The 115,343-nt window shown below is 73.8% G+C and carries 96 protein-coding genes (2 of these 96 only partly in view); 63 read left to right on the plus strand and 33 right to left on the minus strand.

The genetic code is table 11. From position 1 onward, the window contains the following. The 4 genes in view from O7611_RS10580 to O7611_RS10595 are tightly spaced (each overlapping or abutting the next) and all read left to right on the plus strand, a layout consistent with a single transcriptional unit that may run on beyond the window. On the plus strand, nt 1-453 hold the 3' portion of the coding sequence (locus O7611_RS10580; protein WP_269696711.1) for an amino acid adenylation domain-containing protein. The gene continues 3,060 nt to the left of window position 1, outside the view; the window shows 453 of its 3,513 coding nt (coding positions 3,061-3,513); the start codon falls outside the window, past its left edge; the stop codon is at nt 451-453. Next, complete coding sequence (locus tag O7611_RS10585; RefSeq protein WP_269696712.1) at nt 450-2,765, plus strand: lantibiotic dehydratase; 2,316 nt, start codon at nt 450-452, stop codon at nt 2,763-2,765. Before O7611_RS10580 ends, O7611_RS10585 begins: the two co-directional genes overlap by 4 nt. Then, complete coding sequence (locus O7611_RS10590; RefSeq protein WP_269696713.1) at nt 2,762-7,111, plus strand: type I polyketide synthase; 4,350 nt, start codon at nt 2,762-2,764, stop codon at nt 7,109-7,111. The genes O7611_RS10585 and O7611_RS10590 overlap by 4 nt, the downstream gene beginning before the upstream one ends. Beyond that, nucleotides 7,108-12,414, plus strand: a complete 5,307-nt coding sequence (locus O7611_RS10595; RefSeq protein WP_269696714.1) for a non-ribosomal peptide synthetase/MFS transporter — start codon at nt 7,108-7,110, stop codon at nt 12,412-12,414. The genes O7611_RS10590 and O7611_RS10595 overlap by 4 nt, the downstream gene beginning before the upstream one ends. On the opposite strand, the gene O7611_RS10600 is transcribed toward O7611_RS10595, so the two are convergent. Further along, entirely contained in the window at nt 12,382-14,697 is a 2,316-nt protein-coding gene (locus tag O7611_RS10600; RefSeq protein ID WP_269696715.1) for a lantibiotic dehydratase, read from the minus strand. The two genes, O7611_RS10595 and O7611_RS10600, sit on opposite strands and share 33 nt — an antisense overlap. 45 nt (nt 14,698-14,742) lie before the next feature. Between O7611_RS10600 and O7611_RS10605 the strand changes: the two genes are divergently transcribed. The 7 genes from O7611_RS10605 to O7611_RS10635 all read left to right on the plus strand — a co-directional run bounded on the left by O7611_RS10605 (nt 14,743) and on the right by O7611_RS10635 (nt 21,348). Further along, entirely contained in the window at nt 14,743-15,753 is a 1,011-nt protein-coding gene (locus tag O7611_RS10605; RefSeq protein WP_269696716.1) for a 3-oxoacyl-ACP synthase III family protein, read from the plus strand. Further along, nucleotides 15,750-15,989: an acyl carrier protein gene (locus O7611_RS10610; protein ID WP_018786864.1), complete on the plus strand. Its 240-nt coding sequence runs from the start codon at nt 15,750-15,752 to the stop codon at nt 15,987-15,989. The genes O7611_RS10605 and O7611_RS10610 overlap by 4 nt, the downstream gene beginning before the upstream one ends. Further along, the gene (locus O7611_RS10615) at nt 15,986-16,888 is read left to right on the plus strand and encodes a thiamine pyrophosphate-dependent dehydrogenase E1 component subunit alpha (RefSeq protein ID WP_269696717.1); all 903 of its coding nucleotides are present in this window, start codon (nt 15,986-15,988) and stop codon (nt 16,886-16,888) included. The genes O7611_RS10610 and O7611_RS10615 overlap by 4 nt, the downstream gene beginning before the upstream one ends. Beyond that, nucleotides 16,885-18,945 (plus strand): 2-oxo acid dehydrogenase subunit E2, encoded by a 2,061-nt coding sequence (locus O7611_RS10620; RefSeq protein ID WP_269696718.1) that lies wholly within the window; start codon nt 16,885-16,887, stop codon nt 18,943-18,945. The genes O7611_RS10615 and O7611_RS10620 overlap by 4 nt, the downstream gene beginning before the upstream one ends. 124 nt (nt 18,946-19,069) lie before the next feature. Further along, on the plus strand, nt 19,070-20,110 hold the full coding sequence (locus O7611_RS10625) for a class I SAM-dependent methyltransferase (RefSeq protein WP_228531757.1): 1,041 nt from the start codon (nt 19,070-19,072) through the stop codon (nt 20,108-20,110). 99 nt (nt 20,111-20,209) lie between these two features. Continuing rightward, nucleotides 20,210-20,779: a hypothetical protein gene (locus O7611_RS10630; RefSeq protein WP_194799972.1), complete on the plus strand. Its 570-nt coding sequence runs from the start codon at nt 20,210-20,212 to the stop codon at nt 20,777-20,779. Continuing rightward, complete coding sequence (locus tag O7611_RS10635; protein ID WP_269696719.1) at nt 20,776-21,348, plus strand: copper resistance CopC family protein; 573 nt, start codon at nt 20,776-20,778, stop codon at nt 21,346-21,348. Before O7611_RS10630 ends, O7611_RS10635 begins: the two co-directional genes overlap by 4 nt. Here the strand turns inward: O7611_RS10635 and O7611_RS10640 are convergent. Both O7611_RS10640 and O7611_RS10645 read right to left on the minus strand, forming a co-directional pair. Beyond that, entirely contained in the window at nt 21,321-22,520 is a 1,200-nt protein-coding gene (locus tag O7611_RS10640) for a KR domain-containing protein (protein WP_269696720.1), read from the minus strand. The two genes, O7611_RS10635 and O7611_RS10640, sit on opposite strands and share 28 nt — an antisense overlap. Further along, nucleotides 22,517-23,734, minus strand: coding sequence for an ABC1 kinase family protein (locus O7611_RS10645; protein WP_194799975.1), 1,218 nt, complete (start codon nt 23,732-23,734; stop codon nt 22,517-22,519). The genes O7611_RS10640 and O7611_RS10645 overlap by 4 nt, the downstream gene beginning before the upstream one ends. Nucleotides 23,735-23,911: 177 nt before the next feature. Between O7611_RS10645 and O7611_RS10650 the strand changes: the two genes are divergently transcribed. The 11 genes from O7611_RS10650 to O7611_RS10700 all read left to right on the plus strand — a co-directional run bounded on the left by O7611_RS10650 (nt 23,912) and on the right by O7611_RS10700 (nt 34,878). Next, nucleotides 23,912-25,216 (plus strand): HEAT repeat domain-containing protein, encoded by a 1,305-nt coding sequence (locus O7611_RS10650; RefSeq protein ID WP_269696721.1) that lies wholly within the window; start codon nt 23,912-23,914, stop codon nt 25,214-25,216. 88 nt (nt 25,217-25,304) lie between these two features. Continuing rightward, nucleotides 25,305-25,949: a DUF6073 family protein gene (locus O7611_RS10655; RefSeq protein WP_194799977.1), complete on the plus strand. Its 645-nt coding sequence runs from the start codon at nt 25,305-25,307 to the stop codon at nt 25,947-25,949. A gap of 67 nt (nt 25,950-26,016) precedes the next feature. After that, complete coding sequence (locus tag O7611_RS10660; protein WP_194799978.1) at nt 26,017-26,874, plus strand: SRPBCC family protein; 858 nt, start codon at nt 26,017-26,019, stop codon at nt 26,872-26,874. A 68-nt stretch (nt 26,875-26,942) separates the two neighbouring features. Then, nucleotides 26,943-27,656: a winged helix-turn-helix transcriptional regulator gene (locus O7611_RS10665; protein WP_194800133.1), complete on the plus strand. Its 714-nt coding sequence runs from the start codon at nt 26,943-26,945 to the stop codon at nt 27,654-27,656. 37 nt (nt 27,657-27,693) lie between these two features. After that, the gene (locus O7611_RS10670) at nt 27,694-28,161 is read left to right on the plus strand and encodes a YdeI/OmpD-associated family protein (RefSeq protein WP_194799979.1); all 468 of its coding nucleotides are present in this window, start codon (nt 27,694-27,696) and stop codon (nt 28,159-28,161) included. A gap of 236 nt (nt 28,162-28,397) precedes the next feature. Next, entirely contained in the window at nt 28,398-29,441 is a 1,044-nt protein-coding gene (locus O7611_RS10675) for an SRPBCC domain-containing protein (RefSeq protein ID WP_194799980.1), read from the plus strand. A gap of 34 nt (nt 29,442-29,475) precedes the next feature. Beyond that, nucleotides 29,476-30,729: a cytochrome P450 gene (locus O7611_RS10680; protein WP_194799981.1), complete on the plus strand. Its 1,254-nt coding sequence runs from the start codon at nt 29,476-29,478 to the stop codon at nt 30,727-30,729. 61 nt (nt 30,730-30,790) lie between these two features. Further along, a complete protein-coding gene (locus tag O7611_RS10685) occupies nt 30,791-31,777 on the plus strand; it encodes an ATP-binding cassette domain-containing protein (protein ID WP_194799982.1) in 987 nt (328 codons plus the stop codon). Then, nucleotides 31,774-32,622: an ABC transporter permease gene (locus O7611_RS10690; protein WP_135239627.1), complete on the plus strand. Its 849-nt coding sequence runs from the start codon at nt 31,774-31,776 to the stop codon at nt 32,620-32,622. Before O7611_RS10685 ends, O7611_RS10690 begins: the two co-directional genes overlap by 4 nt. A 42-nt stretch (nt 32,623-32,664) precedes the next feature. After that, nucleotides 32,665-33,426, plus strand: coding sequence for a sulfotransferase family protein (locus tag O7611_RS10695; RefSeq protein ID WP_194799983.1), 762 nt, complete (start codon nt 32,665-32,667; stop codon nt 33,424-33,426). A 135-nt stretch (nt 33,427-33,561) separates the two neighbouring features. Further along, a complete protein-coding gene (locus O7611_RS10700) occupies nt 33,562-34,878 on the plus strand; it encodes an alkyl sulfatase dimerization domain-containing protein (protein WP_194799984.1) in 1,317 nt (438 codons plus the stop codon). Between the two features lie 73 nt (nt 34,879-34,951). On the opposite strand, the gene O7611_RS10705 is transcribed toward O7611_RS10700, so the two are convergent. Both O7611_RS10705 and O7611_RS10710 read right to left on the minus strand, forming a co-directional pair. Then, on the minus strand, nt 34,952-35,341 hold the full coding sequence (locus tag O7611_RS10705) for a VOC family protein (RefSeq protein ID WP_167796872.1): 390 nt from the start codon (nt 35,339-35,341) through the stop codon (nt 34,952-34,954). A 133-nt stretch (nt 35,342-35,474) separates the two neighbouring features. Beyond that, nucleotides 35,475-36,185: a hypothetical protein gene (locus O7611_RS10710; protein ID WP_194799985.1), complete on the minus strand. Its 711-nt coding sequence runs from the start codon at nt 36,183-36,185 to the stop codon at nt 35,475-35,477. A 187-nt stretch (nt 36,186-36,372) separates the two neighbouring features. Between O7611_RS10710 and O7611_RS10715 the strand changes: the two genes are divergently transcribed. Both O7611_RS10715 and O7611_RS10720 read left to right on the plus strand, forming a co-directional pair. Continuing rightward, a complete protein-coding gene (locus tag O7611_RS10715; protein ID WP_194799986.1) occupies nt 36,373-37,215 on the plus strand; it encodes a class I SAM-dependent methyltransferase in 843 nt (280 codons plus the stop codon). Nucleotides 37,216-37,245: 30 nt separating this feature from the next. Beyond that, nucleotides 37,246-38,559 (plus strand): cytochrome P450, encoded by a 1,314-nt coding sequence (locus O7611_RS10720; protein ID WP_194799987.1) that lies wholly within the window; start codon nt 37,246-37,248, stop codon nt 38,557-38,559. A 63-nt stretch (nt 38,560-38,622) separates the two neighbouring features. Here the strand turns inward: O7611_RS10720 and O7611_RS10725 are convergent, their stop codons facing one another. Next, nucleotides 38,623-39,408 (minus strand): helix-turn-helix domain-containing protein, encoded by a 786-nt coding sequence (locus tag O7611_RS10725; protein ID WP_269696722.1) that lies wholly within the window; start codon nt 39,406-39,408, stop codon nt 38,623-38,625. A 260-nt stretch (nt 39,409-39,668) separates the two neighbouring features. Next, nucleotides 39,669-41,549: a BTAD domain-containing putative transcriptional regulator gene (locus O7611_RS10730; protein WP_269696723.1), complete on the minus strand. Its 1,881-nt coding sequence runs from the start codon at nt 41,547-41,549 to the stop codon at nt 39,669-39,671. 122 nt (nt 41,550-41,671) lie between these two features. Between O7611_RS10730 and O7611_RS10735 the strand changes: the two genes are divergently transcribed. The 10 genes from O7611_RS10735 (at nt 41,672) to O7611_RS10780 (ending at nt 56,556) form a co-directional block, all read left to right on the plus strand. Beyond that, nucleotides 41,672-42,730, plus strand: coding sequence for an IS630 family transposase (locus tag O7611_RS10735; protein WP_194799990.1), 1,059 nt, complete (start codon nt 41,672-41,674; stop codon nt 42,728-42,730). 115 nt (nt 42,731-42,845) lie between these two features. Next, the gene (locus O7611_RS10740; RefSeq protein ID WP_269696724.1) at nt 42,846-43,811 is read left to right on the plus strand and encodes a DUF1702 family protein; all 966 of its coding nucleotides are present in this window, start codon (nt 42,846-42,848) and stop codon (nt 43,809-43,811) included. A 71-nt stretch (nt 43,812-43,882) separates the two neighbouring features. Then, entirely contained in the window at nt 43,883-45,721 is a 1,839-nt protein-coding gene (locus O7611_RS10745) for a CRTAC1 family protein (RefSeq protein ID WP_269696725.1), read from the plus strand. A gap of 14 nt (nt 45,722-45,735) precedes the next feature. Beyond that, on the plus strand, nt 45,736-46,677 hold the full coding sequence (locus O7611_RS10750; protein ID WP_269696726.1) for an enediyne biosynthesis protein UnbU: 942 nt from the start codon (nt 45,736-45,738) through the stop codon (nt 46,675-46,677). Beyond that, the gene (locus tag O7611_RS10755) at nt 46,674-52,379 is read left to right on the plus strand and encodes a type I polyketide synthase (RefSeq protein WP_269696727.1); all 5,706 of its coding nucleotides are present in this window, start codon (nt 46,674-46,676) and stop codon (nt 52,377-52,379) included. The genes O7611_RS10750 and O7611_RS10755 overlap by 4 nt, the downstream gene beginning before the upstream one ends. Further along, nucleotides 52,376-52,834 carry an acyl-CoA thioesterase gene (locus O7611_RS10760; protein ID WP_269696728.1) on the plus strand — a complete coding sequence of 153 codons (459 nt, stop codon included), beginning with the start codon at nt 52,376-52,378 and terminating at the stop codon, nt 52,832-52,834. Before O7611_RS10755 ends, O7611_RS10760 begins: the two co-directional genes overlap by 4 nt. Next, complete coding sequence (locus O7611_RS10765; protein WP_269696729.1) at nt 52,831-53,505, plus strand: NADPH-dependent F420 reductase; 675 nt, start codon at nt 52,831-52,833, stop codon at nt 53,503-53,505. Before O7611_RS10760 ends, O7611_RS10765 begins: the two co-directional genes overlap by 4 nt. A 24-nt stretch (nt 53,506-53,529) precedes the next feature. Continuing rightward, nucleotides 53,530-54,456, plus strand: coding sequence for a hypothetical protein (locus tag O7611_RS10770; RefSeq protein ID WP_194799997.1), 927 nt, complete (start codon nt 53,530-53,532; stop codon nt 54,454-54,456). Between the two features lie 248 nt (nt 54,457-54,704). Further along, complete coding sequence (locus O7611_RS10775) at nt 54,705-55,931, plus strand: multidrug effflux MFS transporter (protein ID WP_269698079.1); 1,227 nt, start codon at nt 54,705-54,707, stop codon at nt 55,929-55,931. A 49-nt stretch (nt 55,932-55,980) separates the two neighbouring features. Continuing rightward, a complete protein-coding gene (locus O7611_RS10780) occupies nt 55,981-56,556 on the plus strand; it encodes an adenylate kinase (RefSeq protein ID WP_269696730.1) in 576 nt (191 codons plus the stop codon). On the opposite strand, the gene O7611_RS10785 is transcribed toward O7611_RS10780, so the two are convergent. The 3 genes from O7611_RS10785 to O7611_RS10795 are packed head-to-tail and all read right to left on the minus strand — an operon-like array spanning nt 56,557 to nt 58,706. Next, nucleotides 56,557-57,504: an acyltransferase domain-containing protein gene (locus O7611_RS10785; protein ID WP_269696731.1), complete on the minus strand. Its 948-nt coding sequence runs from the start codon at nt 57,502-57,504 to the stop codon at nt 56,557-56,559. It lies immediately after the preceding gene. 48 nt (nt 57,505-57,552) lie between these two features. Next, on the minus strand, nt 57,553-57,864 hold the full coding sequence (locus tag O7611_RS10790) for a TraR/DksA family transcriptional regulator (RefSeq protein WP_194800000.1): 312 nt from the start codon (nt 57,862-57,864) through the stop codon (nt 57,553-57,555). A gap of 2 nt (nt 57,865-57,866) precedes the next feature. Next, nucleotides 57,867-58,706 (minus strand): rod shape-determining protein, encoded by an 840-nt coding sequence (locus tag O7611_RS10795; protein WP_194800001.1) that lies wholly within the window; start codon nt 58,704-58,706, stop codon nt 57,867-57,869. 437 nt (nt 58,707-59,143) lie between these two features. Between O7611_RS10795 and O7611_RS10800 the strand changes: the two genes are divergently transcribed. Next, nucleotides 59,144-59,374 carry a potassium transporter TrkA gene (locus O7611_RS10800; RefSeq protein ID WP_194800002.1) on the plus strand — a complete coding sequence of 77 codons (231 nt, stop codon included), beginning with the start codon at nt 59,144-59,146 and terminating at the stop codon, nt 59,372-59,374. 42 nt (nt 59,375-59,416) lie between these two features. Here O7611_RS10800 and O7611_RS10805 read toward each other — a convergent pair whose 3' ends face one another. Continuing rightward, complete coding sequence (locus O7611_RS10805) at nt 59,417-60,643, minus strand: PucR family transcriptional regulator (RefSeq protein WP_194800003.1); 1,227 nt, start codon at nt 60,641-60,643, stop codon at nt 59,417-59,419. Between the two features lie 94 nt (nt 60,644-60,737). Continuing rightward, complete coding sequence (locus O7611_RS10810) at nt 60,738-61,682, minus strand: hypothetical protein (protein WP_269698080.1); 945 nt, start codon at nt 61,680-61,682, stop codon at nt 60,738-60,740. A 191-nt stretch (nt 61,683-61,873) separates the two neighbouring features. Here O7611_RS10810 and O7611_RS10815 point away from each other — a divergent pair, with 191 nt between their 5' ends. The 7 genes from O7611_RS10815 to O7611_RS10845 are packed head-to-tail and all read left to right on the plus strand — an operon-like array spanning nt 61,874 to nt 69,616. Beyond that, nucleotides 61,874-64,708, plus strand: coding sequence for a Na+/H+ antiporter subunit A (locus O7611_RS10815; protein ID WP_194800004.1), 2,835 nt, complete (start codon nt 61,874-61,876; stop codon nt 64,706-64,708). Continuing rightward, nucleotides 64,705-65,172, plus strand: a complete 468-nt coding sequence (locus tag O7611_RS10820) for a Na(+)/H(+) antiporter subunit C (protein ID WP_194800005.1) — start codon at nt 64,705-64,707, stop codon at nt 65,170-65,172. Before O7611_RS10815 ends, O7611_RS10820 begins: the two co-directional genes overlap by 4 nt. Then, on the plus strand, nt 65,169-66,740 hold the full coding sequence (locus O7611_RS10825; RefSeq protein WP_194800006.1) for a Na+/H+ antiporter subunit D: 1,572 nt from the start codon (nt 65,169-65,171) through the stop codon (nt 66,738-66,740). The genes O7611_RS10820 and O7611_RS10825 overlap by 4 nt, the downstream gene beginning before the upstream one ends. Continuing rightward, the gene (locus O7611_RS10830; protein ID WP_194800007.1) at nt 66,737-67,336 is read left to right on the plus strand and encodes a Na+/H+ antiporter subunit E; all 600 of its coding nucleotides are present in this window, start codon (nt 66,737-66,739) and stop codon (nt 67,334-67,336) included. The genes O7611_RS10825 and O7611_RS10830 overlap by 4 nt, the downstream gene beginning before the upstream one ends. Beyond that, nucleotides 67,333-67,596, plus strand: a complete 264-nt coding sequence (locus tag O7611_RS10835) for a monovalent cation/H+ antiporter complex subunit F (protein ID WP_135239653.1) — start codon at nt 67,333-67,335, stop codon at nt 67,594-67,596. The genes O7611_RS10830 and O7611_RS10835 overlap by 4 nt, the downstream gene beginning before the upstream one ends. Beyond that, on the plus strand, nt 67,593-67,991 hold the full coding sequence (gene mnhG / locus O7611_RS10840) for a monovalent cation/H(+) antiporter subunit G (protein WP_194800008.1): 399 nt from the start codon (nt 67,593-67,595) through the stop codon (nt 67,989-67,991). The genes O7611_RS10835 and mnhG overlap by 4 nt, the downstream gene beginning before the upstream one ends. A 32-nt stretch (nt 67,992-68,023) precedes the next feature. Further along, a complete protein-coding gene (locus tag O7611_RS10845; RefSeq protein WP_269696732.1) occupies nt 68,024-69,616 on the plus strand; it encodes an amidohydrolase in 1,593 nt (530 codons plus the stop codon). Between the two features lie 43 nt (nt 69,617-69,659). On the opposite strand, the gene O7611_RS10850 is transcribed toward O7611_RS10845, so the two are convergent. The 5 genes from O7611_RS10850 to O7611_RS10870 all read right to left on the minus strand — a co-directional run bounded on the left by O7611_RS10850 (nt 69,660) and on the right by O7611_RS10870 (nt 75,031). Then, nucleotides 69,660-71,369, minus strand: coding sequence for an exo-alpha-sialidase (locus O7611_RS10850; protein ID WP_269696733.1), 1,710 nt, complete (start codon nt 71,367-71,369; stop codon nt 69,660-69,662). A gap of 185 nt (nt 71,370-71,554) precedes the next feature. Continuing rightward, nucleotides 71,555-72,553, minus strand: coding sequence for an ArsR/SmtB family transcription factor (locus O7611_RS10855; protein ID WP_194800011.1), 999 nt, complete (start codon nt 72,551-72,553; stop codon nt 71,555-71,557). Nucleotides 72,554-72,673: 120 nt separating this feature from the next. Beyond that, entirely contained in the window at nt 72,674-73,168 is a 495-nt protein-coding gene (locus O7611_RS10860) for a hypothetical protein (RefSeq protein WP_194800012.1), read from the minus strand. Between the two features lie 60 nt (nt 73,169-73,228). Then, the gene (locus tag O7611_RS10865) at nt 73,229-74,176 is read right to left on the minus strand and encodes a hypothetical protein (RefSeq protein ID WP_194800013.1); all 948 of its coding nucleotides are present in this window, start codon (nt 74,174-74,176) and stop codon (nt 73,229-73,231) included. Nucleotides 74,177-74,299: 123 nt separating this feature from the next. Beyond that, nucleotides 74,300-75,031 (minus strand): FadR/GntR family transcriptional regulator, encoded by a 732-nt coding sequence (locus tag O7611_RS10870; RefSeq protein ID WP_194800014.1) that lies wholly within the window; start codon nt 75,029-75,031, stop codon nt 74,300-74,302. Between the two features lie 138 nt (nt 75,032-75,169). On the opposite strand from O7611_RS10870, the gene O7611_RS10875 reads away from it, so the two are divergent. From O7611_RS10875 to O7611_RS10910, 8 genes are all read left to right on the plus strand, one after another. Then, nucleotides 75,170-76,795: an ABC transporter substrate-binding protein gene (locus O7611_RS10875; RefSeq protein WP_269696734.1), complete on the plus strand. Its 1,626-nt coding sequence runs from the start codon at nt 75,170-75,172 to the stop codon at nt 76,793-76,795. 103 nt (nt 76,796-76,898) lie between these two features. Next, a complete protein-coding gene (locus O7611_RS10880; protein WP_013285836.1) occupies nt 76,899-77,855 on the plus strand; it encodes an ABC transporter permease in 957 nt (318 codons plus the stop codon). Next, complete coding sequence (locus O7611_RS10885) at nt 77,855-79,813, plus strand: dipeptide/oligopeptide/nickel ABC transporter permease/ATP-binding protein (protein WP_269696735.1); 1,959 nt, start codon at nt 77,855-77,857, stop codon at nt 79,811-79,813. The genes O7611_RS10880 and O7611_RS10885 overlap by 1 nt, the downstream gene beginning before the upstream one ends. Beyond that, nucleotides 79,810-80,877: an oligopeptide/dipeptide ABC transporter ATP-binding protein gene (locus O7611_RS10890; RefSeq protein ID WP_269696736.1), complete on the plus strand. Its 1,068-nt coding sequence runs from the start codon at nt 79,810-79,812 to the stop codon at nt 80,875-80,877. The genes O7611_RS10885 and O7611_RS10890 overlap by 4 nt, the downstream gene beginning before the upstream one ends. Further along, nucleotides 80,874-81,812 carry a dihydrodipicolinate synthase family protein gene (locus tag O7611_RS10895; RefSeq protein ID WP_194800018.1) on the plus strand — a complete coding sequence of 313 codons (939 nt, stop codon included), beginning with the start codon at nt 80,874-80,876 and terminating at the stop codon, nt 81,810-81,812. Before O7611_RS10890 ends, O7611_RS10895 begins: the two co-directional genes overlap by 4 nt. Nucleotides 81,813-81,814: 2 nt before the next feature. After that, on the plus strand, nt 81,815-82,744 hold the full coding sequence (locus tag O7611_RS10900; protein ID WP_194800019.1) for an ROK family protein: 930 nt from the start codon (nt 81,815-81,817) through the stop codon (nt 82,742-82,744). Beyond that, the gene (locus O7611_RS10905; protein ID WP_269696737.1) at nt 82,741-83,430 is read left to right on the plus strand and encodes an N-acetylmannosamine-6-phosphate 2-epimerase; all 690 of its coding nucleotides are present in this window, start codon (nt 82,741-82,743) and stop codon (nt 83,428-83,430) included. The genes O7611_RS10900 and O7611_RS10905 overlap by 4 nt, the downstream gene beginning before the upstream one ends. Next, complete coding sequence (locus O7611_RS10910) at nt 83,421-84,392, plus strand: acetylxylan esterase (RefSeq protein WP_194800021.1); 972 nt, start codon at nt 83,421-83,423, stop codon at nt 84,390-84,392. Before O7611_RS10905 ends, O7611_RS10910 begins: the two co-directional genes overlap by 10 nt. Here O7611_RS10910 and O7611_RS10915 read toward each other — a convergent pair. The 3 genes from O7611_RS10915 to O7611_RS10925 form a co-directional block, all read right to left on the minus strand. After that, nucleotides 84,389-85,432, minus strand: a complete 1,044-nt coding sequence (locus tag O7611_RS10915; protein ID WP_194800022.1) for a polyprenyl synthetase family protein — start codon at nt 85,430-85,432, stop codon at nt 84,389-84,391. The genes O7611_RS10910 and O7611_RS10915 overlap by 4 nt on opposite strands. A 7-nt stretch (nt 85,433-85,439) precedes the next feature. Beyond that, nucleotides 85,440-85,850 carry a hypothetical protein gene (locus O7611_RS10920; protein ID WP_013477142.1) on the minus strand — a complete coding sequence of 137 codons (411 nt, stop codon included), beginning with the start codon at nt 85,848-85,850 and terminating at the stop codon, nt 85,440-85,442. An 83-nt stretch (nt 85,851-85,933) separates the two neighbouring features. Further along, nucleotides 85,934-87,556 carry a DUF11 domain-containing protein gene (locus O7611_RS10925; RefSeq protein WP_269696738.1) on the minus strand — a complete coding sequence of 541 codons (1,623 nt, stop codon included), beginning with the start codon at nt 87,554-87,556 and terminating at the stop codon, nt 85,934-85,936. A 107-nt stretch (nt 87,557-87,663) separates the two neighbouring features. Here O7611_RS10925 and O7611_RS10930 point away from each other — a divergent pair, with 107 nt between their 5' ends. The 6 genes from O7611_RS10930 to O7611_RS10955 all read left to right on the plus strand — a co-directional run bounded on the left by O7611_RS10930 (nt 87,664) and on the right by O7611_RS10955 (nt 95,108). Beyond that, entirely contained in the window at nt 87,664-87,816 is a 153-nt protein-coding gene (locus O7611_RS10930) for a hypothetical protein (protein ID WP_269696739.1), read from the plus strand. 210 nt (nt 87,817-88,026) lie between these two features. After that, nucleotides 88,027-89,589 (plus strand): phenylacetate--CoA ligase family protein, encoded by a 1,563-nt coding sequence (locus O7611_RS10935; protein WP_269696740.1) that lies wholly within the window; start codon nt 88,027-88,029, stop codon nt 89,587-89,589. Between the two features lie 3 nt (nt 89,590-89,592). Continuing rightward, complete coding sequence (locus O7611_RS10940; protein WP_104114793.1) at nt 89,593-90,033, plus strand: DUF4188 domain-containing protein; 441 nt, start codon at nt 89,593-89,595, stop codon at nt 90,031-90,033. Further along, nucleotides 90,030-91,112 carry a hypothetical protein gene (locus tag O7611_RS10945; RefSeq protein WP_269696741.1) on the plus strand — a complete coding sequence of 361 codons (1,083 nt, stop codon included), beginning with the start codon at nt 90,030-90,032 and terminating at the stop codon, nt 91,110-91,112. The genes O7611_RS10940 and O7611_RS10945 overlap by 4 nt, the downstream gene beginning before the upstream one ends. Nucleotides 91,113-91,114: 2 nt before the next feature. After that, on the plus strand, nt 91,115-92,131 hold the full coding sequence (locus tag O7611_RS10950) for a nitroreductase (protein ID WP_194800026.1): 1,017 nt from the start codon (nt 91,115-91,117) through the stop codon (nt 92,129-92,131). Nucleotides 92,132-92,285: 154 nt separating this feature from the next. Beyond that, the gene (locus tag O7611_RS10955) at nt 92,286-95,108 is read left to right on the plus strand and encodes a glycosyl hydrolase family 95 catalytic domain-containing protein (RefSeq protein ID WP_269696742.1); all 2,823 of its coding nucleotides are present in this window, start codon (nt 92,286-92,288) and stop codon (nt 95,106-95,108) included. Between the two features lie 52 nt (nt 95,109-95,160). On the opposite strand, the gene O7611_RS10960 is transcribed toward O7611_RS10955, so the two are convergent. Next, the gene (locus O7611_RS10960; protein WP_269696743.1) at nt 95,161-95,874 is read right to left on the minus strand and encodes a hypothetical protein; all 714 of its coding nucleotides are present in this window, start codon (nt 95,872-95,874) and stop codon (nt 95,161-95,163) included. A 73-nt stretch (nt 95,875-95,947) separates the two neighbouring features. Between O7611_RS10960 and O7611_RS10965 the strand changes: the two genes are divergently transcribed. After that, nucleotides 95,948-96,775 carry a PIG-L family deacetylase gene (locus tag O7611_RS10965; protein ID WP_174537744.1) on the plus strand — a complete coding sequence of 276 codons (828 nt, stop codon included), beginning with the start codon at nt 95,948-95,950 and terminating at the stop codon, nt 96,773-96,775. A 34-nt stretch (nt 96,776-96,809) separates the two neighbouring features. On the opposite strand, the gene O7611_RS10970 is transcribed toward O7611_RS10965, so the two are convergent. After that, on the minus strand, nt 96,810-97,916 hold the full coding sequence (locus O7611_RS10970; protein WP_194800030.1) for a carboxylate-amine ligase: 1,107 nt from the start codon (nt 97,914-97,916) through the stop codon (nt 96,810-96,812). 94 nt (nt 97,917-98,010) lie between these two features. On the opposite strand from O7611_RS10970, the gene O7611_RS10975 reads away from it, so the two are divergent. Next, entirely contained in the window at nt 98,011-98,982 is a 972-nt protein-coding gene (locus O7611_RS10975; protein ID WP_194800031.1) for a hypothetical protein, read from the plus strand. 119 nt (nt 98,983-99,101) lie between these two features. Here O7611_RS10975 and glnA read toward each other — a convergent pair whose 3' ends face one another. Beyond that, nucleotides 99,102-100,526 carry a type I glutamate--ammonia ligase gene (glnA, locus tag O7611_RS10980; protein ID WP_194800032.1) on the minus strand — a complete coding sequence of 475 codons (1,425 nt, stop codon included), beginning with the start codon at nt 100,524-100,526 and terminating at the stop codon, nt 99,102-99,104. Nucleotides 100,527-100,759: 233 nt separating this feature from the next. On the opposite strand from glnA, the gene O7611_RS10985 reads away from it, so the two are divergent. Together O7611_RS10985 and O7611_RS10990 are read left to right on the plus strand one after the other, a co-directional pair. After that, entirely contained in the window at nt 100,760-102,544 is a 1,785-nt protein-coding gene (locus O7611_RS10985) for an N-acetylglutaminylglutamine amidotransferase (protein WP_269696744.1), read from the plus strand. A 19-nt stretch (nt 102,545-102,563) separates the two neighbouring features. Continuing rightward, complete coding sequence (locus tag O7611_RS10990; protein ID WP_135239679.1) at nt 102,564-102,824, plus strand: hypothetical protein; 261 nt, start codon at nt 102,564-102,566, stop codon at nt 102,822-102,824. A 44-nt stretch (nt 102,825-102,868) separates the two neighbouring features. On the opposite strand, the gene O7611_RS10995 is transcribed toward O7611_RS10990, so the two are convergent. Continuing rightward, complete coding sequence (locus O7611_RS10995) at nt 102,869-103,039, minus strand: hypothetical protein (RefSeq protein WP_194800034.1); 171 nt, start codon at nt 103,037-103,039, stop codon at nt 102,869-102,871. A gap of 243 nt (nt 103,040-103,282) precedes the next feature. Between O7611_RS10995 and O7611_RS11000 the strand changes: the two genes are divergently transcribed. Then, nucleotides 103,283-104,698 (plus strand): aldehyde dehydrogenase family protein, encoded by a 1,416-nt coding sequence (locus O7611_RS11000; RefSeq protein ID WP_269696745.1) that lies wholly within the window; start codon nt 103,283-103,285, stop codon nt 104,696-104,698. Here the strand turns inward: O7611_RS11000 and O7611_RS11005 are convergent. The 8 genes from O7611_RS11005 to O7611_RS11040 are packed head-to-tail and all read right to left on the minus strand — an operon-like array spanning nt 104,695 to nt 111,935. After that, nucleotides 104,695-105,429: a class II aldolase/adducin family protein gene (locus tag O7611_RS11005; RefSeq protein WP_194800035.1), complete on the minus strand. Its 735-nt coding sequence runs from the start codon at nt 105,427-105,429 to the stop codon at nt 104,695-104,697. The two genes, O7611_RS11000 and O7611_RS11005, sit on opposite strands and share 4 nt — an antisense overlap. Continuing rightward, nucleotides 105,429-106,295, minus strand: coding sequence for an acyl-CoA thioesterase (locus O7611_RS11010; RefSeq protein ID WP_269696746.1), 867 nt, complete (start codon nt 106,293-106,295; stop codon nt 105,429-105,431). Before O7611_RS11010 ends, O7611_RS11005 begins: the two co-directional genes overlap by 1 nt. Continuing rightward, nucleotides 106,292-107,155: a beta-ketoacyl synthase N-terminal-like domain-containing protein gene (locus O7611_RS11015; RefSeq protein WP_194800036.1), complete on the minus strand. Its 864-nt coding sequence runs from the start codon at nt 107,153-107,155 to the stop codon at nt 106,292-106,294. Before O7611_RS11015 ends, O7611_RS11010 begins: the two co-directional genes overlap by 4 nt. After that, the gene (locus tag O7611_RS11020) at nt 107,152-108,258 is read right to left on the minus strand and encodes a beta-ketoacyl synthase N-terminal-like domain-containing protein (protein WP_194800037.1); all 1,107 of its coding nucleotides are present in this window, start codon (nt 108,256-108,258) and stop codon (nt 107,152-107,154) included. Before O7611_RS11020 ends, O7611_RS11015 begins: the two co-directional genes overlap by 4 nt. 6 nt (nt 108,259-108,264) lie before the next feature. Further along, nucleotides 108,265-108,753 carry a 3-hydroxyacyl-ACP dehydratase FabZ family protein gene (locus O7611_RS11025; protein ID WP_269696747.1) on the minus strand — a complete coding sequence of 163 codons (489 nt, stop codon included), beginning with the start codon at nt 108,751-108,753 and terminating at the stop codon, nt 108,265-108,267. Further along, complete coding sequence (locus O7611_RS11030; protein WP_167796877.1) at nt 108,750-109,136, minus strand: hypothetical protein; 387 nt, start codon at nt 109,134-109,136, stop codon at nt 108,750-108,752. Before O7611_RS11030 ends, O7611_RS11025 begins: the two co-directional genes overlap by 4 nt. Further along, nucleotides 109,118-110,374, minus strand: a complete 1,257-nt coding sequence (locus O7611_RS11035; RefSeq protein WP_194800038.1) for a CaiB/BaiF CoA transferase family protein — start codon at nt 110,372-110,374, stop codon at nt 109,118-109,120. The genes O7611_RS11030 and O7611_RS11035 overlap by 19 nt, the downstream gene beginning before the upstream one ends. A 1-nt stretch (nt 110,375) precedes the next feature. Beyond that, on the minus strand, nt 110,376-111,935 hold the full coding sequence (locus O7611_RS11040) for an AMP-binding protein (protein WP_269696748.1): 1,560 nt from the start codon (nt 111,933-111,935) through the stop codon (nt 110,376-110,378). Nucleotides 111,936-112,071: 136 nt separating this feature from the next. On the opposite strand from O7611_RS11040, the gene O7611_RS11045 reads away from it, so the two are divergent. Together O7611_RS11045 and O7611_RS11050 are read left to right on the plus strand one after the other, a co-directional pair. Next, entirely contained in the window at nt 112,072-113,163 is a 1,092-nt protein-coding gene (locus O7611_RS11045) for an LLM class flavin-dependent oxidoreductase (RefSeq protein ID WP_194800040.1), read from the plus strand. Continuing rightward, a complete protein-coding gene (locus O7611_RS11050) occupies nt 113,160-114,440 on the plus strand; it encodes a cytochrome P450 (protein WP_194800041.1) in 1,281 nt (426 codons plus the stop codon). The genes O7611_RS11045 and O7611_RS11050 overlap by 4 nt, the downstream gene beginning before the upstream one ends. A gap of 6 nt (nt 114,441-114,446) precedes the next feature. On the opposite strand, the gene O7611_RS11055 is transcribed toward O7611_RS11050, so the two are convergent. Further along, nucleotides 114,447-115,343, minus strand: the 3' portion of a protein-coding gene (locus O7611_RS11055) for a cytochrome P450 (RefSeq protein ID WP_194800042.1). The gene runs 306 nt beyond the window's last position; only the last 897 of its 1,203 coding nucleotides appear in the window; the start codon falls outside the window, past its right edge; it ends in the stop codon at nt 114,447-114,449.

Below are 115,343 nucleotides of genomic sequence, written 5' to 3' on the forward strand. Positions count from 1 at the left end.
GTGGCCGAGCTGCCCGCCTGGACCGCCGTCCCGGCCGGGACGGCCGGCGACGTGCCCCGGGCCGCCCGCGTCACCCGGGCCGCGGGTCGCGCCGGGGTGCCCGCCGCCCGCCCGGCAACCGCCACCGAGCGGCGGATCGCCTCGGTCTGGTGCGACGTGCTCGGCGTACCGGAGGTGGCCGCCACGGACAGCTTCTTCGACGTCGGCGGCGGCTCGCTCGCGGTCGCCGTCGTACAACGGCAGCTCAACCGGCTGCTCGGCACGAACCTGCGGGTCGTGGACCTGTTCCACCACCCGACCGTCCGCGCGCTCGCCGCGCACCTGGACAGCCTCGGTGCCCCGTCGTCCGGCGAGGACGCCGAGGACGAGGCGGTGGCACGGGCCGCGCGCCGGGGCGCGCTGCGCCGCCAGCGGGTCCAGCGCCGCCCGGTGGTGGAGGAGGAGCCGCGGTGACGTACCTGGTCCCCCTCGGCGACACCGGCTGGTCGGTGTGGCGGGACGTGCTGCTGCGCAGCGCCGGGTTCCCCGCCGACGGACTGGACCGCCTCGCCGCGCCGGACTGCGCCGACGCCGCCGACCGGCACCTGTCCGGTGAGCTGGACGAGGCGTCGTTCAGCGCCGCGTACGCCACCGCCGTCCGGGCGTCGTCGGCGGCGCTGTGCGGGATCGCCGCCGACCCGCTGTTCCGCGAGGCCGTGGCCTGGCAGAACCCGGAGGCGATGGTGGCGCTGGACGGGCTGCTCCGCGACGGCCCGGACGCACCCCGCAACGTGCGCCGCCGGGGCCGGGAGAACGTCGTCGCCGGGTACTGGCAGCGCTACGTCGCCAAGTGCGAGACCATCGGCTTCTTCGGGCCGGTGTGCTGGGGCACCGTGGCACCGGGCGCGCCCGGCGTCACCGCCGTGCCCGGCCCCGGGCTGCTCCGCCGCCGCGCCGTCCACCTCGAACACTGGGCGCTCGCCGCGTACGCGGACCGGCTGGCCGCCGACCCGCAGGTCCGGCAGTGGCTCGCCCCGGTCCGGGCGCCGCACGTCCACCTGGCGGACCGGGTCGTGCACCGGCCGGCCCAGCGCCCGGAACCGGTGTCGCTGAGCGAGTCGATCGCGCTGTGCCGGTGCGACGGCACCCGCCCGGCCCGGGACGTCGTCGACGACCTGGTACGCGACGGGCAGACCGGCGTACGCCGCGCCGAGGAGGGGTTCCTGCTGCTGACCCAGCTCGTCGAGCGAGGGCTGCTGCGCTGGGACTTCGACCTGCCGCAGGGCTTCGCCGCGCAGGAGCACCTGCGGGAGCGGATCGCCGCGATCGGTGACCGGGACTGCCGCGCGCGGGCGCTGGCCGGGCTGGACCGGCTGGCCGCCGCCCGCACCCGGGTCGCCGACGCCGCCGGTGACCCGGCCGCCCTCACCGCCGCGCTGGCCGCGCTGGACGCCGAGTTCACCGCGCTCACCGGGCTGCCGCCGCGCCGCCGGGCCGGGCAGAACTACGCCGGGCGGGCGCTGTGCCACGAGGAGACCGCACGCGACGTGGACCTCACCGTCGGCGGCGGCCTGCTCGACTCCCTCGCCCCGGCGCTGGACCTGCCGCTGCGGGCGGCACGCTGGCTCACCGCCGAACTGGCCACGGCGTACGGCGACGCGCTGCGCGACCTGTACGACGACCTGAGCGGCGACGGCCCGGTCCGGCTCGGTGACCTGTGGTTCGTCGCGCAGGGGCCGCTGTTCGGGCCCGGTGACCGGCCGGTGGACCGGGTCGCGGCCGAGTTCGCCGCCCGCTGGGAACGGGTGCTCGGGCTGGCCGGACTGCCCGAGGGAACGGCCCGGGTGGAGTTCGGCGCGGCCGAGCTGGCGCACCGCGTGGCCGACCGGTTCCCGGCGGCCCGTCCCGGCTGGAGCGCGGGCCGGGTGCACAGCCCCGACCTGCAACTGTTCGCCGAGTCACCCGAGGCGCTGGCCGCCGGCGAGTTCGGGGCGGTGCTCGGCGAGCTGCACGCCGCGTACGCCACGTTCAACGCCGAGCTGTTCACGCACTGCCACCCCGACGTGGACCGGCTGCGGCGCGCGTACGCCGCCGACCTGGGCCCGCGACGGCTGCGCCCGCTCTACCCGGTGGACTTCCCCCGCGTCGGCGGGCGGCTGTCCGCGTCCCTGCCCGGGCCGGACGATTACCGGCTCGCGTTCGCCGACGCGCCCGGCGCGCCGCACGACCGGCTCGTCCCGGCGAACGCGGCGATCGTGTCCGAGGTGGACGGCATGCTGGTGGCGACCGGCCCGGACGGCTCGCGCTGGCCGTTGGTCGAGGTGTTCTCCGACCTGATCGCGGTGCACGCTGGTGACGCGTTCAAGCTGATGACCGACCGCCCGCACAGCCCCCGGGTGACAGTGGACCGGCTGGTGCTGGCGCGGGAGACGTGGCGCACCACCGTCGGGGCCACCGGCCTGGCCGACGCCGTCGACCAGGCGCGGCGCTACCTCGCGGTACGCCGCTGGCGGGCCGCGCTGGGCCTGCCGGAACGGGTCTTCGTCCGGGTGGCCACCGAACTCAAGCCCACCTACGTGGACCTGACCAGCCCGCTCTACGCCAACCGGCTCTGCCTGCTGCTGCGCGCCGCCCGGCGGGCCGGCGGCGACGACGTGGCGGTGACCGTGTCGGAGCTGCTGCCCGCGCTCGGGCAGGCGTGGCTGCCCGACCGTGCGGGCCGCCGCTACGTGAGCGAACTGCGCCTGCACATCAGCGATTCGGCCGAGCCGGAGGTCATGGCGTGAACGAGACAGTGGAGCCGATCGCGATCGTCGGGCTCAGCCTGCGCGTGCCGGGGGCGGCGTCGGCGGAGGAGTTCTGGCGCAACCTGGTCGTCGGCGCCGAGTCGCTCACCCGGTTCACCCGCGCGGAGCTGCTGGCCCGGGGCGTCCCGGCGGAGCAGCTCGACGACCCGGCGTACGTGCCGGTGGCCGCCGTTCTCGACGGCGTGGACCGGTTCGACGCGGAGCTGTTCGGGCTGAGCCCCCGCGACGCGGAGCTGACCGACCCGCAGCAGCGGCTGTTCCTGGAACACGCGCACGCCGCGCTCACCGACGCGGGCTGCGACCCGGCCCGCTACGACGGCGAGATCGGCGTGTACGCGGGCGGCAACGCCGACCTGTACCAGTGGCTCAACGTCCGGCGGAACCCGCGGGCGCTCGCGGACGCCGGTGAGCTGCGCGTGTCGCTCGGCAACAAGCCGGACTACCTGGCCAGCACCGTCGCGTTCCGGCTCGGCCTGCGCGGCCCGGCGATGACGGTGCAGACCGCCTGCTCGTCGTCGCTCGTCGCGGTGCACCTGGCCGCAGAGGCGCTGCGCAGCGGCGAGTGCGACACGGCGCTCGCCGGCGGCGTGTGCGTGGAACTGCCGCACGGCGTCGGGTACGTCGCCGACGAGGGCTACACCTCCGCCGACGGGCACTGCCGCCCGTTCGACGCGGACGCCGACGGCACCGTCTACGGCAGCGGCGTCGGCGTGGTCGTGCTCAAGCGGCTCTCCGACGCGCTCGCCGACGGCGACGACATCCGGGCGCTGGTCATCGGCAACGCGGTGAACAACGACGGCTCGGCCAAGGCGAGCTTCACCGCGCCGAGCGTCACCGGTCAGGTGGAGGTGGTCACGCAGGCGCTCGCGGTGGCCGGCGTCGCCCCGCGTTCGGTCGGGTACGTCGAGGCGCACGGCACCGGCACCGTCCTCGGCGACTCGATCGAGCTGGCGGCGCTGAGCACGGCGTACGGGCGGCGCACCGCCGAGCGCGGCTGGTGCGGGGTCGGCTCCACGAAGGCCAACATCGGTCACCTCAGCGCGGCCGGCGGCGTGATCGGCCTGATCAAGACCGTGCTGTCGATGCGGCACCGGCTCATCCCGCCCACCGTCAACCACGACCGGCCGCACCCGGACATCGACATCGAGGCGAGCCCGTTCTACGTGGTGTCCACGCTGACCAAGTGGGAGCCCGAGGACCAGCGGCCGCTGCGGGCCGGCGTCAGCTCGCTCGGCCTCGGCGGCACCAACGCGCACCTGGTGCTCCAGGAGGCGCCGCCGCGCGTACCCCCGGAGCCGGATCACGGCGGCGGCGAGCTGCTCCAGGTGTCCGCCGCGACGCCCGACGCGCTGGCCGCTGCTTGTGCCCGGCTGGCCGAGCGGCTCACCGGCGCGCCCGATGTGGGGCTGCGCGACGTGGCGTACACGTTGCGGGAGGGCCGGCCGGCGTACCGGCACCGGGCCGCCGTCGTCGCTGTCGACCGGGCCCGGGCGGCGGCGGCGCTCACCGACCCGAAGCGCCGGGCCGCCGGGGACGCCGCGACGCCGCCCCGGGTGGGCCTGCTCCTGCCCGGGCAGGGCGCGCAGCACCCCGGCATGGGCGCGCACCTGGCCGCTACCGAGCCGGTGTTCGCCGCCGCCGTGGACGAGTGCGCCGCGATCCTCGGCTGGGACGCGGGCGAGATGATCTTCGACGCCGGACCGGGCGCGGACGAGCGGCTGGCCGGACCGGCGGTGGCGCAGCCCGCGCTGTTCGCCGTCGAGTACGCGCTCGCGGCGCTGTGGCGGCACTGGGGCGTCACGCCCGCCGCGATGATCGGCCACTCCGTCGGCGAACTGGTCGCCGCCACGGTGGCCGGGGTGTTCGACCTGCCGGACGCGCTGCGGCTCGCCGCCGCCCGGGGCCGCCTCGTGCAGGCCGCGCCGGAGGGCCGGATGCTCGCCGTGCAGCGCGGCGCCGACGAGATCGCGCCGCTGCTGCCCGACGGTGTCGCGGTGGCGATCAGCAACGGCCCGCACACCTGCGTGGTGGGCGGCGCGCCGGAACCGGTCGCCGCCGCCGAGGTCCTCCTGCGCGAACGCGGCATCGGCTGCACGCCGCTGCGGTCGCCGTACGCGATGCACGTGCCGCTGCTGACGGCGGTGCGCGACGAGTTCGCGGCGCTCGTGGCGGCGGTGCCGCGCCGGGCGCCGGACGTGCCGGTGTTCTCGGCCGCGACCGCCGCGCCGTTCACCGACGAGCAGATCACCGACCCGGCGTACTGGGCCGACCAGCTCTGCCGGCCGGTGCGGTTCGGCGCCACGGTGGCCGCGCTCGCCGCGACCGGCGCCGCCGACGACTGGCTGCTGCTGGAGTGCGGCCCCGGCCGGCAGCTCGCCGGTCTGGCCCGGCTGAGCCTGCCGGCGGGAGCCCGGGCGCCGCTGCGCACGCTGCCCGCGCCGGGGGAGCGGCTGACCGGCAGGCAGACCGCGTACGAGGCGGCGGGCCGGCTGTGGACGGCCGGGGTGCCGGTGCGACTGCCCGCCTCCGGCACGCCGCGCCGGGTGCCGCTGCCCGGCTACCCGTACCAGCGCGCCCGGCACTGGATCGACCCGGAGCCGGCGGCCGCGCCCGCCGGACCGGCCACCGACGAGCGGTACGACGACGGCGTGGTCGAGGTGCCGGTCTGGCACCAACTGCCCGACACGACACCCGTCGAGGCGCCCGGCCCGCTGCTGCTGTTCGCCGCCGGGGAGCGCGGCACAGCGCTCGCGGACCGGCTGCGCGAGCGCGGCGCGGACGTCACTGTGGTCCGCCCCGGAACGGCCTTCGCGGTCCGCCCGGACGGCTACCGGCTGCGCCCGGCCGGCGTCGCCGACCACCAGCGCCTGCTCGACGAGTGCGCCGACGACGGCCGGGCCGCCCGGATCGTGCACGCGTGGGCGCTCGACGGCGACCCGGCCGGCCCGGACGCCGACGCCGTGGCGGCGGCCCAGGAACACGGGTACCTCGCGCTGCTGACGCTGCTGGAGGCGTTGCCGGCCGCCGACGTGACGCTGGACGTGGTGACCGCCGGGACGGCCGACGTGACCGGCGCCGACCTGCTGCGCCCGGAACACGCCACAGTCGCCGGGGTGGTGCGTTCGGTGCCGCTCGAGCGTCCGGGCCTGCGCTGCCACTGGGTCGACGCCGACCCGGCCGAGCCGGGTGCGGACGCGCTGGCGGACGAACTGCTCGGCGCCGAGCGGGCCGAGGCGGTCGCACTGCGGCTGGGCGGGCGCCGCTGGACGCGCGGGTTCTCGGCGGCGCCGGCTCGCCGGCGTGCCGGGCCGGCACTGCGCGACGGCGGGCGCTACCTGATCACCGGCGGACTGGGCCGGATCGGCGGGGCGTTCGCCGCCGAACTGGCCCGCCGGGGCGCCCGGCTGGTGCTGGTCGGCCGGACCGCCCGGCCGGACCTGGTCGAGGCGCTGGAACGGGCCGGGGCGCAGGTCCGCCACGTGCGCGCCGACGTGACGGACGTGGACGCGCTGCGGGCGGTACGCGCCGACATCGAGGACGACCTCGGCGGACTCGACGGCATCGTGCACGCCGCGCGGCTGCCCGACACCGGGCTGTCCGCCGGGTCGCGGCTTGCCGAGGCGACCGCCGAACTGCTGCCGAAGGTCACCGGCACGCTGGCGCTGCGCGCGGTCTTCGGCGATCTGCCGCTCGACTTCGTGCTGCTCAGCTCCTCGGTCACAGCGCTCGCCGGTGGCCTGGGCCGCGCCGACGACACGGCCGCCAACGCGTTCCTCGACGCGTACGCGCGCAACCCGCACGGCTGGCGGGCGCCGGTGCTGTCGGTGGCCTGGGGCGCGTGGCGGGAGGAGGGCGTACCCGACCACGACGGGCTGGCCCCGGACGCGGCGGTACGCGCGGCGTGCCGGGCCCTCGCCGAGGGGCGGACCGGCTCGGTGGCGGTCGGCGCCTACACGGTGGAGGCGGTCGCCGGGCACGAGCGGCGGCTCGCCGCGACCACGGCGGCCACCGCCTCGACGGTGACCGCCACCGACGGCGACCTCACCGCCACCGTCGCCCGGATCTGGCGCGACGTGCTGGGCGTGGCCGAGGTCGGCCCGCACGACGACTTCTTCCGGCTCGGCGGCACCTCGCTCGTGGCCGCGCAACTGGTGCTGCGGATCCGGCAGGCGGTGGGCGCCCGGCTGTCCATGCGGGTGCTGTTCGACGCGCCCACCGTCGCGGCGATGGCCGCCCGGATCGAGTCGCTGCGCGCCGCCCCGTCCGCCTCCGCACCGGCCGAGGCGCCCATCCCGCGCCTGCGCCGACCGGGACGGCCGGGATGACCGAGTCCCGCCACGACGTCACGCCGGTGGACGACGTCTACACCGTTCCCGCGTCGTACGCCCAGGAGCGGGTCTGGTTCACCGCCCAGCTCAGCCCCGGGCAGCCGCTGTTCACCATGACCGACGCGGTCACCCTGCCGGCGGGCGCCGGGCCGGAGCAGGCGCTCGCCGCGCTGCGGGCGGTCACCGACCGGCACGAGGCCCTGCGTACCACGCTGCGCCTGCACGACGGACGGCTCTACCAGGACATCCACCAAGCGGTCCCGGTGGAGCTGCCGGTCACCGACCTGTCCGCGCTGCCCGGGCCGGAGCGGGACGCCGCCCGCGCCCGGATCGTCGCCGAGCACGCCCGGCTCGACCTGCCGATGGACGCGGCCCCGCTGTGGCGGGCCCGGCTGCTGCGGCTCGACCAGGACACCTGGTGGCTGCTGTTCGCCGGGCACCACGTCGTCCTCGACGGCACCTCCCTGCTCCACCTGCGCGCCGAGCTGACCGAGCTGTGCGCCGCCGCCGTCGCGGGCCGCGCGCCGGACCTGCCCGAGCTGCCGATCCAGTACGCCGACTACGCGGCCTGGGAACGCGACCGCCTCGACGGCCCCCGGTGGGACGAGCTGCGCGAGTACTGGCGGGAGGCGCTGACCGGCCTGCCGGCAGTGCACGCGCTGACCACCGACCGGCCGCGCCCGGCGACGCTCACGTTCGACGGCGCCGACGTCCGCCGCACGCTGCCCGGCGACGTGACGGCGGCGCTGCCCGAGCTGTCCCAGCAGGCCGCCGCGACCCCGTTCATGGTGCAGCTCGCCGCCTACGTGGCGCTGCTGCACCGGCTGTCCGGGAGCGACGACGTGGTGGTCGGCATGCCGGTGGCCGGCCGGGACCGGGCCGAGCTGGAACCGCTGCTCGGCATGTTCATGAACATGCTGGTGCTGCGCGTCGACGTGTCGGGTGACCCGCCGTTCCTGACGCTGGTCCGCCGGGTCCGCCGGGTCGTGCTCGACGCCTGGGACCACCAGGACATGCCGTTCCAGAAGCTCGTCGAGGAGCTGGCGGTACGACGCGACCCGGGCGTGCCGCCGCTGTACCAGCTCACGTTCCACCACCTGCCCACCGGCCGGGGCGAGGCGTTCGGCGGCGCAATGGACGACCTCTCGCTGGAGATCGCCGGGAACGAACTGCGGCTGGAGTACCGCACCGCGCTGTTCGAGCGCGCCGCGATGGAGGCGTTCGCGGACCGCTACCTGCTGCTGTTCGCCGCCGCGGTGACGGCGCCCCGGACCCGGGTGAGCGCGCTGCCGGTCATGCCGGACGCCGAGCACGCGGCGGTCGTGACCGGCTGGAACGCCACCGCCGCGCCGGTTCGCCGGACCACGCTGGCGGAGCTGTTCGACGTCCAGGCCCGTCGTACGCCCGACGCTGTCGCGCTGGTCGACGGCGACACCCGGATGACGTACGCCGAGCTGTCCGACGCCGCCGAGCAGGTGGCGTCGCGCCTGGTCGCGCACGGCGTGGGACCGGAGTCGGTGGTCGCGATCCACGAGCCCCGCTCCCGCCGCCTGATCGCCGGGCTGCTCGGCATCCACCGGGCCGGCGCGGCGTACCTGCCGCTGGACCCGGACCACCCGCCGCAGCGGCTGGCCTTCATGCTCGCCGACGCCGGCGCCGGGGTGCTGCTGGCCGACGAGGTGCCGGACGGGCTCACCGTGCCGAGCACCGTGCTGCCGCTGACCGCGCCGGATGCGCCGAGCACCGCCGGGGGCACCGCCGCCGGGCCGGGGAACGCAGCGTACGTGATCTACACCTCGGGCTCCACCGGGCGGCCGAAGGGCGTGGTCAACGAGCACGCCGCGATCGTCAACCGGCTGGACTGGATGCAGGACGCCTTCGCGCTCGGCCCGGACGACGTGGTGCTGCACAAGACGCCGATCGGATTCGACGTGTCGGTGTGGGAGGTGTTCTGGCCGCTGCTCGTGGGCGCGCGGCTGGTGCTCGCCGCGCCGGGCGGGCACCGCGACCCGGCGTACCTGCGGGAGCTGATCGAACGGGAGCGGATCACCACCGTCCACTTCGTGCCGTCGATGCTCGACGCGTTCCTGTCCACCGCCGACCCGGCCGACCCGGCCCGCTGCGGGTCGCTACGGCGGATCGTGTGCAGCGGCGAGGAACTGCCCGCGGACCTGGCCCGCCGCGCCGTGGCCGCGATCCCGTCGGCGGCGCTGCACAACCTGTACGGACCCACCGAAGCGGCGATCGACGTCACCGCCTGGGCGGCCACGCCCGACGCACTGGCCGGCGTGACCCGGGTGCCGATCGGCGCGCCGATCCGCAACGTCCGCACGTACGTGCTCGACGAGGCGATGCGCCCGGTCCCGGCCGGCGTGGCCGGGCAGCTGCACCTCGGCGGCGTGCAGGTGGCCCGCGGTTACCTGAACCGCCCCGGACTCACCGCCGCCTCGTTCGTCCCCGACCCGTTCGGCGAACCCGGCGGCCGGCTGTACGCCACCGGCGACCTGGCCCGCTGGCGTGCCGACGGGACGCTGGAGTTCCTCGGCCGCATCGACGACCAGGTGAAACTGCGGGGCCTGCGGATCGAGCTGGGGGAGATCGCCGCAGTGCTGCGCGAACAGCCGGGCGTCGGTTCCGCCGCCGTCGTCGTGCGCGGCGCCACGCCCGCCGAGCAGCGCCTCGTGGCGTACCTGACGGGCGAGGCCCCGGAGCCGGCGGAACTGCGGGCGGCGCTGAAACGGCGGCTGCCGGAGTACATGGTGCCGTCGGCGTTCGTGACGCTCGACGCGCTGCCGCTGTCCGCAAACGGCAAACTCGACACCGCCGCGCTGCCCGCGCCCTCGTCCGGTGTCGCCCCCGCGCAGCGCCGTCCCCCGGTGACCCCGGTCGAGCAGACGGTGGCCGCCACCTGGCGCGACGTGCTCGGCGTACCCGAGGTGGGCCTGGACGACGACTTCTTCGAGCTGGGCGGGCACTCGCTGCTGGCGATCCGGATGCTGGCGCTGCTGCGCGAGGCGTACGGGCAGGTCGACGTCGGCGTGATGGACGTGTTCGCGCACCCGACGGTGCAGGGGCTGGCCGCGCTGATCGACGCCCCGGCGGACGGGGACCGGCAGCGCCCGCTGCTGTACGAGCTGACCCGGCCGGTCCCGGCGGACCAGCGGGTGCGCTCGTACGTGTGCGTGCCGTACGGCGGCGGGCTCGCCAGCATCTACCAGCCGCTCGCGGACGCGCTACCGGCCGGGCACACCTTGTTCTCCGTGGCGATCCCCGGCCACGACGTCGGCGTCCGCGACGCCGAGCTGCCCTTCGACGAGCTGGTCGAGCGGTGCGTGGCCGAGATCGAGGAGCGGGTGGACGGCCCGCTGGTCCTGTACGGCCACTGCGTCGGCGGCGCGCTGCTGACCGGTATCGCCCGGCGGCTGCACGAGCGGGGACGCCCGATCGAGGCGATCTACGCCGGTGGCGTGTTCCCGACCGCCCGGCCGGACAACATGCTCGGCCGGCTCGTCGACTGGGCCGACTCCCGGGGCGCCGACCGGCGGTACGAGACGTTCCTGCGCTCGATCGGCGCGGAACTGGCCGACCTGGACCAGGCGCAGGTCGACCGGTTCGTGCACCACGTACGCCGGGAGGCCGCCGAGGCGCAGGAGCGGTTCACCGGGTGGCTGGACGGCGAACCGGTCCGGGTGCCCGCACCGGTGATCTCCGTCGTCGGAACCCACGACGTGCTCACCGAGTACTACGAGGAGCGGTACCGCGAGTGGAGCTTCCTCGGCGAGTCCACCGCGCTCGTGGTGCTCGACGAGGCCGGGCACTACTTCGTCAAGCAGCGGGCCGAGGCGCTCGCCGAGGTGCTCACCCGCACCCATCCCCGGCTCGCCGCGCCGGCCGCCGCGCCGCGCCGCCTCGCCGGTGACGGCTGGGCACTGGCGGCCACCAGCACCGATCCGGTCACCGCCGAGACCGGCGTGCAACCGGGCGTACGCCGGTTCCTGGCGATCACCGCCAGCCAGCTCATCTCGTCGACCGGCTCGGCGCTGACCCAGTGGGCGGTGCCGGTCTGGGTCTACCTGGAGACCGGCTCGATGCTGTGGTTCGGCCTGTCCGGGGTGATCGCGTACCTGCCGGCGCTGCTGACGCTGCCGGTCGCCGGCGCGGTCGCGGACCGGTTCGACAGGCGCCGGGTGCTGCTGGCGGCGTGCGCGACGGCGGTGACCGCGGAGGCGCTGCTGGCGCTGCTGCTCTGGACCGACCGGCTCGGGCTGGCGGCCGTCTACACGCTCGTGTGCGTGCTCGGCGCGGCGTCGGTGTTCCAACGCATCACCTACCTGGCCGCGATCCCGCAGGTGGTGCCGAAGCGCTACCTGGGGCACGCCAACGGCATCGCGCAACTCGCGGTCGGGCTCAGCTCGCTCGCGGTGCCGCTGCTGGCTGCGGGACTGCTCGCCGCGATCGGCCTGGCCGGCGTCCTGGTGATCGACATCGTCAGCTACGTGGTGGCGATCGGTGTGCTGGCCGCGGTGCGGTTCCCCGACCTGCTCGGCCGGCGCCGCAAGGAGCCGTTCCTGGCCGAGCTGATCGGCGGTGCGCGGATGGCGTGGGCGGAGCCGGGCTTCCGGGCCATGCTGGGCTTCTTCTCGCTCTACAACCTGTGCCTGGCGAGCCTGCTGCTGGTGCCGCCGATGGTGCTCGCGTTCGGCACGATGGGTCAGGTCGGCACGGTGGCGTTCGCCGAGGCGCTCGGCGCCGTCCTCGGCGGGCTCGCCATCGCCGTGTGGGGCGGCCCGACCCGGCGCCGGATGCCCGCGCTGATCGCCATCGCGTTCGGCGTGGCGGTCAGCCTGGTGCTCAGCGGCGTCCGCCCGAGCCTGCTGCTGGTGGCGCTCGGCAGCTTCGGCGTGGGGCTGGGCCTGGGCCTGCACAACGGCATCTACCTGTCGATCATCCAGGTGAAGGTGCCGCAGCGGTTCCACGGCCGGGTGCTGGCGATCATCCAGACGCTGACCTGGGCGACGCTGCCGCTGGGCTTCGCCGTGCTGGTGCCGCTGAGCGGGTCGCTGCTGGAACCGATGTTCGCCCCCGGCGGGGCGCTGGCCGGCAGTGTCGGCGCGCTGATCGGCACCGGCCCCGGCCGGGGACTCGGGTTCGCGTTCGTGGTGTCCGGGCTGGCCCTGGCCGTGGTGGCGCTCGGCGCCTACGGTGTCCGCCGGTTGCGCCGGTTCGACACCGAGACCCCCGACGCGCCGGCGGACGCCACCGAGTGGCTACCGCACCTGCGCCGGGTCGACGATCTGTAGCCGCAGCTCCGAGGCGTACGCCCGGCCGGTCCCGTCGGTCAGCCAGGCGTCGTCCGGACCGGGCAGCAGCTCGGTGACGGTGAGCCCGACCTCGTCGCCGCCCTTGGCGTGCGCGCCGCGCAGCAGCGTGCACAGCAGCCGGGTGTAGACGCCGCTGGTCAGGTCCACGTAGCTGGGTTTGAGTTCGGTGTCGACCCGCACGAAGATCCGCTCGGGCAGGCCGAGCGCGAGCCGCCAGCGGCGTACCGTGAGGTAGCGTTCCCGCTCGCCCTTGACCGTGTGCAGGCCGGTCTCGCCCACAGTGGTGCGCCACGTCTCGCGGACCAGCACCAGGCCGTCGACCGTGATGCGCGGCGTGCGCCCGGCGTTGCCGGCCAGCTTCCACGTGTCGAACACCTGGTGGTCGAACAGCGGCGCGAACACCTCCAGCAGCGGCCACCGGCGCCCGTCGTCGGCGTGCGCGGTCAGCGTGCCGTCGTCGTCCGGCCGCACGGTCAGGGCGGTGATCGGCACGAGGCGGTCCGGGTCGGCGCCGGGCGCGTCGACGAACCCGAGCTGGGCGTCGGCGGGCCCGTGCAGCCACTCCGCGATCCGGGCGGTGTGCCGGGGCCAGTCCACCGGCGGCAGCAGCCGGACCCGGCCGCCGGGCAGGTCGGCGCGCATCCCGTCGCGCAGCCGCCGCGGGTCCGGGTGCCCGTACGCGAAGAAGTGCGTGTCGAACGCGGCCAGGGCCACGTGCAACTCGCCGAGCACGACGGTGAAGTCGCCGCGCAGCAGCGCCGCCTCGTCCGGGGCGCACACGTGCACGTCCGGGCTGTGGATGCGGGCGGCGGCCCAGCCGGGCGCGTCGGCGGGAAACGCGGCGGCGACCCGCTCGGTCAGGGCGGCGGCGTCGAACCGCAGCTCCCGGGCGTCGGAGTCGGCGTCGGCCAGGCCCAGCACCTCTGCCCACCGGTCCAGGAACTCGGCGGTGACTGCGGCGGCGGGCGGGTCCGTCCCGAACACCACCGCCTGCGCCAGGAACCACAGGTCGGCCACGGGCACGTCGTCGGTGGCCGACTCCGCCGCCAGGTCGCGGTACAGGGCGGCCAGCGCGTCGGCGTACGCCTGCCCGATCGCCGCGGTCAGCCACCGCGCCGACAGCAGCAGCGGTTCCAGCGGCGCGAGCCGTGCCAGCAGCGCGTCACCGAAGCGGACGTCCAGGTCGCGGACCGTCTCCAGGTGGCACAGCGTGCGCCCGGCGTACACCTCGCCGGGCTGCTGCCGCGCGTCCCGTCCGGTCAGTTCCACGAACCGCCGGTCCAGCGCGGACATCGCGGCGGCCAGCGCGTCCGGGCCGTCGGCGGCGGCCACCGCGTCGCGCAGGTCGCTCACCGTCGCGAGGTCGCCGAGCACCCGCTCGCGGACCGGGTCGTCGCCGATCGCGGCGAGCTGCTCGCGCAATGCGTCCTCGGCCGTGAGGTCGACCGGCAGGTCGAAGCCGATCCGGAGCACGCCGCGCCCGGCCAGGTCGTCGAGCTGCGCGTGCACGTCAGCGGCCCGGCGGAAGCCGCTCGCCGGGTCCGCGAGCAGCGCGGCGACCAGGTCGGCCACGCGCGGTCCGCGTCGCGCCAGCGTGAGCAGCGCGGCGGTCGCCGCCGGGAGCGTCTGCGGTGGATGGTGCGGGTGCCGCAGCACGCGGTCGCGCAGGCTCAGGTGCGGGGCGAGCCGCACCGGCAGCCAGTCCCGCACGCCTGGTACGCGGGCGAAGGCCGCCGCGAGCGCGTCCAGGCCCCACCGTTCCAGGAACACCTTCCGGGTACGCGTCAACGCCGCACCCTGACGCACCGTCGCGATCGGAGCGCTGCCGCCCAGCTCGATCCAGCAGATCGGCCCGAAGAAGCCCACCGTGTCGTTCTTCAGGCAGTACCGCTGCCAGTACTTCGCGACGACCTCCTCCCGGTGCCGGCGGCGCAGGTTGCGCGGGGCGTGCGGGCCGTCGCGCCGGATCGCGTCGACGGCGAGCAGGACCGCCGGGTTCTGCCAGGTCAGCGCCGTGCGGAAGGCGTCGTCGCAGGCGATGTCGTAGACCGCCTGCCCGAGGTCGGCAGCGGCGGCGTCGAACGCCGCAGCGAACTCCGCGGCGTCGCCGTCCCCGCGCAGGTGCCGGTCGGCCGCCTCCGCGAGCGCCGGAGCGGCGAACCGGCTCATCCCGTCGGCCGGAAAACCGGCCGACCGGAGCAACGCGGAACGCCATACGTGCCAAGGGGTTCCGGGCAGGGACGTGAGATGCTCTCGGGGCATGGGGGAATGGTAAGCAGCGGCGGATCTGCGGCGGGACGGTCGAGCATGAGCTTCGGGCTGGTGTCCTTCGGTGCGGCGCTCGGCGACCCGGCGCCCGTCGCCGACGTGGTGGCGCAGTACACCGACGACGTCAACCGCGTCCTCGGCTACGGCTACCGGCGGGTGCACCGCGCCGCGCCGGACGTCGGCCTGACCGACCTCGCCGAGCGGGCCGGCCGCCGCGCCCTGGACGCCGCCACGCTGCCCGCCGCGCGGGTGGACCTGCTGGTGCTCGCCGTCACCGACCTCACCGAACACCTCTACTGGGACGCCGCCGCCGACCTGGCGCACCGGCTCGGCGCGGCCGGTGCCGAAGCGGTGCTGCTCACCCAGGCGTGCACCACCGGCGTGCTCAGCCTCGACACCGTCGCCGGAAAGTTCGCCACCCACCCGGAGTACGCCACCGCGCTCGTGATCGCGGCCAACCGGACCTGCGAGACGTACTGGAACCGGATGGACACCCAGCCGATGGTGTTCTCCGACGGCGCGGTGGCCACAGTGGCCCGGCGCGGGCATCCCCGGCTGCGCTGGCAGGTCACCGAGGCCGCCACGGACGGCCGCTACGCCGGGTTCTACCGGCTCGACGGCGGTGGCGCGGCGGCGCCGTTCGCCCCCGGCGCCGAGCCGCCCGCCGCCCGCGACGTGTGGCACGTGATGGAGTTCTTCGACTACGACCCCGAGCAGTTCGCGCAGTACGCCCGCCACCTCGACGAGCGGATGGTGCGGGTCACCGAACGCGCCTGCGAGCGGGCCGGCGTCACCGTCGCCGACCTGGCGCGGCTGATCCTGGTCGCCGACAACGAACGCGCCATGACGTCGCTCGCCGAGGCACACAAGGTGCCGCCGGAGCGGACCAACCGGGAGCTGGCGGCCGAGTACGGGCATCTCGGCGCGGCGGATCAGTTGTTCGGACTGAGCCGTCTGCTCGACGCCGGTGAGCTGCACGACGGCGACCGGGTCGCGTTGATCTCGCTGGGCCGGGGCACCCACTGGGCCTGTACGATCATCGAGGTATGAGCATGTCCAGCCGGCTGGTGCGGCTCGTCGCCGACGTGCTGGAACTGCCCGTCGACCAGGTCGACGCGCAGACCGGCCCCGCGACCACCGCCGCGTGGGTGAGCCTGCGGCACCTCCAGATCGTCGCGGCCGTCGAGGACGCGTACCGGATCTCGCTGACGCCCCGGGAGATCCGCACCGTGCGGTCGGTGGCCGACCTGCGCGCGCTGCTCGCCCAGCGGGGCGTCCCGGAGTGAGCGTCGCGCCGGCCCCGCTCGACGACGCCGACCTCGGCGCCGGGCTGCTCATCCGCCGCTTCGAGGAGCACCTGCTGCGCCTGTACGCCGACGGTCACCTCGCCGGCACCACGCACACCTGCCTCGGCCAGGAGTACGTCCCGGTCGCGCTGGCCCCGCTGCTGACCGGCGACTTCGTGTTCAGCAACCACCGCGGCCACGGGCACTACCTGGCGCACTGCGGCGACCCGGAGGGCCTGCTGGCGGAACTACTCGGCCGCGACGGCGGGGTGTGCCACGGGTACGGCGGCAGCCAGCACCTGCGCCGGGACCGGTTCCTGTCCACCGGCGTGCAGGGGGAGAGCCTGCCCGCCGCTGTCGGCGTGGGACTGCACCTCAACCGCACCGGGCAGGACGCGATCGTGGTGGCGTACATCGGCGACGGGACCTGGGGCGAGGGTGCTGTCTACGAGGCGCTGAACATGGCCGCGCTGTGGCGGGTGCCGCTGCTCGTCGTGGTCGAGCACAACCGGATCGCCCAGTCCACCCCGACCACCGCGCAGCTCGCCGGCACCATCGCCGGCCGGGTCGCCGGGTTCGGCATCACCGTCAGCGAGTCCGGCTCGTTCGACCTCACCGAGGTACGCGCCGCCGCCGCGCCGCACGTCGAGCGGGTCCGCGCCACCCGGACGCCGCACGTGCTCGTGCAGCACACGGTCCGGCTCGGCCCGCACAGCAAGGGCGACGACACCCGGCCCGCCGACGAACTCGACCGGCTGCGCCGCCTCGACTGGCTCCAGCGGTACGCCGAGGCGTACCCGGAGCGGTTCGCGGCCGCCGACGCGCGGGCCCGGCAGCGGGTCGCGGAGGTCTCGGCCGAGGTGCTGGCTCGGCCGCTCGCGCGCGGAGCGGCGGCGTGACGCGCGCGGAACGGGTGAGCCGCAACCTCAACCGTGCCCTGCACGCGCTGTTCGCCGCCGACGAGCGGGCCTGGCTGCTGGGGGAGGACGTCGCCGACCCGTACGGCGGGGCGTTCAAGGTGACCCAGGGCCTCTCCACCGCCTACCCCGACCGGGTGCTGTCGACGCCGCTGAGCGAGAACGGCATCACCGGCGTCGCGGGTGGCCTGGCGCTGTGCGGCGACACAGTGATCGTCGAGATCATGTTCGGGGACTTCGCCGGTCTCGCCTTCGACCCGATCCTCAACCTGATCACCAAGTCCGTCGCCATGTACGGCGAGCGCACCCCGATGCGGGTGGTGATCCGCTGCCCGGTCGGCGGTGGGCGGGGCTACGGCGCGACGCACAGCCAGAGCCCGCAGAAGCACTTCATCGGCATCCCGCACCTCGCGCTCTACGAGCTGTCCCCGCTGCACGACGCGGCCGACGTGCTGGCCGCCGCGCTGCGCCGCGACGAACCGGCGATGCTGTTCGAGGACAAGATCCTCTACACCCGGCGGCGGTACGTGGACGGCCGCGTCGACGACCGCCTCGCCTTCGAGTTGCGCGGCGCGGACGGCAACTGGGCCCGCGTCCACGACCCGGACGCCACCGGCGCGCCCACGCTCGTCATCGCGCCGGGCGGGGTCGCCGACCGGGCGATCGCCGCCGCCACGCGGGCCGCCGAGCGGGGACGTCCGGTCGAGGTGCTGGTCCCGGCGCGGCTCTACCCGGTGGACGTGGACGGCCTGCGCGACCTGCTCGACGGCGCGCACGGCGTGATCGTCGCCGAGGAGAGCACCGCGGGCGGCACGTGGGGGAGCGAGGTCGCGGCCCGCCTGCACGCGGAGGCGTGGCCGCTGCTGCGCGGCCCGGTCGAGCTGGTCAGCTCCGCCGACCGGGTCATCCCGTCCGCGCCGCACCTGGAACAGGCCGTGCTGCTCGGCACCGACGCGATCCTGGACCGGATCATGCGCCTGCCCGCCCCGAGGACGGCGGCCGGCGACCGGGGTGGACGGACTGTCGCCGGCCCGGCGGCTCCGGCCGGCGTGTCTCCGGGCGTCCCGGTGGACGTACCCCGGCTCAACCCCAACGACGACAGCTACGTGCTGCTGGAATGGCTGGTCGCGGACGGCGCCACTGTCGAGGCCGGCGAGCCGGTCGCGGCGGTCGAGACGTCCAAGGCGATCGAGGAGCTCGCCGCGACGCAGGCCGGCGTGCTGCGCCAGGACGTGGCCGCCGGCGCCGACTGCGCCCCGGGCACGCCCATCGGCCGGATCCTGCCCGAGCCGGCCGTGCCCGCCCCGGTGGAGCCGCCGGGCGCGCCCGCTGCGGCGTACCCGGAGCCGGTCGAGGCCGTGGGGACGCGGACCGTGCCGCCGGGACGGCCGCTGCCACCGGCGCAGCGCCGCATCGCCGACGTGGTGTCCACCTCGCACCGGGAGATCCCGGTGGCCTTCACCGCCGTCCGCGTGGACGTGACGGCAGCGCTCGCGTACGCCCGCCGCGCCGCCGACGAGACCGGCGCGTCGGTCGGCCTGACCGAGGTCGTCATCGCCGCCGTGGCCGCGCTGCACGAGCGGTTCAGCGGCCTCTACGCCCGGCTCACCGGCGACGGGTTGGTGGTCGACGCGGAGGCGCCGTCGATCGGGCTCACCGTGGACGTCGGCACCGGACTGTTCCTGCCGGTGATCCGTGACGCGGCCGGACTGGACCTCGGCGACCTCGCCGACGCCGTGGTCGCGCTGCGGATGAAGGCGCTGCGCGGCCGGCTCCGCGAGGAGGACATGGCCGGCATGAACTTCCTGGTCGCGCTGAACGACACACCCGGCGTCACGGTGGCCCGGCCGGTCGTCCCGCCCGGCGTCACCTGCGCCCTGTCGGTGCCGGACGTGCACCGCGAGGTCGTGCTCGACGGCGACGGCGGGGTACGCGAGCGGACCGTGGCGGACCTGGGTCTGGCGTACGACCACCGGCTCGTGAACGGTGCGCAGGCCGGGGCGTACCTGGCCGCGCTCGCCGAGGTGCTGCAACGCTGACGGTCACTGCGGCCCGGCCGCCGTGCGGTCGTGGCGCGTGCCGGTTGCGACGCCGGACCGGTGAGAACCTTGCGGCAGCGGTGCCTCTGGCCGGGGGATGACCGAACCTGCATCATAGATGTCCATGAGTGCGCAGCAGTCCGCGGCCCGCATGTCGGTGGCCGGCCCGCAGCGCGACCGATGGGCCACTGTGCTCGGTCACGTCACTTCAGCGATCCCGGCCGGCACCGCCTACGTGCTCGTCGACGGCCACGAGCGCCACGCGACGGTGCTGGCCGACCGTCTGGCCGCCGCCCTGCGCGACGCGGGCCGCCCGCGCATACGACTCAGCCGGGCGATCTGCGCCGGCCCCGCCGACCTCCGTGGCGGACTCACCCCCGGTTCCGTCGTCATCGCCGCCGGCCCCGCCTGGCGGGCCCAGCTGCCCACCGGCCACTGGCACCTGACGATCCGGGTGCGCGGCGCCTCCCCGGAACGCGGACGCCGCCACCGGAGCGACGCCGCCGACATCGTGGTCGACCTGGCCGACCCCGCGTGGCCGGTGATCCGGCACATCGGCGCCTGGTTCACCCACACCGACGCCTGGTACCGCACGGAGACGCAGGCGTTCTTCGCCGCCCGCGCCGCCACCTGGGACACCGAGTCCGGCGACGACCTCACCGCGTACGCCGCCGCCGTCACCGACGCCGCCATCCCCACCGGAGCGAACGCCATCGACGTCGGCTGCGGAACCGGCCGCGCGCTACCGGCCCTGCGCGACGCCGTCGGACCAGCCGGCACCGTTCTCGGCGTCGATCTGACCCCCGCCATGATCGACGTAGCGCGCTCCCGCGCCCACGCCGCCGACGCCGCGCTCGCCCTGGCCGACGTCCGCCGCCTCCCCCTGCCCGGCCGCGCCGTCGACGCCGTCTTCGCCGCCGGCCTGCTCCTGCACCTGCCCGACACCGACGCCGGACTGCGCGAACTCGCCCGCGTCACCCGCCCCGGCGGCCGGCTCGTCCTCTTCCATCCCTCCGGCCGCACCGATCTCGCCGGTTGCGGCACGCATAGCGGTGATCCGCTCACCGAGACGTCCCTGCGCCTCGCCGCGCACCGCACCGGATGGCACCTCACCGGCTACGACGACCCGCCGCACCGGTTTCTCGCCCTCGCCACCCGGCGGTGACCTTTCGCGGATGAGCAATCTGGGAGAAGAGGGGCTCACCCCATGACGTCTAGCGTCGATGCGTGTACGTTCCGTGATCGCCGGCGAGGGGGATACCGCATGTCGAACGGGTTCATCGGCGCGCTCAACGGTCGTCATCACCGCGTGGCACTGTCGGGCTTCATGGTGGTCGTGCTCGCCCACTGGGCGGAGCATCTGGTTCAGGCGTACCAGATCTGGGTGCTCGGCTGGCCCCGCCCGCAGGCGCGGGGTGTCCTCGGTGAGTTCTACCCCTGGCTGGTCACGTCCGAAGTCATGCACTACGGGTACGCGCTGCTCATGCTCGTCGGTCTGTTCCTGCTGCGCCCGGGGTTCGCCGGGCAGGCGCGCACCTGGTGGACGATCGCCCTGGCCCTCCAGTTCTGGCATCACATCGAGCACCTGCTGCTGCTGATCCAGGCGCAGACCGGGCACTTCCTGTTCGGCAGCGCGGCGCCCACGAGCCTGCTCCAGGTGGTCTATCCGCGCGTCGAGCTGCACCTGTTCTACAACTCCGTCGTCTTCATCCCGATGGTCGTCGCCATGTACCGGCACCTGCGGCCCTCCGCCGCCGAGGAGCAGGCCACGGTGTGCACCTGCGCCGGCCGCCGGGTGGCGCCGGCGCTGGCGGTGTCGCGGGGTGGTGTGTGACCCGCGCCGGGTGGGCGTCCGCTGTCGTCGTGGGCCTCGCGGTGCTGTTCGGCTGGACCGGGGCCGCGTGGGCCGGCTCCGGCGCGGCGAGCAGCGTCCCCGCCGACGGCGCCGTCCTCACGTCGGCGCCGTCGGCGGTCGAGCTGGTCTTCACCGGGCGGCCGGTGGCAGCCGACTCGCACGTGGCCGTGCGCGACGCCGCCGGACGGTCGCTGGCCGTCGGCGAGCCGCGGCGAAGCGGGGACCGGTCCCTGGTGCAGACGGTACGCAGCGCCGAGCGCGGCGATGTCGTCGTCGCCTACCACGTGGTGCTCGCCGACGGCAGTGAGAAGAGCGGCACGCTGTGGTTCAGCGTCGGCACCGGTGTGCGGCCGGCCCGGGCGTCGGATCAGGGCGCCGAGGCGGCCGCCCCGCTGCACGAGCACGGGATCGATCCGTTGAGTGCCGTGCTGCTCCTGATCAACGCCGTCGTCGTGTTCGTGGCGGTCGCCATGCTCGTCCTGCGGCCACGGCGGAGCGTCGAGCCGCCGCCCGCCCCGGCTCAGCACCCGGAGATGAGCAGCCGCTGAGCCCGGCCGGGCGCGGCGGGCAGACCCCACAACGCGTCCACCGCGGCCATTCCCGGCCCGAGCGGCACCGGCGGAAGGTTGAGCCGCCGGGCCGCCGCCACCGCGCCGGGCGTTCCGTGCGCCATGCCGGCGCCGCTCCAGATCGACCACTCCGCCACCAGCGTCACCGCCGCCGGCAGGTCGGCCGCGACGCGTACGGCGCAGCGCCGCAGCAGCTCGTTCGCGAGCGCGTACGCGCCGAGGCTGCGGTGCGGCCGCTCGGCCGTGATCGAGCCGAAGACGAGCACCCGGCGCAGGGCATGGCGGTCCACCGCGTCCAGCGCGTGCCGCAGGCCGTCCACCTTCGCCGCCTGGACGGCGCTCAGCCCGGCCGCCGTGCCGGCCGTGACCGGGCCGCCGCGCAGCAGCCCGGCGCAGTGCACGACGCCGGCCAGCCGCAGGTGTCCGGTGGCCGCGAGTGCCCGGCGCAGGGCGGCGCTGTCGGTGACGTCGGCCCGGAGCACTGTCACGCCTGTGGTCCCCGCCATCCGGTCGAGGTGCCGGCGGCCCGCGGTGCCGAGCCGGTCGGGCGTGGCCGTGTCGGCCAGGACCGGGTGCAGGCCGTGCCGGCAGGCCAGGACGGCGGCGGCCCGCAGGCCGAGCCCGCCGAGTCCGCCGGTGACCAGCACGGCTCCGCCGGGACCGGCGGGGCCGGCCGCCGGGGGCAGGTGAACCGGCTGCCAGTCGGTGGTGCGGAGCCGGCCGTCCCGGTCCACCCGCACCTCGCCGGCGACCGGGGAGGCGGCAGTGACCAGGTCGGTGGCGGCGCGCACCGCGGCCGGTGCGGGGCCCTCGGTCAGCTCCGCCACCACGCAGGACAGGCCGGGATGCTCGACCGCCGCGGCGCGTGCCAGGCTGCCGCCGCCCGCGCCCAGGTGCACGACCGCGAGCCGGCTGCCGCGTGCCACGGCCGCCCGGATCGCCCGCAGCAGGCGCCTGTTGTCGACCCGGTGGAAGGCGCGGCCGAGCAGCACGGCGACCGCCTCCGGTGCGTCGTCGCGGCTCGCCGCCCGCAGCGCCGGGGCGAGCGGGTGCCGCTCGGGGCCGACGATCGTCCACCGGTACGCCCGCGCGTCGCCGGGCGGCGCGGCCTCGCGTTCCCGGGGCGTGCGGATGTCGAGCGCGGTCCTCATCGCAGGACCGCGAGCAGGGTGGGGATGGCCTCGGCCTGGAAGTCCACATCCACGTCGAAGTCGTTGATCATCCCCTCGAGGACGAGCAGCGACATGAGCGGGAAGACGAACTCCGGCGCCGCCGTGATGCCGTACCGCCGCTGCAGGTTGAACAGCTCCGCGGCGAACGGCGCGAGCCGGAACTGCCCGGCGGTGCGGCGGTGGTTGCGCACCACGAGATCCCGTACGCCGGCCTGGAACGCCTGCACGTCGCACCCCGGCGGTACGTGTTCGGCGCTGCGCAGGATGACCTCGGCGGCCTGCTGGCCGCGACCCATTGACATGGACAGGAAGAACTCGGCGAACAGCCGCCGTACGTGCGGCTCGAGCCGGACCACGAACCCCGCGTCGAGCAGCACCACCTCCTCGACCCGCAGGTAGAGGTTGCCGGGGTGCATGTCGCAGTGCACGAGCCCGTCGACGAACAGCATCCGGTACACGCCGTGCAGCACCCGCCGGACGATCTGGCGGCGCTGCTCGCGGTTGAGGTCGCCGGGCTTGAACTGCCGCAGGTCCGGGATCCATTCCATCACCAGGACGCCGTCGCGGCAGAGCGCCGGCCGGGGTGCCGGGATCCGGAACGCCGCGACATCGGCGAGGTTCTGCCGCAGCTGTAGCAGCGCGGTGGCCTCCTGCGCGAAGTCGAGCTGCCGCAGCACGGCGGTGGAGACGTGGCCCAGCATGCGGCGCATCGGCACCTTGCGCAGGCCGGGCAGGCGTTCCAGCAGCCCCGCGCCGGCACTGAGCAGGTCGAGGTCGCGGCGCATCTGCGGGCCGATGCCGCCGCGCCGCACCTTGACGGCCACCGGCGTCCCGTCGTGCAGCCAGGCCCGGTAGACCGAGGCGATGCTGCCGCTGGCCACCGGCTCGCTGCCGATCCGCGCGAAGGGCGTGCCGTCCGGGTAGGCCGCGTCCAGCACCGCGCGCGCCTCCCGGGCGGACATGGCCGGGACCCGGTCGTTGAGGCGGGCGAGCTTGTCGCACCACCGGCCGGGCAGCAGGTCACGACGCGTACCGAGGATCTGGCCGCCCTTGACGAAAGTCGGGCCGAGCCGGGTGAGCAGTGCGGTCACCCCGGCGGTGGTGGGCGAGGCCCGCCGGGTGAGCCGCCGGCCGGCCGCGACGGCGAGGTGCCGAGCCGTGATCGCCGCCCAGGCGGCGGCGCGGCCGGACATCTGCGGGAGGGACGAGCGCGGTACGGACGTGGGCGTGTAAGCCACCATCGGAGCCCCCGATCGCTACATGTACTGACAGCTTAGGGAGGGATGGAAAGGCGTGAGAAGTGTCCAGGTTCATTTTTCTATAGCGTCGTCGATGTTGAGCCTGACGGAACCGACCGAAGGGAATGCGAGATGGCGATCGACCTATGCAACAAGTCTCCAGTGTCCGCCGACGGTGAGGTCCGGACGTGGCCGCAGGAAACCGCGCTGCTCGAGGATCTCGGCACCGAACAGCGCGATGCGCTCAACTTCGCGTACCGCACCACCCTGAGCAACGTGGATCCCCGGCTGGTGGCCGGCGACCCGGCGGCGTGGGCGAGCGACTTCGGGTACGCCCTCAACCGGGTGGCGATCCGGCTCGACAACCGCACCAACGACGAGCTGCGGCACGACGCCCTGCACCACGCCGACCCGGCCATGCGCGAGCAGGCGATGTACGAGTACGCCGACCGCGACCAGGCCGACGCCTTCGAGCTCCTGGAGCAGGTCGTCCGGCACGACACCAACCGGGAGGTGCGGTGGGACGCGCTGTGGGCGATCGAGAAGCTGGGCGGTGCCCAGGCGATCTCGACGCTGCAGAAGTTCCTCGGTGACGCCGACCCGGAGATCGCCGAATGGTCCAAGCTGTTCATCAGCGAGCTGCAGAGCGGTGACCCGTCGTTCGACGGCCGGGACGCCCTCTACACGCCGGGCCGCACCTTCGACGAGACCATCTACCTGCTGATCCACTGCGACCTGTACGTGCGTCTCGACGAGTCGAACACGCACTGGGGCAAGATCTCGCTGGCCCCGCAGGGCCTCGCGCGGATCTACGGCCAGGCCCACGCCTGTCCCAACGTGCAGACCCGCGAGCGCCAGCTGGTGATCGCCAAGACGATCTCCGGCCTGCACGCCGACGGCTCGCCGCACTGCGACAACTACCTGTTCCGCGGCTTCACCGACCGGACGCGCCGCGACCGGGGCAACTTCTTCTTCGAGTCCCTGGTGCCGCGGACGTTCTTCAAGTCCGGTCGCGCCGACGACCCGAGCGAGGGCGTGCGCAAGGCGAACATCGGCTTCGCCCGGTACGGCACCTGGCACCTGGAGCCGAAGTTCCAGATCCGCGAGGAGGCCGCGATCCGCTACGTCCGCGGCCGCTTCCAGGGCTGGGGCTACGTGAACCTGGCCCGCATCGCGGGCCGCTCGATCGAGCAGGTCCTCACCCCGGGCAACGGCGTGCTGTCCACGCTGCACGACCCCGAGGTCGGCCCGATGACCAACGCCTTCATCCTCGGCACGTTCAAGGGCAAGCTGAACGACTGGGACGGCGACGGCCGCATCGACATGAACTCGCGTGACGTGTACTCCACCGTCGACGGCGAGATCGACTCCGACCAGGACGGCGTCGCGGACGAGCCCGGCCTGACCTGCTGCGACCACACCACGCTGATGCCCTGACGGGCGAGGCACCCCGCATCCGTTCCCACGATCCATGCGATGCGTCCGGGCGGCCGAGGCCGCGCCGAACTCTCAGGAGGAGAAGACAATGACAGCCCCCGCCAGCAAGCCCTCCGTGATCTACGGCCGGCCGGTTCCCACCGACGGCGTCCCGAACCGGTACGTCGGCACGGAGGTCAAGCCGTGGACGCCGCCGGTCCCCGGCATCGACAACCTCGGCATCACCTCGGTCGACACGTTCGCCGTGCCCGGCGTCGGCGAGTACACAGTGCCGTTCGAGGGCTACGTCCGGGTCGTGCGCTCGGAGCCGACCTCCGAGGACTGGGCGACCGCCGAGGTCTACACGAACCTGATCGAGATGAAGATGACCGGCAGCTGCGAGGAACTCGGCGAGATCACTGTCACGCTGAACCCCGACTGCCTGTCGACCGGCCAGATCCGTACCCCCTTCGACCCGTACGCCGGTGAGGGGCCGTCGGCGAAGGCCTGCCGGATGGCGGTCGGTGCCATCTTCGACATGCCGAAGCTCGGCCTGAAGCTGATGAACAAGGAACCGATCATCCTGACCATCGACGACGTCCGGCAGATCCCGCCGGCCGGCTCGCCCGGCAAGGGCCAGATCTACCGGATGCTGCCGCTGCACGACACCCGGTACCCGGAGAAGGACCCGGTGGCGTACGTGACCAGCCTGCGGTTCACCATGGGCGGTTACCTCGCCGAGGACGCGATGTAGCAGTGAGATGGACGCGGGCCGGACGCGACGTGGTCCGGCCCGCGCTCGCTGGCCGGGAGGAGGGACGATGGACGACCACAGTGGTGACCGGGGTCGACGGCTTCTCGGCGCGCCTCCGGTCCGGACGGCGATCACCGTGCCGGTCGGTGTGGACGAGCTGTGGGCGGCCCTGACCGACCCGGTCCGTCTCGCCGCCTGGTTCGGCACCACCCGCGGCGACTGGCACGTCCGGACGCCGTGGCGGATCGACTTCGGCGACGGTGACTTCTTCGTGGTCACGCCGGTGCGCGTCACCGACCGGCTCATCGAGTTCACCTGGTCGTTCCTCGGCGTCGGGCCCGAGCAGCACATCACCTGGCGGGCCGAGCCCACCGCCGGCGGCGCGCGGCTCACCGTCGAGGACGCCGACCCGGTGCGGCCGCCGGCCGAGATCGAGCAGATGCGCGCCGGCTGGACCGACTTCCTGCAACGACTCGACGGGTACCTGCGCACCGGACGCTCGACGCGCTACGACTGGCGGTCCGACATCGACGGCTCGGTGGACCTGCCACCGGCCTGGGACGCGTTCGAACCGTCGCTGCTCTACCGGTGGCTCCCGGTGGCGAGCGACGGCTTCCGGCCCGCCTGGTTCTTCGTCGTCGACGCCGACGGGCCACGTCGTTTCCCGCTCGACGACTGGTCGGTGCGGGAGGGCACGGTGACGTTCACCGTGCAGGTCACCGAGCGCGGTGCCGGCACCACCGCCGAGCTGGCCCTGCACCGGCTGGCCGACCGTCAGCGGCTGGAGTTCAGCCACCAGGGCTGGCGCCATCTCGGGCTGCCGGACAACCGCGCGCACGCGCTGCGCCGCCGTTTCGCCGCCGCCTGGACGGCCGCCGCGGACTGCGCGCGGGAGCTCGCCCGCCTGTCGGTACCGCCCGGATAGGCGGTCACTCGCCGCCACCACATTGTCATGCAATACTCAAGTAGCATGACAGCCGGAGGGTGGACGAAGTGAACGCGGTCCGCGGGAAACGCTCCTATGACCAGCAGTGTGCCCTCGCTTACGCGTTGGATGTGGTGGGCGAGCGGTGGACCTTGCTCGTCATTCGCGAACTACTCCACGGCCCGCGTCGCTACAATCAGTTACTGGAAGCGCTACCCGGCATCGGCACCAACCTGCTCGCCGCCCGGCTCGCCGCGCTCGTCGACGCCGGCCTGCTGACGCCCACCGAACCCCGCAAGCGCACCGGTGGCTACCAGCTGACCGACCTGGGCCGCTCGCTGCACGAGCCGATCCTCGGGCTGTCCCGCTTCGGGCTCGCATACGCCGCTGGGCACGAGCTGCCCTCCGGGTCCACCGTACGCGCGTCCTGGGCCGTCCTCGCCATCGAGGCGATGGTGGACGACGGACGCACCGGCGAGATCGACGAGAGCTACGAGTTCCGGGTCGACGAGGAGATCTTCCACGTCGACGTGCGGGCCGGTCACGCCGAGGTCGTGGCCGGGCCGGCCGACGCGCCGTCGCTGACCGTCCGGACCGACGCGCGCAGCTTCTTCAGCCTCGGCATGCGGCAGCTCGACCCGATCGAGGCGCTGGTCAGCGGGCAGGTCGCGGCGGTCGGCGTGCCGGCGGCGGTCACCCGCTGCCTCCGGCTGCTCGGCATCACCCCCGACGTGGCGGTTTCCACGGACCGGCTGGCCGACGTGGGGCCCGCCCCGGTGTGACGCCGCCGGTCCGCGGACGAGAGGTGAGGGAGCGCAGATGAGCGAGACGTTCGGCGGCACACTCGTGTGCGAGCAGGTCGGGGCGTGGACCTATGTCACAGTCCCGCCCGAGATCGCCGGCCGGCTGGGCACCGCGGCGCGGATCCCGGTGACCGGCCGGATCAACGACACCCCGTACGCCGGCTCGGTGATGACCGGGCCGAACGGCAACCGCTACATCGTGGTCAACAAGACCGTACGCGCCGCCGCCGGGGTGGAGGCGGGAGACGACGTGCGCGTCACCCTGGAACCGGACACCGAGGCGCGCACGGTGGAGGTGCCCGACGACCTGACCGCCGCGCTCGGCGATCATCCCGATGCCCAGGCATTCTTCGCCACGTTGTCCTACTCGCGGACCAAGGAGTACGTCACCTGGATCACCGGCGCCAAGCGGCCGGAGACCCGGGCCCGGCGGATCACCCAGGCCGTCGAGCTGCTCGGCGCCGGCCGGGTGCTCAAGGGCTGACCCCGGGGGATCGGCGCGCTGCGCAAGTTGCGAGAAGCGGCGAGACCCCCGGCCTTCCTACGATCGGCGTACGCGTTCCGGCCCCGGACGGCGGCACGCGACGCACCTGATCCTGACTCCCACGCACCGATCGACGCCACGCGGGCGGCGACCGGTGATCAGTGGTGCCCGTCAGCGGCCCGGTGAGCGTCCGCCGTCCTCGAGCCGGCCCAGGTCGCACCCCAGGGAGGCAGACCGTGACCGTCGAATCGGCAGAGCTGAACGGAGCACACACCACGGAGACGTCCTGGCCGGACTTCGCCGAACTCGAACCGTCGCGGGCCCTGGACACCTTTCCACCGCTCAACGCGATCCAGGCCCGCTCCATCGTCCAGGACCGCTGGGAACGCCTCGTCGCGGTCGTCGAGATCCCGAACCCGATCGAGCGGGTCTGGCAGGCGCTCACCACGCCGGAGGAGATCCGCTCCTGGCTGGCGCGGTGCCGCGGCTCACTGACCGCAGTCGGCAGCGACGTCCTGCTCGACTTCGAGGACGGCGAGTTCTTCCACTGCCGGCCGCTCGTGGCGGAGCCGCCGCGTGACGGCCACGCCGAGCTCAAGTACTTCTGGCGCTGGGTCGGCGTCGGACCGGCCACCCGGGTCGTATGGGAGCTGGACGCCACCGGCGACGGCGGCACCCGGATCACCGCGACCGAGGAGGCCCTGAACTCGCCGTCGGACTGGCGCGGCTGGAACGGCAACGGCTGGCCGGGGATCCTCGACCAGCTCGCCGGCTACCTGCGTACCGGCACGACGTGGCGCTGGCCGTGGCGGCGGATGGGTCCGTACGTGCAGATCGAGCTGGAGTCCACGCCGTACGACGCCTGGGAGCTGCTGACCAAGCCGGAGTCGCTGCGCTACTGGCTGCAGCGCCGCTTCGGCACGTTCACCGACGGCGACAAGCTCACGCTGATCATGGGAGACGCCAGCGGCGTGGTGGAGATGTCGGTGCACCGCCACGTGGAGCCCAACCAGCAGTTCCCCTCCTACCTGCCGTGGCTGGAGTTCGGCCTGCGCCGGGCGTCGTGGCCGGTCGAGCTCAACGGCAAGCTCTACATCGAGCCGGCCGGCGTGGGCCGCAGCCTCTTCCAGATCTTCGTGGACAACTGGGAGAACCTCCCGGCCGAGCTGCAGCGCGAGGAGCGCGAGATCATCTGCGGCTTCTTCCGCGACTCGATGGTCCGGGCGCAGAACCTGACCTCGCCCCGGCCCTCGCCGTCGCACCAGCACGGCTGGACCTGACCCGCGTCGTCACCCTCCGAGGAAGGCAGCTGCGATGACCCTGTCCGACCAGGTCGAGACCGGGGCGCCGGACGCCCTGATCCAGCTCATGTCGCCGGCCGCCGCCGCCGACCCGTACCCGATCTACTCCTGGCTGCGCGAGACCGCGCCGGTCTACCGCAGCCGGTTCGGCGCGTACCTGGTGAGCCGGTACGCCGACGTGCAGTACGTGCTCAAGCACGCCGAGGTCTTCCCCGGCGCGCACCCGGACGCGATGGCGCAGATGTTCCCGCAGGCCGTCGAGCACGAGGCGTACGACGTGCTGGTCAGCTCGCTGGTGGGCAGCAACCCGCCCAAGCACACCCGGCTGCGCAAGCTGATCGGGCACGGGTTCACCAGCCGCCGGGTGGCCGACATGCAGGCCTCGATGGAACGGTGGTCGGACCGGCTCGTCTCGGACGTGCTGGAGCGCCTGGTCGACGGGGCCACAGTGGATCTGCACACCGACGTCTCGGTGCCGATGCCGATGCACATGATGTCCGACCTGCTCGGCATCCCGGAGCCGGACCGCGAGTCGCTGGCCCGCAACGTGCCCGAGATGATGAACGTCGTCGACCCGGCCGCGACACCCGACGCGGTCCGGCGGGCCGACGAGGCGTTCCGCGAGCTGGGCACCTACTTCGACGCCATGATCGCGCAGCGCCGCCGGGACCCGCGCGACGACCTGGTCTCGGCGCTCGTGCAGGTGCGTGACGCCGAGGACGGCAGCCTCGACGACGCCGAGCTTCGTACCCTGCTGTTCACCCTCTGGTCGGCCGGCTTCGAGACGACGGCGACCGCCATCGACAACGCGATGTTGCTGCTGCTGGAGGACCCGGGGCGCGGACGCTGGCTGGACACCGAGGACGGCACCCGCAGGTTCGTCGAGGAGACGCTGCGCTTCGAGTCGTCGGTGCAGGTCGCGCCCGGCCTGCGCTTCACCGGCGCGGACGTGGAACTGGGTGGGGTCGTCATTCCACAGGGCTCCCAGGTGCGGCTGCTGATCGGGTCCGCGAACCGGGACCCGGAGGCGTTCCCGGACGCGGACGCGTTCGACCCGGGCCGCGCCGGTCCCCTGCCGCTGAGCTTCGGCGCCGGCATCCACTACTGCCTCGGTGCGGGTCTGGCCAGACTGGAGATCGCCGTGTTGCTCCGCCGGCTGCGCGCCGCCGCTCCCGGGCTGGTTCTGGCCGCCCCGCCGGTGCGGCGGCGCACAATACCGCTCCGCGACTTCGCGTCGCTGCCGGTACGGCTCCGTCAGCTCGACTGACACTACGCGAAACGCAAGCTCATTAACTGCGCGAAGATATAGTGGATGATAGGGTGTCGCCATGGCGGACGCGATCAGAGCGCGAGACATCAGCAAGCAGCTAGGCAAAAGTAAGGTTGTCAGCGCCTTGTCGCTGGACGCCGCGCCCGGCACTGTGGTGGGCCTGCTCGGCCCCAACGGCGCCGGCAAGACGACGACGGTGCGGATTCTGTCCACTCTGCTGCGGGCCGACTCCGGCACCGTCGAGATCTACGGCGTCGACGCCGCGAAGCAGCCGGGGCGGGTCCGTTCGATGATCGGGCTCACCGGCCAGTTCGCCGCCGTCGACCCGGTCCTCACCGGCCGGGAGAACGTCGAACTGGTGGCCCGGCTCTACCGCATCGGCCGGGCCGAGGCCCGCCGGCGCACCGGTGAGGTGCTCACCCGCTTCGGTCTGGACGAGGTCGCCGACAAGCAGGTGAAGACCTACTCGGGCGGCACCCGGCGGCGGCTCGACCTCGCCACGAGCATCCTCATCCGCCCGCGCGTGCTCTTCCTCGACGAGCCCACCACCGGCCTCGACCTGGAGTCACGGCTCGGGTTGTGGGCCGAGATCGAGATGCTGGTCCGTGAGGGCACCACAGTCCTGCTGACGACGCAGTACCTGGACGAGGCCGACCGGCTGGCGAAGACGATCACCGTGCTCGACAAGGGGCGGGCGGTGGCCCAGGGCACTCCGTCGGAGCTGAAGTCGCGCGTCGGCGGAGACCGTGTGGAGTTCGTCCTGGAGGATCCCGCCCGGCTCGACGACGCGGTCGCCCTGCTGCGGACGCCGGGCGCCGAGGAGCCCGTCGTCGACCGGCCGCTGGCGCAGATCACCGCCCGGATGGGCGACGATCTCGTCCGGGTCGCCGACGCGCTGAACCGGCTGGCCGACCACGACATCCGGGTGGCGACCCATGTGGTCCGGCGCCCCACCCTCGACGACGTCTTCCTGGCCCTGACCGGCAGCCGCGCCGCCGCGGCCGGCGTCGCCACGTCGTCCGCTCGGAAGGGAGAGGGCAAGTGACCGTCGACGAATCGACGACCCGACAGCGGGACACCCCCACGCCGGCGTGGGAGGCACCGCCCGAGCGGCGGGGGCCCGGCTGGTTCGTGGGTGACGTGCTGCTGCTGGCCGGCCGCAACATCCGGCACATGCAGCGCCGCCCCGACCAGCTGATGGCGGCGATCCTGCAGCCGATGATGTTCTTCATCCTCTTCACCTATGTGTTCGGCGGCGCCATCTCGGTGCCGGGCGGCGACTACAAGCAGTTCGTGCTGCCCGGCGTCTTCGGGCAGATCGTCGTCTTCGGCGGCATCGCCGGCATGTGCGTGGGCATCGCGGAGGACCTCCGCAACGGCATGATGGACCGGTTCCGCTCGCTGCCGATGAGCGACAGCGCGGTGCTGATCGGCCGCACCCTTGCCGAGACCTTCCGCAACCTGATCGCGCTCGTGGTCACCGGCGCGGTCGGGTACGCCTTCGGGTTCCGGCTGCACGGCACGTTCCTGCAGGTGCTGGCGGGGATCGGCGTGCTGCTGCTGTTCGGCTTCGCGCTCTGCTGGGTGCTGTCGATCGTGGGCGTCACCGCCTCCAGTGCCGAGGGCGCGCAGAGCACCGCGATGCCGTGGATGTTCCTGCTCGGCTTCGTCAGCTCGGCGTTCGTGCCGTCCGAGTCGATGCCCGGCTGGCTGCGGCCGTTCAGCGACAACAGCCCGGTGACGCTGACCATCAACGCGGCGCGCGACTACTTCAACGGTGTCTCACCGGGCGGGGACGCCCTGGCGTCGGTCCTGTGGTCGCTCGGCCTGCTGGTGGTCTTCGTGCCACTGGCGACGGCACTGTTCCGCAAGGCCACGGCACGCACCTGACGGTGGGGGTCGACCCGGCGATCGGCAGGAGGAACCCACGACATGGAGGTCATCGGCGTCGGCTTCGGCCGTACCGGCACCGCCTCGCTGCGGGAAGCTCTCAACATTCTCGGGATGGGTCCCACGTATCACACGAAGGAGATCCTCAAGGACCCCGCCCGGCTGGCCGACTGGCAGGCGGCTGTGGGCGGGGCCGACGTGGACTGGGACCAGGTGTTCGCCGGCTATCGGTCCACAGTCGACTGGCCCGCCGCGGCGTTCTGGCGCGAGTTGGTGGAGCGGTACCCGGAGGCGAAGGTCATCCTGACCGTGCGCGACCCGGTGCAATGGCACCGCTCGTGCATGCGCACCATTTTCATGGCGTACCGGCAGGATCTGTTCAGCCGCCTCCTCGTCCCCGCCATGCAGTTGCCGCTGCGGGCTCTCGATCGGCGTTTCGGCGCGTTCAACGAGATCTTCGACGGCGTTTTCCGCCGCCATTTCGGGGACGGGCCGATTCAGGACGAGAAATACGCCGTCGAGGTTTTCGAAAAGCACGTCCGCGACGTCCAGGAATGCGTTCCGGCTGAGCGCCTCCTGGTCTATCGAGTATCGGAAGGATGGCCCACCTTGTGTAAGTTCCTCGGTGTGGGAGTGCCCATCGTCGCCTTCCCGCACGACAACGACCAGGATGCCTTCCAGCGGGACAGCCGACTGTTCGTCACCCGCGGCCTGGCCCGCATGGTGACCGGTCCGGTGCGCCGCGCGGTCGGCCGGTTCCGGCGGACGCAGGACGCCCCGGAGGCGGCCGGCCAGAACCGCTGAGGCCGCCGTCCCGGGCGTCCCGCCGACCGCTCCGGCACTCCGGTCGTGTCCGGCGCTGCCGCCGCGGCCGGCCTTCGGCCTGCGTTCGTCCGGCCGACCCGTTTGCACGATCCCTGCGACCGGACGGGAGTGTCGATGGACAAGGAACTCGAGGAGTACGCGGACCGCGCCTGGCGCGGTGACGAGCCGCTGTTCGCCTACTACAAGGGTGAGCTCCGTAAGGACGGGCTCCGCCGGATCGACGACGGTGTGTGGATGTGGGCGGCGACCGGCAACGTCTACGTCTTCGAGACGGCCGACGGCCTGGTGCTCTTCGACACCGGCGACCGCAACACCGCGGCCGCGCTGCACGCGGCGGTGCGGGCACGCAGCACCGCACCGGTCGTCACCGCCGTCTACTCCCACGGCCACATCGACCACGTCCTCGGGCTGTCACCGTTCGAGGCGGAGGCCGCCGAGCGCCACGACCCCGGCATCTCTGTCGTGGCGCACGCCGCCGTGCCGGAGCGCTTCGCCCGGTACCGGCTGACCGCCGGGTACAACGCGACAGTCAACCGCCGGCAGTTCCGCGCTCCCGGTATCACGTGGCCGACCGACTATCGCGAGCCCGACCGCACCTACCTCGACACGCTCACGCTGCGGCACGGCGATCTGACGATGGAGCTGCGGCACGGTCGCGGCGAGACGGACGACGCGACGATGGCCTGGCTGCCCGAGCGGCGCATCCTGTGCTGCGGCGACTTCTACGCCTGGGTGGCGCCCAACGCCGGCAACCCGCAGAAGGTCCGCCGCCACGTGGCCGAGTGGGTGCGGGCGCTGCGCTGGATGGCCGGCCTCGGCGCCGAGATCCTGCTGCCCGGCCACGGTCTGCCGGTGGTCGGTGCCGACCGCGTCCGCGAGACGCTGCTCGGGTCGGCGACGTTGCTGTCGACACTGCACGACGGTGTGGTGGCGATGATGAACGAGGGCTGCACGCTCGACGAGATCCTGCACGCCCCCCTGGTCACGCCGGAGGTGTCCGCCCTGCTGGCCCAGCCGTGGCTGCGCCCCACCTACGACGATCCGCAGTTCATCGTCCGCACCGTCTGGCGCACCTACGGCGGCTGGTACGACGGTGACCCGGCCACCGTGCGACCGGCGCCGCGCGCCGACCTGGCCGCCGAGGTGGCGCAGCTCGCGGGCGGAGCGTCCCGCCTGGCCGAGCGCGCCCTCGACGCGGCGGACCGCGGCCGGCTCGACCTCGCCGGTCACCTCGCCGAGTGGGCGGCGTTGAGCGCTCCCGAGGACCGTGACGTGCAGCGGGCCCGCGCCGACGTGTTCGGGCGGCTCGCCGCCGGCACGCCGGCGTTGATGGCGCAGGGCATCTACACCTGGGCGCAGGCCGAGGCCCAGGCCAAGGCCGACGACGTCGACCCGTGGTCGACGATGCGCGGGGGCCGCTGGGCGCCCTGACGCCGGAAAACACGGCCGGACAGGACGGTGGGGGTGGTACCCGGATCCGGGTACCACCCCCACCGTCCTGCCGTCAGTCGCCGGACTCCTCGACGATCATCACGCCGTTGCCGTCCGGGTCCTCCACCGAGAAGAACGCGCCGAACGGGGCGTCGAAGACCGGCGACGCCTCCACGCCCGCCGAGGCCAGCTCGTTGTGCAGGCCCTTGACGTCCTTGCACGCCACCGAGATGTGCTGCGCCCCGGGGCGGAGACCGCCCACGCCCCAGGTGGCGAGCACCACTGTGGTCTCGCCTCCCGGAGTGCCCAGCTGCAGCCAGCGCAGGCCCGGCTCCGGCGGCATCTCGTCCGGGGTCATCTCGTGGTCATTGATCACCTCGAATCCGAGGCGGGCGTAGAAGTCTTTCGCCTTGTCCTGGTCGGTGACCGGGATGGTGATCAATGTGATGTGGCTGATTCCCATGGAATTTCCCATCTCACGGCATATGGGCGAACAGTGCGATCATCCTACCGAACCGGTCCCCGTTGTGCATGCCTGAGACGCGCATGTCCGGCGCGGATTGTCATGGTCGCGCCGGACGAGTGCGATGGCGAGATCAGTTCGATTTCACCATTTCCCGGCGCAGGGTGTCGGCCGCGTTTCCGGTACGCATTTCACACACCCGGACGAGCGTGTCGTAGGCGACGAGCGCCCCGCGTACCGTCTCGTTGTAGAGATCCTGCGCGGCCACGCCGAGGTCGCGCATGGGCTGCATGAACAGCAGGAAGAACGCGTTGAAGTCGTACCCGTTCAGGATCTCCTCGCCGATCGGCTCCATGCGCTGGAGCAGCTGCACCCGCACCCGCAGCTTGCGCAGGTAGGCGATGCGCGACTGGGCCATGCCGGCGAAGCCGCCCTCGCCGGCCTGGATCAGCCGGTTCTCGAAACACTCGTCCCGGCCCTTGGCCAGCGCGAGTGCGCTGTACCGCTGCAGCTCCCCGTACTCCCGGACCGCGGTGTCGATCTGGTCGACGGTCCCGTCCAGGGCCCGGAAGGTCTGCGAGTAGGTCTTCAGGACGCCCGCCATCTGCTCGGCCACGTTGGCGGCGTCGAACGAGCCGTCCGGTGACACGGCTCCGGCGGAGGCTTCGACGACGTACCGCACCGTGTCGTCGAGGCAGGCCAGCGAATCGAGGCAGTCGCGAACGGCGCGCAGCGTCGCGCCGGTCGCGACCGCGTCGGACACCAGACCGGTGACGATCTCGGCGGCGTCTCCGGCGGCGTAGTTGGTCGGGGGGCACTCATTGTGTAGACCCAGTACACCCACAGCTTCCTCCCTCACTGGTGATCGAGCTCTCCCTCGACCCTAGGGGCGCTGCGGGGGCCGGGACTTCTCCTGTGTTGCCCGCCGGTACGGCCGGCCCGGATAGGCAAGCGGCGAGAAGCCGGGCCGCGGACCGGCGCGAAGAATGATCGCGGAGAGCGCGGCGAACCTGCGGAAAGGGTGGTGCCCGATGCCCGGCGACGCGACGACGGATGCGGTGTCGACTCCGGAACTGGCGGAGGTGTTCGACCGGGCGGCCCCACGCTACGACCGCACCGGCGTCCGCTTCTTCGGGCCGATCGGCGCTCGCCTGGTGGCAGGGCTCGATCTGCGCCCGGGCGAGGACGTGCTCGACGTCGGCTGCGGGCAGGGCGCCTGCACCGTCCCCGCCGCCCGCGCCGTTGCGCCGGGCGGCTCGGTGATCGGCATCGACGTGGCGCCGGTCATGGTGGAGGGCGCCCGCGCGGAACTCGCCGACGAGGGCCTGACGAACGCGGAGGTACGGATCGGTGACGCGGCCACACCCGGCTTCGCCCCGGCCCGGTTCGACGCGGTCGTCGCGGGCCTGGTGATGTTCATGCTGCCCGACCCGGCGGACGCCGCGGCCCGCTACCGACGGCTGCTGCGCCCGGGCGGCCGCTTCGCGATGACCACGTTCGGCGCCGACGACCCCGCGTTCTTCCACGTCACCGACGCCGTCGTGCCGTACGTGGACGGTGGCATGCCCCCGGTCCCCGGCCGCACCGACAATCCGTTGCGCTCCAAGGAGGGGATCCACCGCCTGCTGCGCGACGCCGGCTTCGCCGACACGCGGATCGAGGACGAGACGCTCGACCTCGAGTTCACCGACCCGCGGCAGTGGTGGGCCTGGCTGTGGCAGACGGCCGGCCGGATGGTGCTCGAGCGGGTGCCCGCGGAGCGGCTGGGTGCGGCGCGGGCGGCCGCCGAGGCCCGGATGGAGGAGGTCGCCGCCGACCGCGGACGCCTGGTCGTGCACTGGAACGTCTGGTACTCGTACGCCACCGCCGGCTGACTTCGAGCCCGTCCCGAAGGGGGATCCGTCATGGCCGCAACCAGCCCGCCGACGTTGCAGGGCCTGCCGCTGTTCGGCAACGCCTTCGCCTTCATGCGTGACCCGGTCGCGCTGGCCCGCGCCGGCTACGCCGAGCACGGTCCCGTGTTCGCACTGCGGATGGGGCCGCGGCGCTCGGTCGTCGTGGCCGGCGTCGAGGAGAGCCGGCACGCCATCGCGCTGCCCGAGACGATCCTCGCCGTCCAGCCGGTCTACCAGTGGCTGAAGCCCATGTTCGGCGCGGTCATGCAGGCCGCCGACCACCCGGACTACCTGCGTCAGCGGGCCGCGTTGCTGCCCGCCTTCCACAGCCGCAACCACGCGGACTACCTGGCCGCCATCATCGGTGAGACGAGCGACTGGATGGACCGGCTCGGCCCGCGCGGCGAGTTCGACGCGCGCGCCGACCTGGAGCGGCTGAGCATGGACATCGCCGTACGCCTGTTCCTGGGGTCCGGCTTCCGCGCCCGGCACGGCGACCGGTTCCGGTCGCTCTTCCTCGACATCGCGGCCGGGATGGAGTTCTTCCTGCCGGCCAACCTGCCGACGCCGCGCCTGCGCCGGCGCGACCGCGCGCGCCGGGAGATGTTCGAGCTGATGGGGCCGCACCTGCGGGCGGTCCGGGAGGATCCGGACACCGGACGGTACGGCTTCCTGCCGCACCTGCTCTCGGGCGGCGCGGCCTTCGACGACGAGACCGTCATCGGGCTCATCCTGATCCTGGTGTACGCGGCGTACGAGACGACAGCGGCCCAGATGGCCTGGTCGCTCATTCTGCTGCTGCAGCACCCGAAGGAACTGGCGGCGATGGAGGAGGAGATCGCCGATCTGCCCCGGCAGGCCGGCGACTGGACCGTCACGGACCTGCACCGGCAGCGACGGCTGTTCGAGGCGCTGCTGGAGTCCCAGCGGCTGCGGCCGGTCACGACGCTGCTGACCCGGCAGACAGTCACCGCGTACGAGGTCGGTGGTTTCACCGTGCGGGCCGGCTGGCAGACGCTGTTCTGCCCGCCCGTGACGCACCGCGTGCCGGAGGTGTTCCCGGACCCGGACCGGTTTGACCCCGACCGGTTCAGCAGGGACCGGGACGCCGACGGCCGGGCGGCAGCCGGCCTGCTCAACCTCGGCGGCGGCCTGCACGCCTGCCTGGGCGCCCGCTTCGCCGACCTGGAGATGAAGGCGGTGCTGGCGATGCTGACCCGCTCGTACGACATGGAGCTGGGGATCGCCGAGCCGCGGCAGGCGCCGGGGCTGGGTGTGGCCCGGCCCGCGTCGTGCCCGGTGCGGTACACCGCCCGGTCCTGACCTCGTGGCCGTCGGTGGACCCGGTTCCACCGGCGGTCACGGGCACCGGCACGGCCGGGGCTCTCAGCGGACCTGCGCCCGCCGCGGCCCGGCCTGGGACTCGAGCATCAGCAGGGGGAACGCGAGCAGCAACGGCGGATCCAGCAGGGCCGGCCGGCGCAGCGGGATGCCGACCGCGACGGTGGCCTGCGCCGCGACCGGCTCGTCGGGGATCTCGGCGGCGCCGACACAGATGCCGGCCGAGGGCTCCTCGGTGAGGACCTCGCCGATGGTCGCGTCGGTGCGGGCGCTGACCGCGAGCACGCTCGCCCGGCCCGCCGCCGCGAGCGGTAGCGGGAACACCGCCGGCGAGAGGATCGCGGCGCAGGACGAGGGCCGTTGCTGCGGTATTCCGGACCGGAAGGTGGCGACCACGGTGAGGCCCGGGTGGCCGTCCGGGCGGGCCCCGACGTGGAGGAGCGCGAACGGCTGACGTGCGGGGGTCGGTGGGGTGGAGACCAGTTCGCGCAGGGGCAGGTCCGCGACGGCCCGGCCGTACGTGCGGAAGCGGCCGGGTGACACACCGACGAGGCGGGTGAACTGGGTGGTGAAGGTGCCGAAGCTGGAGTAGCCGACCGCCATGCTGATGTCGGTCGCGCTGGCGTCGCTGCCGAGGAGCCGGCGTTTCGCCTCGGCCATCCGCACGGCGGTGAGGAACCGGCCCGGCGTGACGGCGGTCAGCATCCGGAACACGCGGTGGAAGTGGAACGGGCTCATCAGCGAGGCCCGGGCGATGTCGTGCAGCCGGTGTGGCTCGTCGAGGTGGCGCCGCATCGAGGTCACCGCCTGGGTGATCGCTCCGATGTGCACGGAAGCCGCGGTCGCGGTGGTGGTCCCTGTTTCGTGGACGGCAGGCATGGGGCGTCGGACCTCCTGAGGGGATTGCGGAGATCGATCAACGACGGCAGCAGCAGGGCCGGATGGACGTCGGCGGAGCGCTGTCCGACTCGATGCTATAAATTCATATAGCAATCGGCAAGCCCGTGAGAGCTATGTGTGAACAGTCCGCCACGGTAGGTGCTGCACCGGTTGGAGGGTAGCTGCGCCATTTTCGGCACCGGCAATCGATTTCATAGGTTTGTTTCCCGACAGAGCGCATTCGCCACCGAAGGCGCCGCGCCGAAACGGTCGAGCAGTTGCAGACCGATCCGGCGGATTGTCCGCAACATTCGATAGGATGTGCCGTGCTCGTCATGCCGGGCCATCAGGAGCGACTTGTCGACCAGGCGGTTGAGCAGCGGACGCAGGTCGATCCGGACCTCCCGGTCGCAGTAGGAACGGGCCGTCCTCTCCACCATGTCCGGGCTCACCGGTTCCTCCATCCCGCTGACCAGCGCGAGGCACTGCTGTTCGGCGAGCGTGAGCCGGTCCACTGTGCGTACCACCGCCGCGTGCAACGAGCGGTGGTGCGCGGGCGTGCCCCGGCGGCTCGCGTCCAGCAACCGCAGCGGGTCGCGGCACTGCTCGGCGAGTTCGGGCAGACCGGTGGTGCGCAGCACGCGGGCGGCCAGTTCCAGCGCGAGCGGCAGGCCGTCGAGCCGGCGGCAGATGGTGGCGACCAGGGCGCAGTTGTCCTCGTCCACCGAGAAGGACGGGCACGCCTGGGTGGCGCGCCGCGCGAACAGCGCCACGGCGGGCACGCGCAGCAGCGCCGCCGGGTCGGCCGGAGTCTCCGGCCCGGGCGGGCGGAGCGGACCGATCGTCAGGATCGTCTCGTACGGCAGGCCGAGCAGCTCCCGTGAGGTGACCAGGACGCGCGCCTGCGGACAGGACCGCAACAGGTCGTCGACGAGCCCGGCGCAGGGCTCCAGGACGTTCTCGGCGTTGTCCAGGAGGAGCAGTAGCTGCTGGCCGGCCAGATCGTCGAACGGCCGGGCCGCAGGGGCGTGACGCTGCGGGAGCATCGGGTGCAGGGTTCGCCGTACCGCGTCGGCCGCCTCCGCGGCACCGCAGGCAGTGGCCAGTTCCACCACCGCGACGCCGTCACGGAAGTCCCCCCTGGCGGCGGTCGCCGCCGCGCGCGCGACAGCGCTCTTGCCCACCCCCGCGGGCCCGCTCAGCGTGATCAGCCGCTGCTGGACGAGCAGGTCACGCAGCTGTCGCAGCTCGGTCTCGCGGTCGATCAGCGGGTCGACCGCCGGTCCCGGCCCGAGCCAGCCGCCGGGTGGTGCTGGGACTCGGCTCCCGCCGGCGGCTACCAGTTGCCGGTGCACCCGGCGCAGCTCGTGGCCGGGTTCGACGCCCAGCTCGGCCTGCAGCCGGGTGCGGATCCGGTCGTAGTGGGACAGCGCCGAGGCACCGTGGCCGGCGCGCCGCTGGGTCTCCAGGTAGAGCGCCTGCGCGGCCTCGTTGAGGGGGTCCACCTGGGCGAGACGTTCGGCGGTGGGCAGGACCGCGACGGCGCCCTTGCTGGTCAGGCCGGCCCGGACGTACGCCATCGCCACTGTGGTCCACTTTCCCCGAAGCAGGGTGACGTCCTCGCACCCGGGCAGCAGGGACTCGAGATCGGTGGTCAGCGAGGCGGGCCACTCGCCGAGTGCCCGGCGCAGCAGGCCGTACGCCTCGCCGGCGGCACCGGAGGCCAGCAGTTGCAGCCCGTGGTCGGCGTGGCTGTGGAAACGGCTGACATCCACCGCGTCCGGTGGCAGCCGAAGCTGGTAGCCGGTGCCGCTGTGCCCGATCACGTTGGTGCGGCGCCGCGCCGGGGTGTCCGGCTCCATCACCTGGCGCAGCCGGGCGATGTACGTGTGCACCAGCGACTGCGGGGTGCCGGGCGGCTGGTTCTCCCAGAGGGCCTCGATGATCTCGTCGATCGGCACCGGGGTGCCGTGGCGCAGGGACAGCAGGGCGATGATTGCCCGTTGTTTGCGGGACCCGAGGTCGACCTTGCGGGAATCGATTACTGCGTGGGTGGCGCCGAGGACTTTAATCTCCACAATTGCCGCACGCAACACGTTGCCCCCAGGTCGCCCGTATCGACGTCAACCAACGTCAGAGTAGTAATTAATTCGGGAAACCTGAAGTGCACAAATATTGCGCCGTAAATTGGTTTTCTATATGTAGCCTGGGTTGTGTGCCGAGGACCGGGCGGCCGAAGGCCGAGTTGGTGTTGACCGACGAGGAGCGCGCGACGCTGGTGCGCTGGTCGCGGCGGGCGAAGTCCTCTCAGGCCCTGGCGCTGCGGTGCCGGATCGTCCTGGCGTGTGCCGAACCCGGGGCGACCAATGCCGCAGTGGCGGCCGACCTGGGGGTGTCGCGGCCGACGGTGGGGAAGTGGCGCAGCCGTTTCGTGCAACGGCGTCTGGAGGGTCTGGCCGACCGGGACCGCCCGGGCCGGCCGCCGTCGATCGGCGCGGACCGGGTGGAGGAGGTGCTGGTGTCCACGCTGGAGGAGGCGCCCCCGGGTGCTACCCACTGGTCCCGCAGGTCGATGGCCGAGAGGACCGGGCTGTCGCGGTCGACAGTCGGGCGGATCTGGCGCCGATTCCACCTCAGACCGCACCGGGATCCGCCGTTCAACCTCTCGGCCGACCCGGTGTTCATGGCGAAGGTGGTCGATGTGGCCGGGTTGTATCTGAACCCGCCGGCCGGCGTGGTCGCGCTCGTGGTTCACGAGGCGGCACGGATCCCGCCAGGGCCGCCGACGGCGCCCGGCCGGCCTGCCCCGGAGCGCCCGCGCGCCGGCGCCGCCGGCCTGTTCGCCGCGCGCACCGTGGCCGACGGCGCCGCCGCGGGCCGCAGGTACCGGGCGGCGGATCTCAAGAGGTTCCTCGCCCGGGTCGACGCCTCGGTCCCCGCCGAGCTGGACGTTCACCTCATCTGGGACAACCACGGCGCGCACCACGCCCCGGCCGTCACGTCCTGGCTGGACCGGCACCCCCGCTTCCGCGTGCACGTCACCCCGACCGACTCGGCCTGGTTCACCCAGCTCGATCGCTGGTTCGGCTTCCTCGCCGACCAGATGGTCCCGCGCGGCACCCCCCAGTCAGTGCAGGCCCTGGAGGTCGGCATCAGCGCGTGGGTCGCGGAGCGGGGCGAGAACCCCGGCCCCTTCACCTGGACGAAGACGGCCGAGGAGATCATCGAGTCCCTCGGTCGATTTAATAAACGGACATCTGGCGCGGGCGAGTAGTGAGATCGGCCGCGGAAACGCGATTTCGTTACTATATGTAATTCAAGTTTTCTTCAAGAACGGATGTGCAGACTGGCGCCGCACGGACACTGTGGACCGACTCCGCGGGAGCGTCATGAGAACCGACAACGCCACGCTCGACGAAACCCGCCCCCGTAGCTGGCGCCGCCTGCTGCATCAGCCGGACCGCCTCGCCGACTTCACGGTCCGGGGCTTCGCGTCCGACCCGCCCGAGCTGCGCGCGAGACTGGAGACCGCCGCGGGAACCTTCCTGGACGGCTTCAACGCGGGACTCGACGCCCCCGCCGGCGCGCCTCCGCGATTCGACGACCAGCCGGACCACCTGCGCGGTTTCGCCGTGGAAGGGCTGGCCATGCAGGCCGCACTGCTCGACCTCCTCGTCCCGGGCAGCCGCCGGCTGCCGGCCGTGCTGCGCCTGCACGGCCCGGCCCACATCCACCTGATCCATGTCGGCGTGGGATGGGCGATGGCCAAGCTGCGCTGGCCGTTCTGGGCCCGGCTGTCCGGCCTGGACCCGCTGCTGCGCTGGCTCGCGCTCGACGGCTGGGGCTTCTCCGCGGGCTTCTTCGCCGACGCCGGTGGGCTGCGCCGCATCACCGCCCACCCGCGCCGGTGCTCCGAGCGCTGCGCCATCCGCTACCAGGGTGTCGGCCGCAGCCTGTGGTTCCGGGGCACCGCGGTACCCACCCGGGTGGCGGACCTCGTCGCCACGCTGCCGCAGTGGCACCACGGCGACGCCTGGAGCGGTGTGGGCCTCGCCGCCGCGTACGGCGGCGGGGTCTCGCCGGAGGGACTCGCCACGCTGCGCGAGCGTGCCGGAGCGCACGCCGGCGACCTCGGCCAGGGTGTGGCCTTCGCCGCCGCGGCCTGGCAGCGCAGCGGCTGGACCCCGCCCGAACTCGCCAGCACCGTGCACGCGCTCACCGGCACCGACCCGCGTACCGCTGCGGACTGGACCCGCGAGGCCGAGGCCGGGCTCCGCACGCCCGCCACCGGCCCGGTCGAGTACCAGACGTGGCGGCAGCGCATCCGCGCCCGCGTGCTGCTCGCGTCGCTCTGATCCGCCCGCGACCATCCGAGGGGGAACCTGTGCCGTCCGCTGTTCGTAGAACGCTCGTACCCGCCCTGGCCGTGCTGCTGTGTGTCGTGGCCGGCCTGTTCACCCGGCTGCCGTCGGTCTCCGCGTCCGACGCCGACGCCCTGAGCGCCCGCTTCGCCTTCACGCCCGCTCCGTTGAACGCCACCGGGGACACCCGCCGGCTCCGCGAGGTCCAGCCCGCACTGAACCATCTCGCCGCGTGGATCTCCGCGGTCGGCGCAGGCGTCGGCCTCGGCGACTTCGACGGCGACGGCCTGCCGAACGACCGCTGCCTGGTCGACCCCCGCGACGACTCGGTCACCGTGGCGCCGGTGCCGGGCACCGGCGAACGGTACGCCGCCGTCACCCTCCAGCCGGCCGGTGTCGCGTACGACGCCCGCACCACAGCGCCGATGGGATGCCTCCCCGCCGACTTCAACGGCGACGGCGCACTCGACGTCCTGGTGTACTTCTGGGGCCGCGTACCGCTGCTCTACCTGCGCCAGCCCGGCGGCGGCGCACCCGGCGCCGCGGGCTTCCGGGCGAGCGACGTGGTCGCTCCCGGCGAGATCTGGAACTCGACCACCGCCAACGTCCTCGACGTCGACGGCGACGGCGGCCTGGACATCCTCATCGGCAACTACTTCCCGGACGGCGCGCGGGTGCTCGACCGGACCGCCGCCGACGACCCGGTGATGCGGATGCAGGACTCCATGTCCCTGGGCCGCAACGGCGGCCGCAACCGGCTCCTGATGTTCGACGGGAACACCCCCGCCGCCGGCGGCGCGCCCGTTCCCGCGTACGCCGACCGGTCCGACGCCTTCACCACCGGCCAGGCGCGGGCCTGGACCCTGGCCACCGGGGCGCAGGACCTGACCGGCGACGGCCTGCCGGAGCTCTACTTCGCCAACGACTTCGGGCCCGACAACCTGCTGGTGAACGAGTCCCGTCCCGGCCGGCCCGAGTTCCGCGAGGTGAGCGGCACGCGCGACCCGCTGGCCCCCAAGTCCAAGGTGATCGGGCACGACTCGTTCAAGGGCATGGGCGTCGCCTTCGACGACCTGAACGCCGACGGCCGGCCGGATCTGCTGGTCAGCAACATCACCTCGCCGTTCGCCCTGCAGGAGAGCAACTTCGCCTTCGTCAGCACAGGCGGCCGGTTCACCTCCGGGCGCGCGCCGTACCGGGACCGCAGCGAGGAACTCGGGCTGTCCCGCAGCGGCTGGGCCTGGGACATCAAGGCCGCCGACTTCGACGCCGACGGCCGCCGCGAGATCACCCAGGCGGTCGGCTTCCTGCACGGTGGCACCGACCGCTGGGCCGAGCTCCAGGAACTCGCGATGGCCAACGACACCTTCCTGAAGTACCCGTGGGCCTGGCCGAACTTCCGGCCCGGCGACAGCCTGTCCGGCCACGAGCGCAACCCCTTCTTCGTACGCGGGCCGAACGGCCGGTTCGTCGACGTGTCGAAGCGGCTGGGGATGACGAGCACCCAGGCCTCCCGGGCCATCGCCGTCGGCGACGTCGACCACGACGGGCGGCTCGACATGGCGGTCGCCAACCAGTGGGCCGCCTCGGAGCTGTTCCGCAACACCGGTCCGGCGACGACCCACCTCGGGCTGCGGCTGGTGGTGCCCACCGCCAACGGCGCGACCCGTGCGGCGATCGGTGCCCGCGTCGAGGTGCGCCGCGCCGACGGTACGACGCTGACCGACCAGCTCTACCCCGCCAACGGACACACCGGCGTGAACGCCGACGAACTGTACTTCGGCCTCGGCGGCAGCCCGTCCGCCCAGGTCCGGATCACCTGGCGCGACGCCGCCGGACAGCACGAGACGAGCACCACGCTCGCCTCGGGCTGGCACACGGTCACGCTGCGACCCGAGTCCTGATCGAGGAGAGAACCATGGCCAACAAGGACCCCCGGATCGTCGCGCTGCGCCGGTTCGCCCTGTCCATCACCGTGTTCACGCTGCTGGGGCACACGGTCCTCGGATTCGAGCAGTCGTGGCTCACGCCGATCGCCGCGCTGCTCATCGCGTACGCTCTCGAGCTTCTCCTGGAGACGCTCGAGGCCCGCGTCGAGCGCCGCCCGGTGCGCTACCGAGGCTCCGCCATCGACCTCGTCAACTTCCTGCTGCCCGCGCACATCGGCGGGCTGGCCTGCGCGATGCTGCTCTACGGCAACGAGCGGCTGTGGCCCACCCTGTTCGCCGTCACCGTCGCGATCGCGAGCAAGTACGTGGTGCGGGTGCGCTTGACCGCCGGGGGAGCGGCGAAGCACGTCCTCAACCCGAGCAACTTCGGCATCGTCGTGACGCTGCTCTGCTTCACCTGGGTGGGGATCGCACCGCCGTACCAGTTCACCGCGAACATCAACGGGATCTGGGACTGGGTGGTGCCCGGCGCGATCCTGGCCGCCGGCACGATGCTCAACGCCAAGCTGACCCGGCGCGGGCCGCTGGTCGCCGCCTGGGTCGCGGGCTTCGCCGCACAGGCGGTGCTGCGGTCGGTGATCTTCGACCACGCTCTGGTGGCGGCGCTCCTGCCGATGACCGGCGTGGCGTTCGTCCTGTTCACCAACTACATGATCACCGACCCCGGAACCACCCCGCACGCGCCGCGCCGGCAGGTCGTGTTCGGTCTGGCCACCGCGGCGGTCTACGGCACGCTGGTGCTCCTGCACATCGAGTTCGGGCTGTTCTTCGCGCTCACCACCGTGTGCGTCGGCCGCTGGGTGGTGATCGTGACCGCCCGCCGGATCCGCGAGCGGCGGCAGCCGGTCACCGGACCCGGTGCGCCGGAACGCGCCTCCCAGTCCGCCGTCCCGGTCGGAGCCCAGGCATGACCGGCACGAGAGCCCCGATCGTCGTGGTGGGCATGGCCTGCCGGTACCCGGACGCCGCGGACCCGGGGCAGCTCTGGCAGACGGTGCTCGGGCGCCGGCGCGCCTTCCGGCCCCTGCCACCGGAACGGCTGCCGGTCGCCGACTACCACCGGCCCGGACCCGAGGAGGTCGACCACACGTACGTCGACCGCGCCGCCGTCCTCAGCGACTGGGTGTTCGACCGGTCCCGCTTCCACGTGCCCGGTGAGGTCTTCCGGGCGGTCGACCTGACCCACTGGCTGGCCCTGGAGGTGGCCGCGGACGCGCTCGCCGACGCCGGCTGCCCGGCGGGCGCGGGCCTGCCCGACGACCGGGTCGGCGTGCTGCTCGGCAACTCGATGACCGGCGAGTTCAGCCGCGCCAACGGGCTCCGCCTGCGCTGGCCCTACGTGCAGCGGCTGCTCGCCGAGACGCTGGCGGGGCTGGACCTGTCGGACGCCGAGCGGGAGAAGCTGCTCGCCACCGCGGAGGACCGGTTCAAGGAGCCGTTCCCGCCGCCGGGCGAGGAGACGCTCGCCGGGGCGTTGTCAAACACCATCGCCGGCCGGATCTGCAACCACTTCGACTTCCACGGCACCGGCTACACGGTCGACGCCGCCTGTGCCTCGTCGCTGATGGCTGTCGCCACGGCCGCCCGGATGCTCGCCGACGGCGATCTCGACGTGGCGCTGGCGGGCGGTGTGGACCTCAGCCTCGATCCGCTGGAACTGGTCGGCTTCGCCCGCGTGGGCGCGCTGGCCACCGGCGACATGCGGATCTACGACTCGCGGCCGACCGGGTTCCTGCCGGGGGAGGGCTGCGGGATCCTGGTCCTGTGCCGTGAGGACTTCGCCGCGGAACACGGCCTGCGGCCGTACGCGCGGCTGCACGGCTGGGGCACGTCGTCGGACGGCAACGGCGGGCTGACCCGGCCCGAGCCCGCCGGCCAGCTGCTCGCGCTGCGGCGCGCGTACGACCGGGCGGGTCTCACTCCCGAGCAGGTGTCGTTCGTGGAGGGGCACGGCACCGGCACCGCTGTCGGCGACGAGACCGAACTGTCCGCGCTGCGCGACCTGCACGCCGGCCGCCGCCTCCCGGCGGTGCTCGGCAGCGTGAAGGCGAACATCGGGCACACCAAGGCGGCGGCCGGAGTCGCCGGGATGATCAAGGCCGTACTCGCGATCCACCACCAGGTGATCCCGCCGACCACCGGCTGCGAGTCACCGCATCCCGCACTGGCCGCCGCCGGGTCGCCGCTGGTGGTGACCGACGAGCCGACGCCGTGGCCCGGCCCGGACCGGTACGCGTCGGTCAGCGCCATGGGCTTCGGCGGCATCAACGCCCACGTGGTGCTGGGCGGGATCACGCCCACCACCCGCCGGGTCGTCACCGACGCCGAGCGCCGGGCCGCCCGTCCCATGCCGTCCCACGAGGTGGTGGTGTGCGCGGCGGCCGACCGTGCGGCCCTGACCGCGCGGCTGACCGACCTGGCCGATCTGGCCGGCCGGCTGTCCCGGGCGGAACTGGGTGATCTCGCGGCCACGCTGGCCGCGGAGCCGGTCGCCGAGGGCGCCGTCCGGTTCGCCGCCGTGGTACGCGACCCGGACGGCCTGGTCCGCGCCGCCCGGCGCGCCGTGACCGCGCTGGCCGACGCGAACACCGAGCTGTTCGACCCGGAGGCCGGTGTCTTCCTCGGCGCCGGCGCGGCGCCCCGGATCGGTTACCTGTTCTCCGGACAGGGATCCCCGGTCCGTCCGGGCGCGGGCGCGCTGGGGGAGCTGCTCGACGGACCGCTCGCCGGGTACGACCCGGAGGTGGAGGTCGCGGCGGGCGCCGTGCCGGACACCGCAGTCGCCCAGCCCGCCATCCTGCGGGCCTCGCTCGCCGGTCTGACCTGGCTGCGCCGGCTGGGGGTGGAGGCCGAGGCGGCCGTCGGGCACAGCCTCGGCGAGATCGGCGCGCTGTGCTGGGCGGGGGCACTCGACGACAAGGAAGCCCTCGACCTGGTACGCGTTCGAGGCCGGCTGATGAGCGACGCGCCGGGTCGCGGCGCGATGGCCGCCGTCGCCGGGCCCGCGGACCGGGTCCGCGAGCTGCTCCGCCCGGGCCCGGTCGTGGTCGCCGGGGAGAACAGCGCGGAGCAGTGCACGGTGTCCGGCCCGGCCGCGGAGGTGGCCCGGTTCGTCGCCGGCGCCCCGTCCGCCGGCCTGCGGGCCACCGCACTGCCGGTCTCGCACGCCTTCCACTCGCCGATGATGGCTGCCGCGAGCCTCGCCCTGCGCGATCACCTCACCGGACTCGCCGGGCGGGCACCCCGACGGCCGGTCTGCTCCACGGTGACCGGTGACTGGCTGGACACCGGCACCGACCTCGCCGGCCTGCTCACCCGTCAGCTCGTCGAGCCGGTCCGCTTCCGCGACGCGCTGGCGCGCCTGGCCGAGCGAACCGACCTGCTGATCGAGGTGGGCCCCGGCGCCGTGCTGGCCGGGCTGGCCGCGGATCTGCCGGACGCCCGCGTGGTGGCTCTCGACTCGGGCGCACCCGGCCCGCACGGCATCGCCACCGTGACCGCCGCGCTGTTCGCGACGGGCGCCGGGCCGGACGTGGGCGCCTACTACGCGCGCCGGGCGTGCCGCCGGCTCACGCCGGACTGGCGGCCGGTCTTCCTGCGCAACCCCTGCGAGGGCACCGGCGGACCGGCGCGGTCGCCGCAGCCGCCTCGTCCCCGTCCGGCGCCCGCCACGCCGACATCCGCCCCGCCCGTGGTCACCGTGGACGACACCGACCTGCTGAGCGCCGTCACCCGGCGGGTGGCGGCCATGGTCGAACTCGACGCGGCCACGCTACGCCCGGACACCCGGCTCGTCGCCGACCTGCACCTCAGCTCGCTGCGGGTCAGCCAGCTCGCCGTGGACGCCGCTGCGGCGGTCGGCCGGTCGGCACCTGCGGTCCCGGCCGCCCTGGCCGACGCCACCATCGACCAGCTCGCCGCGATGCTCGCCACGCTGCCCGCGGCAGGGGAGGCCGACGCCCCACCGGCCGGCATCGCCAGTTGGGTGCGCGCCTTCACCGACCGGTTCGTCGAGTCCGCCGCCCCGACGACCAGGCCGGGCGCCCGGCGCGGGTGGACGGTGCTCGGTACCGAGGACCACCCGCTGAGCAAGGGGGTGGCCGAGCACTTCCCGCTCGCCGACCCCCCGGACGCGCGGTTGCTGCTGCTGCCACCGGGCCTCACGGTGCCGGCGGAGCTGGTCGTGACCGCGCTGCGCGCCACCGCCGCCGACGGGCTGCCGCTCGTGGTGCTGCACCACGGCGGGGTGGGCGCCGCGGTCGGCCGCAGCCTCGCCGTGGAGCGGCCGGGCGCCGCGGTGATGGTCGCCGAGACCCCGGTGGACGACCGCTGCCTCAAGCTCGTCGCCGAGGCGTCCGTCGACTGGACCGGCTACGTCGAGGTCGTCTACGACGAGGACGGTGTCCGCACCACCCGGGTCGCCGCTCCGCTCGCGCTGTCCCGCCGGGACGAGCGCATCCCGCTGGCTCCGGGCGACGTGCTGCTGGCCACCGGCGGGGCGAAGGGCATCGGGCTGGAGTGCGCCGCCGCGGTGTGCCAGGCCACCGGTGCCACGGCGGTGCTCTTCGGGCGCAGCCCCGGCACGGACCCGGAGGTCCGGGACGGCCTGGACCGGCTGACCGCGCTCGGGATCACCGCCGGCTACCACGCCGTCGACGTCAGCGACGGGCCCGCCGTCACCGTCGCCGTCACCGCCGTCCAGAAGCGGTACGGACCGGTACGCGGGCTGCTGCACGCCGCCGGCCACAACACGCCGCGGCGGATCGAGGACGTGACCGTCGAGGGTCTCCGCGCGACGCTGGCACCGAAGGCCGACGGCTTCGACCACCTGGTCGCGGCCCTCGGCGACGATCTGCGCTTCGCCGTGGCCTTCGGATCCGTCATCGGCCGCACCGGGTTGACCGGCCAGTCGGAGTACGCCGTCGCCAACGAGTGGCTCGCCCGGCGCTGCGCGGAACTGACGCGGGAGCGGCCCGGCACCCGTTGGCTGACGGTGCAGTGGTCGGCCTGGTCCGGCGTCGGCATGGGGGTCCGCCTCGGCGTCCTCGACGCGCTGGTGCGCGACGGGCTCGAGCCGATCAGCGTCCTGGCCGGCACCGACCTGCTGTTGCGCCTGCTGGCGGCACCGGACACCGGGCCGTGCGTGCTGGCCGCCGGTCGTCTGCCCGCCGGACCGACCCTGCGCTACCGCGACGACGACCGCACCGGCGGGCGGTTCGCCGAGCGGGTGCTGGCGCTGACGCCGGGGGTGGAGAGCGTCGTCGGCGCCACCCTGACCGCCGGCACCGACCCCTACCTGTCCGACCACGTCGTCGACGGCGTCCCGCTGCTGCCCGCCGTGCTGGGGCTGGAGGCGATGACGCAGGCCGCCACAGGGCTCACCGGGGCGCCGGGGACGCCGGTGCGCCTCACCGGCGTACGGCTCGAACGGCCGGTGACGGTGACCGACCGGCGCGACATCCGGGTCGCGGCGCTGGTCCACGACGACGGGCGGGTGGAGGCCGCGCTGCGCAGCGACGACACCGGCTTCGCGGTGGACCACTTCGCGGCGGTCGTGACCACCGGCGCCGTGCCGGCACCCGATCCGGCGGTGCCGGCGCCGGCCGTGCGGCTCGGGGAGCCGGGCCTGCCGGCGACGGGCCTCTACGGCGGCCTCTACTTCCACGGGCCCGCGTTCCGGCGGGTGCGCGGATATCACGCGCTGAGCGCGTACCGGTGCGTGTTCTCGGTCCGCGCCGAACCCGGCACCGCGTGGTTCGGCATGTACCTCGACGCGTCGCTGCGGCTCGGCGACCCGGGCGCCCGTGACGCCGTGCTGCACGGGCTGCAGGGCTGTGTCCCGGACCGGCGCGTGCTTCCGGTCTCCGTCGAGCGGATCACCGTGTGGCACCGGCCGTCCGGCGTGCTCACCGTCACCGCCCGGCAGCGCGCGGAGGACGGTGCCGAGTTCGTCTACGACGTGCTGGTGACCGACGAGTCGGGCCGCCCGGTCGAGGAGTGGACGGGGCTGGTCCTGCGCGCGGTGGCCGAGATCGGCTGGTCCGAGATGCCGGCGTTCCTCGCCGGTCCGGCAGTGGCCCGGCGGCTGCGGCACCGGCATCCCGGCATCGATGCCGCGGTGCTCCCCGCGACGCGCGGCGACGGAGGGCCCACCGTCCGGTTGGCCGACTGGCTCGACGGCGCCGCGCTGAGCGAGCCCGCAGGTGCACGGCACGCCGGCGACGGTCGGGTCACGGCGCCGGGCGGCGGTGGCGTCTCGGCCAGCCACCTCGACGACCTCGTGCTCGTGACGGTGGCCCCGGGCCCGGTCGGCGTCGACTGGGAACGTGTGGACGACCGCCCGCCGCCGCTGGAGGAACGGCACCGGGCCCTCGCCGTGCGGCTCGCCGCCGAGTCCGGGGAGGACGAGGTGGTTGCGGCCGTCCGCGTGTGGACGGCGATCGAGGTGACCCGCAAGCTCGGGCTCGGGCCCTCGGCGCCGCTGGTGTTCACCGGCCGGGAGCCGTCCGGCACGCTCGGCCTGCGCAGCGGCGACCACGTCCTGAGCAGTGTGCTGCTGCGGACGGCCGGGGACGCGCGGCAGGTGGCGGTGTGCGTGGGGACGCCGGCATGAGCGCCCCGGTCTACCGCTACCGGCACCGGGTGACGTTCGACGAGACGAACCTGGTGGGAAACGTCTACTTCGCCCACTACGCCCACTGGCAGGGGCACTGCCGGGAGCACTTCCTCGCCGAGCAGGCGCCCTCCGTGCTCGCCGCCCTGTCGGACGGGCTGGCGCTGGTCACCGTGTCGATGTCGGTCGAGTTCTACGCCGAGAGCCACGCCTTCGACACGGTCGAGATCGAGATGTCGCTCGTCGAGCTCAACGGCAATCGCATCACGATGGGCTTCGACTATCGCCGGGTCCGCCCGGACGGCGCTCCCGCCGCGCTGATCGCGCGGGGCCGGCAGACGGTGGCCGTCATGGAGCGGGTCGACGGTCAGTTGCAGCCGACCCCGGTGCCGGCCGACCTGGCGGCCGCGCTCGCCGTCTACCGCCGTTCCGCGGCGGGGGTGTGGGTCCGATGACAGTCGGCGTCATCGGCTGCGGGCGGATGGGCGTCGCCGTCACCCGCGCGGTCGCCGCCGCGCGCTGCAGCGTGCTGCTCGCCGGACGGACACCCGGGGCGGCGGCCGCCGCCACCGCCGGCGTACCGGGAGCCTTCGCCGCCGACATCCGCGTCGTCCTCGAACGGGCCTCCCTCGTCGTGCTCGCCGTTCCGCTCGGTCCGGCCTGCCGGGTGCTGACCGAGACCCCGGTGCCGGGCCGGGGCCGTCCGCTCCTGGACGTCACCAATCCGGCGCTCGGCGGCGAGGAGGTGCCGCCCGGCTCGTCGGGGGCCCACCTGATCGCGGCGGCGGCACCCGCCGGCTGGCACGTCGTCAAGGCGCTGAACACCGTGCCCGCGGCGATGGTCGGCGAGCCGCGCTGCGGCGGGCTGCCGGTCTCCCTGCCGCTGGCCGGCGACGACGCCGGGGCCAAGGGGGTCGCCGGTGCGCTGCTGTCCCGGCTCGGCTTCGCGCCGATCGACGTCGGCGGGCTCGAACACGCCCGGGAGCTGGAGTGGCTGGCCATGCTCCTCCAGGCCGTCAACCAGCGTCACGGCGTACACGGGCGGATCGGGCTGCACATCTGCGGCCCGGACGGCCCGGTGCGATCACTCCACACACCCGCGGTGCCGGGTGTGCGTCTCCCGTAACCGATCACCCATCGAGGAGGAACCATGTCCGTAGCCGACCGGGGAGCAGTCCCGGTAGTCACCGTCGACGCGACACCGCAGGGCCGCACGTCCGCGGCCCTCGGCTTCGCCGTGGCGGGCGCGGTGGCCGGGGTGCTGCTCGCCGTCGCCTGGTCGTTCACCTTCGTCGACTCGGTGATCGGCGACAACATCGCGAACTCTCTCCTGGGTCACGACGCGAAGGCGACGGCGATCGGCGGCTCCGTCGCCGGGCTCGCCTTCGCCTTCGTGTCCGGCCTGGCCGGCACGTTCACCGCCTGCAACGTCGCCGCGTTCGGGATGGTCCCGCAGGTCACCAGGGAGACGACGAGGTCCGGACTGCGCGGACTGCTCGCCCCGCTGGGCTGGCTCACCGCCGGGAGCATGGCTGTCGCGCTGACCTACGGTGCCGTGGGCGTGCTGCTCGGGGACCGTCTGCCGCAGCTGTCCACCGCGACCACGGCCGGCGGCGTACCGGTGCGGCTCGTGCAGGCGTCCGTCGTGTTCGGGCTGGCCGGCCTGGCCCTGCTCTACCTCGGCCTGGCGGCGTTGAAGCTGGTTCCGGACCCGTTCGCCGGCCGGCCTCGGGCCCGCCTGGTCGCGCTGGGCGTCATCATCGGCGCCTTCCTGATCGGCCGCCCGTTCCCGCTCTTCCACAAGCTCTTCCTCTACGCGGTGGCCGACAACAACCCGGCGTACGGCGCGGCCGTGTTCGGCCTGCAGACGCTCGGCAACATGCTGGTGATGGTCCTCGTCGTGGTGATCGCGTCGAGGCTGACCGGCGGGCGCCTGCTCACCGCCCCGAGCCGGCGCGGCACCGTGCTGTCGGGCGTCGCGCTGGTGCTCGTCGGCGTGTTCCTCATCGTCTACTGGGACGTACGGGTGCCGGCCCTCTTCGGGGTGGGCTGGTTCCCGACCGCTCCCTGGAACTGATCCTGCCCGCCCCGAGCTGCCGGTGCCGGCTCAGCCGGCGCCGGCAGCGACGCCGGTCCCTGTCCGGCGGCGTGCCGCACCGGCCGGTAGGCGGGTGACCTGCGTTACCTCTTGCCGAGACGGGAATGTGATCACCGGGGGCGCATTTGACTCACTGTGTGAGTGCCGCACCCGCCCGCGCCCGGTCGCACGACCGGGCCGGGACGCCCCAGACGACCGATGCCGCCCCGACGCCCACCCCTGGTGACCTGAAGAGCCGAGGCCAGCGGCTGAAGCTCGTGCTGGTCCTCGGCTCGCTGATCGCCGTGGGTCCGCTGACGATCGACATGTACCTGCCCGCGCTGCCCGCGATCGTCACGGACTTCGCCACCACGTCGGCGGCGGTCCAGTTGACGCTCACCGGCACGCTCGCCGGGCTCGCCGTCGGGCAGCTGCTGATCGGGCCGCTGTCGGACGCGGTCGGGCGGCGCCGCCCGCTGATCGCCGGCCTCCTGCTGCACATCGTGGCGTCGGCGCTGTGCGTGATCGCCCCGAACGTCGCCGTCCTCGGCGTCCTGCGCGTCGTGCAGGGCCTCGGCGTCGCCGCGACCGCCGTGGTGGCGATGGCGGTGGTGCGTGACCTGTTCAGCGGCGCGGCGTTCGCCACGCTGTTGTCCCGGCTGCTGCTGGTGATGGGCGCGGCCCCGGTCCTCGCGCCGACGCTGGGCGGCGGCGTGCTGCGGTGGACCGACTGGCGCGGCGTGTTCGTGGTCCTGGCCGTCTTCGGGGTGCTGCTCGTCGTGCTGGCCACGATCGCGCTGCCCGAGACGCTGCCGCCCGTGCGGCGCCGGCGCGGCGGAGTCGTCGCGACCGTCCGGACGTACGGCGGGCTGCTGCGGGACCGGGTCTTCGTCGGGCTGGTCCTGGTCGCCGGGCTGGCCATGGCCGCGCTGTTCGCGTACGTCGCGGGGTCGTCGTTCGTGCTGCAGGACGGGTACGGGCTCGACGAGCAGCAGTTCGGCCTGGCGTTCGGCGCGGGCGCGATCGGCCTGATCGGCGCCACCCAGTACAACGTGCGGCTGCTGCGGCGCTACCCGTCGCAGTGGATCCTGGTGACCTCGCTGGCGGCGGGCACGGTGGCCGGGCTGGCGCTGGTGGTGTTCGCCGCGACCGGCTTCGGTGGGCTGCCCGCCCTGCTGGTGTCGCTGTGGCTGGTGCTGGCGGCGGCGGGCCTGGCCATGCCGAACGCCCCGGCGCTGGCGCTGTCCCGCCACGGGGAGGCGGCCGGCACCGCCTCGGCCCTGCTCGGCGCCGTGCAGTTCGGCGTGGGCGCGGTGGCCGCGCCGCTGGTGGGCGTACTCGGCACCGGCGCGGTGGCGATGGCGCTGGTGGTGGCCGGCGGGATGGTGGCGGCGCTGGTGGTGCTGCTGGTGGTCGTGCGGCCGTCCCAGCTCGCCGGCCTGGAGGCGGCACCGGCGGTCGCTGTCGCGCACTGACCGGGCCGCCCGGATCGCGCCGGGTGCGCGCGGTGCCTACGCTGCTGCCATGACCGCCCCGGCCCGCATCCTGGTCGAGGGGATCCACGGCTCCGGCAAGTCGACGCTCGCCGCGCATCTGGCGCAGCGGTTCGGTCTGCCCTGGCATCCGGTCGACGACCTGCTGTGGGAGCCCGGCTGGGTCGAGGTGCCGGTGGCCGAGCAGCGTCGCCGGATCGAGGCGATCTGCCGGCGCGACAGCTGGATCCTCGACGGCGCGTACCACGGCTGGCGGGACGTGGTCCTCGGCCGCGCCGACCTGGTGATCGGCCTGGACCTTCCGCGCGCGGTCTCGTTCCGGCGGCTGCTGCGGCGCACGCTGCGGCGGCTGGCCGGTGGCGAGCTGATCTGCAACGGCAACCGGGAGACGCTGCGCAGCGTATTGTCCCGCGACTCGATCCTGGTGTGGCACCTGACCGGGTTCGGCCGGGCACGGCGGCGGATGCGGGCCTGGGCGGCCGACCCGGCCGGGCCGCCGGTGCTGCTGTTCGGCGACCAGGCCGCGCTCGACGACTGGCTGGCCCGCGGAGCGCCGCTGCCGCCGCATGCCGGCCCGGACCGGGGCGGCATGCGGCCGCTGACGTGACTACATCGGGAAGCGGCCCTGGCGCCACTGCCAGTGGCGACCGGCCCGCATGTGGTCGATCACCGCGCGCTGGAGGGCGGTGCGGCGCGGCAGCCGGTCCAGCGGCGTGCTCAGGCTGCGGAACACGAACCGCAGCACCTCGACGTCGCCGTCCGGCGTGTCCTGCTCCTGGTGGGGCTCGAGCGTGAACCGCCGCTGGAACCGGATGATGTTGGAGTCCTCCGGCAGGTATTCGCGCAACTGCGGGTCGAGCAGCCAGGAACCGCAGGAGAACGCGGTGTAGCGCTCGCCGGGGAAGTGGCGCGGGAAGAACGCGCGGGCCCGGTCCAGCGACGCGTCGACCGCCTCCGGGGTCAGCGGTCCCGAGTCCGGGATGTGCAGGCCGATCGCGCCGCCGTCGCCGCGCTGGTGCTGGAGCCGGCCCAGCTCGTAGAGGCCACCGCGCACGTGCAGCGTCAGCCAGCTCTGCATGACCGGCCAGCCGTCGCCGTTCATCCGCCGGTCGACGGCGAGGTTGTTGCCCAGGTCGGCGAGTGTCGCCCAGGACACGTCGTCGGGGACGCCGTGGTCGCGGTGGTAGGCCCGGACCACGTCGACGAGTGCGAGGTACGCGTAGACGTAGAGGTGCCGCCAGGCCGGACCCCGGTCGCGCGGCAGCGCCGGGCCCGGGGTCAGCCAGGCGTGGCCGCCGAGGTCGGCGCGGACCAGGGCGGTCGAGCGGTCGAGCAGCCAGCGCAGCTCGGCGGTCCACAGTGGTGACCCCGGTTCCGGCCAGCCCGCGAGGATCTCGGCGGCGTCGTCGGGGCGTACCGCGAGCCGGGCCAGCAGGGCCGGCGCGTCCGCCCGGCCGGGCAGCGGCGCGGAGGGCAGGTCACCGGCGAGCCGGTGCACCCGGTCGACCTCCTCGGCGGGCACGCCGAGCCGGCCGGCGACGTCATCGACATTCATGGCGGTGACGCTACCGGCCGGCGCCCGCCCCGACCGCCCCGTGCGTGCTCAGCGGCGTTGCTGGCACGGCACGCAGAAGCGGGCCGAGGGCAGGATCTCCAGGCGGGCGGTCGGGATGTCCAGCCCGCAGCGCTCGCAGACGCCGTACGTGCCCTCGGACATGCGCTTCAGCGCCTGGGCGGTGTCCGCGACGCCCTGCCGGGCGGTCTCGACGAGCCGGCGCAGCGTGTCCGGGTCGTGGCCGCCGTAGTCGGGCTGCCGCGTGTGCAGCGTCAGCTCGGTGAGCTGGTCGGTGTACTCGCCGAACTGCCGGTCCAGCAGTTCGCGCAGCGTTTCGGTGCGGTTGAGGGCGTGCGTCATGATCAGGCGTTCCTTTCCGGGCGGCGCGGGGTGTCGTGCGGGTGTCGCAGGGCCGAGATGGCGGCCATGCCGGCGCCGGTCAGCGCGGCGGTACGCGGTGACGCGGCCCGGTGCACCGTCGCGCCGAGCGTGGCGACCAGGCGGGCGGTCACGTCGGGCCGGGTGGCGCCGTCACCGATGACGATCGGGCCACGGGCCAGCGCGTCGCGGACCAGGGGCCGTAGCGTCGCGTCCTGCCGCAGCTCGCGTACCAGCCGGGCGGTGGTGTCGGCGAGCATGGCGGCGGTCGTCGCGTGGTTGAGGTCCCGCGTGCCGACATCGGCCCGGCGGGCGGCGACCACCCGGCCGTCCTCCAGCAGCGCCACCTCGGTGAGCTGGGCGCCGATGTCGGCGACCAGCAGGGTGCCGGCGGCGGCGCCGGCGCCGATGGCACCCGCCCGGACGCTGTCGAGGAACAGCAGCCGGGACGGCGCGAGCACGGCGGTGAGCACCCGGCGGGTCGCCTCCTGCTCGGCCGGCGCGGCGAGCACCGGACGGCAGGCCACGACCAGCGCCCCGACCGGGACCGGGGTGCGGTGGTCGCGCAGGATCCGCCGCAGCTCGGAGACGCAGGCCGGGCCGTCGACGATCCGGCCGCGCCGCACGACCGGGCTGCGCAGGCCGTGGCCGAGCGGGACGCTCAGCGTCCGGCCCGGTCCGAGCCAGATCCGCAGCAGGCTGCTGCCGAGGTCCACGGCGATCGGCGCCGCGTCGACGGTGACCGGCGGGCGGCTGCCGTGGGAGCGGCCGATCAGCATGCCGGTACGGACCGGTGGGCGAATGGCGGTGACAGGGTGCGGCATACCGACCTCTTTCGGATCAGGGTGCCCAACGGGCGGTGGACGTGCGGGGGAGGGGCGTGGCCGGGGCCGCGGGCGTCGGATTCACTCGACGACGCCGGCGGCCGGGGGCTCAGACGCGCTTCTGGTCGCCGCTCGCAGATCGGGACGCGAGGAGACCGGCGAACACCGGTGGCGGAGCCATCGACGTGCGGGTCATGCTCACCACCTCCTCGCTACTCGGGTACCGCCTCGGACCTCCAGCGTCGCCGGGAACGTCGCGCGCGGCACTGCGCACCACCGGCCAACAAAGGGCGCAATGATTGCCGGTCGCCGGAACCCGGATCCGCCCATACCCCCTGGCTATGGTTGACACATGGAGAACGCGAGCTCAGCTCGAACGTCCACCGCGTCGCCGTAGCTCCGGCCGGCTCCGGCGGCCGCGTGCGAAGGAGGTCCCCGTGATCGTCGAACGTACGAACCTCCCCGGCATCGGGGTCCGGCACACGCTGGTCACCGAGGAGGGCCGTCGCATCGGGGTGATCGACTACCAGGTGGGCGGCCGGCGTGACGTCGTCCACGACGACCCGGACGACCCGGACCGCATGGTCACGCTCACGCTCACCCGTGACGAGGCGTCGGCCCTGGCCAACCTGCTCGGCTTCCCGGAGCTGGTCGCCGTACCGGCCTGAGCCGCCGGTCACACCGGCGGCGGGCCCGGGCCGGCGCCGGTCCTACGCCGGCAGCGGCCGGCGCGGCCAGTCCAGTGCCCGCGCGCCGAGCACTGCGGCGTGCAGCGTGAACCGGTCCCGCGCGTCGGCGGGGTCGTAGCCGCTCAACGCCCGGATCCGGGCCAGCCGGTAGGTGACCGTGCGCACCGACACGTGCAGCCGGCGGGCGGCCTCGGTCGACACCTCGCCGCAGGCGAAGTACTCGGTGAGCGTGTCCAGCAGCGGCTCGGCGCCACCACGCGCCTGGGCCAGCGGCGTCAGCACCGCCCGTACCAGGTCGACCATGGCGGGCTGGTCGCGCAGCAGCACGCGGTAGATCAGCAGGTCGTGCGCGTCGATCACGGATGCCTCGCTGTGCAGGCGGCGCGCCGTGGTGAGCGCCTCCCGGGCCTCCTCGTACGAGCGGGCGATGCCGTAGACGCCGGGGTGCGGACGGCCCACCGCCACCTGCCACGGCCGGCCCCGCACCAGGCGGTCCAGCTCACCGTGCATCAACGAGCCGAGGTTGCCGGTCGCGCCGGCGCCGCGGCCCCGGTCGGCGGTCACGGGATCCGCCGGGGCGATCACCACGAGCAGTCCTTCCTTCGTGGCCACCAGCACGTCCCGGTCACCGAGCCGGTCGAAGATGACCCGCTCCAGCGCGCTGATCGCCGCCTCGGTGTCCGGCAGCCGCCGGCCGGGCGCGGCCAGCGCGACCTGGTGCACCCGGGCCAGGTCCAGGCCGAACGGCTCGGCCCGTTCCACCAGCCCGCCCAGGTCGGAGTCGCCGCGCAGCAGGTCGTCGACGAGTTCCCGGCGCAGCGACTCCTCCCGCCGGACCAGTTCCCGGCGGGCCACCGCGTACCCCTCGGCGAGCGTGGCCACCGCGGTGTCGACCACGTGCAGCACGGCGTCGGCGGCGGCGCGGACCGCCTCGCTGTCGTCTGACCGGTCCAGGTGCGGCAGTTGCCGCCAGACGCGCCGCGCCGCGGAGAGGTAGAGACGTACCGCCCGGCCGGCGGAGATCCCCTGCTCGGCGGCGCGCCGGCCCAGCGCGCCGACCGCGTCGAGTTCGGCGCGGCGCGGGCGGCGGCCGGTCACCGCCGCGTCGGTCAGCAGCCGCAGGTAGTCGCCGAGCAACTCCACCGGCACGCCACCGGCGTCGGCGCCCGCCGCGCGGGCCACCTCGGCCAGCCACTGCTCGTCCTCGCCGCCCGCGACCGGCGCCGGACGGCGGGCGCTGTCGGTCATCGCGGTCCCCCCGGGCGGGGCCGGCACCGGACGCCGGCCCATCGCATCAGCCTAGGCGGGCCGTCCGGCGACCGGCCCGCGTGCGCCGCCTGTGTCATGCCCGCGACGACGGGTCGATCACCAGCGCCGGGCCGGTGCGCCGCCCGCCCCGGGGCCCGCGGGTCAGCAGCTCCGCGGCCCGCGCCGGGTCGTCGCCGGCGGCCACCTGATCGAGTACGTGCAGCCAGCGCTCGCGGTGCGCGTCGGTGAAGCCGGTGCCGACGACGGCGATCCGGCGGCCGGTGACCGGGCCGGGCGCGGCGTGCCCGCCCGGCTCGGTGGACCCGATCGCCGGCCCGGCCGGCACTCCTGCGGGGTCGGCGCGGTCCCCGGCGACGACGACGAGATCCGGTGATCCGCACCGGATCGCGCGGACCGATCCGGCGCGGTCCACCTCCACGATCGTGGCGCGCAGGTGCCCCGCCGGGGCGAGGTCGCGGACCACCTTCTCGAGCGCGCCGGCCAGGTGCGGCACGGTGCGCCGCGGTCCGGCGGCGGCCCGGCGGAACGCCTGCTCGATCGCCCGGCGTCCGGCGGGCGTGTCCAGCGCGGCGCCGGTGACAGTGCCGAGCAGGACGCGCAGCCCGCCACCGCGGACCGGTACGGCGGCGCCGATCTCGCCGGTCGTACCGCAGATCGCCAGCGCGGCGCTTCCCGGCCCGGCGGGCACGGTGAACACCGCGACGTCCGGCGGCGCGGCGGCGCGCGTCACCGCAGCGGTCCGCGTCCGGCGGCGCGCCCAGGCCAGGAGCGGCACCGCGGCCAGGCCGGCCGCCGAGGCGAGCAGCGCCTGCGGATCACTGCGGTGGCCGGGGACCACCGGTACGACGACGGACAGCGCGACCAGCACGCCCGCCCACGCCGACACCAGCGCCGCGACCCGGGGCCGGGCGGAGACGCCGAGCAGTCCCGGCAGCAGCACCCAGCCGACCGGCGTGCTGACCTCGGCGAGGCCCATCAGCATCGCGTTCCCGGTGGTGCCCGCCAGGGCGGCTCGCATCGGCAGCACGCCGACAACCCTATCGGGGCGACCGCCGGACGCCGACCGGTGTACCGGGCAAAGCAAACCTCACTCCTTACCCGAAACGCAGCGGAGCCGACACGACACGTTCGCGTGATTCTCTCGACATACCGCCTCGCCGAATCGCCGGTTAGGGTTGACGTACCGCAGGTCGATCTTGAGGAGTGTGTGTGCTGGTTCTGGTGGCGGTCCATGCGTTCGCAGCCGTGACCGCCCCCGTGCTGGTACGCCTCCTCGGTCGGCGGGCTCTCTACCTGCTGGCGGCCGTCCCGGCGGCGGCCCTGATCTGGGCGGTGACCCGCACCGAACCGGTCCGCGCGGGCCGGCCCGTCGTCGAGACCGTCACCTGGGTGCCGCAGCTCGGTCTGGAACTCGCACTGCGCATGGGCACGCTGTCCTGGCTGCTGGTGCTGCTCGTCGGTGGGGTCGGCGCCCTCGTGCTGGCCTACAGCGCGCGCTACTTCCGTTCCGACGATCCCGGCCTCGGCCGGTTCGCCGCGGTGTTCGTCGCGTTCGCCGGCGCGATGCTCGGCCTGGTGGTCTCCGACGACCTGCTGCTGCTGTACGTGTTCTGGGAACTCACCACCGTCTTCTCGTACCTGCTGATCGGCAGCGACCCGACCAAGCGGGCCAGCCGCCGCGCGGCGATGCAGGCGCTGCTGGTGACCACGCTGGGCGGCCTGGCGATGCTCGCCGGGTTCGTGATGCTCGGCCAGCACGCCGGCTCGTACCGGTGGTCGGAGATCGCCGGGAACCTGCCCGAGGGCGGCTACCTCACCGTCGCGCTGGTGCTCGTCCTGCTCGGCGTGACCAGCAAGTCGGCGATCTTCCCGTTCAGCTTCTGGCTGCCGCGCGCGATGGCCGCGCCCACGCCGGTCAGCGCATACCTGCACGCCGCCGCGATGGTCAAAGCGGGCGTGTTCCTGGCCGCGCTGATGGGCCCGGCGGTGGGCCAGACCACCGTGTGGCGCGGCGTCCTGCTGGCCGGCGGCCTGATCACGCTGTTCCTCGGCGGCTGGACGGCGCTGCGGCAGGTCGACCTGAAGCTGCTGCTGGCGTACGGCACGGTGAGCCAGCTCGGCCTGCTCATGGTGATCCTCGGCGCGGGCACCCGGGACACGGCGCTGGCCGGCGCCGCGATGCTGCTGGCGCACGCCCTGTTCAAAGCCACACTGTTCCTCGTCGTCGGCGTCGTCGATCACGTCACCGGCACCCGCGACCTGCGGGAGCTCAGCGGGCTGGGCCGGCGCGCGCCGGTTCTGGCGGCGGTCGCCGGACTCGCGGCCGCCTCGATGGCGGGCCTGCCGCCGCTGATCGGCTTCGTGGCCAAGGAAGCAGCGCTCGAGGCGTTCCTGCACGGCGGCACCACCGAACTGGTCGTGCTCGCCGGGGTGGTGGCCGGCTCGGCGCTGACCGTCGCGTACACCGCGCGGTTCCTGTGGGGCGCGTTCGCCGCCAAGCCCGGCGTCGCGGAGACCCGGCCGCACCGGATCGAGCCGGCGTTCATCGGCCCGGCGGCGGTGCTCGCCCTCGCCGGTCTCGCGGTCGGCGTCCTCGCCCCGGCGGTGGACCGGGTGCTGGCCCCGTACGCCGATCAGTTCCCGACCGCCGACCCCGGCTACCACCTGGCCCTCTGGCACGGCCTGACCCCGGCGCTGGGCCTGTCGGCGCTGGCGGTGACCGCCGGTCTCGGGCTGTTCCTGCTGCTGCACCGGCGCCGGCCCCACCTGCCGCGGCTGCCGTTCGACGGTGCCACCGGCTACGACCGGCTGGCCGGCGCGGTCGACCGCGCGGCGGTCGAGCTGACCGGCGCCACCCAGCGCGGCTCGCTGCCCTTCTACCTCGGCGTCATCCTGCTGGTGCTGGTCGTGCTGCCCGGTGGCGCGGTGCTCGCCGGCGCGCCGTGGGTCAGCCGGTTCCAGCTCTGGGACACCCCGTTGCAGGCCGTCGCCGGCGCGGTCATCGTGGTCGCGGCACTGGTGGCCGCGCGCGCCCGCCGCCGGCTGACCGCGATGATCCTGGTCGGCGTGACCGGCTACGGCACGGCGCTGATGTTCATCCTGCACGGCGCGCCCGACCTCGCGCTCACCCAGTTCCTGGTGGAGACCGTCACGATCGTGATGTTCGTGCTGGTGCTGCGTCGCCTGCCGCGCCGGTTCTCGGCCCGCCCGATCCGCGCCACCCGGCGGTTCCGGGTCGCGCTCGGCGTCGCCGTCGGCGTGGTCACCGCCGGGATGGCGTACGTGGCCGCGGGAAGCCGGACCGCCACGCCGATCTCGGTCGGCTTCCCGGACGAGGCCGTCTCCTACGGCGGCGGCAAGAACGTCGTCAACGTGACGCTCGTCGACATCCGGGCCTGGGACACGATGGGCGAGATCGCCGTGCTGGTGGTGGCCGCCACCGGCGTGGCCAGTCTGATCTTCCGCCGCTCCCGCGCGCTGGACCTGCGCAGCGGCATCCCCGGCGCCGGCCGGCAGCAGTCGTCGCGCCCGCGCTGGCTGACCAGCGGCGCGACCTCCCGGCAGCAGTCGGTGATCCTCCAGGTGGTCACCCGCCTGCTCTTCCACGCCATCCTGCTGTTCTCGATCTACCTGCTCTTCTCCGGCCACAACGCCCCCGGTGGCGGCTTCGCCGCCGGGCTGGTCGCCGGGCTGGGACTCGCCGTGCGATACCTGGCGGGCGGGCGTACCGAACTCAACGGCGCCGCACCCGTCGACGCCGGCCTGGTGCTCGGCGCGGGCCTGTTCGTCGCGGTCGGCACCGGCGTGGCCGCGATGCTGCTGGGCGGCGAGTTCCTGCAGAGCGCGACGCTCGACTTCCACCTGCCGCTGCTGGGCCACGTGCACTTCGTGACGTCGGTCTTCTTCGACGTCGGCGTCTACCTCATCGTGGTCGGCCTCGTCCTGGACATCCTGCGCAGCCTGGGCGCCGAGATGGACCGCCAGGAGGAGGTCGACGAACAGGAGACCGAACCGGCCGGCGTACGGGAAGAGGAGCTGGTGTGAGCCCGAACATCCCCAACCTGGTCTACGTCGTGGTCATCGGCGTCCTGTTCGCCACCGGCGTCACCCTGCTGCTGGAACGCAGCCTCACCCGTGTCCTGATGGGGGTCATCCTGCTCGGCAACGGCGCCAACCTGCTGCTGCTCACCGGCGGCCGGGCCGGCGGCCCGCCGATCGTCGGCACCACCGTCCAGGAGGACATGTCCGACCCGCTGCCCCAGGCGATGGTGCTGACCGCGATCGTGATCACGCTCGGCATGACCGCGTTCCTGCTCGCGCTGGCCTATCGGAGCTGGCACCTCAACGGGCACGACGAGGTGCAGGACGACGTCGAGGACCGCCGGATCATGGAGCTGGCCGACCGGGACGAGGGCCCGGGCACCTCGGACTCGGACACCGTCGACGCCGCCGACGGCAGCCCCGAGGCCCGGGTGCTCGCCGCCGGTGAGGCGGAGGCCGTCCGATGACCTGGCTCGTCCCGCTGCCGGTGGTGATGCCGCTGCTCGGCGCCGCCCTCACCCTGCTGCTCGCCCGCCGGGCCCGCGCCCAGCGGTGGGTCAGCATCATCGTGCTCGCCGCCACCGTCGCGGTGGCCGCGATGCTCCTGGTCCGCTCCTCGCTGGACGGCCCGCTCGTGGTGGAGGTGGGCGGCTGGGTGGCGCCGATGGGCATCGTGCTCGTCGCCGACCAGCTCGCCGCGCTGATGCTCGTGGTGTCCGCCTCGGTCACCCTGTGCGTGCTCGTCTACTCCATCGGGCAGGGCATGGCCGACGGCAACGAGGAGACGCCGCTGTCGGTCTACCACCCGACCTACCTGGTGCTGACCGCCGGCGTGTGCAACGCCTTCCTCTCCGGCGATCTGTTCAACCTCTACGTCGGCTTCGAGATCCTCCTGGTGGCGAGCTACGTGCTGCTCACGCTGGGCAGCACCGAGACGCGGATCCGGGCCGGCACCACGTACGTCGTGGTCAGCTTGCTCTCGTCGCTGATCTTCCTGGTGGCGATCGGTCTGGTCTACTCCGCCACCGGCACGCTGAACCTGGCGCAGCTCGCCGACCGCCTGGACGCGCTGCCCGACGACATCCGCCTGGTGCTGCAGGGCATGCTGCTGCTCGCCTTCGGCATCAAGGCGGCGGTGTTCCCGCTGTCGGCGTGGTTGCCGGACAGCTATCCGACCGCGCCCGCGCCTGTCACGGCGGTCTTCGCCGGCCTGCTCACCAAGGTCGGCGTGTACGCGATCATCCGGACCGAGACGCTGCTGTTCCCCGGCGGCCGCACCGCCGACCTGCTCATGGTGATAGCGGCGCTGACCATGGTGGTGGGCATCCTCGGCGCGGTCGCGCAGTCGGACATCAAACGGCTGCTGTCGTTCACGCTGGTCAGCCACATCGGGTACATGCTGTTCGGGGTCGGCCTGACCACCCCGCTCGGCCTGTCCGCGGCGATCTTCTACGTGGTGCACCACATCACCATCCAGACCACGCTGTTCCTCGCCGCCGGCCTGGTCGAGCGACGCGGCGGCAGCACCGCGCTGGACCGCCTCGGCGGCCTGGCCCGGCTGTCACCACTGCTGGCGGTGCTGTTCTTCGTGCCCGCGCTGAACCTGGCCGGCATACCACCGTTCTCCGGGTTCCTCGGCAAGCTCGGCCTGGTCCAGGCCGGCGTGGACGACGGCGGGTTCCTGGCCTGGTCGCTCGTCGCCGGGGGACTGCTCACCAGCCTGCTCACGCTCTACGCCATCGCCCGGGTGTGGAACCTCGCCTTCTGGCGGGCGCCGCACGCGGACATGCCGCAGCCCGGCGACGCCGAGCAGGCGGCCCGCACCGACGGCGCCGAGCAGCCGCACGACGGCCCGTCGCCGGCCGGTGCGGTGCTGCCCCGGCTGATGACCGTGTCCACCGCCGCCCTCGTGGTGCTCGGCCTGGCGTTGACGGTGGTGGCCGGGCCGCTGTTCGACATCAGCACCGACGCCGCCGACGACCTGTTGCGCCGTGCCCCGTACGTCGAGGCCGTGTTCCCGGAGGGACCGCCGTGACCAGTCAGCCGAAAGCGCCGCTGACCCGCCGTGACCGCTGGCGCAACCGGGCCATCGCGGTGACCGGCCTGGTCACCGTCTGGGTGCTGTTGTGGGGCACCTTCAGCTGGGCCAACGTGATCAGCGGACTCGTGGTCGCGGCGGTGCTGCTGGTCGTCTTCCCGCTTCCCCCTGTCACGTTCGCCGGCCGGATCCGGCCGGTACCGCTTCTGCGGTTCGTGATCCGCTTCCTGTACGACCTGGTGGTCGCGTCCGCCCAGGTGGCCTGGCTGGCCGTCCGGCCCGGGCACCCGCACTCGGCGATCATCGCGGTGCGCCTGCGGGTGAACACCGACCTCAACCTCACCCTCAACGCCGAGGCGCTGTCGCTGGTGCCGGGCAGCCTCATCCTGGAGGCCGACCGGAGTACCGGGACGCTCTACGTGCACGTCATCGGGATCCGGAGCCCCGACGAGGTGGAACGGTTCCGGCGCAGCGTGCTCGAGCTGGAGGCGCGCATCGTCGCCGCCGTCGGCTCGGTCGAGGAGCGCGACCGGATCCGCCACGACGAGGCCGAACCCTCCGGTTCGGTCGAACTGGAAGGAGCACCGACGTGACCGTCGTCGCCGTGATCGTCACCGCGCTGCTCGTCGCGGCCGGTGGACTCACCCTCGTCCGCATCATCCGCGGGCCGTCCATCCTCGACCGGGCCGTCGCCACCGACGTGCTGCTCGCCGTCGCGGTCGCGGCCATCGCCACCGAGGCGGCCTACAGCCGGGACGCCACCGCGCTGCCGGTCCTCGTCGTCCTCGCCCTCGTCGGTTTCGTCGGATCGGTGAGCGTCGCCCGGTTCGCGTCCCGGAGAAGCACGAAGTGACCGCCGACGCGATCCTGGACATCGTCGCCGGCGTCTGCCTGATCGCCGGCGCGCTGCTCTGCCTCGCCGCGGGCATCGCGCTGGTCCGCTTCCCGGACGTGCTGTCGCGGATGCACGCGGCGGCCAAGCCCCAGGTGCTCGGGCTGCTGCTGGTGCTGCTCGGCTGCGCGCTGCGGCTGCGTACCGGGGTGGACATCACCACGCTGGTCCTGGTCGGCCTGTTCCAGCTCGCCACCGCCCCGGTCGCGGCGCACATGGTCGGGCGGACCGCGTACCCGCACGACGACATCCGGCGGGACCTGCTGATCACCGACGAGCTGGCCGATCACATCGACCGGATCCGCGCGGACCGGGCCGGTGAGCCGGAGGAGACGGCGCCGGTCCGCACGTCCTGACCCTCCGTACGAGCGCCGAGGCAGGGGAGCCCATGAGCGGCACGGTCTACGAGAACGCCCGCATCCACACCCTCGACCCGGACCGCCCGTACGCCGAGGCGATGCTGGTCCGCGGCGAGCGGATCGTCGCCGTCGGTGACCTCGCCGACTGCCGGGACCGGGCCGGCGGCGGCGCGCGGCGGGTCGACCTCGGCGGGGCGGCCGTGCTGCCCGGGCTGATCGACAGCCACATCCACGCGGCGTCCTACGTGCGCGGGCTGGACCAGGTGGACCTGCGCGGCACGGCGAGCCTCGACGAGGCGCTGACCCGGATCGCGGGACACGCCGCCACGCTGCCGCCGGACGCCTGGCTGCTCGGCGGCGGGTGGGACAGCAACAGATGGACCCGGCCGGTGCAGCCGGCCCGCACCGACCTGGACCGGGTCTGCCCGGACCGGCCGGCGGCGCTGCCGAGCATCGACGGCCACACCATCTGGGTGAACACCGCCGCCCTGGCCCGCCTCGGCATCGACGCCGCCACCCCCGACCCGCCCGGCGGGCAGATCGCGCGGGACGAGCACGGCGAGCCGACCGGCATCCTGCGCGAGGCGGCGGCCGACGCGGCGTACGCGGTGGTGCGCTCCCCGCACGCCGGTGACCTGGTGGCGCAGCTCCGCGCCCACCTGCCCCGGCTGCTCGCCGCCGGTCTGACCGGCATCCACGACCTCGACGGGCAGGACGCCCGCGCCGCCTACGAGACGCTGTACGCCCGGGGCGAGCTGCCGCTGCGGGTGCACAAGACGATCCCCGCCACCGCCCTGGACGAGGCGATCGACGCCGGCTGGGCCACCGGGGACGGGGACCGCTGGCTGAGCACCGGCCCGGTGAAGATCTTCACCGACGGCGCGCTCGGCTCGCACACCTGCCTGATGACCGAGCCGTACGACGGGGAACCCGGCAACCACGGCATCGCCGTCACCCCGGCCGAGGAGTTCGAGCGGCTGGTGGCGACCGCCGCCGGGGCGGGGATCGCGGTGGCGGCGCACGCCATCGGCGACGCGGCGAACCGGATGGTGCTGCGGGCGTACGCACGCTGGCGCGAGTCGGCCGGCCCCGGCCCGGTGGCGCGGCTGCGGCACCGGATCGAGCACACCCAGCACCTGCTGCCGGACGACGTCCCGCTGCTCGCCCGCCACGGCGTGATCGCCTCGATGCAGCCCACGCACTGCACCAGCGACATCCCGCTCACCACCCGGATGCTCGCCGGCCGGGGCCTGGCGTCGTACGCCTGGCGCAGCCTGCTCGACGCCGGGGCGACTGTGGCGTTCGGGTCGGACGCCCCGGTGGAGGACCCCGACCCGTTCTTCGGCATCCACGCCGCGGTGACCCGGCAGCAGCCCGGCGGCACCCCACCCGGCGGCGTCGACCCGCACGAGCGGCTCGACCTGGACGCCGCGCTGCGCTGCTTCACCGAGGCCGGAGCGTACGCCTCCTACGAGGAGCACCTGAAGGGCCGGCTGCGCCCCGGCATGCTCGCCGACTTCATCGTGCTGCCCACCGACCCGTACCGGGTCGAACCGGCGCGGCTGCGGGACCTGACCGTGGCGCTCACCGTGGTCGGTGGCGTGGTCCGCTGGCAGCGCTGACCGTGTCCCGCCCGGACGCCGCTGTCCGGGCGGGACACTGCGGTCAGGCGCCCTTCACCCAGTCGAGGCTGAACCGGGCGAAGTAGATGCCGCCGGTGTCGCCCACCTCGTACAGGTTGCCGACAGTGCCGTCGGCCAGGACCGCCATCGTCGAGTAACCGGCGCCGCCGGGCTTGACCAGCGCCCGCGCCGGCCAGGTCGCGCCGTCGTCGGTGGACAGCCGGACGGTGAGGTCGTTGCGCGCGCTCGGGTGCGCGTTGTTGCTGAACAGCGCCGTGCGGGTGCGTACCGGCGCGCGGTTCGCGCCGACCTCGGCCGGGCGCAGGTAGGACATCTCGTCGGCGTTGCAGAGCGGGTCGGTCAGCACGGCGCTCGCCGTCGCCGGACCGAACGTCGCGGCGCCGTCGGTGGAGGTGGCGTAGAAGCGGCTGCGGGTCGAGTTGTGCCGCATGTTCTGCATCACTGCGCCGGTGCCGCGTTCGATCGCCTTGCTCTCGTTGATGTTCGCGCCGGCGGATCCGCCGCGGCGCCAGGTCGCGCCGTGGTCGTCGCTGTAGATGTTCGCGGCGTGGCTGGTGCCCGCGGCGTCCCGGTAGGCGATCGGCTGGATCAGGCGGCCGGTGCTGGTCTGGATGCCGTGGCCGGAGGAGAAGAACACCTGCCGCCAGGTGGGGTCCTTGACGGCCGGGTTCAGCTCGACCGGGGCGCTCCAGGTGGCGCCGTCGTCCCGGCTGGTGATGTAGCGCAGATGCATGCTGTTCGGGTCGTCGGCGGTGTTCAGGCCGGAGCCGCCGGACCAGAAGCTGATGCCGGGCCGGGGGGAGTAGGTGAAGAAGCAGTAGACGACGCCGGTGGCGCGGTCCACGAGCAGGCTGGGGTCGCCGACGCCCTCGCTGGTGGTGGGCGGCGCGTGGATGACGCGGGGCTGCTCGAAGGTGCGCCCGCCGTCGGTGCTGCGGATCATCACGATCTGGATGTTGTTGGTGCCGCCGCCGAGGTCGTACGAGCCGTTGACCCGGGCGTCGGCCACGGCGATGACGGTGCCGTTGTTGCTCACGGCCAGGCCGGGGATGCGGACCGAGGCGACGGTGCCGTTGTAGCGGCCGTTCGCGCCGTTGAGGTCGCGGATCACTGTCTGCGTGGTCAGCAGCGTGGTGGTGGCGAGCTGCGGGTTGCCGGCGGCGAGGTCGCAGGAGGTGGTGCCGCGCAGCGTGGTGTCGAAGCCCGGCGCGGTGACCCGCAGCGTGTACGGCGTGCCGGCGCCGACGGTCCAGTAGTGCAGGAAGTTGCCGCCGGCGGCGATGGTGCGGGTCCACGGCGAGCCGGTGCGTCCGGGCCAGGTGACGGTGAAGTCGCGGGCCGTCGTGGTGCGGTTCTCCAGCGCGAGCTGGAGGCGGCCGTTCGTGCAGTCGAAGCCGGCCAGCGCGGACATGGCAGTGCCGCAGTGGAAGATGCCGCCGGTGGTCTCGTCCAGGCCGGTCGGGGTCGTCGTGCGCAGTGTGTACGGCGTGCCGGGGGACAGCGTCCAGTACAGCTCGGCGCTGCCACCGGCGGCGACCGTGCGGGTCCACGGCGAGCCGGAGCGACCGGGCCAGGTGACGGTGTAGGTCTGCGTCGTGGCGCTGCGGTTGTCGAGGTCGAGCAGCAGCCGGCCGGCGGTGCAGTCGGCACCGACGGTGGCTGTCACACCGGCGGGGGCGGCGGCCTGGGCAGCGGTGGCGGGCAGTACGGAGAGGAGGGTGAGGGCGGCCACCGCGAGGACGGTTGCGCGGCGCGGTATGGCGCGGCGAGGGGACACGTGGTTCCTTCCGGACGGGGGAGGGGGAATCGGACTTAGCTATAAGACGTCAGATGTCCGATGTCTGCACGCTAGGCGGATTCACCCCGGCCCGTCAAGGATCGGTTGCGGTCGACGTCCCCGTCCGGCCCGGGGAGTCGTCAGCGGTCCGGTCCGTGCGTCTCGCCGAGCAGTGCCTCGCCCATCGCGGTGAGCCGGTGCAGCACCAGGTTGCCGTGCCGCTGGCTGGTGATCAGTCCGGCCTCGCGCAGGATGGTGGTGTGATGGCTGGTGGTGGCCGGCGAGATGCGGGCACGCCGGGCCAGCTCGCCGGTGGTGGCGCCGCTCGCGGCGGCGCGCAGGACCGCGACCCGGGTGTGGCCGAGCAGCGGACCGAGCCGGCGTTGCGGGCCGGCCGGCGGCGTCGGTTCCGCTCGCTGCCGGCGCGCCGGATAGACGAGCGTCGGCGGCAGGTCGGGGTCGGCCAGCGTGATCGGCGCGTGCCAGCAGAAGTACGACGGGACCAGCGTGATGCCCCGGCCGTCGAGATGCATGTCCCGGTCCTCCGGGTAGCCGTGCACGGACAGCACCGGCGGATCCCAGGAGGTCTCCGGGCTCAGGTCGTCGAGGATCTGCCCGGCGCCGTTGTCGAGGACCCAGGCCCCGCGCAGCGCCCGGTCGCCGGAGACGGCGGAGGTGATCTGCGTCCAGTAGGGAGCGAGCGCGACCCGGAAGTAGGCGCGCAGCGCGTCGCCGAGGCCGTGCCGGGCGGCGAGCCGGCCGGCTGCCAGGTCGCTCATCCACGCGCCGTCGACGGGCGTCACCATCCGCCCGAGTTCGGTGCGGATCCGCCGGGCCGGGGTGCCGAGCACCCGGTCGATCCCCTCGTCGAGGTCGGTGACGGGGCCCGGTGTGAGGAAGTCCGGGAAGTAGCGCTTGAGCGGCGCGACGGGCAGGAGCCGCTCGCGGACGACCGGGACGAGACCGGCGCGCTCCAGGTCCGGACGGATCTGCCGGTGCCACCGGGCGTAACCCGCGTAACCGGCCCGGGTCTGGAGGCGGTGCAGGCTACAGATGATCTCCCACAGTGGATCCGGCCGGGCCGCCAGCCGGGTGCGGCTGAGGTCCCCGGCCGTGAAGTGGATGCGTAGCGTCCCCATGACGCACAGTGTTCCGACGCGCGCCGCCGCGCTCAGTCTCGTCCACGACATTGACGTATATCGCTGGATTGGACGCGGCGGGGCGGCAGCCGCACGGCTGCCGCCCCGCCCTGTCCCAGCTCAGCCCGCGCTGCAGCTCGTACGCCACCGGTGGGAGGCGATGTTGTCGTTTGTGGTCTCCCCGTAGCCGCCCCGCGTGGAGCCCCAGTTGAAGGTGTGCTGGGTGAGGTTGTCCCACACCTCGCCGGCGCCGAGACACGCGTACGCGCCGGTGTAGTCGGGGTGGATGTAGAGGGCGACCGGCCGGCCGGTGTTGGAGTCGTTCCAGGCCGAGGACGCCAGGTTGCGCATGCTTGCCCGGTTGTTGTAGTCGCAGTTGGCGTTCTCCGCCGTGTTGATCGTGTCCCAGTTGTTGTCGGCGTTGTACCACCAGCACCACCGGCCGGCCCAGTTGGCGTCCTGGCTGACGTACAGGTAACCGCTGCCCGCGGCGGCACGCTGCGCCGTGTCCGCGTGCGGGGTCGGCCGGGGCGCGGCCTGGGCGGCGGTGGCGGTGAAGGCCAGCGCGGCTGCCGCCGCGACCACTGTGGCCAGCGCGGACCGTAGTGCTCTCATGGTGTTTCCCTTCAGTCGGGTCCTTCCGTGGCGGGCCGCCACGGACGTCGTGGGGGTGGGTCAGCCGGCGGCCAGCACGGCGCGTGCCAGCGGCAGCGCGGCGGCCTCCAGGCGGAGGCGTTCGGCGACCTCGGTGTGGAACCGCCTGTCGAGGGCGGCCCGATGCTCGGCGTCGAGCCGCCGGGCGAGCGGGCCGAGCCCGGTCCGGGCCGCACAGGTCGCCTCGGCCACCGCCAGCCTGATCTCGCCGGGCGTGGCGGAGCCGGCAGCCGGCTCGGGCACCGACGCGCGGGCCGATGCCGGGTCGGCCACGTCGTGCCCGTCGGCGTGCATGCACCGCCGCCACGCCCGTACGCCGTCGGCGTAGCGGGGGTCGGCGAGCACCCGGCCGACGCGCAGGCCGGCCAGGTTGTCCGTGACTTTCGTGGCGCGGTACCAGCCGGGCAGGTCGCGGTAGAGCTGCCGCTCCGCCTCGGACGTGCAGCTGTGGCTGCTGCGGCGCAGCACGCCGCCGGCCGGCAGCGTCGCGCGCAGGGCGTCGGGCTCGCCGGGGTCGCCGTTGACCGCGCGTACGGCGGCGGCGCCGCGTTCGGGGGGCAGCTCCCGGACGTACCGGGCGTTCGGGTCGGCCGCCATCGCCTCCTGGAGGCGGCGTTCCAGGGCGCCGCCGTATCCATACCGGCGGGCGTAGGAGACGTCGTCGAGGCCGTACGGGAATTCTCGCAGCTCCGGCACCGGCTGCCGGGGAACCGGCCAGTAGCGGAAACCGCGACGCTGCATGCAGTCGCGGATCAGCACCTGCGTGGCGGCGTACCGCACGTCGGCGGCCGGGGCGGCGGCGGGCAGGACCGGTACGGCGGCGGCACTCACCGCGGGCGCGCGCTGACTCTCGGGCGGCGGCGCGACGTCCGGGCGCGCGCCCAGCGCCCCGGCCACCGCCGCCGCGAGGGCGGCGGGGACCGCGACGGCGTACCACCTCGACCGCGCTCGGCGCGACACCACCGCCATGACGTGCACCTCGGCTGTCCGGGGCGCCCGGTGCGCCCGTCAGAAGACAGCTTCGGTGCGGGGCGTGCGCCGGGACAGAGACCTTCGATCAGGCTCGAACGACAGGTCCCGGCGTACGGCGGATCAGGTCTGTGCGGCGCGGGCGATGCTCGCCCGGATGGGCGCGTAGTGCTCGGCGACGGCCGATCGCAGCGCCGCCGCGTCGGCGGCGGTGAGGGCGGCGACGATCGCCTGGTGCCGCTGGGCGGTGATGACCCGGTCCTCCGGCTCGGTCTGCAGCGTGGGCGCGACGATGGCCTGCACCTGCCAGAACGCCTCGGTGAGCTGGACCAGCAGGTCGTTGCCGAGGGGTTCCATCAGCTTCAGGTGGAAGGCGCGGTCGACGTCGAGGAAGTCCTCGCCCCGGGCGGCCCGGCTGTGCATCTCGTCGGCGAGCGCGGACAGCTCCGAACGGTGCCGCTCGTCCAGGGCGTCGATGACGGTGGCGGCCAGTCCCTGCTCCAGCGTCTGGCGGATGTCGACGACCTGGGCCAGTACGTGGTGGTCGTCCTCGCCGCTGAGCAGGCCGCGGAACGTCAGGCTCTCCACCAGGGCGTTGAGGGACATACGGCCGACGAACGTGCCGTGGCCGTGGCGCACCTCGACGATGTCGAGCGCGGAGAGGATCTTCACTGCCTCGCGGACGCTGGAGCGGCTGGCGCCGACGGCCTCGCACAGCTCCGTCTCGGTGGGCAGGAGGTTCCCCGGCTTGAGGCGGTTGCGCAGGATGTACTCCTTGATCCTGGTGGCGACCTCCTGTCGGCGAGGGCTGGGCCGCTCGGCGCCGCGTAGCGGACTGGCGTCAATGGTCGTCATCTGCCCCTTGCCCTTCGTTCCCGAATCTGACACCCTCACCCTACCGGCATCAGACGTCAGACGTCATACACCTTATGCTTCACATCCCCGAGCGCGAGCGGTCACGCGAGCGCATGAAGAGCCTATGGAGGCAGCTACGTGAGCACCACCGGTAAGCCGTCGAGGAGCCGGCGCGCCCTGCGCGGCCGCGTCCGCTCCCTGACCGTCGCCTCCCTCGCGGGCGGCCTCGCGGTCGCGCTGGCGGCCTGCAGTGGCGGTCCCGCCTCGACAAACGCCGTGGGCGACGGGAAGGGGGGCACGTCCATCGAGGCGACGCTGGCCTTCACGCTCTCCAGCGGTTTCGATCCCAGCAACGCCTCCTCGGCCGTGGCGACAGCGGTCAACCAGCACGTCTTCGAGGGCCTCGTCGACCTCGACCCGATCACGCGGGAACCCTACAACGCCCTGGCCAAGAGCGACCCGACCCCCGGGGCCGACGGCCGGACGTACACCGTGACGCTGCGTGACGGGGCGAAGTTCTCCGACGGCACCCCGGTCACCGCCGAGGACGTGGCCTGGTCCTTCACCCGCGTGCTCAAGCCCGCGGACCCGAAGGCGCCGCCGCTGATGCAGGGCTTCGTGTCGTTCCTGGACACCGTCACCGCCAAGGACGCGACGACCGTCGAGTTCACGCTGAAGTACCCGTTCGCGCTGTTCAGCGAGCGGATCTCGGTCATCAAGGTCGTCCCCAAGGCCAAGACCGGTGACCCGGCCGCGGCCAAGGCGTTCGACACCGCCCCGATCGGCTCCGGCCCGTTCAAGGTGGACAGCGCGTCCAAGGAATCCGGCATCAAGCTGAGCAAGAACGCGAACTACAACGGCCCGCGCGCCGCCAAGGTCGAGACGATGACGTGGAACACCACCACCGAGGCGTCGGCCCGCGTGTCGGACCTGCAGGGCGGCCGGGTGCAGGCCATCGAGGCCGTGCCGTACCTGAACGTGGACTCGCTCAAGGACAAGTACACGATCGACGTGAAGCAGGCCTTCAACCAGGTCTTCCTCATGTTCAACAACTCCGCCGCGCCGTTCAGCGACAAGCGGGTGCGCCAAGCCCTGCACTACGCCATCGACAAGGAGGCGGTCATCAAGACCGCGCTCAACGGCTACGGCAGCCCGGCGACGAGCTACCTCGACGAGGGCAACAAGGCCTACCAGAAGGCCGCCACCGTCTACGACTACAACCCGGACAAGGCCAAGGCCCTGCTCCAGGAGGCCGGCGTCACCAACCTGTCGTTCCGGCTCGACACCACCGACAGTTCGGTGGTCAAGGACGTCGCCCCGCTGGTCATCGAGCAGTGGAAGAAGATCGGCGTCAACGCCACGCTCAACACCGTGCCGTCCTCGGCCATCTACGGCGACATCGTCCCCAAGGACACCTTCCGGGTGCTCATGGCCACCGGTGACCCGAGCGTCTTCGGCGTCGACACCGACCTGCTGATGCGCTGGTACTACTTCGGCGAGACCTGGCCGGGCCAGCGCTACCGCTGGAGCGACGCCGACCGCAAGGCCATGAGCGACCTGCTCGACAAGGCCGCGCAGACCTCCGACGAGACGGCCCGCAAGGCGCTGTGGAAGCAGGCCCTGGACATGGCGGCGGACCAGGTGCCGCTGTACCCGATCCTGCACACCAAGGTCGTCACCGCGTACGACCCGGCCAAGGTGGACGGCTTCTCCGGCGCTTCCACCACCGGCCTGTACTTCCTGGGCACCGGCCGGACCGGCTGAGCCCGCGCTCGGGGTTCCGGCCCCGCAGGCGTCCCGCCCGGCCCCACGTGACCCGTGCGGCCGGGCGGGGCGTCCCGGCGCCCCGCCACGAGAAAGAGAATCCATGCTGACCGTCCTGAACCTGGTCGCACGACGATTCCTGACGCTGATCCCCCTGGTGCTGGGCATCACGCTCTTCGTCTTCGTGATCATGCAGTTCTCCCCGATCGACCCGGCGTTGTCCGTCCTCGGTGACCAGGCCACGCCGGCGCAGGTCGAGGCGTTCCGCGCCGCCAACGGCCTGAACGACCCGCTGCCGCTGCGCTACCTGCACTTCCTCGGCGACCTCGTCCGCGGCGACCTCGGCATGACGTTCCCGCCGTCGGTCCCGGTCGCCGAGAAGATCGCCATGGCGCTGCCGCTGACCATCCAGCTCACCGCGCTCGGCGTCGTCGGCGCGCTCGTCATCGCGCTGGCGCTCGGCATCCCGGCCGCCCTGTACCGGGACCGCTGGCCCGACCAGGTCATCCGGATCGTCTCCATGGCCGGCATCGCCACGCCCTCGTTCTGGCTGGCCCTGCTGTTCATCCAGGAGTTCTCGGTCCGCCGGCCGATCTTCCCGACCGGCGGCTACGTCAACCCCGCCGACTCGGTCGGTCTGTGGTTGCAGTCGCTGGCCATGCCCGCGCTGGCGCTTGCCGTACCGGTCGGCTGCTCGCTGGCCCGGATCGTCCGGACGTCGATGGTCGAGGAACTCGACAAGGACTACGTCCGCACCGCGATCGGCGCCGGACTGCCGCCGCGCGTGGTGATCGGCCGTAACGTGCTGCGCAACGCGCTGGTCAACCCGCTCACCGCGCTCGGCCTGCGGATCGGCTACCTGATCGGCGGCACCGTCGTCATCGAGGCGATCTTCTCGCTGCCCGGCATGGGCACCCAGATCATGAGCGCCGTCCAGCAGAACGACACCGCGCTGGCCCAGGGCACCGTGCTGACCATCGCGCTGTGCTTCGTCCTGGTGAACCTGGTCGTCGACATCCTCTACCTCTTCGCCAACCCCCGACTGCGCGGAGGCCACTGATGCGCCGGTCCCTCACCACGCGGCTGTCCCGCCCCGGCATGGCCTTCGCCCGGCTCGGTCTCGCGGCCCGGTTCGCGCTCGGCTTCGTCGCGCTCATCGTCGTCGTCGGCGTGCTCGCCCCGCTGCTGCTGCGTCACGACCCCACCCAGACCGGGCTCGGACCGGCGCTGACCGGCCCGAACGGTGACTTCTGGTTCGGTCTGGACAAGCTCGGCCGGGACGTCTTCTCCCGGCTGGTCGCCGGCACCCGGCGCTCCCTGATCGTCGGGTTCGGCGCGGCCGGCATCGCGCTGGTGCTCGGCGCGATCCTCGGCGCGATCGCCGGCAGTAGCCGGACCGTCGTCGACGAGATCATCATGCGCTGCCTCGACGTGGTCATGGCCTTCCCCACGATCGTGCTCTCCGCGCTGCTGATCATCTCGTTCGGCAAGAACAGCCTGCTGGTCCTCGTCATCGCGATCGGCTTCGTGTTCACCCCGTCGGTCGCGCGCATCGTCCGCGCCAACGTGCTGTCCCAGTACGGCGAGGACTACGTGGCCGCCGAGCGGATCATCGGCGCCCGGCGGCCGCACATCCTCTGGCGGCACGTCCTGCGCAACTGCGCCGCGCCGATCCTCGTCTTCGTCACCGTCATGGTGGCCGACGCGATCGTCTTCGAGGCGTCGCTGTCCTTCATCGGCGGCGGCCTCGCCCCGCAGGAGGCGGCCTCCTCGTGGGGCTCGGTGATCGCGTTCGGCAAGGAGATGGTGCAGATCGGCGGCTGGTGGGCCACGTTCTTCCCCGGCCTGCTGATCCTGCTCACCGTGCTGGCGCTCAACGTGCTCTCCGAGGGCATGTCCGACGCGTGGGCCGCCCCGGCCGCGCGCCGTGTCACGTCCACCACCAGCGGCGACGCGCTGGAGCAGGCGAAGCCCGGCACCGGCGAGGTGGTCGAGCTGCCGGACCTCGCCGAGGCGGCGCGGCGGCTGCGCGAACGCGCCCGCCCGCTGCCGCAGGGCAAGCCGGTCCTTCAGGTCAGCGACCTGTCCATCGGCTTCGAGGGCCGCCACCGCGGCGTGGACATCGTCGACGGGCTCTCCTTCGACGTCCGCCCCGGCGAGGTCGTCGGCCTGGTGGGGGAGTCCGGCTCGGGCAAGTCGCTCAGCGTCCTGGCGGTGATGGGCCTGCTGCCGCAGGGCGCCCGGGTACGTGGCGAGATCCGCTTCCAGGACACGAACCTGCTGAAGCTGAACGCCAAGGGCCGCCGTGCCCTGATGGGGCGCGAGATCGCCATGGTCTACCAGGACGCGCTGTCGGCGCTGAACCCGGCGCTGCGCGTCGGCGCCCAGCTCGCCCAGATGATCCGCCGCGGCGGCACCCGCTCGGCCGAGGAGCTCATGCGGCTGGTCGGGCTGGATCCGCAGCGCACGCTCGCCGCGTACCCGCACGAGCTGTCCGGCGGGCAGCGGCAGCGCGTGGTGATCGCCATGGCGCTGTCCCGCGATCCGAAGCTGATCATCGCGGACGAGCCGACCACCGCGCTCGACGTCACGGTGCAGGCCCAGGTGATGAAGCTGCTGCTGGACCTGCGCGAGCGGCTCGGCTTCGCCCTCATCCTGGTCAGCCACGACCTCGCCCTGGTCAGCGACGTCTGCGACCGGGTCGTGGTGATGTACGGCGGCCAGATCGTGGAGACCGGCGTGACCGCCGACGTGATGGAGGCGCCCGCCCACCACTACGCCCGCGGCCTGCTCGGTTCCGTCCTGTCCCTGGAGACCGGCGCGGAACGGCTCACCCAGATCCGCGGCGTGGTGCCGTCACCGGCCGACTTCCCGAAGGGCTGCCGGTTCTCCGACCGCTGCCCGATGGCGACCGAGATCTGCCGGGGCACCGCGCCCGCCCTGGAGGGCACGGACGGCCACGGGTACGCCTGCCACCACCCCGCCGTCACCGTCAGCGAGAAGGAGCCGGCCCGATGAGCGCCACCGCCGAGCACCGGCCGATCGCCGAGCTGAGCGACGTGCACGTGGTGCACGCCTCGCGCGGCGGCGGCATGTTCAGCCGGGAGAAGGTCTACGCGCTCACCGGCGCCGACCTGGTCATCCGGGCCGGCGAGACGGTCGGCATCGTGGGCGAGTCCGGCTGCGGCAAGTCGACGCTGGCAAAGGTGCTCGTCGGCCTGCAACGGCCGACCGCCGGCACGGTGTCGTTCGCCGGCAAGGACGTGTGGTCGATGAGCGCCGCCGAGCGGCGCGAGCACATCGGCGCGGGCGTCGGCATGATCTTCCAGGACCCGGCCACGTCGCTGAACCGCCGGATGCCGGTACGCGACATCCTGCGCGACCCGCTCGACGTGCACCGCCGGGGCACCCGGCAGCAGCGCGAGCAGCGGGTGACCGAGCTGATGGCCCTGGTGGGCCTGCCCCGCTCGGTCGCCGACGTGCTGCCCAGCCAGCTCTCCGGCGGGCAGCGCCAGCGGGTGTCCATCGCCCGCGCGCTGGCCCTGGAACCGGGTCTCGTCATCGCCGACGAGCCGACGAGCGCGCTCGACGTGTCGGTGCGGGCCCAGATCCTCAACCTGCTGCTGGACCTCAAGGACCGGCTCGGGCTGGCGATGGTGCTGGTGTCGCACGACATCCAGACCGTCAAACGGGTCAGCGACCGGGTCGTCACCATGTACCTGGGCCGCATCGTCGAGCAGACGCCCGCCGCCCTGCTGCCCGAGGGCGGCCGGCACCCGTACACCAGGGCCTTGTTCTCGGCCACGCCGGGCCTGCTGTCACCGATCGAGCCCATCCCGCTGGTCGGTCCGGTCCCGTCGGCCACCCGGCCGCCGAGCGGCTGCCCGTTCCGGACCCGCTGCTGGGCCGCCACCGACGGCTGCGCCGTGGACATGCCGGCGCCGCGCCCCGCCGAGGGTGAGGGCCACGAGTTCCGCTGCCACCACCCGGTGCCCGCCGGAACCGCGAACACCGAACTGGTCGCGCTCGCCACCTCGGCGACCGGCCGCACCACATCTGAGTCTGTCGAGGAGAACCTGTGACCACCCCAGCCCCGCGGTTCGCCGGAGTCGTGCCGCCGGCCGTGACCCCCCTGACCGATGAGGGCGAGGTCGACGTCCACTCGCTGGAACGGCTGGTCGAGTGGCTGCTCGACGCCGGCGTCGACGGCATCTTCGCCCTCGGCAGCTCCGGCGAGACGGTCTTCCTCACCGACCGGCAGCGGGACCTGGCCCTGGAGACCATCGTGAAGACCGCCGGCGGCGCCGTGCCGGTCATCGCCGGCTGTATCGAACCCACCACCCGCCGGGTCGTGGAGCGCGCCGAGGCGTCCACCCGGCTGGGCGCGGACGGCCTGGTCGTGACCGCGCCGTTCTACGCCATCGTCGGCCCGCACGAGATCGAGCGGCACTTCCGGGCCGTCGCCGCGGCGGTCGAGCTTCCGCTGCTGGCGTACGACATCCCGGTCTGCGTGCACAGCAAGCTCTCCGTCGACCTGCTGACCCGGCTCGCCGCCGACGGCGTGCTGGCGGGCGTCAAGGACTCCAGCGGCGACGACGTCGCGTTCCGCCAGCTCGCGCTGGCCGTCGCCGAGCACGCGCCGGAGCGCGACTTCAGCCTGCTCACCGGCCACGAGGTGGTGGTCGACGCGATGATGCTCGCCGGTGGCTCCGGCTCGGTGCCCGGACTGGGCAACGTGGACCCGGCCGGGTACGTGCGGCTGCACCGCGCCTGCGTGGCGGGCGACTGGACCGCCGCCCGCCGGGAGCAGGACCGCCTGACCCGGCTGTTCCGCATCGTCGACGCGGCCGACCCGGCCACCTCGGCGGGCGCCACCCGGGGCGTCGGCGCGTTCAAGACCGCACTGTCCCTGCTCGGCGTCATCGCCGGCAACGCGGTGTCGCTGCCGCTGCGGCCGCTGGACGCGGCCGAGACGGGCCGCGTGCGTACCCAGCTGGAACTGGCCGGGCTGCTCTGACCATGCCCGACGTGAGCACCACCGGTCTGGTCGCCGCGCTCGACATCGGCGGCACCAAGACCACCGCCGCCCTGGTCACCGCCGCCGGAGAGGTCGTGGGCCGGCGCACCGCGCCGACACCTGGTCGCTCCGGTGCTGCCGCGGTGCTCGACACCGCGGCCGGCCTGGTGGAGAAGCTGCGGGCGGACGCGCCGGGCGTCGTACGGGCGCTCGGCGTCGGTAGCGCCGGAGTCATCGACAGCGGCTCCGGCCTGGTGCTGTCCGCCACCGACGTGCTGACCGGGTGGACCGGCACGGACCTGCGCGGCGACCTGAGCCGGCGCCTGGGCGTACCGGTCACCGTGATCAACGACGTGCACGCCCACGCGCTGGGCGAGGCGCGTCACGGCGTCGCGGCCGGCTACGACACGGTGCTCTACGTCGCCGTGGGCACCGGCGTCGGCGCGTCGTTCGTCCTCGGCGACACCGTGCTCACCGGTGCGCACAGCGCGGCCGGGCACGCCGGGCACCAGCCGTCGGCGTACGCCGGAACGCTCGCCTGCACCTGCGGCGGGCGCGGGCACCTGGAGGCGATCGCCGCCGGGCCCGCGCTCACCGCCGAGTACGTCCGGCGTACCGGCCGGGCGGTGGCCGACCTGCGGGCCGTCGCCGCGCTCGCCGCGGACGGCGACGAGACGGCCCGGGATGTCGTCCGGCTCGGCGGCGCGGCTGTCGGCTCCGCCGTCGGCGGCCTGGTCAACGTGCTCGACCCCGCCGCCGTGGTGATCGGCGGCGGCGTCACCGGCCTCGGCGAGCCGTGGTGGCGGGCGCTGCGCGACGCGGTGCCCGCCGAGACACTGCCCGCCCTGGCCGCAGTGCCGGTCCTCGCCTCCACCCTCGGCCCCGACGCGCCACTGCTCGGCGCCGCCTCGCTCGCCTGGAAGGTCTCATGAACACGCTCGTCGACCAGCTCCGTGACCGCCTGGTGGTCTCCTGCCAGGCGTACCCGGGTGAGCCGATGCGCGACCCGGACACCATGCGCCGGGTCGCGCTCGCCACCGCCCGCGGCGGCGCCGCCGGTATCCGCGCCCAGGGGCTGGCGGACATCGCGGCGATCCGCGCGGCGGTGGACCTGCCGCTGATCGGGCTCTGGAAGGACGGCGACGACGACGTCTTCATCACCCCGACCCTCGAACACGCGCTCGCCGTCGCCGACGCCGGGGCGCACGTCGTCGCGCTCGACGGCACGTCCCGGCCCCGGCCCGACGGCCGTACGCTCGCCGAGACGATCGCCGCCGTGCACGAGCGCACCGGCGCGCTCGTGATGGCCGACTGCTCCACGTTGGACGAGGGCATCGCTGCTGCCGCCGCCGGCGCCGACCTGGTCGGCACCACTCTCTCCGGGTACACCGCGTACACCAGGAAGGGCGACGGGCCGGACCTGGACCTGGTCGCCCGGCTCGCCGCCGCGGTCGAGGTCCCGGTGGTCGCCGAGGGACGCATCCACACCCCGGAGCAGGCCGCGCAGGCGCTGCGGGCGGGCGCGTGGACGGTCGTGGTGGGCACCGCCATCACCCACCCGAGCACGATCACCGGCTGGTTCGCCTCGGCCGTGCGGGAGGCCGCGTCGTGCCGCTGACCGACCTCGACCTGGCCGGCTGTCTGGCGTACCGGCCGGAGCTTCACGTGCCGGCGGACCTGGACGCGTTCTGGGCGCGCACGCTCGGCGGCGGCGGCGACCCGGAGCGTGCGGTCTACGAGCCGGTCGACACCGGGCTGACCCAGATCCGGACGTACGCCGCCACGATCCCCGGTTTCGGCGGTGAGCCGGTACGCGGATGGCTGCACCTGCCGGCCGGTGCCGACGGGCCGCTGCCCTGCGTGGTCGAGTACCTCGGCTACGGCCGGGGCCGCGGCCTGGCGCACGAGAAGCTGTTCTGGGCCGCGGCGGGGTTCGCGCACCTGATCATGGACAGCCGGGGCCAAGGCTGGAGCGCCGCCACCGGCGGCACGCCCGACCCGCACCCCTACCCGGCCGGCACCGTGCCCGGCTTCCTCACCCGGGGCGTCGACGACCCGGCCGAGCACTACTACCGGCGGCTGATCACCGACGCGGTGCGCTTCGCCGAGGCGGCCCGGCGGCACCCGGCCGTCGACCCCGCCCGGGTAGCGGTGACCGGCTTCAGCCAGGGCGGCGGCCTGGCCCTGGCCGCCGCAGCGCTGTGCCCGGACGTCGTGGCGGTCATGCCGGACGTGCCGTTCCTCTGCGACATCCGCCGGGGCGTGCGCGTCGCCGGCCCGGACAGCCCGTACGCCGAGGTCGTCGAGTACCTCGCGCTGCACCGCGACCGCGCCGACCGGGTGTTCCGCACGCTGTCCTACCTGGACGCCGCCGTGCTCGCGCCGCGCGCGACAGCGCCGGCGCTGTTCTCGATCGCGCTGCGGGACCAGGTCTGCCCGCCGTCGACCTGCTTCGCCGCCTACCACCGCTACGGCGGCGACAAGGACGTGCGGGTGTACGAGTTCAACGACCACGAGGGCGGCGAGGCGGCACACCAGCGCGAACAGCTCACCTGGCTGCGCGCGATCCTGGGCGCCTAACGCGCGCGTTCCACCACGTAGTCGGTCAGCTCCAGCAGGAAACGGCCGTCCTCGCTGTCGGCGGCGGCGCCGAGCGCCCGCTCACCCTCGCGGCGGGCGGCCAGCGCGAGGTCCCGGGCGCTGCGCCGCGCCGACTCCACACAGTCGTACGCGAGCAGTCGCCCGTGCAGCCAGCGCACCTCGGCGTCGGTGCGCTCCGCGCGGGTACGGCTCAGCAGCCGCACGAGCCGTTCGCGTTCCTCCGGTGTGCACCGCCGCATGAAGTCGATCAGGATCAGCGTGCGTTTGCCCTCCCACAGGTCACCGGCGATCTCCTTGCCGTACCGGGCGTAGTCGCCGGTGAGGTTGAGCGCGTCGTCCTGGATCTGGAACGCCGCGCCCAGATACCAGCCGTAGCGGTCGAGCACGTCGACGGCGTTCTCCCGGCCGGTCGCCACGAGGACGCCGGTGCGGCACGGGTAGATGCACGTGTACCAGGACGTCTTCTTCAGGCACATCCGGTAGTAGTCGTCGGCGTCGAGGTCGCACACGTTGTCGCGGATCCAGCCGATCTCGATGGCCTGCCCCTCCAGCGAGTGGCGCATCATCAGCTCGGTCTCGGTGAACAGCCGCCAGGCGATCCCGGAGCCGAGGGCCGCCCGGTTCGCCGCCAGCCGCCGCAACGCCAGCAGGTTCGTCATGTTGCCGACGTTCAGCGCCACGCCCACGCCGTACTCGGCGTGCAGCGTCCGCCCGCCGCGTCGCTGCTCGCTGGAATCCTGGATGTCGTCGTGGATGAGGAAGGCGTTGTGGAACAGCTCCACCGTCACTGCGGCGTTGAGGCCCACCGCGTCGCCGCCGCCGAACGCCCGGCACGTGGCCAGGCACAGCGCGGCGCGCAGCCCCTTGCCCCACCGGCGCGGATACTCCGCGACCAGGTCGTAGAGGTAGCGCGGGCCGCCGTCGGGCACGTCGTCGAGCAGCGCGCCGAGGGCGAGCCCGCGATAGCGCTCCAGCATCCGTTCCACGTGCCCGCCGGCCACCCCGGTGGGCGGCGCCATCGCGCGGCTACCGGTCCGTCGGCCGCTTCGGGGCCGGCGACGCCAGCCGGTCCGCGAGGCCGTTTGCCACCTCGGGCGCCAGCCGCGCCAGATTGAGTACGGTGTCCAGCGCGTCGTGCGCGTCCGACGTGTACCGCCGGATCACCTCGCCGCGCTGGTCGTCGGCCATCTTCAGTTGCCCGACCACGGTGTCGATCAGGGCGTGCCCGTCGGTGCGGACCCGGGCGACGAGTTCGTCGAACGCCTCCGGGTCCACGCGCCGGCTCTCGGTCAGCTTCTCCTCGAGCCGCCGGGCGCCGGCCAGCCCCGCCGCGAGTTCCTCCTCCAGCACCGTGGCCGCGTGGGTCACGGTCTCCGAGGTCTCCTCGGCCACCTTCTCGAAGCGCTCGTTCGTGCGCTCACGCTCCACGTTCTCCATGCGGCGGAGTCTCCACCCGGCTCCGGGCGCCGGGCTAGGCATGTGTCGCGATGGTGACTGACGGTAATGACCGCAGGTGGTGGTCAGGGGTGTCGGCGCGAGCGCCGGGTCAGGACCAGACCGGCGACCAGGAGCACGCCGAGGGTCACGGCGGCGAGCCCGATCGAGGTGATGGTGACCATGCCACTGCCGGTCACCGGCAACGGTGGGATCGGCTTGGGCGGCCCCGGCTTGGGTGGCTTCGGTGTGGGCGGTTCCGGTGTCGGCGGTGTCGGGGTGGGCTGCACCGGCCCGGCGACGACGACTGTGGCCGAGCAGCTCGGGGTGCAGCCCGGGTCGGTGGCGCCTTCGGGTGGTGTGACTGTGGTGGTGTTCGTGAGGTCTCCGGTGGTGTCGGCGGGCACGGTTCCGGTGATCGTGTAGGTGAGCGTGCCGCCCGCGAGGACGGTCACCGTGTCGGCGATGTTGCCGGTGCCGGAGGTGGTGCAGGTGCTGCCGGTGGACGCCGCACACGTCCAGGTGAAGCCGGGCAGCGGCAGGGTATCGGTGACCGTGGTGCCGACGGCGTCGGACGGGCCGCCGTTGGTGACGGTGACCGTGTAGGTCAGGGGAGTACCCGGCACGTACGGGCTGGGTGCCGCCGCCTTGGTCACCGCCAGGTCGACGTTCGGCCGACCCGGGGTCACGACCGTCGCCGTGCAGTTCGGCGTGCAGCCGGGATCGGAGACACCCTCGGGCGGGGTCACGGTGGTGGTGTTGGTGAGGTCGCCGGTGGTGCCTGCGGGTACGGTCCCGCTGATCGTGTAGGTGAGCGTGCCGCCGGCGAGCACGGTGACGGTGTCGGCGAGTTCCCCGCTGCCGGAGGCGGTGCACGTGCTGCCGGTGGACGCCGCGCAGGTCCAGGTGAAGCCGGGCAGCGGGAGCGTGTCCGTGACTGTGGCGCCGACGGCGTCGGACGGCCCGCCGTTGGTGACGGTGACCGTGTACGTCAGCGACGCCCCCGGCACGTACGGGTCAGGGGTTGCCGTCTTGGTGACGGCCAGGTCGACGGCGGGTGCCGCCGGGGTCACCACCGTCGCGGTGCAGGTGGGCGTGCAGCCGGGGTCGGAGACCCCGTCGGGTGGGGTGACCGTCGCGGTGTTCGTGAGGTCGCCGGTGGTGCTCGACGGCACGGTCCCGCTGACCGTGTACGTGAGCGTCCCGCCCGCGAGCACGGTCACGGTGTCGCTGATGTCCCCGGTGCCGGAGGCGGTGCACGTGCTGCCGGTGGACGCCGCGCAGGTCCAGGTGAACCCGGGCGCCGGCAGGGGATCGGTGACGGTGGCGCCGACGGCGTCGGACGGCCCGCCGTTGGTGACCGTGACGGTGTACGTCAGCGGTGCGCCCGGCACGTACGGGTTCGGGCTCGCCGTCTTCGTCACGGCCAGGTCGACGGTGGGGATGACCTGGAGCGTGGCGGAGCCGGGCGGGTTGATCCCGAGGATCGTCGGGAAGTTGCTCTCACAGCCGGGGATCGGCGTGCCGTCCGGCCCGGCGCATCCGGTGTTCGTGTACGAGCCGACCACGTCCGCGGTCACCTCGACGGAGACGGTGCAGGACGCGACGCCCAGGCCGATGTCGCCGTCGAAGACCACGGAGGTCGCGCCGGCTGCCGCGGTCACCGTGGCGTCCGAGCAGGTGGTGTTGTTCACCCCGGTCGCGGTCACGCGCGCCGCTGCCTCCCGGCCCCGGCACGTACACCGAACCGGGTGATCCGGTGTAGGAACCGATGCGGATCGGCGCGTCGACCGCGCTCTCGTTGGAGAAGTCCTCGGTGAAGATGGGAGTGCCGGGCTGGGGCACTCCTGGCTGGCCGGGAACGGTGGCCGAGGCGGGCGGGGGCGAGACCACCACCGCGAACGTCGACGACGACGCCAGCACGGCGAGCACCGCCAGCGCCGACGCAGGTCGCCACCATCCCTTGTGAACCATCTTCCTCTTCCCCCGTTGTGGCTGGTCGGAGCCGGAAGGCCTCGACGCTCACAGCGGTAAAGGTGCCAGGTCATTGCCCCTTAAGTCCGTCTTTTCATGATTCCTGCGTCCGCTCACGGCGGTCGGCCGGCTGGGTACGGGTACTCAGCGCAGTACCGTCCCGTCGCTCATGTGTCCGCGTCGCGGCGTCGACAGGATGCTTCTCATGGCCGAGACGCTGCACCGACACGCCGCTGCACGTACCGTCGACACGCCGTTGCCCGCCGAGGCCGCGCTGGCCCCCGCCGGCCGCGCGGTCGCCGCGCTGGCCCGGCTCGTCGCCCACCACCCCGCCGGCTGGCGCTGGCTGGCCCGGCGCCACCACCCGGTCCTCGACCGCCTCGCCGCCGCGAACGCGCGGTCGACCTGCGTGCGGGCGGCCCGGCGGGTGCCCGCCTACCAGGCGTTCCTGCGGGCCCGCCCGGGCGGCCTGCGCCGCCGGCTGCGGGACTTCCCGGAGACCGACAAGCGCGGGTACGTCATGGCGTACGACGCCTCGGCCCGGTGCCGGAACGGGCGGATGCCGGAGCGGGGCGTGGTGGTCGACGAGTCGGCCGGATCGTCCGGGCGGCCGTTCAACTGGCCGCGCGGCGAGCGGGAGCTGCGGGGGGTGCACCGGGACATCGCCGGCTACACCGGACTGGCGTTCCCGATGCGCCGTCCGTTCGTCATCAACGCGTACTCGATGGGCGCCTGGGCGACCGGCACCACCACGGGCGCGGCGATGGCCCGGATCGCCACCGTGAAGAACACCGGCCCCGACCTCGGGAAGATCGTCGACACGCTGCGCGAGTTCGGTCCCGGCCACGACTACCTGGTGACCGCGTACCCGCCGTTCCTCAAGCACCTGCGGGACCGGCTCGACGCCGAGGACTTTCCGTGGTCGCGGTACCGGATCTTCGCCAGCTGCGGCGGCGAGGGCATGACCGAGGCGCTGCGCGACTACCTGGAACAGCGGTTCGTGCGGGTGCGGTCGGCGTACGGGGCGTCGGACCTGACCATCGGCATCGGTGCGGAGACCCGGTTCACGGTGTGGCTGCGGCGACGGCTGCGTACCGACGCGGGACTGCGCGCGGAACTGCTCGGCGCGGGGGAGCAGCGGCTGCCGATGGTGTTCCAGTACAACCCGTTCGCCACCTACCTGGAGACGAACGAGCGGCGGGAACTGCTCTGCACCGTGACGAGCCCGCACGTGCTCCAGCCCCGGCTGCGCTACAACGTGGGCGACGAGGCGCTGCTGGTGCCGTACCGGCGGATCGTCGAGCTGGCCCACGCCGACCCGGTACGCCGCGCCGAGTTCCGTACCGCGGTCGCCGAGGAGCGGATGACGCTGCCGTTGCTGCTGCTGTTCGGCCGCAGCGACTCCACCGTGTCCTACCTGGGCGCGAACCTCTACCCGCAGGACGTCGAGTACGGCCTCTACACCGGCAACCCGTACGCCGCCGAGATCAACAGGTTCTGCCTCACCCTGCACGAGGACGCGGCGCTGGAGACCCGGCCGGTGATCCACGTCGAGCTGCGCCGCCCGCTGGACAGCGCGGCCCGCGCGGCGCTCGCCGACGCGTGCCGCGACGGGGTACGCGCGCACCTCACCTCGGTGTCGCGGGACTTCGCGCAGTCCCTGGTGGAGGACCCGACCGCCGGTGACCTGCGGGTGGAGCTGCACGAACCGGACGGCGGCCCGTTCGCCGGCATGCAGAAGATCAAGAACGTCTACCTGGTGAGGTGAACGATGCGTACCCGTGACTTCTCCCGCGCCCCGGCGCAGGCCCGCGCCGGCGCCATGTTCATCGGCGGCACCCGGTACGCGAACCCGCTGGTGCTGCTGCGCCTGGCCCCCGACTGGATCCGGATGGTGCGCGACATGCGCCGGATGTCCGGCTACTGCTGGCACACCGTCTACTGGCAGTTCCCGCTGACGCTCGGCACCATCGCGTTCTTCACCGACCGGGACGCGCTGCTGCGCTTCGCCCGCACCCGGCACCACCGCAGGCTGATGATGTGGCTGACCGACGGCAACCGCAACGCCACCGCCGGGTTCATCCGGCTCTACACCGCCTCCCCGGACGGCTACTCAAACGGCGCGTGGCGGGCCGAGGACGGCGCGATGGGCCACATCGAGCGGTTCACGCCGCTGGGCGCGGAGACGACCGGACCGGCGGTGCGCCGGTGACCGGCCACCGGTTCGAGCGCGTCACCGGCCGGCGCGGCCTGCGCGACTTCCTCACCCTCACCGACCGGCTGTACGCGGACGAGCCCCGGTACGTGCCGACGCCCCGGCAGCAGATCCGCCGCTGGTGGCGCGACGGCGTGCCGATGTACGTGCTGCGTGACACCACCGGCGCCGTGGCCGGGCGGACCACGCTGCACACCGACGCGGACCTCGACGCGAAGCTGGGCCGCCGGTGCCAGCTGTTCGGGCTCACCGAGTTCACCGCGTCCGCCGCCGGGCCGCTGTTCGACGCGATCACCACGCACGCCACACCCGGCCGGGACCTGCTGTTCGGGCCGGTGGCGCTGCTGCCCAACCAGGCCGGTGGCGTGATCACCTCCGGGTACGCCGACCGGGGTTTCGTGGACAGCGCGTGGAACCCGCCGCACTACCCGGAGGCGTACGAGGAGAACGGGTTCACCGGGCGGTTCGTCTCCGACACCTGGATCTGCCCGGTGCCGCCGCCGGCCGGGCCGCCGCCCGCGCTCGGCGTGCAGCCCGACGGCGTGCTGCTGGAGCTGCACCGGGGGAGCACCCGGCGGCTCGACGAGCAGCTCGACCTGCTGCGGGGGATGCTCAACGACTCCTTCGCCCAGCTCGGCTACTACACGCCGATCGCGGCGGCCCAGCTGCGGCGGCAGACCGACGGCCTGGCGTACCTGCTGGACGAGTCCCTGCTGCTCTACCTGACCCGCGACGGGCGCCCGGTGGCGTTCGTGCTCTGCGTGCCGGACATCAGCGACTTCCTGGTCGCGGTGCGCGGCGACCTGAACCCGGTCAACCAGCTGCGGCTGCTGGCGACCCGGCGCCGGTACCGGCGGGAGGCGGTGCTGATCGTCAAGGGTGTGGTGCCGGAGTTCCAGGGGCGCGGCTACCAGCGGCTGCTGTCGGAGCACCTGCACCGCAACCTGCACGCCGGCGGCTACACGGCGCTGCGCAGCACGTACGTCGGGCGGGACAACCCGGCGTCCGCGGCCCAGTACCGGCACCTCGGCGGACGCCCGCTGCACGGCTACACGTTCTATGCCAGGGAGCGGTGACCATGGACCTCGCCGCGTTCCACGCGCTGGAGCCGCTGTGCTGGCGGGCGCCGAGCGCACACAACACCCAGCCGTGGCGGCTGCGCTACGAGCGCTGGGCGATCACCGTCGGCTGGGATCCGGCCGACGCCCTGCCCGCGGGCGACCCGACCGGCCGGGACCTGCGGCTGTCGCTGGGCGCGTTCGTGGAGACCTGCCTGATCGTCGCCGCCGACGCGGGGCTGCGGCTGGACTGGGCCGCCGACCACGACGAGTCCGACCGGCGGGTGGGGCGGCTGCGTCCGGCGCGGCAGCCGTACCGGACGCCGTTCCGCACCGCCGACGTGTGGGATCGGCGTACCCACCGGGGCCGGTTCACCGGCGGCCCGGACGCCGACGTGGTCGCGGCCGTGGACGCGGTTGCCCGCCGGGCCGGTGGCGCGGTCCGCGCGGTGCCGGCGGCCGGGCGGCTGCGCGCGCTGCTGCGCACTGCCGACCGGCACGTGTACGCCGACCCGGCGGTGGTCGCGGAGCTGCGCCGCTGGCTGCGCCTGGACCGGTCGGGCCCGCGCTACCGGACCGACGGGCTCAGTGACAGGTGCCTCGGGCTGGGCCGGGCCACGGCCACCGGGCTGCGGGCGGCGCTGGCGGCGTACCCGGCGTTGCGCCCGCTGGGGCTGCCCCGGCTGCTCGCCGCCGCGGGCGGTGATCCGCTGGCGCAGGGCGGCGGGGTGCTGGCGCTCGTCGCGCCGCCCGGTCTGGACGCGGCCGGGCAGGTCGAGTTCGGACGCGTGCTGATGCGGATGTGGCTGACGTTGCACACGGCCGGGCTGGCCGCGCACCCGCTCAGTCAGCTCGTCGACGTCGCAGCCACCCGGGACGCGCTCGGCGCGCTGCTGGACGTGGCGCCGGAGCGGATCGTGCACGTGGCCCGGGTGGGCCGGCCGGCCGTCCCCGCGCCCCGTTCGGCCCGGCGAGTGCGCCACGGATCGGATCTGTTAGCGGTAACACCCCTTGACGCAGTGTCACTTCATCCATGAGAGTCCATGTTGGCTGATGTGTCGCCCGGTCGGGAGCCCTGGGCGCGTAGTGGCAGGAATGCGGCGTCCGGGTGCGCGAGCGATGTCTGTTAGCGATAACAGCATCGGCGTGCACTCGGGCCCCGCCCGCTGATCTGCGCGGTTGGGAGCAACCATGTCCGAAGTGACACGACGAAACATCATCAAGGCCACGGCGGCGGGCGCCGGTGCCGCGCTGGTGCCGGCCGCCTGGAGCGCCGCCGCGCGCGCCGGCTCGGCGGCGCCACCACAGGTGCTGGCCGCGAACGACCTTGCCCTCTGGTACGACGAACCGGCCGGCACCGACTGGCTGCGCGCCCTGCCGATCGGCAACGGACGGCTCGGCGCGATGGTGTTCGGCAACGTCGACACCGAGCGGCTCCAGCTCAACGAGGACACCGTCTGGGCCGGCGGCCCGTACGACTCGGCGAACACCAGGGGCGCGGCCAACCTGGCCGAGATCCGGCGTCGCGTCTTCGCCGACCAGTGGACCTCGGCCCAGGACCTGATCAACCAGACCATGATGGGCAGCCCGGGTGGGCAGCTCGCCTACCAGACCGTCGGCGACCTCCGGCTCTCCTTCGGGTCGGCGAGCGGGGCGACCCAGTACAACCGGACGCTCGACCTGACCACCGCCACCGTCACCACCACGTACGTGCTCAATGGTGTGCGGCACCAGCGGGAAGTGTTCGCCAGCGCGCCCGACCAGGTCATAGTGCTCCGGCTGACCGCCGACCGGGCGAACGCGATCACGTTCTCCGCCGCGTTCGACAGCCCGCAGCGGACCACCGTGTCCAGCCCGGACGGCGCGACAGTCGCGCTCGACGGCATCTCCGGCTCGATGGAGGGAGTGAACGGCTCGGTGCGGTTCCTCGCGCTGGCCAACGCCGCCGTCACCGGCGGCACGGTCAGCAGCTCCGGCGGCACGCTGCGGGTGTCCGGCGCCACCAGCGTGACGGTCCTGATCTCGATCGGCACCAGCTACGTCAACTACCGCACCGTCAACGGCGACTACCAGGGCATCGCCAGCAACCGGCTGAACGCCGCCCGGAGCGTCTCCGTCGACCAGCTCCGTTCCCGCCACCGCACCGACTACCAGGCGCTGTTCAACCGGGTCACGATCGACCTGGGCCGTACCGCCGCCGCCGACCAGCCCACCGACGTACGGATCGCGCAGCACGCGAGCACGAACGACCCGCAGTTCGCCGCGCTGCTGTTCCAGTTCGGGCGGTACCTGCTGATCTCCTCGTCGCGGCCGGGCACCCAGCCGGCGAACCTCCAGGGCATCTGGAACGACTCGCTGACGCCGTCCTGGGACTCGAAGTACACGGTGAACGCCAACCTGCCGATGAACTACTGGCCGGCCGACACCACGAACCTGTCCGAATGCTTCCTGCCGGTCTTCGACATGGTCAAGGACCTCACCGTGACCGGCGCGCGGGTCGCCCAGGCGCAGTACGGCGCCGGTGGCTGGGTCACCCACCACAACACCGACGCCTGGCGGGGCGCATCCGTCGTGGACGGCGCGTTCTGGGGCATGTGGCAGACCGGCGGGGCCTGGCTGAGCACGCTCATCTGGGACCACTACCTGTTCACCGGCGACAGCGGATTCCTGCAGGCCAACTACCCGGCCCTCAAGGGCGCCGCCCAGTTCTTCCTCGACACCCTGGTCGCCCACCCGACGCTCGGCTACCTGGTGACGAACCCGTCGAACTCGCCGGAGCTGGCCCACCACGCCAACGCCAGCGTCTGCGCCGGCCCGACGATGGACAACCAGATCCTGCGCGACCTGTTCGACGCCGCGGCCCGGGCCAGCGAGGTGCTCGGCGTCGACACCACGTTCCGGTCCCAGGTGCGTACGGCCAAGGACCGGCTGCCGCCGAGCCGCGTCGGCTCCCGGGGCAACGTGCAGGAGTGGCTCGCCGACTGGGTGGAGACCGAACGCACCCACCGGCACGTCTCCCACCTGTACGGGCTGCATCCCAGCAACCAGATCACCAGGCGGGGCACGCCGGCGCTGTACGAGGCCGCCCGCAAGACACTGGAGCTGCGCGGCGACGACGGGACCGGCTGGTCCCTCGCCTGGAAGATCAATTTCTGGGCCCGGCTGGAGGACGGCGCCCGCGCCCACAAGCTCCTGCGCGACCTGGTCCGCACCGACCGGCTCGCGCCGAACATGTTCGACCTGCACCCGCCGTTCCAGATCGACGGGAACTTCGGCGCCACCTCGGGCATCGCCGAGATGTTGCTGCACAGCCACACCGGCGAGCTGCACCTGCTGCCCGCGCTGCCCAGCGCCTGGCCCGCCGGGCAGGTCGCGGGGCTGCGCGGCCGGGGCGGCTACACGGTGGCGCTGGCCTGGAGCAACAGCCAGGCCGACGAGATCAGCGTCCGCGCCGACCGCGACGGCACGCTGCGACTGCGGTCCCGGCTGTTCACCGGCAGCTTCACCCTCACCGACGTCACCGACGGCAGCACGCCCGCCACCACCCGGCCGGAGTCCGACGTCGTCGCGCTCAGCGTCCGCGCCGGCCACACCTACCGGGCGGCCCGGCCCGGCGTGACCCCCTCGCCGACGGTGACGCCGACGTCCACGCCGTCACCGACCCCGACTCCGACCCCGACCCCGACCCCGACCACCGGCTCGCCGGCGCCGTCCGGCGCGCGTGCCACGTACGCGATCACCGGCTCCTGGTCCGGCGGCTTCCAGGCCGAGGTGACGGTGACCGCCGGCACCACCGCGATCCGCGGCTGGACGGTGTCCTGGACGTTCCCGAACGGTCAGGTGATCAACCAGATCTGGAGCGGCACGCACACCCAGAACGGCGCGAACGTCACGGTGCGCAACGTCGACTACAACGGATCCCTGCCGGCCGGCGGCTCCACCACGTTCGGCTTCATCGGCACGGCCGGCGGCACCAACAACCCGCCGACGAACCTCACCTGCACGACCACCTGACCGCTGACGCGCCCCGCCGCGGCCACCCGGCCGGGGCGGGGCGTGCCGCCGGTCAGGCCAACAGCGTCTCGCGCAGCCGCGCGCCCAGATTGAACTCGCCGACCACCCGGGGACCGGCCGGGTCGTACACGGCGATGCGGTGGTTGCGGCGCATCATCTCCCGCACCGCCGGCGGCAGCCGGGGCGGGTCGTCCATCGTCGCGAGCACCCGCGCGCCGGTGCCCATCAGCCGTTCCACCAGCGACGCGCTGTCGGTGTCCACACGCACCCGGCCGAACTCCCAGCCGGCCGTGGTCAGGTCGAGCACCTCGAACAGGCGCGTCACGAACGGCTGCGGATCGGTCACCTTGTCCAGCCGGTCGGCCCGCCCGCCGACCGCCGCCACGGCGCCTGCCACCTGCGCGTACGGGTGCAGCCCGCTGGGCAGCGCGCCGAGCGGCCAGCGCAGCGCGGGCCCGGCCTCCTTCCACAGGGGCCGGTAGTTGCGGCGGTGCACCAGCAGCCGCCGGCCGGTACGCCGGAACACCTCGTGCGCCTGGCCCTGCAGGTCGGCGTGGGCCTGATCGGCGGCCTCGCAGACGATCCCGGCGGCCACCACGAGACCGTCGTCATCGGACAGCAGCCGGGTGATCGCGTCCACCTGCTCCGGGAACCGGAGGCGGGCGTGCGCCCCGTAGGACTGCCGGACGTCCCGCAGCAGCTCCTGCTGACGTGTGGGGTCCAGTTCGACCCGTCCGCCACCGAGCAACCGCTGGAGCCAACCCATCGCGCCTCGCTTCCGTCGCCGTCTGCGGACCGGGCAATGCTAGTTCGTCGGCCGATGCTCGTATGGTGACGGGGTGACCGATCGATCCCTGACCCTGATGGCGGTGCACGCGCACCCCGACGACGAGGCGACGAGCACCGGCGGCATCCTGGCGCGCTACGCGGCCGAGGGCGTCACCACGGTGCTCGTGACGTGCACCGACGGGGGGTGCGGCGACGGTCCCGGCGGGATCAAGCCGGACGACCCCGGCCACGACCCGCAGGCCGTCGTCGAGATGCGCCGCGCCGAGCTGGCCGCGAGCTGCGAGGCGCTGAAGGTCACCCACCTGGAGACCCTCGACTACGGCGACTCCGGGATGATGGGCTGGGCGACGAACGACGCGCCCGGCGCGTTCTGGAACACGCCGGTGGCCGAGGCGGCCGGCCGGCTGGCCGAGCTGATCCGGCGCTACCGCCCCGACGTCGTCGTCACCTACGACGAGAACGGCTTCTACGGCCACCCGGACCACATCCAGGCCCACCGGATCACCATGGCCGCCGTCGAGCAGACCGGCATCCCGGCCAAGGTCTACTGGACCACCGTGCCGCGCAGTGCGTTCCGGCAGTTCGGCACCGTCATGCGGGAGATCGGGGTGGAGTTCCCCGAGCCGGAGGCGACCGACGAGATGCCGGCGCTGGGCCTGCCGGACGACGAGATCACCACCTGGGTCGACACCAGCGGCTACGGCGGGCAGAAGTTCGCCTCGCTCGCCGCGCACGCCAGCCAGGCGGAGAACATCTTCTTCCTGCGCCTCGGGCAGGAGCGGTTCACCGAGCTGATGGGCATGGAGACGTTCGTGCGGGTACGGGACACCACCGGCGCGCCGACGCCGGAGGACGACCTGTTCGCCGGGCTGCGCTGACCGGTCGCCGGTCCGGTCCGGGGAGGTCATCGACTCACGTCGAGACGGTCTGCGCGGCCAGGTGCGCGAGCACCACGCGGATGTCGCCGCCGGTGTCAGCCATGACCTGACGCTGCCGGGTGGCGCCGGTGCCGTCCCGGCGCACCCGGTCCAGCTCGCGCCGGACCAGGTCTAGGTCGCCGTGGCGGGTCAGCGCGGGCGTGACGGTGACGAACAGGTCGTCGACGAGGTCCCAGGCGGGCCGGGGCCGCCCGGTGCGCAGGTCGACCAGCTCGCCGTCGACGCCGTCGTGGGCGGCCCGCCAGTGCGCGGCGGCGACCAGGCAGTCCCGGATGCGGGGTGCGGGTACGCCGGCGCGGACGTCGTCGATCAGGGTGGCCACGAGCGCCCGGACCAGCCCGGCGACCAGCACCGTGTCGTCGACGGTGGGACACACGTCGCCGACCCGGACCTCCACCGTCGGGTACGACGCGGACGGGCGGGCGTACCAGTAGACCATCGCGGCGTCGAGCATGATCCCGGCGGTGATCAGGTCCGCCACCGTGGCGTCGTAGTCGGCGGCGGAGTCGAAGTGCGGTGTCGGTCCGATGCTCGGCCACCGTTCCAGCTGCATCGAGCGCCAGCTCGCGTGGCCGGTGTCCCGCCCGTCGTGCAGCGGCGAGTTGGTGGTGAGCGCCTGCACCACCGGCAGCCACTGGCGCAGGTGGTTGCAGACCTGCACGGCGAGTTCCCGGTCCGGGACGCCGACGTGGACGTGGCAGCCGCAGACCGCCGGGTCGTGGGCCACCGGGCCGAACCGGCGGGACATGTCGTGGTAGCGCTGCTCGTCGGGCACCGTGCGGTGGGCCTCGCAGACCGGGGTGGCGCCGACGGCGACCAGCTGCGCCCCGGCCGCGTCGGCCGCCCGCGCGGCCGCCCGGCGCAGCGTGACCAGGTGCTCCCGCAGCTCTCCGAGATCGGGGCTGACCGGCGTCACCATCTCGACCATGCTGTGCCGGAACTCCTGCCGGCTCTGCTCGCGGGCGGTGCCGGAGAGCGCGCCGCGTACCCGGTCGGCGACCGGCATGCTCTCGCCGGTGGCCGGGTCCAGCAGCAGGAACTCCTCTTCCACCCCGAGGGTCAGGACGTGAGGCGGAGTCATGTCCCGACGGTACGAGGGCGGGGGCCGGCCCGAGGCCGTTTCCGCCGACCACCGCCCCCGCGGGTGGCGGCACGCAGAGCGGCAGAATGACGAGGTGACCTCACCTGGTGTCTCCTACGGCGACCTCGACCTGCTTGCCGACGCTGGACGCTGGCACGACCTGCTGAGGTTCGCTGCCACAGTCGAGGCGGGGCCGGTCGACCAGCGGCGGGAGACGGCGCACGTCGTGGCATTGGAAGCGCCGGCCGGGATCGCCGCCGCCGCAGCCGAACTGTTTCCCGGCGATGACAAGGGCTCCCCGGGGCCCCTGTGGGAGGTGGTAGCCCAAAACCACACGTGGCGAGAACTGACCCCCCATCTGGCCGACCCACGCACGCGGCATCTGACAGCCCACACTCGCGTGCTGCACGGCGAGGATCTCCGTGCGGCCGCCGACCTCGATCCACAGCTGCTCGATGCCCCGCTGTGCCTTCTGCCGTGGGAAGCCGCCAACTGGTACAGCACCTTGGACATCCCCGAGTACGACCGGTCCGGCAGTTCGGGATGCACCATCTGGGCCTGTCCGAGCCAGTTGGCCGACCCGAAGCCGCTACCCGTGACCACCGTACGGCCGGCACAGCACGCCGCGGTGGCACTCCTCGGCCGCTTGTCACCGGCTACCCAGGCGTACGCGTTCCACGGAACCGCATGGGAGGCGGCCTCGGTGGTGGCCACCGACCAGGCCAGGATGCCCAGGGGCCAGCGGTGGCAGGGCCTGCGGGGCCGCCAGGGATCACAGGTTCCCTTCGCCGATGTCTACCCCAGCCTGGTGCACCTGGCCACCGGTGAAGGGCCTTACGCGCGTCGGACCGGACAGGCGCTCGGACGGACGGCTCTCTGGAAGGCACTCGCCGTCATGGCTGACGTGACCCCTGCCGCAGGGGCGGGCAGCGTCAGCGCGTTTGTCGAACGCCTGCACTGCGTCGTCTGGCAGGAGCCCGACGACGAGATCTGGTACCTGCACCTGGCGATGGAAGACCCGGCGCAGGGCATCGCCTGGGTCCTCACCGGCAACGACTTCGACTGACCGGACAGCGACCGTCAGCGCATCGGAGCGGCGGCCATGCCCGCTGTGAGCCGAGCATGACCGCCGTCCGCGAGGTCGTGCAGTGCTTCTGTTGATCCGGGTCAGCGCCGTGATCGGTCTCAGCAGTCGAAGTAGAGCGCGAACTCGTGCGGAGTGGGCCGCAGCCGGACCGGGTCGACCTCGTTGGCGTTCTTCCAGTCGACCCAGGTGGAGATCAGGTCGGCGGTGAAGACGTCGCCGTCGAGCAGGTAGTCGTGGTCGGTCTCCAGCGCCGCCAGTGCCTCAGGCAGCGAGCCGGGTACCTGCTTGACGTCGCCCCACTCCTCCGGCGGCAGGTCGTACAGGTCCTTGTCGATCGGCGCCGGCGGCTCGATCTTGTTCTTGATGCCGTCGAGACCGGCCATGAGCATGGCCGAGAAGGCCAGGTAGGGGTTGCTGGACGGGTCCGGCACCCGGAACTCGACGCGCTTGGCCTTGGGGTTGCTGCCGGTGACCGGGATGCGGGTGCAGGCGGAGCGGTTGCGCTGCGAGTAGACCAGGTTGACCGGCGCCTCGAAGCCCGGCACCAGACGACGGTAGGAGTTCACCGTCGGGTTGGTGAAGGCCAGCAGCGACGGGGCGTGGTGCAGCAGGCCGCCGATGTACCAGCGGGCGGTGTCGGACAGGCCGGCGTAGCCGGTCTCGTCGTAGAACAGCGGTTCGCCGCCGCGCCAGAGGCTCTGGTGGGTGTGCATGCCGGAGCCGTTGTCACCGAACACCGGCTTGGGCATGAACGTCGCGGTCTTGCCGTGCGCCCACGCCTCGTTCTTGATCAGGTACTTGAAGAGCTGAAGCTCGTCGGCGGAGTGCAGCAGCGTCGAGAACTTGTAGTTGATCTCGGACTGCCCGCCGGTGCCCACCTCGTGGTGCGAACGCTCCACTGTGAAACCGGCGTCCACCATCCGGCGGACCATGCTGTCGCGCAGGTCGGCGTAGTGGTCGACAGGCGGCACCGGGAAGTAGCCGCCCTTGTAGGCGGTCTTGTAGCCGCGGTTGCCGCCCTCCTCGACCCGCCCGGTGTTCCAGGCGCCCTCGATCGAGTCGATGTAGTAGAACGACTGGTGCGCCGAGGTCTCGTGGCGGATCGAGTCGAAGATGTAGAACTCCGCCTCGGCGCCGAAGTACGCGGTGTCGGCGATGCCGCTCGCCGCCAGGTACGCCTCCGCCTTCTTCGCCACGTTGCGCGGGTCGCGGGAGTACGCCTCCCGGGTGAACGGGTCGTGGACGAAGAAGTTCAACGCGACGGTCTTCTGCGTGCGGAACGGGTCCACGAACGCGGTCGCCACGTCCGGCAGCAGGAGCATGTCCGACTCGTGGATCGACTGGAAACCGCGGATCGACGAGCCGTCGAAGGCGAGACCGTCGGTGAAGACGCTGTCGTCGAACGACTCGACCGGCAGGTTGAAGTGCTGCATCACGCCGGGCAGGTCACAGAAACGTACGTCGACGAACTTCACGTCCTCGTCGGTGAGGTATCGCAGGAGTTCCTCGGAATTGGCGAACACACGTCCTCCTGGCAGGCGTCGTTGATCCTGGCCACGTCCCGTGGCCGGACCGCCCGGGGACATGGCCCGTACCGCCACCGTACGACGGCTCGCCGTGCCCGGCTCGCCAACCGCCCATCAGGGTTTCCTTCGCCACAGGCCGGGTAGTCGCCGTACCCGGCGGACCGCCCGGGAGACGACGTGGCGGGAGGTTGGCGTGGTGGGTGCTGCTCGACTGACCGGCGGACGCTGAGATGTGCGGGATCAGCGGTGAGGCCAGACTCGACGGGGCCACCCCCGACGCGGCCGCGGTGACCCGGATGACCGCCGCCATGCGCTCCCGCGGGCCGGACGGCGAGGGCGCGTGGAGTGACGGCTGGATCACCCTCGGGCACCGCCGGCTGACAGTGATCGACCTGTCCGAGGCCGGCGCCCAGCCGATGGTCCGCGACGACCTCGGCCTGGCCCTGGTCTTCAACGGCTGCGTCTACAACTACCCGGAGCTGCGCGACGAACTGCGCGCGGCCGGGCACACCTTTCACAGCACCAGCGACACCGAGGTGATCCTGGTGGCGTACGCGCAGTGGGGGGAGCGATTCGTCGACCGCCTGGTCGGCATGTTCGCGGTGGCGCTGGTGGACCGGCGGCGGCGATGCCTCGTGCTGGCCCGCGACCGGCTCGGCATCAAGCCGCTCTACCTCGCCGAGTCGCCCGGCCGGCTCCGGTTCGCCTCCACGCTGCCGGCGCTGCTGGCCGGCGGGAACGTCGACACCGGCATCGACCCGGTCGCGCTGCACCACTACCTGTCCTGGCACTCGATCGTGCCGGCGCCGCGCACGATCCTGCGCGGCATCCGCAAGCTGCCCCCGGCCACCGTCCGGGTGGTCGAGGCCGACGGGCGCAGCCGCGAGCGCGTCTACTGGCGGCCCGAGTACCGGCGCGACCCGGCCCACGAGGGCATGGACGCCGCCGACTGGCGGGCCGCCGTCGGGGACGCGCTGCGCACCGCCGTACGCCGCCGGCTGGTCGCGGACGTGCCGGTCGGGGTGCTGCTCTCCGGTGGCCTGGACTCCAGCATGATCGTGGCGCTGCTGGACGGCGCCGGACAGCACCACCTCCAGACGTTCAGCATCGGGTTCGACAGCCGCGGCGACGAGAGCGGCGACGAGTTCCACTACTCCGACCTGGTGGCCCGCGCGTTCGGCACCGACCACCACCGCATCCGGCTCGCCGACGGCGACCTCGGCCCGGCCGTGCGCGCCACCGTGGCGGCCATGACCGAACCGATGGGCAGCCACGACGTGGTGGCGTTCTACCTGCTCTCCGAGCAGGTCGCCCGGCACGTGAAGGTGGCGCAGTCCGGCCAGGGCGCCGACGAGGTGTTCGCCGGCTACGGCTACCACCACCGGCTGGCCGACGCGGCCCGCGACGACGCGACGGCCGGGTTCACCGCCGCGTTCTTCGACCGCGACCACGCCGAGCTGACCGAGGTGGTCGAACCGGCGTACGCCTGCGACGGTGACGCCAGCGGCGAGCTGGTCGCCGCCGACCTGGCCGCGCCGGGCGCGCAGACCGCCGTGGACGCCGTGCTGCGCCTGGACACCCACCTGATGCTGCCCGACGACCCGGTCAAGCGGGTGGACAGCATGAGCATGGCGTGGGGGCTGGAGGTGCGTACGCCCTTCCTCGACCAGGACCTGGTCACGCTCGCCGCGGCGTGCCCGCCTGAGCACAAGCTGGCCCAGGGCGGCAAGGGCGTGCTCAAGGAGGTGGCCCGCGAGGTGCTGCCGGCCGAGGTCATCGACCGGCCCAAGGGTTACTTCCCGGTGCCGGCGCTGCGCAACGTCGACGGTCCCGTGCGAGAGTTGGTGGTCGAGGCGCTGGGTGCGCCCGAGGCGCGCCGGCGCGGGCTGTTCCGCCGGGCGTACGTCGACGAGCTGCTGGCCGAGCCGGACCGGGCCCAGGCCGCCGCCGGCAGCAACAAGCTGTGGCAACTGGGCCTGCTGGAGCTGTGGTTGCAGACGCACGGCGTGAGCTGAGCGGGGCGGGAGAAGCACTGTGAAGTTCGTCATCGAGAGCGAGGCCGACGGCAGTGTGGGGTTCACCGTCGTCGGTGGCGACGGTCAGCTGCTCGCCACCGGGGCGCCCTGCCCGGACAAGGGCTCGGCGCTCGCCGTGGTGGGGGAGCTCATGCACGGTCTGGGCGACGCCTGCGTCGAGGACCGCACCGAGGCCGGCGCCGGGCCGGTGGCCGGCACCCGCACCGAGATCGGCGACGACATGTCGGACATCGGCCGCTCCGGCATCCCGCCGGTCTGACCGCGGCACGTCCCGCCCGGCCGGAGGGCCGGGCGGGGCGGTGCTCACCGCTCGTCGTCGAGCACGTCCGTGTGGCCGTCGCGGGTGACCGTGGGCGGCAGGTGTTCGTCCGGCTGGGGCGCCTCGGCGAGCGTGTGGTGCGGGTCGCCGTCGGGCGAGAACAGCACCCGATCGGTCTTGCGGGTCTTCTCCTGCTCCTCCTCCGGCTCCGTCACCGCGTTCTCCCTCCGCTCACCGGCGCCTCCGGCAGGCCGCCCCTCGTCCCACGCTAAGCGCCGGACGAGCGCCGGGAGCGGGTTTCCGCGCGACGGCCCCGACGCTCGACGGACGGGGAGCGCACGGACCGATCCGACTCTCATCATCCGCGGAGCGCCGCGGCGGGACAACGTGCACGCTGCCCACCCCGCACACCCGCGGATACGCTGCCAGCCGCAGGCACCAGCGACGGAGGGGCAGCCGTGGCGCTGACGATGACCGTCGACGGCCGCCCGGCCGCCGGCGCCGGAACCTTCGACGTCGTCGACCCGGCCACCGGCGCGGTGTTCGCCACCGCCCCGGCCTGCCCGCCCGAACTGCTCGACCGGGCGATGGCCGCGGCGACCGCCGCGTACCCGCAGTGGGCTCACGACGACGAGGCGCGGCGCGGCGTGCTGCGCGCCGCGGCCCGGGCGGTCCTCGGCGCCGTCGCCGACCTCGCCGCGCTGGTCACCGCCGAGCAGGGCAAGCCGCTGGCCGAGGCGACCACCGAGGTACGCGCCGCCGCCGCGTGGCTGCACTACTTCGCGGGCATCGAGACCGGACCACAGATCGTCGACGGGCGACGCGACACCGCGATCGTCACCGCGCGGCCCCTCGGCGTCGTCGCCGCCGTCACCCCGTGGAACTATCCGCTCGCGCTCGCCGCCTGGAAGATCGCACCGGCGTTGCGGGCGGGCAACACCGTGGTGCTGAAGCCCTCCCCGCACACCCCGCTCGCCACGCTCGCCCTCGGCGAACTGCTGCGGGACCTGCTCCCACCCGGCGTCCTGAACGTGGTGACCGGGCCGGACCCGCTCGGGGCGCGGCTGTGCGCCCACCCCGTACCCAGGAAGATCACCTTCACCGGGTCGACAGCGACCGGCCGGCGAGTAGCGGCGGAGGCCGCCGCCCGGCTCCGGCGGGTCACGCTCGAACTCGGCGGCAACGACGCCGCGGTGGTGCTCAACGACGCCGACCCGGCGCGGATCGCCGATGACCTGTTCTGGGCGGCCTTCACCAACAGCGGCCAGATGTGCATGGCGGTCAAGCGGGTGTACGTGGCCCGGCCGGTGCACGACGCGCTCGTCGAGGCGCTCGCCGACCGCGCCGCCACCGTCCCGATGGGCCCCGGCGCCGACCCCGGTGTCCGGCTCGGCCCGGTGACCACCCGGGCCCAGCGGGAGTACGTGGCAGGGCTCGTCCGCGCGGCCGTCGCCGGCGGCGCGACGGTGGCCGCCGGTGGTCGAGCCGCCGGCGGGCCCGGTCACTTCCATCCGCCCACCGTCCTGTCCGGGGTGTCCGACACCGACCGGGTCGTCACCGAGGAGCAGTTCGGGCCGGTGCTGCCGGTGCTGGCGTTCGACGACGTCGAGGAGGCGCTCACCCGGGCCGACGCGACACCGTTCGGCCTGACCGCCTCGGTCTGGTCGGCGGACCCGGACCGGGCCGCCGCGGTGGCCGCCCGCCTGGACGTGGGCCAGGTGTCGGTGAACGCGCACGCCGCCGGGGTCCGGCCGGACCTGCCGTTCGGCGGGCGGAAGGACAGCGGCCCCGGGGTCGAGAACGGACACTGGGGACTGGCCGGGTACACCCAGCCGCACGTCCTGGTCCGGCCGCCCTCGGATGACCAGCCCTAGTCGAGCAGGTCCGGCTCGGCGTGCACGACGTCCTCGTACATCGGGCGGAAGTTCAGCCGGCCCAGCCCCGGCGTGCCGATGGTGGCCCGGGTGAGACGGGCCTCGGCGGGCGCGATCGGCACCGGCGTGCCGGCCGCCTCCGCCGCGAGCTGGATCCGGCAGCAGCGGTCCATGCTGAAGAACCACCAGGCCGCCTCGTCCACGCTGCCGCCCACGGTCAGCAGGCCGTGGTTACGCAGGATGACCGCCTTGCCGGGGCCGAGCGCCGTGGCGATCCGGTCCGCCTCGTCGCGGTCGAGGACCACCCCGGAGTAGCCGTCGTGCAGGCCGTGGTCCTCGTAGAACGCGCACGCGTCCTGGGTCAGCGGGTCGAGCAGCCGGCCCAGCGTGGCGAACGCGCGCCCGAACACGCTGTGGCTGTGCGCGGCCGCCACGACGTCCGGGCGGACCGCGTGGATGCGGCTGTGGATGGCGTAGCCGGCCGGGTTGATCGTGCCCTCGCCGTCCACGACGGTGCCGTCGGAGTCCACCAGCAGCAGGTCGCTCACCCGCAACCGGCCGAACGAACGGCCGAACGGGTTGATCCAGAACCGGTGCGGCTCGCCCGGGTCGCGGACGGTGAGGTGACCGCCGGCGCCCTCGTCGAAGCCGTACCTGTGGAACAGCCGCAACGCCGCCGCGAGGCGCTGCTTGCGGCGCAGCCGCTCCTCCGCGACGCTCCGGGCCCCCATCACGCCCTCCCGAGCAGCGCGGCGACGACCTCGTCGTCGAACTCGGCCAGCCGTCCCGCGTCCGGGCCGCGGCTGATCGCGTACCCGTGCAGGATGCGGGCGTGGGCCACCGGCACGCGCTCGCCGTCACGCCGCACGGCGAAGCGGACGTCGGCGTCGAACATGGTCCCGCGCAGCACGTCGGTGACGGTGAACGTGGTCTCGATCTCCTCCTCCATCCGTGCGGCGGCGAGGACCCGCACGGACGCGCGGGACACGACCGGGATCCAGCCGCGCACGTCGAGCATCCGGCCGACCGAGATGCCGCGGGCCGCCAGGAACCGGTCCACCACCTCCTCGACCGCGCGCACGTAGCCGGAGTGCTGCACCGGCTGCGAGTACTGGCAGTAGAAGTACGGTGCCCGCCACCGCCACTCGAACGGCGTACCGGCCGCGTCGCCGGCGGGTGCGGGAGCGTCCGCCCGGACCTCGGCCACGACCGGCACGTCACCGGGGACCGCGACGTCGACGGCCGGGCCGGTCCGGACCAGCGCCGCGCGGACCCGGCCGCGCAGCACCGGCACGCCGCGCGCGGTCAGCCGTACCGCGAACTCGCCGCCGCCGCGGTGCCGCGCCTCGGCGGTCACCTCGTCGTCCACGTCGAGCACCGCCGGTAACTGCACCGAGGCGTCGGCGATCACCAGGCCGAGGCCGTGCTCGTGGTACAGCCGCGAGGGCCCGGCGCCGCGCTCGCGGAACCAGGCGAGCACCGCCTCCTCGGCCAGGTACATGAAGTGTTTGAACCCCACCCAGGTACGGATGTTGGCGCCCTCGAAGCGGGGGCGCAGCGCCACGGTGGTGGTCTCGTCCGGCAGGACCGCTGTCACCGGGTCTCCTCTCGACTGTCGGATCGGGGCGCGGGCCCGGGGTCCGGCGCGGCGCGTACCGTGACCGCGCGGAACCCGTCCTCGTCGTCGCCGCAGCGGACCTCCACGACCGCCGGCCCGCCGGGCGCGCGCAGGGCGTCCGCCGCCAGCGCGACCGGGACCAGGCCGTCGGCGCCGTAGTGGCCGCCCCCGCCGCCGGTGCCGTGGCCGTCCGGCGGGTCACCGGGCACCGTCCGCACCGGACCGACCACCAGGTGCGGCGCGGGCACCCGGTCGAGCGGCTCCAGCACCAGGCAGGCGGCGCCGGCACGCAGCGGACCCGGGCGGCCCGGGCGGGTCGCGTGCAGCGCGACGGCGATGTCGTCGTCCGGCTCGGCGCCGACCACCACCACCCGGCCGGCCCGGCCCGCCGCCAGCAGCCGCAGCCCGGCGGCGAGCGCGTCCAGGCCGGAGGTGGCGCCGGAGCAGCACATCAGGTTCGGGCCGCCGAAGCCGAACCAGATCGCCACCGAGCTGGCCACCACGTTGGGGGAGGCGTTCGGCGCGGACAGCGGGGACACCGCCCGCCAGCCGTCGGCGCGGGCGGTGGTGACGATCCCGGCGACGGTGCCGACGTTGCCCAGGTTGCTGCTGGCCACCACCGCCGTGTGCGGGTCGACCCGATCCGGCGGGGTGCCGTCGCCGTCGGCGCGGCCGAGCGCCCGGTGCACCGCGCACAGGGCCAGCCGGGTCGCCGTCTCCTTGTACAGCAGTCCCTTGCGCCCGAGGACGGTCCGGGCCCGCTCCGCCGGTGGCGCGTCCGGCCCGGGCAGGTACGCGTACCAGGCGGTGAGTGCCGCCGCCGGCCCGGAGGCGGTCATCGGGCGGCCTCGACGAGCGTCACCGCGTTGACCCCGCCGAAGCCGAACGCGTTCACCTGCGCCAGCGTCGCCCGAGTCCGGGCCGGACGGTCGCGGACCAGGTCGAGGCCCTCGGCCTCGGGCAGCGGCGTGCGCAACCCGGCGATCGGTGGCACCACCCCGGCGCGCAGGCAGCGGACGGCGACGTCGAGACCGTGCAGCGCGGCGGTGCCGGAGGTGTGCCCGATCGCGCCCTTGAGGCCGGTGACGGTGGTGGGGCCGCCCAGCGCCACGAGCGCCGCCGCCTCCGTCGGGTCGTTGAGTGCAGTGCCCGTGCCGTGCGCCACCACCAGGCTTGCGTCGGCCGGCTCCCGGGCACCTCGGGCGTACGCGTCGTCCATCGCCCGGCGCACACCCTCGGCCGACGGCGCGGTCTCGTGGTACGCGTCGCAGGACAGTCCGGTGGCGACCACCCGGGCCAGCACGCGTGGCGCCAGCCCGGCCCGGGTCACCACGAGCGCGGCGGCCCCCTCGCCCAGCAGGACGCCGGCCCGGTCCCGGTCGAAGGGGCGTACCCGGTCGGCGGGCTCGTCGGCGACCCGGCCGATCATCGCGAGCATCGACTCGGTCATCGCGTCGGTGGCCGCGACGACGACGGCGTCGGCCTCACCGAGTTCGATCATGTCCTGCGCGAGGGCGAGGACGTGCCCGCCCGCGCTGCACGCGTTCGCGACGGTGACCGCGCCGGGCACGCCGGCGTCCGCGACGGCGGACCGGAAGTGCAGCCCGCCCGCGCGGAACGGCGCCCGGTCGGCCACCGCCCGCTCGACCGCGCGCAGCTCGCGCAGCCCGGTGCCGACAAGCGCCGCGACGCGGTGCCGGGCCGGGTCGAGCGCCGCGTCGGCGAGCGCCCGCCGGACGCAGTCGCGCAGCCAGCCGGCGGCGGGCCACAACTCGCCGCCGGAGCCGTCCGGGATCGGATAGCCGTGCCGCACGTGCACGGCGGCCGGGTCGTAGCCGGACAGCGGCGCCACCCCGCACCGGCCGCCGAGCAGCGCGGCGAACGTGGCGTCGCCGTCGCCGAAGCAGGTCCGCACCGCGCTCGCCGCGATCTCCACCGGCATCGCGGCCTACCCCAGCTCCGCGAGCGCGGCGCCGGGCCGGACGGCGGCGATCAGCTCACCGATCACCGCAGTGGTCCGCCCGCCGACCGTGACGGTGCCCGACGCGACGGCCGCGCCGTCGACGACCTTGTCCAGCCGTACGTCGTGGCGCAGCACGTCTCCCGGGTACGCGGCGCCGGACAGCCGCAGTTCACGCACGCCGACGAACAACGGCAGCAGCCCGCTGCCCGGCCCCGGCACGCCGACGCCCGCGCGCAGGAACCAGGCGAGCGCGGCGGCCTGGCCGAACGACTCCAGCAGCAGCGCCACCGGATACGCGTACGCCTCGGGAGACGTGGTCTCGTCCAGGCCCGCGTAGCACCACTCGGCGGCGGTGACCGCCTTCTCGGCCACGATCCCGTCGGGCCGGACCTCCACCACCCGGTCCACGAGCAGCAGCGGGAACCGTTGCGGCAGCAGCCCGCGGATCGCCTCCTGCCCGACCGGCGCACTCACCGATACCGCCCGGCGTCGAACTGCGCCTCCAGGCGGGCGCACTGCTCCCCGTCGCCCCGGTGGCAGCGGGCGCGGGCGGTGAGCGGTCCGGTCGCCGGGTCACCTGTCACCTCGACGCGCATGGTGAACTCGCCCGGCGCCAGCACGGGCGCGGTGAACCGGGCCGAGCGCAGCACGGTCAGGCGCGCGCCGTCCACTCCGGCGCAGACGGCGCGCAGCAGCGTGTCGACAAGGAACACCCCGGGCAGGATCGGCCGGCCGGGGAAGTGACCGGACAGGTACGGGCCGTCCGGCTCGACGACGGTACGGGTGCGGATGCGCACCCCGTGACCGGAGCGTTCGATCTCGATGCTGTCGAAGGGGCTCAGTGGGGGCGGGTACACGCCGGGGCCTCCTGTCGGTCGGTGGCGCCGCACGCGCGCAGCCGCGCGAGCTCCGCCCGGTCGACGCCGGCCTCGGTGAGCAGCGCCTCGGTGTCCGCGCCGACGGCCGGCGCGCCGTGCCGCACCCGGGTCGGTGTCCGGGAGAACTTGGCAGCCGGGCCGGTCAGCGGGCCCGTGGTGCCGTTGCACAGCGGGACGGTCTGCACCATGTCGCGTTCCCGGACGTGCGGGTCGGCGGCGGCGTCGGCGAAGTCGCGTACCGGCTCGGCCGGGATGCCCGCGGCGGCGAGCCCGGCCGCCGCCCCGGCCACGGTCCGCGCCTCGCACCACGCGCCGACCAGCGCGTTGACCTCGTCGCGGCGGGCACGGCGCTCCTCGTTCGTGGCGAAGCCCGGGGCCCGGGCCAGCTCCGGCCGGTCCATCGCCGCGGCGAGCGAGCGCCAGTGCTTGTCGAGCGCGACCGCCAGGTAGAGCCAGCCGTCCCGGCAGCGGTACGTGCCGGCCGGTACGACGAAGTCGGCCTGGTCGCCCCAGCGGCGCAGCGGCACGCCGGTCGCGCCGAGCGTCAGGTAGCCGCCGCTGTTGGCGAGCAACGCGTCCAGCAGTGACACGTCGACGTGCTGGCCCTCGCCGGTGCGGTCGCGGTGGCGCAGCGCGGCCAGCGCGCCGATCGCGCCGTGCAGCCCGGCCAGATCGTCGGCGAGGAAGGACGGCGCCTTCATCGGTGTGCCGTCCGGCTCGCCGTTGAGGCCCATCCAGCCCGCCGCTGCCTGCGCGATCGGGTCGAAGCCGGCGTCGGTGGCGCGCGGGCCGTACTGGCCCCAGCCGGAGATGGAGACGAAGACGATGTCGGGATTGACGCGCCGGCACTGCGCGTAGCCGACGCCCCATCCGTCGAGCGTGCCCGGCCGGTAGTTCTCCACCACCACGTCGGCGGTGACCACCAGCCGCAGGAACGCCTCCCGGGCCGGTTCCCGGCGCAGGTCCAGCGACACGCTGCGCTTGTTGCGGTGCACCGTCTCCCGGAACCAGGACAGGCCGGTGCCGGGGATGTCCGGCGGCATCCGGCCCTCCCGGTTGCCGGGCATCTCGATCCGGATCACCTCGCAGCCCAGGTCGGCCAGGACCGCGCCGGTCATCGGCCCGGCCCACACCTTGCTGATCTCCAGCACCCGTACGCCGTGCAGCGGCCCGTCCACGTCGTGACGTGCCTCGCGGTAGAAACCGGCCTTGTCCATCTCACCGCCAGCTGTCTGGTATCTGCGATCGGTGTGCCGAACTGCGGTGCAGCGCCTGCCGCCGCACCTTCCCGGAGTCCTCCCGGGGCAGCGCGGTGGACAACTCGTAGGAGCGCGGCACCTTGAACCCGGCCAGTTCGCGGCGGCAGTGCCGGTCCAGCGCGGTGGTCAGGTCGTCGGTGAGCGCGTGGGTGTCCACCTCGACCACGGCCCGGACCTGCTGCCCGAACTCCTCGTCCGGCACGCCGAAGACGACCGCGTCGCGGACCGCGGGGTGGCGCAGCAGGACGGCCTCGACCTCGGCCGGGTACACGTTCACCCCGCCGGACAGGATCATGTCGTCGGCGCGGCCGGTCAGGTAGAGGTAGCCGGCGGCGTCCAGGTAGCCGCGGTCGCCGTAGGTGAAGCTGCCGTCGGCGCGGTGCGCGGCCCGGGTCTTCTCCGGTGCGTCGCGATACTCGAAGCCGTCCGGGCGGCGCAGGTAGACCCGGCCCTCGTGCCCGGCCGGCAGCGGCATGTCGTCGGCGCCGACCACCACGATCTCGGTGCGCGGCAGCGGCCGGCCGACGCTGCCCGGGTGCGCCAGCCAGTCCTCGGCGTGGATGATCGTGGCAATACCCGCCTCGGTGGCCGCGTAGTACTCGCTCAGCACCGGGCCCCACCAGGCGATCATCTGCCGTTTCACGTCCACCGGGCAGGGCGCCGCCCCGTGCCAGACGCGCCGCAGCGTGGCGCCGCCGAACGCGGCCCGTACCGCGGGGTCCAGCCGCAGCAGCCGCACGAACTGGGTCGGCACCAGGTGCGTCATGGTGACGCCCTCGGCGTCGATCAGCCGCAGCGTCGCGGCCGGGTCGAACCGGGGCCGGGTGACCAGCCGGAACCCGCGGATCAGCGGCAGCAGCGAGAAGAACAGCTGGCCGGAGTGGTACCAGGGGCCGCTCAGCAGGTTCACCCCGTCCGCCGGCATGCCCAGCACCGTGCAGAGCCGGTTCAGGCGTCCGCGCAGCCGGGGGAGTGGCTCGCCCTGGCGGAACAGCCGGCTGACCACCGCCTTCGGCGCGCCGGTGGTGCCGGAGGTGTAGAGGCCGGTGGCGCCGCTGCCCGCCTCCGGCGGCTCGGCGGCGTCGGCGTGCGCGAGCAGCGGCTCGGCGGCGGCGAACCCGTTCACCGGCTCGTCGCCGAGCACGACGCGCAGTCCGGGGCGGCGGTCGTTGCGCTGCCACGCGTCCCGGGCCGCCGGGAGGCGCTCGGTGTCGGTGATCAGCGCCCGGCAGCCGGAGTCGGAGAGCAGATACGCGACCTCGGCGCCGGTGAGGTGCCAGTTCATCGGCACGATCACCAGACCGGCGTGCAGACAGGCGAGCAGCAGCTCGAACACCTCGTGCCGGTTGCCGGCGAGCACGCCCACCCGGTCGCCCGGGCGCAGCCCCTCCCGGCGCAGCAGGTCGCACCAGCGGTTCACCCGCTCGTCGAGGGCCCGCCAGCTCAGCGCGGCGTAGCCGTCGTCGAGCGCGACCGCGTCCGGCGCGGCGGCCACCATCGGGTGCAGCAGCTGCGCCATCGCGGATCCTCCTCGCCCGGGCGGTGCCACCCGGCCCGTCGGTGACCCCAGCAACGTAGGTTTCGGCGGCCTCCTTTGTCGACTCTCGTATGTGCGGAGTCGTAACGTGTGCCCGGCCCGGTGAAGGGACGATCGGATGACACTGCACCTGCACTGGTTCCTGCCGTCGCACAGCGACGGGCGGGACATCGGCTGGCGTCCGCGGGGTGCCGGCGCGCGGCGCACGGTACGCCGGGAGCCCGACCTCGCCTACCTCGCCCAGGTCGCGCTCGCGGCGGAGCGGCTCGGCTTCGAGGGCATGCTGATCCCGGTCGGGATGTTCTGCGAGGACCCCTGGCTGGTCTCGGCCGCGCTGGCCGGGCGCACCGAGCGGATCCGGTTCATGATCGCGCTGCGGCCCGGGCTGATGTCGCCGACCCTGGTGGCGCAGATGGTGGCCACGTTCCAGCGCCTGTCCGGGGACCGGCTCATGCTCAACGTGGTGGTCGGCGGCGACCCGGACGAGCAGCGCCGCTACGGCGACTGGCTGGACCACGACCGGCGCTACGAGCGCGCCGACGAGTTCCTCACCATCCTGCGCGGGGCGTGGACCGGCGAACCGGTGGACTTCGAGGGGGCGCACCACCGGGTCCGGGCTGCTCTGGTGACACGCCCGCCGCGGACCGCGCCGACGGTGTTCGTGGGCGGCTCGTCGGCCGGTGCGCAGGACACCGCGCTGCGCCACGGTGACGTCTATCTGGCCTGGGGGGAGTCGCCGCCGGAGCTGGGCGCGTTGCTCGGCGAGGTACGCGAACGCGCCGGCGGCAAGCTCTCCTGCGGCACCCGCTTCCACGTGATCACCCGGGACACGCCGGAGCAGGCGTGGGCCGAGGCGGACCGGCTGACCGCCGGGATGGACCCGAAGACGGTGGCCGCCGCCCAGGAGCGGTTCCGGCGCAGCGAGTCCGAGGGACAGCGCCGGATGGCCCGGATGAGCGCCGGCGCCGAGGGCCGGCTGGAGGTGTACCCGAACGTCTGGGCCGGGTACGGCCTGCTCCGGCCGGGCGCCGGGGCGGCCCTGGTCGGCAGCCACGAGCAGGTCGCCGACCGGATCGCCGAGCTGCACGGGCTGGGCGTGGAGCATCTGCTGCTGTCCGGCCAGCCGCACCTGGAGGAGGCGTACTGGTTCGGCGAGGGCGTGCTGCCGCTGCTGCGTGAGCGCGGCATCCTGGCGGAGGTCCACGGATGACGGCGGCGGTGAGCCCTGACGCGTCGCCGGAACTGCTCGCCGACCCGGCCACGTACGTGTCCGGACCGCCGTGGCGGGAGTTCGCCAGGCGGCGGGCCGAGGCGCCGGTGGCCTGGGTACGGGAGCCGGCCCTGCGCCGCCGCTCCGGGCGCGCGGGCGACGGACCGGTGGGCGAGGTGCTGCACCGCGGCGACGGGTACTGGGCAGTGACCCGGTACGACAGCGTGGTGCGGGCCTCCCGCGATCCGGCGTTGTTCTCCTCGGCCACCCGCGGGCCGTTCCTCGCCGACCCGAAGACCCGGGGCGACCTGCAGCGCACCCGCCAGCTGCTGTCCGGCATGGACCCGCCCGGGCACACCCGCCTGCGCCGGGTGCTGACCGCCGCGTTCACGCCGCGCACGGTCCGGGCGCTGCAGGACTCCATCGACGCGCACGCCGCCCGGATCGTCGCCTCGGCGGCCGGCCGGGGTGAGGTCGACGCGGTACGCGACCTGGCCGCCGAGCTGCCCCTGGTGGTCCTCGCCGACCTGCTCGGCATGCCGCCGCAGGACCGGCACCTGATGTTCACCTGGAGCAACCACCTGGTCGGCTTCGACGACCCGGAGTTCGGCGGTGGCGACGTCCGGACGTTCAAGCGGGCCATGACCGACGCGTTCGGGTACGCGGCCGACGCCGCCGCCGCGCGCCGCCGCGACCCGGGCGACGACCTGACGAGCGTGCTGGCGACGGCGGAGGTGGACGGCCGGCCGCTGACCGAGCCGGAGCTGTGCGGCCTGTGGCTGCTGCTCGTGGTGGCCGGCAACGAGACCACCCGTCACCTGGTCTCCGGCGCGCTGGAGCTGGCCGCCGACGACCCGGCCGTCCGCGACGCGCTGGCCGACCCGGACCGGGTGCCGGCGGCGGTGGAGGAGCTGCTGCGCTGGGTCACGCCGATCATGCAGTTCCGCCGGACCGCCACCGCCGACACCGAGCTGGACGGCCAGCCGATCCGGGCCGGTGACAAGGTGGTCCTGTACTACGCGTCGGCCAACCGGGACGAGGCGGTGTTCGCCGACGCGGACCGCCTGCGGCTGGACCGGGCCCCGAACCCGCATCTGGCCTTCGGCGTGGGCCCGCACTTCTGCCTGGGCGCGCACCTGGCCCGGGCCGAGGCGGTGGCGCTGCTGCGGGCGCTGCACCCGCACCTGCCGCATCTTCGCCGCGTCGGCCCGACACAGCGGCTGGCCTCGAACTTCATGAACGGGATCAAGTCGTTGCCGGTGCGCCTGGTCCGGTAGCGGTGTTCAACCGGGGAAGGCGCCCAGTCGAACACGTGCCGGCAGGTGGTCGTACCCCCGGAAGCTCATGTGCCGGCGGCGTACCGGGACGCCGGCCGGCTCGAAGCCGGCCAGGCCGCGGGCGATCCGGTCGAACACCGCCGCCCCCTCCAGCCGGGCGAGCGTGGCGCCGAGGCAGAAGTGCGGGCCGGCGCTGAAGGAGACGTGCGGGTTCGGGGTACGGGCGATGTCCAGCTCGTCCGGGCGGGCGAACCGCCTGCCGTCCCGGTTGGCGGCGGCGAGCAGCAGCACTACCAGCCGGTTGGCGTTGATCCGCCGACCGGACACCTCGATCGGGGCGCGGGTCAGCCGGGCGGTGGCCTGGATCGGCGCGTCGAAGCGCAGGAACTCCTCGACCGCGCTCGGCACCAGCTCCGGCTCGGCCCGCAACCGGGCCAGCACGTCCGGGCGGGACAACAGGGCGGCGCAGCCGGTGGCGATGAGGTTGGTGGTCGTGTCGAAGCCGGCGAAGAACAGGAAGATCACGTTGTCCACCAGCGCCTCGGCGGTGATCGCGCCGCCCGGGTCGGCGGTGGCGAGCAGACCGGCCAGCGGATCGTCGTCGCGACCCCGGCGCTCGCGCTCGGCCAGCAGCTCCCGCACGTAGGCGCGCAGCCAGGTCACCGCGGCGGCGGTGGCGTCCCGGTCGCCCTCCACCCGAATGCCGGCGCCGAAGGCCCGGGCCAGCGTCATCGCGTACGGGCGCACCAGGTCGCGGTCGGCGACGGGGATGCCGAGCAGTTCGGCGGCGACGGTCACCGGCAGCGGCGCGGCCAGCCCGGTGACCAGGTCGGCGTCCCCGTCCATCGCGGTGAACAGCTCGCCGACCAGTTCGTCGACGCGGCCGCGCAGCCCGGCCACGGC

Source organism: Micromonospora sp. WMMC273 (assembly GCF_027460285.1).
GTDB lineage: Bacteria > Actinomycetota > Actinomycetes > Mycobacteriales > Micromonosporaceae > Micromonospora > Micromonospora aurantiaca.

Coding starts and splice junctions, on each gene's coding strand:
- O7611_RS10595 (WP_269696714.1), top strand. CDS start 7,108: ATGACCGAGTCCCGCCACGACGTCACGCCGGTGGACGACGTCTACACC.
- O7611_RS10600 (WP_269696715.1), bottom strand. CDS start 14,697: ATGCCCCGAGAGCATCTCACGTCCCTGCCCGGAACCCCTTGGCACGTA.
- O7611_RS10605 (WP_269696716.1), top strand. CDS start 14,743: ATGAGCTTCGGGCTGGTGTCCTTCGGTGCGGCGCTCGGCGACCCGGCG.
- O7611_RS10610 (WP_018786864.1), top strand. CDS start 15,750: ATGAGCATGTCCAGCCGGCTGGTGCGGCTCGTCGCCGACGTGCTGGAA.
- O7611_RS10625 (WP_228531757.1), top strand. CDS start 19,070: ATGAGTGCGCAGCAGTCCGCGGCCCGCATGTCGGTGGCCGGCCCGCAG.
- O7611_RS10630 (WP_194799972.1), top strand. CDS start 20,210: ATGTCGAACGGGTTCATCGGCGCGCTCAACGGTCGTCATCACCGCGTG.
- O7611_RS10640 (WP_269696720.1), bottom strand. CDS start 22,520: ATGAGGACCGCGCTCGACATCCGCACGCCCCGGGAACGCGAGGCCGCG.
- O7611_RS10645 (WP_194799975.1), bottom strand. CDS start 23,734: ATGTCCGGCCGCGCCGCCGCCTGGGCGGCGATCACGGCTCGGCACCTC.
- O7611_RS10650 (WP_269696721.1), top strand. CDS start 23,912: ATGGCGATCGACCTATGCAACAAGTCTCCAGTGTCCGCCGACGGTGAG.
- O7611_RS10655 (WP_194799977.1), top strand. CDS start 25,305: ATGACAGCCCCCGCCAGCAAGCCCTCCGTGATCTACGGCCGGCCGGTT.
- O7611_RS10660 (WP_194799978.1), top strand. CDS start 26,017: ATGGACGACCACAGTGGTGACCGGGGTCGACGGCTTCTCGGCGCGCCT.
- O7611_RS10670 (WP_194799979.1), top strand. CDS start 27,694: ATGAGCGAGACGTTCGGCGGCACACTCGTGTGCGAGCAGGTCGGGGCG.
- O7611_RS10680 (WP_194799981.1), top strand. CDS start 29,476: ATGACCCTGTCCGACCAGGTCGAGACCGGGGCGCCGGACGCCCTGATC.
- O7611_RS10685 (WP_194799982.1), top strand. CDS start 30,791: ATGGCGGACGCGATCAGAGCGCGAGACATCAGCAAGCAGCTAGGCAAA.
- O7611_RS10695 (WP_194799983.1), top strand. CDS start 32,665: ATGGAGGTCATCGGCGTCGGCTTCGGCCGTACCGGCACCGCCTCGCTG.
- O7611_RS10700 (WP_194799984.1), top strand. CDS start 33,562: ATGGACAAGGAACTCGAGGAGTACGCGGACCGCGCCTGGCGCGGTGAC.
- O7611_RS10705 (WP_167796872.1), bottom strand. CDS start 35,341: ATGGGAATCAGCCACATCACATTGATCACCATCCCGGTCACCGACCAG.
- O7611_RS10715 (WP_194799986.1), top strand. CDS start 36,373: ATGCCCGGCGACGCGACGACGGATGCGGTGTCGACTCCGGAACTGGCG.
- O7611_RS10720 (WP_194799987.1), top strand. CDS start 37,246: ATGGCCGCAACCAGCCCGCCGACGTTGCAGGGCCTGCCGCTGTTCGGC.
- O7611_RS10740 (WP_269696724.1), top strand. CDS start 42,846: ATGAGAACCGACAACGCCACGCTCGACGAAACCCGCCCCCGTAGCTGG.
- O7611_RS10750 (WP_269696726.1), top strand. CDS start 45,736: ATGGCCAACAAGGACCCCCGGATCGTCGCGCTGCGCCGGTTCGCCCTG.
- O7611_RS10755 (WP_269696727.1), top strand. CDS start 46,674: ATGACCGGCACGAGAGCCCCGATCGTCGTGGTGGGCATGGCCTGCCGG.
- O7611_RS10760 (WP_269696728.1), top strand. CDS start 52,376: ATGAGCGCCCCGGTCTACCGCTACCGGCACCGGGTGACGTTCGACGAG.
- O7611_RS10765 (WP_269696729.1), top strand. CDS start 52,831: ATGACAGTCGGCGTCATCGGCTGCGGGCGGATGGGCGTCGCCGTCACC.
- O7611_RS10770 (WP_194799997.1), top strand. CDS start 53,530: ATGTCCGTAGCCGACCGGGGAGCAGTCCCGGTAGTCACCGTCGACGCG.
- O7611_RS10780 (WP_269696730.1), top strand. CDS start 55,981: ATGACCGCCCCGGCCCGCATCCTGGTCGAGGGGATCCACGGCTCCGGC.
- O7611_RS10785 (WP_269696731.1), bottom strand. CDS start 57,504: ATGAATGTCGATGACGTCGCCGGCCGGCTCGGCGTGCCCGCCGAGGAG.
- O7611_RS10790 (WP_194800000.1), bottom strand. CDS start 57,864: ATGACGCACGCCCTCAACCGCACCGAAACGCTGCGCGAACTGCTGGAC.
- O7611_RS10795 (WP_194800001.1), bottom strand. CDS start 58,706: ATGCCGCACCCTGTCACCGCCATTCGCCCACCGGTCCGTACCGGCATG.
- O7611_RS10805 (WP_194800003.1), bottom strand. CDS start 60,643: ATGACCGACAGCGCCCGCCGTCCGGCGCCGGTCGCGGGCGGCGAGGAC.
- O7611_RS10810 (WP_269698080.1), bottom strand. CDS start 61,682: ATGCGAGCCGCCCTGGCGGGCACCACCGGGAACGCGATGCTGATGGGC.
- O7611_RS10825 (WP_194800006.1), top strand. CDS start 65,169: ATGACCTGGCTCGTCCCGCTGCCGGTGGTGATGCCGCTGCTCGGCGCC.
- O7611_RS10845 (WP_269696732.1), top strand. CDS start 68,024: ATGAGCGGCACGGTCTACGAGAACGCCCGCATCCACACCCTCGACCCG.
- O7611_RS10855 (WP_194800011.1), bottom strand. CDS start 72,553: ATGGGGACGCTACGCATCCACTTCACGGCCGGGGACCTCAGCCGCACC.
- O7611_RS10860 (WP_194800012.1), bottom strand. CDS start 73,168: ATGAGAGCACTACGGTCCGCGCTGGCCACAGTGGTCGCGGCGGCAGCC.
- O7611_RS10865 (WP_194800013.1), bottom strand. CDS start 74,176: ATGGCGGTGGTGTCGCGCCGAGCGCGGTCGAGGTGGTACGCCGTCGCG.
- O7611_RS10870 (WP_194800014.1), bottom strand. CDS start 75,031: ATGACGACCATTGACGCCAGTCCGCTACGCGGCGCCGAGCGGCCCAGC.
- O7611_RS10880 (WP_013285836.1), top strand. CDS start 76,899: ATGCTGACCGTCCTGAACCTGGTCGCACGACGATTCCTGACGCTGATC.
- O7611_RS10885 (WP_269696735.1), top strand. CDS start 77,855: ATGCGCCGGTCCCTCACCACGCGGCTGTCCCGCCCCGGCATGGCCTTC.
- O7611_RS10890 (WP_269696736.1), top strand. CDS start 79,810: ATGAGCGCCACCGCCGAGCACCGGCCGATCGCCGAGCTGAGCGACGTG.
- O7611_RS10900 (WP_194800019.1), top strand. CDS start 81,815: ATGCCCGACGTGAGCACCACCGGTCTGGTCGCCGCGCTCGACATCGGC.
- O7611_RS10905 (WP_269696737.1), top strand. CDS start 82,741: ATGAACACGCTCGTCGACCAGCTCCGTGACCGCCTGGTGGTCTCCTGC.
- O7611_RS10915 (WP_194800022.1), bottom strand. CDS start 85,432: ATGGCGCCGCCCACCGGGGTGGCCGGCGGGCACGTGGAACGGATGCTG.
- O7611_RS10920 (WP_013477142.1), bottom strand. CDS start 85,850: ATGGAGAACGTGGAGCGTGAGCGCACGAACGAGCGCTTCGAGAAGGTG.
- O7611_RS10935 (WP_269696740.1), top strand. CDS start 88,027: ATGGCCGAGACGCTGCACCGACACGCCGCTGCACGTACCGTCGACACG.
- O7611_RS10940 (WP_104114793.1), top strand. CDS start 89,593: ATGCGTACCCGTGACTTCTCCCGCGCCCCGGCGCAGGCCCGCGCCGGC.
- O7611_RS10950 (WP_194800026.1), top strand. CDS start 91,115: ATGGACCTCGCCGCGTTCCACGCGCTGGAGCCGCTGTGCTGGCGGGCG.
- O7611_RS10955 (WP_269696742.1), top strand. CDS start 92,286: ATGTCCGAAGTGACACGACGAAACATCATCAAGGCCACGGCGGCGGGC.
- O7611_RS10960 (WP_269696743.1), bottom strand. CDS start 95,874: ATGGGTTGGCTCCAGCGGTTGCTCGGTGGCGGACGGGTCGAACTGGAC.
- O7611_RS10970 (WP_194800030.1), bottom strand. CDS start 97,916: ATGACTCCGCCTCACGTCCTGACCCTCGGGGTGGAAGAGGAGTTCCTG.
- O7611_RS10985 (WP_269696744.1), top strand. CDS start 100,760: ATGTGCGGGATCAGCGGTGAGGCCAGACTCGACGGGGCCACCCCCGAC.
- O7611_RS11005 (WP_194800035.1), bottom strand. CDS start 105,429: ATGGGGGCCCGGAGCGTCGCGGAGGAGCGGCTGCGCCGCAAGCAGCGC.
- O7611_RS11015 (WP_194800036.1), bottom strand. CDS start 107,155: ATGACCGCCTCCGGGCCGGCGGCGGCACTCACCGCCTGGTACGCGTAC.
- O7611_RS11020 (WP_194800037.1), bottom strand. CDS start 108,258: ATGCCGGTGGAGATCGCGGCGAGCGCGGTGCGGACCTGCTTCGGCGAC.
- O7611_RS11035 (WP_194800038.1), bottom strand. CDS start 110,374: ATGGACAAGGCCGGTTTCTACCGCGAGGCACGTCACGACGTGGACGGG.
- O7611_RS11040 (WP_269696748.1), bottom strand. CDS start 111,935: ATGGCGCAGCTGCTGCACCCGATGGTGGCCGCCGCGCCGGACGCGGTC.
- O7611_RS11045 (WP_194800040.1), top strand. CDS start 112,072: ATGACACTGCACCTGCACTGGTTCCTGCCGTCGCACAGCGACGGGCGG.
- O7611_RS11050 (WP_194800041.1), top strand. CDS start 113,160: ATGACGGCGGCGGTGAGCCCTGACGCGTCGCCGGAACTGCTCGCCGAC.